The sequence below is a fragment of the Roseovarius pelagicus genome, from assembly GCF_025639885.1.
GTDB classification, from domain to species: domain Bacteria; phylum Pseudomonadota; class Alphaproteobacteria; order Rhodobacterales; family Rhodobacteraceae; genus Roseovarius; species Roseovarius pelagicus.
Map to the genome: position 1 here is coordinate 748,709 of NZ_CP106738.1, position 113,652 is coordinate 862,360.

Below are 113,652 nucleotides of genomic sequence, written 5' to 3' on the forward strand. Positions count from 1 at the left end.
CCTTGATCCCCTGACGTAGGCCTTCGTCGGCCAGCACGTTCACGTCGGTGAAATCCACACCCATGAAATTGAGAACCCCTGCCACGCGGGACGAAAATCCGCATTGCGGCATGGATTTGGTGCCCTTCATGTAGAGCACCACATCGTTGGCTTTGACAGTCTCTGCGATCTGGGTCTTTGCATCGGTCATTGTGTCTGCTTTCCTGAATGTCTGGTTGGGCGCTCCGGTGCCGTCAGTCGGGGGCCCGCGTTGTCAGCGCCAGCGCATGAAGTTCGCCGGCAGAGCCATCCATCTTGCCTTTGAGGGCGGCATAGACGGCTCGCTGCTGCTGCACGCGGTTCTTTCCGCGAAAGCTCTCGTCGACGACTTCGGCGGCAAAATGCGCACCATCATCCCCCTGCACATTGATTTTCGCGTTGGGGAACGCGTCGCGGATCATATCTTCGATTTCGCTGGCGAGAATGGACATATATGCCCTCCTTTGCGTCTGACTTCCGATGTAGAACGCACAGGCGCGCTCTGCAAGGTGGCGCAGGCGTTGTTTGCCGCGCCACCCTGCAGAAATCTGGGAAACACCCCGGTGCAAACGCCGCTTGCACCGTCCCGAATGCGCCGCCATTGTCGCGCCATGTTCCACAACACATTACATACCGGGGCGCACCCGTGAGCTCGCTGCCCAAATGGGGCGTCGTATCGACGATCAAGGCAGATACGACCGCCATACTGAACTTCGCAGCGCATCACCTCGATCTGGGTGCGCACAGGATACACATCTATCTGGATGCCGATTGTCCGCAGGCACGCGAGGCATTGCAGGGCCATCCACGATGCAATGTCATCCTGACCGATGACGGGTACTGGGCCGAACGCCGACGCCGTCCCGACGCGCATCAGGTGCGCCAGACGATGAATGCCACGCGCGCCTATCGCCGTCGGCCCGGCGTGGACTGGCTGGCACATATCGACGTGGATGAATTCCTCTGGCCCGCGCGTCCCATTGCCGAACAATTGTCAGACCTGCCCGACGATGCCCCGACAGCGCGGGTGCGCCCGATAGAGGCGCTGGCCCCCCTGCCCGGCGATGATACCAGCCGTACCTGGTTCAAAGGATGCGCGCCGCGTCAGAACATCCGTAACCGTCAGACCGAACAGATTTATCCGACCTACGGGGCACATCTGAATGGCGGCTTCCTCAGCCATGTGACCGGCAAGATTTTTGTGCGCACCGGCACCAAGGGGCTGAATTTTCGCATCCACAATGCCTTTCTGGATGCCGAACAGATCCCCAACGATTTTGAACTGTCCCAAACCCAGCTGTGCCATTTTCATGCCCCCAGTTGGGAGGACTGGCAGCGCGCCTATCGTTATCGGCTGGAGAGCGGTTCATATCGCCCCGCGCTAAAGGCCTCTGGCAGCAACGCAACGACGATGAATGATCTGTTCTCCCTGATCGAAGCCGACGGCGGCGATACGGCGTTGCGGACGTTCTACGACGAGGTTTGTACCGCTTCGCCGGATCTTCGTGCACGCTTGGAGGAACATGATCTACTGCACCGGATATCGCTTGATCTGGACGCGAAACGCGCGCGGCATTTTCCAAACTACGGGTAACGCGGCACCACGCAGAAGGCGATTGGTGCCAAATACGCAACAATTTTCGTGACTTCCGCCGGATTGGACACGTTACGGCATGTCGCATTGCCCTGATCCCGAAATTACGTTACATCGCCGGTCAAGGGTCTTCTTATGTGGAAAACCACGGGGCCGTTGGGGCCTTGGACCCAATCAGACGTACGGGCCAAGTCGTGTCCGTAAACCACGGATATACATGACAAAATTCTCTGATCTGAATCTGAACCCGAAGGTTCTGAAAGCCATAGACGAAGCAGGCTACGAAAGCCCCACCCCCATTCAGGAAGGCGCGATTCCCCCCGCGCTGGAAGGTAAGGACGTGCTGGGCATCGCCCAGACCGGAACCGGCAAGACCGCCAGTTTCACACTACCGATGCTTTCGCTTCTGGCGCGCGGCCGGGCACGGGCCCGCATGCCGCGCAGTCTGGTATTGTGCCCGACGCGCGAGCTCGCCGCGCAGGTGGCCGAAAACTTCGACACCTATTCCAAACACCTGAAACTGACCAAGGCGCTGCTGATCGGCGGTGTTTCGTTCAAGGAACAGGACAAGCTGATCGACAAGGGCGTTGACGTCCTGATCGCCACCCCGGGCCGCCTGCTGGATCATTTCGAGCGGGGCAAACTTCTGCTCACCGGGGTTCAGATCATGGTGGTGGACGAGGCCGACAGAATGCTCGACATGGGGTTCATTCCCGATATCGAACGCATCTTCTCGCTGACGCCATTCACCCGGCAGACGCTGTTCTTCTCAGCCACAATGGCGCCCGAAATCGAGCGGATCACCAATACGTTCCTCAGTGCCCCCGCACGAATCGAAGTCGCCCGTCAGGCCACCGCATCTGAGACGATTAAACAGGTCGTCGTGATGTTCAAAGGCTCGCGCCGTGACCGCGAAGCCAGTGAAAAACGCAAACTTCTGCGCGCCTTGATTGAAAATGAAGGCGACAAATGCACGAATGCGATCATCTTCTGCAACCGTAAGACGGATGTGGACATCGTCGCGAAATCACTGAAAAAATACGGCTATGACGCGGCACCGATCCACGGTGATCTGGATCAGAGCCAGCGCACGCGCACTCTGGACGGCTTCCGCGAAGGCACACTGCGCTTTCTGGTAGCCTCTGATGTGGCCGCGCGTGGCCTTGATGTGCCCGCGGTGAGCCATGTGTTCAACTTTGACGTACCGGGCCACCCCGAGGATTATGTACACCGGATCGGGCGCACAGGTCGCGCTGGTCGCGAAGGCAAGGCCATGATGGTCTGTATTCCACGCGACGAGAAAAACCTGTCAGCCATCGAGTCGTTGATCCAAAAAGAAATCCCGCGTCTGGATAATCCGCTGGCCTCAGGGGCGCCCGCCCCTCAGGATAGCGCTACGGATGTCACCGATGCCACGGATGCCGCAGACGAAAAACCCAGCAAACCGCGCCGCAGCCGCAGCCGACGCAAACCAGCGGATACACCTCAAGAGACCCAAGAGGTTGAAGCAAAGGCCCCGGTGAAGGCCGAAGAACAGCCGACAGTTACACCCGAAGCGCAGCCCAGCCCTGAACCGCGAGAAGAAAACAATTCCAGATCGCGCGGTGGACGTGGTGGCCGGGGTCGTGACAATTCCGGTGGCGGCAGCAAGGTCGTCGGCATGGGGGATCACATGCCCAGCTTCATCGCCCTCAGTTTTGAGGATCGCCGCGCAGGTTAAACCTGCGACAGGTACAGGATCCGGCGGCGCAGTTCAGTCTATATAGGCATCATTGCGCTGCCCGGCACGTTGATGGTGGATCGGCAACGTCCGCCCGTATAGCTGCATCGTGCGTTCCGGTGCGCCGACCATGCCGGGTTCCTGCACATAGGAAAAGATCGCCACATAGCGTCGTCGCGCCCCGCGTAACGGGGCAACCCGGTGCAATGAGTACCGTCCGCGAAACAGCTGCAAATCACCCGGCTCGAGTTCCAGCACCTTAACCCTGTCAGAGGTCCCCGCAAGCACGCGCGCGACTTCGGCAAAGTTCTCATCACCTTCGCGAATGCCGGGCGCATATTCGAATGCTCCGCCGCTTTCTGCGTTCTGGATCGCCAGCGTCACGGTGAAATTGTTGGTGTCGAAATGCCAGGGAAATCCGTTCCCTTCCTCCGCCATGTTCACGATCACATCCGCCAAAGGATCAGCGTAGCGGTAAAATGCCTCTTCTTGCAGACACTCGCGAATGAACTCATCGAATCCGGGGAAATCATAAACCGATCGGAGCGGCGCATCCGCAACGAAATTATCTGCCGGAATGAACGCATTAGATCGGTCGTAGAACTGTCGACGCGGATCGTCCTGCGGCAGGCTGGGGTCATCCTGCGTGAAATACGCATTGGTACGGTTAAAGGATCGATGCCCCTGCTCTGCCACGCTGTCAGCCTCTGCGGTCAACGCGGCAATCCCCGCAGGTGTCAGGAACTTCTTGATCACCGCGCAGCCATCCTGAGCAAGTGCACCACGCACCCGCGCCAGAACCGCATCGCGCGCGGGACCCGGTATATGAATGGGATAGTCTGCGAGGTTGATCAATTTTTCGGCGGCGTAGGTCATGCTGAACTCCATCGACTTCCCCCCATCAAACCTGACCCGCACCGGGCACGTCCCCTCGCTTTGCGACCGAACGAGTGTCGGATTTTGACCACAACAGAATTTCTTCGACTGGGTTTTGTTGCTCATTCCAGTTCAGCCGCCTAAACTATAGCGGCAGGGACACCTGCGCTTTCCATAAATAAGGGGAAAACCCATGACATCAGATCGTTTCGACGACGCGCTGAGCTATGCATCACGGCTGCACCGCAGCCAGCGACGCAAAGGCGCGAACATACCCTATATCTCTCACCTGCTGTCGGTCTGCGCCCTCGTGATCGAATATGGCGGCGACGAGGATCAGGCCATTGCAGGGCTGTTGCACGACGCTGTCGAGGATCAGGGGGGCATGGATGCCGCGCGCGATATCGAGGCCCGCTACGGGCCGCGCGTTGCCCGGATCGTGCTGGAATGCTCGGACAATGACGGGCACACCAAACCGAAATGGCGCGATCGCAAGGAAGCCTACCTCAGCGGCATCACCGATAAATCAGACGACGCCGTGCTGGTGACAGCCTGCGACAAACTGCACAACGCAACGACCATCCTGCACGATCTGCAATCCATCGGCCCGGACGTGTTCAACCGGTTCACGGGCCGACGCGATGGCACGCTGTGGTACTACCGCGCCCTCGCTGATACGTTGGCCGCGCGACAGCCCGGGCCGCTTGCAGCCCGCCTGTCAGCGATGGTCACACAGATCGAACGCGCTGCCTGCTAGGGTGTTCAACTCATCCGGCTGATAATCACGGTCACTTCGGGCTTCTTGCCAATCTCTGCATTGGCAGACTGACGCGTGACACGGCGCAGTTCTTCTTCCAGCTTGTCGTCGTTCGCGCGCACCTTGTTACCCGCCCGGCCAAGGTATTGGCTTAGATCCTCTTCCAGCACGTCCACCAAGGGCGCATTGCTGATGCCGATCTCTGCCAGTCCTTTAACCTCGCACCACGGCTCTCCCAGTGGCTCGTCGTCCTCGTCCAAAATCACATTCACGCTGACATGTCCGTTCAGCGCCATGCGGATACGGTCGCGCACGATCCCGTCCATTGCGCCGACCTGCACCGATCCGTCCAGATAGGTGCGCCCGGTTTCTACGTATTCCAGCACAGTGGGCGTGTTTGCACTGAGGTCGATCATCGTACCGTTGACCGCCAGAACAGCCTTCATCGGCTTAGGCTTGCAGATTTTTACATGCTCGCGCAGGTGACGGTGCTCGCCATGCATTGGCACCACGATCTGCGGGCGAATGATCTCATGCATCGCCTCCAGATCAGGGCGATTGGCATGGCCAGACACATGGTAAAGCCCGCTGTCGTCATCCACCACATCGACACCCATTTCAGAGAACTGGTTGATGATACGGATAACGCCGCGCTCATTGCCCGGGATCGTCTTGCTGGAAAAGAGGAACGTATCGCCCTCTTTCAGCGTGATTCCCTGATATTTACCATTGGCCAACTGGGCGCTGGCCGCACGGCGTTCGCCCTGACTGCCGGTCACGATCAGCATCAGATTTTCACGCGGTACATTCTTGGCGTCTTCAGGGCTGACTGTCTGGGGGAAGCCTTTGAGAACGCCGGTTTCCTCTGCCGCGTCAACCATGCGCCGCATCGCCCGCCCCATCAGGCAGACAGAGCGCCCGGCCCGCACCCCCGCCTCGGCCAGCGTTTTGACCCGTGCCACGTTACTGGCGAACGTCGTCGCCGCCACCATCCCCTTGGCGCTGGCGACCAGTTTTTCGATCTCTGGTCCGACCGTGGATTCCGACCGCCCTTCGTGACGGCTGAACACGTTGGTCGAATCGCACATCAGCGCCAACACGCCATCCTTTGCGATCTCTTCCCACATGGCGTGATCAAATGGCTCGCCCACGCCCGGCGCGGTGTCGATCTTGAAATCGCCCGTGTGCACCAATCGTCCCTTTGGCGTGTCGATCACCAGACCCGAGCTTTCGGGGATGGAGTGTGAAATCGGTGCAAACCCTACGGTGAACGGTCCCGCAGTCACAGTTTCCGGCCAAGGTGACACTGTGCGCACCGCCTTTTCAGGATGGCCATGTTCGGCCATCTTGCGGCGCGCGATGTTGGCAGTAAAGGCACGCGCATAAACCGGCGCGCCCAGCCGATCATAGTGATGCGCCACCGCACCGACATGATCCTCATGCGCATGGGTTACGAATATCGCCTCCAGATCGCCCTTCCGCTTTTCCAGCCAGCTAATGTCAGGCAGGATCAGATCCACACCGGGGCTGCCATCCATGTCTGGAAATGTTACTCCCAGATCCACTAGGATCAGCTTCTCCTTGCCCGGCTTCCCGTAGCCATAGACATAGGCATTCATGCCAATCTCGCCCGCCCCGCCCAGGGGCAGGTAAATCACTCGCTCATTGCTCATCCGGCCTCAGCCCTTCTTATTATATGCGTGGATCACGGTCAGCCCGTGCATCGTCAAATCTTCTTCGAGCACATCAAACAGCTCTTCTGTCTCATTGAACAGCGACGCAAGACCGCCGGTTCCAATCACCTTCATCGGGCGCGCGCGCTCTGCTCTGATCCGCGCGCAGCATTCCTTGACCAGTCCGACATACCCCCAGAACACACCCGACTGCATACAGGCCACTGTGTTGGTGCCGATCACCTGCTGCGGCTTGGAAATATCCACATGCGGCAGGGCAGCGGCTGCCATGTGCAGCGCCTCCAGACTCAGGTTCACACCCGGCGCAATCAGACCACCGATATATGCTCCGTCCGCGGCGACCACATCAAAGGTGGTCGCAGTGCCGAAATCCACCACAATCAGATCACCGCCGTGCCGGTCATGCGCGCCCGCCGTATTCACCAGCCGGTCCGGTCCGACGATTGTGCCACCGTCAACACGCGGCTCGATTGGCAGCGCACAATCCGGTTTCCCCACCACCATCGGGCGGCAGCCAAAGAACCTGTCGGCAAAGACCCGCAGGTTGAAAACCACACGCGGCACTGTGGACGAGATAATGACTTCGTCGATCTCTACATCCAGCCCGTAATGTTTCACCAGCGTCGAATACCACGTAAAATAGGCATCCGCCGTCCGCGCGTGATGCGTCGATGTGCGCAGGGTACACAGGAATTCGCTTCCGTCCCAAATCGCAAAGACGGTGTTGGTGTTCCCGCAGTCAATCGCCAGCAGCATGACCTGCCTCCACCTCGTCAAAGAAAACATCCGCAGCGGCAATCGCCTGCCGCCCGGTGCCGGTAGATAGAACAAGATTACCGTCTTCGTCCACCGTCTCGAACCGGCCCGTGATTTCTGCTTTGCCCGTGCGGGCCGTGATCACCTCTCCCAAACGCGCCGCCCGCGCCAACCATGCCGTGCGGATCGGGGCAAAGCCATGTCGTGCGAACTGATCCTCGCGCATGGCATAGGCGGCGGCCAGATAGGTCAGGAAATCCTCTGGCGCGATCTGCGTCCCGGTCTCACCGCGCAGCGACACGGGCGGGACGGCACCCTTGGCCACGACCTGTGGAACCTCAGACAGGTTCACGCCAAACCCGATCGCCAGATGGCTTAGTTTGCCGCCGATTCCCGCGCTTTCCAGCAGAATGCCCGCCAATTTGCCTCCGTGCAGCAAAACATCGTTCGGCCATTTCAACGCAAAACTCTCTGCGCGTCCTGTAACCATCACCAGCGCATCGTCCAGCGCCAGTGCCGCCACGAACGACCGCAGCGCCGCCTGCCCCGGAACCTCTGCCGGACGCAACACCAACGTCGCCGCCAGATTGCCGGTGGGATCGACCCATGGCCGCCCCCGCCGGCCGCGCCCTGCGGTCTGGCGATGTGCCATGATCCACGTCGGCCCGGTCAGCGTGGCCGCCACGCGCACAGCTTCGGCGTTGGTGCTGTCCACCTCTGGCAGAATGCACTTCGCGTATCCGTCTGGCCACCCTACGTTTTTCATCATTCCCCAAATACCTCCGCCGGAGGCACCCGCCCCAACGGGGCGGCAAAAACAAAAGCGACGCGCCGTGGCGCGTCACCTTTTTCAAACGATCTGTTCTGATGCATACGGATCAGTTGACCAGCGTCGCCGCCGCCGCCTGCGCCATCCCTTCGATGCCAAAGAGGTTCACAACCCCCAGCACCATGATCGCCGCCGAGGCCATCAGGAATCCCCACAGCACAGGTGAACGCGGGGCGTCCAGTGCCTCGCCTTCCTCGCCGAAATACATGTAATAGACGATACGCAGGTAATAAAACGCACCGATCACCGAGGCGACCACACCCGCAACAGCCAGCCACGCCAGCCCGCCGTCATAGGCTGCGCGCAGCACGTAAAACTTGCCAAAGAAGCCGACCAGCGGTGGCACGCCCGCTAGGCTAAACATCAGGATCAGCACTGCCAGCGCCCGACCCGGATGGCGCTTCGAATACATGTTCAGGCTGGCAATATCCGTGACCGGCTGCCCGTCCTTGGCCATCGACAGGATGAACGCGAATGTGCCGATATTCATGGTGACGTAGATCGCCATATAGATCAGCATCGCCTGCACACCAAACGCCGTCCCCGCCGCAAGCCCCATCAGGGCAAAGCCCATATGCGCGATCGAGGAATAGGCCATCAGCCGCTTGATATCGCGTTGCCCGATGGCCGCAACGGCCCCGAGGAACATCGACAACACGCTCAGCAATGCAACGATCTGCTGCCAGTCAGCGACCACACCGCCGAATGCGTCATGTACGACGCGGGCAAACAATCCCATCGCCGCCACTTTGGGCGCGGTGGCAAAAAAAGCGGTGATCGGCGTTGGCGCGCCTTCATACACATCCGGCGTCCACATGTGGAATGGTACAGCCGACACCTTGAATGCCATGCCGGAAATTACGAACACCAACCCCAACAGCAGCCCCAGGGGCGCGTGCCCATCCGCCGCTGCGATGATGCCTGAGAACAGCGTCGTGCCCGCATAACCGTAAACCAGCGAGGCACCATAAAGCAGCAGACCAGAGCTGAGCGAGCCCAGTACGAAATATTTCAGGCCCGCTTCGGTCGATTTGATACTATCACGACGCAGCGACGCCACGACATACAGCGACAGAGATTGCAGTTCCAATCCCATGTACAACGCCATCAGATCGCCGGCGCTGACCATCATCATCATGCCCACGGCGCACAGCGCCACAAGGATCGGATACTCGAACCGCAGCATGTCACGACGCGCCATATAGTCTTGGCCCATGACCATGACCGCCGCCGCACTCAACAGGACCACCACTTTGGCAAACCGGGCGAACCCGTCATCGACGAACATGCCGCCAAAGGCCGTGCGCGTGCCACTCCCGGTGCTTCCGATCCAGAAGGCCATCGCAACAAAGAGCGCGGCAGTGAGCCAGATCAGCATACCCGCCATCTTGTCCTTGCCGCTGTAGACTGCGCCGATAAGGGCCAGCATCGCGAAAACCGCGATCACCAGTTCCGGCAGGATTACGTTCAGATCAGCCTGAATCATCTCTCGGCCCCTTAATGCGATGTATCGGCGGTTTGGCTGGCGGCACCTGTATGTGCCTCCGCAACCGCAGTGTCATAGTTGGAAATCAGCGCCTCGACCGAGGGGCTGATGATATCAGTCACCAGACTGGGATAAACACCCAGCAGCAGCGTCATTGCCACCAGTGGCGCAAAGATCGCCCGCTCGCGCCCGCCCATGTCGGTGATAGTGCGCAGGCTCTCTTTGATCAGGTCACCCATCACCACCCGGCGGTATAGCCATAGCGCGTATGCCGCCGACAGGATCACACCCGATGTAGCGACCGCAGCGACCCATGTATTGACCTTAAAGATGCCCACCAGCGTCAGAAACTCGCCGATAAAACCGGACGTGCCCGGCAGTCCGACATTGGCCATGGTAAAGAACATGAAGATCAGCGCATAGGCCGGCATCCGGTTGACCAGACCGCCATAGGCGTCAATCTCTCGGGTGTGCATCCGGTCATAAATGACCCCGACGCAGAGGAAGAGCGCCCCCGAGATAAACCCGTGGCTGAGCATCTGGAAAATAGCGCCATCAATGCCCTGCTGGTTCGCTGCAAAAATGCCCATCGTCACATAGCCCATATGCGCCACGGATGAATAAGCAATCAGCTTTTTCATGTCTTCTTGGGCCAGCGCCACCAGCGACGTGTAGACGATGGCGATCGCCGACATCCACAACACCAGCGGTGTCAGAACATCCGCACCCACCGGGAACATCGGCAGGCTGAACCGCAAGAAGCCATAGCCACCCATCTTTAGCAGGATCGCTGCCAGAACAACCGACCCCGCAGTAGGTGCTTGTACGTGCGCATCCGGTAGCCATGTGTGGACAGGCCACATCGGCATCTTGACCGCAAAACTGGCAAAGAACGCGAGGAACATCAGCGTCTGCATGCCGCCGACGACATAGATACCCAATACGCTAAAGCTCTCGGACGCGAACTCGTGATTCATCAGCGCCGGAATGTCAGTGGTGCCCGCATCCGCGAACATCGCGACCATCGCGACCAGCATCAGAACCGACCCAAGGAAGGTGTAGAGGAAGAACTTGAACGAGGCATAGATCCGTTCCTTGCCGCCCCAGATACCGATGATCAGGAACATCGGGATCAGCCCCGCCTCGAAGAAGAGGTAGAACAGCACCAGATCGAGCGCCATGAACACGCCCAGCATCAGCGTTTCCAGCAACAGGAACGCGATCATGTATTCCTTGACCCGCACCTTGACATTCCACGACGCGGCGATTGTCAGCGGCATCATGAACGTGGTCAGCATCACGAACAGGACGCTGATCCCGTCAACGCCCATCTTGTATTTCAGACCCAAGAGCCATTGATGCTCTTCGACGAATTGGAATCCGGTGTTGCTGCTATCGAAATCGAACAGGATGAACAGCGACACAAGGAATGTGACCACGGTCGCGACCAGTGCAACCCATTTGGCGTTGCGCTGCGCCGCTTCATCCTCGCCCCGCAGGAATACCGCAAGAATAGCCGCCGCAATCAGCGGCAGAAACGTTGTGATCGACAGGACGTTATCCATCAGTGTGCCCCCCCGCTCATCGTGACCCATGTAACGAGGACCGCAATCCCGATCACCATGGCGAACGCATAGGTAAAGATATAGCCAGACTGCGCCCGGCCCGCGAGCCGGGTAAAGAACGGCACGATCCCGAGGGCCACACCATTGAGCGCCCCATCAATCACACTGCCATCCCCGCGTTTCCACAAGAAGTGACCGAGCCGTTTGGCCGGGCGGACAAAGATCGCGTCGTAGATTTCATCAAAGTACCATTTGTTCAGCAAAAACAGATATAGCGGCCGTTGGCTCTCGGCCGCTTTGCGCGGCATGCTGGGATCCCAGATATAGAACCACAGTGCCGTGATCAGACCGATCAGCATCGCGATGAACGGGCTGACCTTGACCCATTTGGGCGCGTGGTGCGCGTCGTCCATCACATGATTATCCGGTGCCATGTAGATGGCCCCCTTGGGCGCTTCGCCGGAATGGGTCGCGGTGGCATGTTCGTCACCCGCAGCGACGGCGTCGTCGCCGTGACCCGCATCAACCATGTCCGCGGTGGCCAGCTCCTCGCCGTGAGCGGCCTCTTCACCATGCCCAGCCTCTTCGCCGTGGCCTTCGCTGGCCTCGGCATGATGTTCGGGAATGCCAAAGAACTTGTTCACCTGCGCATGATCGCCAAAGAAGCTGCCATACCAGACCATCCCCGCAAAGACCGATCCCAGCGCCAGCACACCCAGAGGCACCAGCATGACCATCGGGCTTTCATGCGCGTGCTCATGTGTATGCTTGTCGCCACGCGGCTCGCCCCAGAACGTCAGGAACATCAACCGCCAGCTGTAGAAGCTGGTAAAGAGCGCGGCGATGACCAGCATCCAGAAGGCATAGCCGCCATTGGTGCCTGCCCATGCGCTCTCGATCACTGCGTCCTTGCTCAGGAAGCCGGCGAACCCGATATGTGTCAGCGGGATACCGACGCCGGTAATGGCCAGTGTACCGATCAGCATCGCCCAGAATGTATAGGGCAGCTTTTTGCGCAACCCGCCATAGTTCCGCATATCCTGCTCGTGATGCATCCCGTGGATGACCGACCCGGCACCGAGAAACAGCATCGCCTTGAAAAATGCGTGGGTAAAGAGGTGGAACATCGCCACCGAATACATGCCGACACCCGCCGCCACGAACATATAGCCCAGCTGGCTCATGGTCGAATAGGCGATGACACGTTTGATGTCGTTCTGCACCAAACCAATGGTGGCCGCGACAAACGCGGTGGTGGCCCCCAGGAACGTGACGAACATCATCGCCTCGGGCGCGTATTCCATCAGCGGTGACATTCGGCAGACCAGGAACACACCCGCCGTCACCATGGTCGCCGCGTGGATCAGCGCCGATACCGGTGTCGGGCCTTCCATCGCGTCCGGCAGCCAAGTGTGCAGGAACAGTTGCGCCGATTTGCCCATCGCGCCGACAAACAGCAGGAAAGCGATCAGGTTGGCCGCATTCCATTCAGACCACAAGAAGGTAATGTTAGTCTGCGCCAGCTCTGGTGCGGCGGCAAACACGTCGTCAAACTTGATGCTGTCCGTCAGATAGAACAGCGCAAAGATACCCAGCGCAAACCCAAAATCACCGATCCGGTTGACCACGAACGCCTTGATCGCGGCGGCATTTGCACTCGGTTTGCGGAAATAGAACCCGATCAACAGGTAAGAGGCAAGGCCCACGCCCTCCCAGCCAAAGAACATCTGCGCGAGGTTGTCGGCTGTGACCAGCATCAGCATCGCAAAGGTAAAGAGGCTCAGATAAGCAAAGAAACGCGGACGATAGCTCTCGTTTTCGCTAAACTGGCTGTCATGCGCCATGTACCCCATCGAATAGAGGTGAACCAGCGCAGAAACGGTCGTCACCACGATCAGCATGATCGCTGTCAGACGGTCCAGCCGGATACCCCACGCCGTGTCCAGCAAACCCGATTGCACCCAGTCAAGGATATGAATGTGCTGTGTCGTCCCGTCATGCCCGAGGAACACGATCCAGCTAAGTGCGCAGGCCAGAAACAGCAGGCCGGTCGTGATCCATTGTGCGGCCACATCGCCAATCACGCGCCAGCCGAACCCTGCAATGATGGCCCCGATCAGGGGGGCGAAAAGGATGATCTTTTCCATGATATCAGCCCTTCATCACGTTGACATCTTCGACCGCGATTGTGCCACGGTTGCGGAAGAAACACACAAGGATCGCGAGGCCGATGGCGGCCTCGGCGGCGGCGACAGTCAGGATAAAGAGGGTAAAGACTTGCCCGACCAGATCGCCCGCGTAGCTGGAGAACGCAACCATATTGATGTTGATTGCCAAGAGCATCAACTCGATCGACATCAGCAGAATGATCACATTCTTGCGGTTCAGGAAAAGCCCGAAAATGCCGGTGACAAAGAGTGCCGCCGCCACCGCCAGGTAATGTTCAATTCCGATCATGTCTGTCCCTCAGTCTTCTTTTTGCATCGCGCAATGCGCGTGTTGTCCGGTGCGTGTAGCCCCTAGAACATCGAATAGCCGCCAAGGACGATAACCAGCACGACCACCAATACAACGATTGTGTTTCTCGACATTGTCTTCGCCCCTTCATATCCCCAAAGGCGCGCTATTCGCGCCACTTGCCTGTCTTGTCGTCGCCCCGGATCACGTCCGACGCTCATCGTTCACCCGCTCAGAGCCCCTGCCCCGGCTTTACATCGCGCAGTTCCATCGCCTTGGCCGGATCACGCCACATCTGGTGCAGCACGTTCTGACGCTTGATGTCTGTCCGGTGCCGCAACGTCAGCACGATTGCCCCGATCATCGCGACCAGCAGGATCAGCCCCGCCAGTTGGAACAGCAGAAAATACTTATCATAAAGCAGCAGACCCAGCGCCGCGGTGTTGTGCGTCTCTGCCGGTGTCACGGCCTGACGTGCGGCCTCGGCGCCCTCGGCCACTTCCCACGCTCCCAGCGCGATACCGAATTGCATCAGCAGGATCACCCCGATCAGCAGTGCCAATGGCAGGTATTTTGCCATTTCCGCCTTCAACTCGGCAAAATCCACATCCAGCATCATCACCACGAACAGGAACAGAACCGCCACCGCGCCCACATAAACAATCACCAGCAGCATCGCGACAAATTCCGCGCCCAGCAGGACAAAGAGCCCCGCCGCACTGATGAATGACAGGATCAGCCAGAGCACCGAATGCACCGGGTTGCGGCTGATGACGGTAAAAAGTCCGCCAATCACGACCGAGATCGCAAAGAGATAAAAGGCCAGTGCCATGACGGTCATGTGTCTTTTCCTTCTTCATCCTGTGCGTCGAGCACTTGCTCGGCCAGTTCCATCGCCCGTGTCATCGCGGGCAATCCGGCGAACATCGACATTTGTCCCAGCGTTTCGACGATATGTTGCTTCGTCGCGCCCGCCTCCAGCGCATGCCGCACCGATTGGCGAAAGGCAACGTCGTTCTGCGCGCCCTGCATGGTCAATCCGGCCAGCGTCAACAGCATCCGCGTCCGTGCGTCCAGCCCGCCCTCGTTCAACGTGTTGCCAAACATCATTTCCATCATGTCGCGTGGCATGGTGCCCATCATCTTCTCGAATCCCTTGGGTGTGAACGCCTCCATCGCCGGAAACGACTTTGCCATTTCCTGCGCTTGGGCCATCATCGCGGCAAAGGGATTGTTGGGATCGGTCATCGGTACGGTGCGTCCAGTTCCAGATTGCGGGCAATCTCTGCTTCCCAGCGGTCGCCGTTGGCCAGCAGCTTGTCCTTGTCATAAAACAGTTCTTCTCGGGTCTCGGTGGCGAACTCGAAATTCGGCCCTTCGACAATCGCATCCACCGGGCAGGCCTCTTGGCAGAAACCGCAATAGATGCATTTGGTCATGTCGATGTCATAGCGCGTTGTGCGGCGGCTGCCGTCATCGCGCGGTTCGGCGTCGATGGTGATCGCCTGCGCCGGGCAGATCGCCTCGCACAGCTTGCAGGCGATGCAGCGTTCTTCACCGTTGGGATAGCGCCGCAACGCGTGTTCACCGCGAAAACGGGGCGAAAGCGGCCCTTTTTCATGCGGATAGTTCAGCGTCGCCTTGGGCGCAAAGAAGTATTTCAGCCCCAGCTTGAACCCTTTGAAAAAATCGCTGAGCAGGAAATACCCGGCCGCGCGTCCGTAATCTATGTTGGCCATGCGTCTTAGCTCCTTGCGTCCGTCTCAAGGTGGGTCTTACCGGCATTTGCATGCCCGTTCCAGCGGGTCTCGTAATCGCTTTGCAGCGCGAAATCCGGCAGATGCGACTCCTTGGTTTTTTCAATTTCGTAATACAGATACGTGCGCCCCGGCCCGATCTTGTTCTTCAGCTTCAGTCGCACGCCGGTCAGCGCCGGATCCTGAAATTCGACCTGCCCGAATCCGTCCTCGGGCGCTTCAGGTACGGCACGGCAATCAATCACGTTGCAGTTGCACGCCCGCTTCCAAAAGGTCCAGACCAATTCCGGGTTGAACTGGTACATGCCGTGCCCATACCAGCCATTCAGCCCATTGGCGCTGATCAGACGGCCGCCCGGCTTGAGCATCCGAAACAACCCCTCCAGCGCCATCGGCACGTTGAACACATGCTCGACCGTGCCACCGTCAAAAATCAGATCGAACTTCTTTTCCAGCTTCTTGGCAGGCTTCTTGTTCAGGTCATGCAGAACATCGGCCCCCTCGTAATCCGAGAAATCCATGGTCTCCATCCGGCCAAAGCCGAGCTTCTCCATCAGCGTCTCGGAAAACCCGTCCTCTTGCAGGAAGTCGAACCGCTTGCCCTCGATGCCGTGGCGCTTCAGCGTTTCCTCATAGAGGTGCCGACGTTTGGTCTGGATGCCAAAACTCTGTCGGCCAAGCATCAACGTCCGGCCTTTCGGCTGGAAACGTGTGCTCAGCTCAACGAGCCGGTCAAACAGAACATAGTCGACCCCCAAAGGATCAGCCCCCCATTGTATAGCGCGCCCAGAACGCGCCCATCACTTCGAATTTCGCCAGAAACGCGATGATCACCACCCAAGCCAGCGACAGCGGCAGGAACACTTTCCAGCCGATGCGCATCAGTTGGTCGTAGCGATAGCGCGGCGTGATCGCCTTCACCATTGCGAAAATGAAGAAGAAGAATGCCATCTTGCCAATCATCCACAGCGCCCCGTCGGGCAGGCCGGGAATGGGCGACAGCCAGCCACCAAAGAACAGCAGAGACGTCAGCGCGCACATCAGGAAGATCGCGATGTACTCCCCCGCCATGAATAGCAGGAAGGGCGTCGCGGAATATTCGACCTGATAGCCCGCAACCAGTTCTGATTCCGCCTCGGGCAGGTCAAAGGGCGGGCGGTTGGTCTCGGCCAGTGCCGAGATAAAGAATAGGAACAACATCGGCAGATGCGGCAACCAGTACCATCCGAAGAAGCCATAGGCCGTGTCCTGCGCCGCAACAATCGCGCCGAAATTCAGCGACCCGGTCGAGATGATGATACCCACGATAATCAGACCGATGCTGACCTCATAGGAAATCATCTGCGCGGCAGAACGCAAGCTGCCCAAAAACGGGTATTTCGAGTTTGACGCCCAGCCGCCCATGATCACGCCGTAAACTTCCAGACTGGAGACGGCGAAGACATAGAGGATCGCAACGTTCAGATCACTGATCACCCAGCCATCAGCAAACGGAATCACCGCCCACGCGATCACCGCCAGCACGAAACTCGTGAGCGGGGCCAGCATGAAGACAGCCTTGTCGGCCCCTGCGGGCACCACCACCTCTTTGACCACGTATTTCAGCGCGTCAGCCACGGATTGCAGCAGGCCAAAGGTGCCAACCACATTCGGCCCGCGCCGCATCTGGACTGCAGGCCCAGATCTTGCGGTCGCCATAGACCAGAAACAGCAGCGAGATCATAACGAACCCCAGAACCGCCAGACATTGCGCCGCGATGATCACCAGCGTTCCAAGGGGTGTTGCAAAGAATTCAGCCATCAGGTCCTCATACCATCGGTATTCCGTTTTCCGCGCAGTCGGCGGCGACGACTTCGGCGTCGAGTGTCTTTAGCCCACGCGGCAGCGCCGGTGAGATCGTATAAACCGCATCACCGCGCCAGATGCCACCCTCTTCGACGATATTCGTGCGCAGATGTCGCGCAAAACCATATCCACGAATGAGCGTATACTGCGCTGCAGCACAGGCCGCATAGCGATCCACATCATCGGTGTTGCGCGCGCCGGTCATGGAGACGTGGAAATTCACCAGATCGCCGTCCAGCAACTGCGTCTCGATACCCTGATAATCGGGCGCAAAACGGCTCACCTCCGGATCGGACGCCTGGCAGGCAGCCAGTCCGGACAACAGGGTGAGGGCTATGACGCTCATATCAGTTCTCATATACCTTCGCATTTTGCTGTTGGTGCGTTCAGGCCGGTCACGACCCAGCCTTCGCCCTGCCTTTGTCCGATCAGCGTGTAAAGACACGTGGCGGGATAGCGCGCCTGCGCTTCGGTGGTATTCGGACGCATCCACGCGGCGACCTCTTCGGCATTGGCCGTGCCATTGTTGGCCGTGGTCGCCTTGGGCAGCCATTGAAAGGCGCGCGTGCCGTTCTCAGCCTCGACGACCTGAACCGGGCGACCATGATCAATCATCGCCTCGGTGACGCTGCGGCCGACATACCCGCGCATTCCAGCGTTGCCGGACGCGGCACCGTTGCCGCCAACGCCCGGCGTCACACACCCGGCGAGTGCAATCAGCGCCGCCAGTGCCAGACCCGATTTCGGGATATGCTGTACCCCGGGCATGGTCACTCTGCCGCCACCGGCTGCTCTTGGCGCGCTTTGGCACCGGCGCTTAGTTCAGCCATCAGCGTGCTGGCGCGGGCAATCGGATTGGTCAGATAGAAATCCGTGATCGCCAGACGGAAATCGGCACTGCCCGGTTTGCTGACCTTTAACGGCTGCCATTCATTCTCCGGCACCGCGTCGATTTCCGCCAGATGCGGAGCAACCGCGACCAACGCATGACGCAGTTGCGGCAGGCTGTCGAATGGCAGTGTCGCACCCAGCTCACCGCTGAGTGCGCGCAGGATCGCCCAATTTTCCTTGGCTTCACCGGGGGCAAAGCTGGCGCGCAACGCCAATTGCGGGCGGCCTTCGGTGTTCACGAACAGGCCTTGCTCCTCGGTATAGGCTGCGCCCGGCAGGATCACGTCGGCGCGGTGCGCCCCCCGGTCTCCGTGGCTGCCCTGATAGATCACGAACGCGCCATCCTTGATGTCGACCTCATCGGCGCCAAGGTTGTAAATCACCTCAGCCCCGTCCAGCGCGGCATCCATGCCACCTGTCGTGGTGCAGCCAGCGTCCATTGCGCCAACGCGACCCGCCGCTGTGTGCAACACCAGCAGCTTGGCGCCAGCCCCTTGGGTATAGGCCATGACCTGGCTCAGAACGGCGGCACCATCGGCCTCCTGCAACGCGCCCTGCCCCACGATCACGATCGTGTCCGGCTTTTCCTCGACCTTGCCGACCAGTTTGGTCAATGCGTCGCGGTCGGTGCCGAAATGATGATAGTCAAAGGTCAGATCGATCTTCGGACCGATTACACCTACACGCGCGCCAGCCAGCCATGCCTTGCGAATGCGCGCGTTCAGCACTGGTGCCTCGACCCGAGGATCCGCGCCGACGATCAGGATCGTCTTGGCTGTGTCGATCTCTTCGATGGTTGCCGTTCCGACATAGCCGGACCGATTGCCCTCGGGCAGCTTCGCACCGTCAGTACGGCACTCAACATTGCCGCCCATGCCCTCGATCAGGGTTTTCAGCGCGAACGCCGCCTCGACCGGGGCAAGATCGCCAACCAGGCCAGCAACCTTTTTACCCTTCATCGCTGTCGCCGCAGCATTCAGCGCCTCGGGCCAGCTGGCAGGTCGCAGCTTGCCATTTTCGCGCACATAGGGGCGGTCCAGCCGCTGACGACGCAACCCGTCCCAGACGAAACGCGTCTTGTCCGAAATCCATTCCTCGTTCACGCCGTCATTGTTGCGCGGCAGGAACCGCATGACTTCGCGGCCCTTGGTGTCAACGCGGATGTTGCTGCCCAACGCATCCATTACGTCAATGCTCTCGGTCTTGGTCAGCTCCCATGGCCGCGCAGTAAATGCATAAGGCTTTGATACCAATGCCCCAACCGGGCACAGGTCGATGATGTTGCCCTGCATGTTGCTGTCCAGAGTGCCGCCCAGATAGGTGGTGATCTCGGCATCCTCGCCGCGCCCTGTCTGACCCATCATCTGGATACCTGCCACTTCGGTGGTAAACCGCACGCAGCGGGTACACGAAATGCAACGCGTCATATGTGTCTCGACCAACGGTCCCAGATCAAGGTCCGTACTGGCGCGTTTTGCCTCGCGAAAGCGGCTGAAATCAACGCCGTAGGCCATCGCCTGATCCTGTAGATCGCATTCGCCACCCTGATCGCAGATCGGGCAATCCAGCGGGTGGTTGATCAGCAGGAACTCCATCACACCCTCGCGGGCCTTCTTGACCATCGGGCTGTTGGTTTTCACGACCGGCGGCTGGCCTTCCGGTCCGGGGCGCAGATCGCGCACCTGCATCGCACAGGACGCCGCAGGCTTTGGCGGGCCGCCGACGACCTCCACAAGACACATCCGACAGTTGCCCGCGATCGAGAGTCGCTCGTGATAGCAAAAGCGCGGAATTTCCACGCCCGCCTCTTCACAGGCCTGAATCAGGGTCATGGCCCCATCCACCTCTACCTCGGTCTCGTCGATGATGATCTTGCGAAGGTCAGTCATGTTGCGTTCACTTTACTTTCAGAAACTTGCCCGCTTGGGTCTGGGCCGCGACTTCCTCGCGCGCCAGACGGCACAGGCTTGGGTGATCCAGATTGCTGGCCCCCTTGGATTTGTAATAGGCGTTGCGCATCTTGCGCATCTCGGCCTTGTTTTCGGACGAATTTACATGGGCGTCGATCTCGGCCTCGGAATAGCCGCGCTCGCGCGCGATCGCCTTCAACCCGTTCAGGTAGGATCGTGCAACCCATAGCCGCCCTGACACATCATCACAGGACCGGCGGATCTTGTCCGCCACGGCAATGGCCAGCAAACCAGCGGTAATATCACGCTCGTCGCGCAGCCCTGCATGGCCGCTCGTCGCAACGAACCCGGCCAGCGTAACGCTCAGAATAGCAGTCGTCATCATACGCATGAGAATACTCCTTGTTGTACATGCCTCAGCACCCGCCGAACGGCGGGCACCTTATGGCTGCACATGGAGTTTGCCTCGCGTGTTATGCAATAACACGGGCCAAAATCGGCGGATATCGGCGAATAGCCTACCATTCCACACAGCTCCCCCGCATTGTCAGCGCATCGCCTTCAGTGACAACCGTCGCGGCCTCGGGGTCTGATCCCGGCTTCCACTCGATCGCTGAATCCCCGTACGTCTCGACACAATAGCGAATGCCCTCGTGGCGGCCGGCCTTGCGCGCGCCCTCGATCCCCTGCCCGACACGACGGACAGTCACGACGAAATCCTCGCGCCGGTCGCCGTCTTTCTTGGCTTTGGCCGGGTAATACTTACCGTCGAACATTTCACGCTCGCCCGGTTTGGCGCAGGCGCCCAGTACCAGCATCGCGGCCAAAACGCTCGTGATGATCCGTGTATGCGTCATGCCGGGCCTCCAAATACTGCCAAAATCGCCAAAATCGCCAGCAGGATGCACATCAGCCAGCCCAGAACATAGGCAAAGGAACGCGCGCCCATATCCGCCTTGCCGCCACGCAGGTGAATGACCAGCATCACGATACGCGCGACGAAAAAGGTCGACGCGAAAAGGTTCACCCAAAACGGTGCCGCCCCGGCCAGAATCGCCGCCAGCGTGACCAGCGCAAATGTGCCCACTGATTCAGCAGCGTTGCCATAGGCCCGGTGCCAGCGATAGGTGGCACTGGCATAATCCTCGGGCGGAGTTGCACCGGGCACCAGCCCGGCTGCCGTCTTGCGCATCGCCGATAGCGGGCTCAGCACGAGAGTCGTCAAACCCATCAATGCCATCGCAATGATTGCGTACCCGTATTGTGCGAAATCATGCATCCGACGTCGCTCCCTTATCCGCCGGTCCGGCAGAGAATATCATAGCTTATGCGGCCCTCAGCCGCCCCCAGCGCGATGCTGACCACCGGCACAGCCCCGCCACAGGCCACTTTCTCGGCAAAACCAAAGGCCGCATCGGTTGCAGCCTGACCATCGATCCGCCCGACACTAACCAGCACCTGCTGCGCTGCGATCGCGCCATTGCCGTCTTGGGCGCGCAGCGATACCGCGCGCCGCTCTATCGTCGCCTCATAGGTCTGCGACTGCACGGTCTCGGCCTGCGCCGCACTACCGACAGCCAGCAGCGTCAGGAATGTCGCCAGATGTTTCATTCTGCTGCCACCGCACTGACGCGCCCGGTGCGCTTGTGTTTGATCCGATCTTCGATTTCGTCGCGGAAATTGCGGATCAGACCCTGAATTGGCCATGCTGCCGCGTCGCCGAGCGCACAGATCGTGTGGCCCTCAACCTGCTTGGTCACATCCAGCAGCATATCGATCTCTTCGACCTCTGCATCGCCGGTGACCAGCCGTTCCATGACGCGCATCATCCAACCCGTGCCCTCGCGGCAGGGTGTACACTGACCACAACTCTCGTGTTTATAGAACTTGGCCAGCCGCCAGATCGCCTTGATGATATCGGTATCGTTGTCCATCACGATCACCGCAGCCGTGCCCAGCCCCGACCGCTGCTCGCGCAGATAGTCGAAATCCATGATCGCCTCTTTCATGTGCTCGCCACGAATGCAGGGCACTGACGACCCGCCGGGAATGACCGCCTTGAGGTTTTTCCAGCCGCCACGAATGCCGCCGCAATGCTTTTCGATCAACTCTTCAAAACTGATGCTCATCGCCTCTTCGACGACACAGGGGTTGTTCACATGGCCCGAAATCGCAAACAGCTTGGTCCCGGTGTTGTTAGGGCGACCAAAGCCCGCGAACCATTCCGGCCCGCGCCGCAGGATCGTCGGCACAACAGCGATCGATTCCACGTTGTTCACCGTGGTCGGGCAGCCATAGAGGCCCGCCCCTGCCGGGAACGGCGGCTTCATGCGCGGCATGCCCTTTTTGCCCTCAAGGCTCTCCAGCAGCGCGGTCTCCTCGCCACAGATATAGGCCCCGGCCCCATGCGCCAGATAGAGGTCAAAATCAAAACCCGCACCGCAGGCGTTCTTGCCGATCAGACCGGCGTCATAGGCCTCGTCGATGGCTATCTGCAACGCCTCGCGCTCGCGGATATATTCACCGCGAATATAGATATAGCACGCATGCGCCTGCATCGCGTAGCTGGCAATCAGGCACCCTTCGATCAGCGTATGCGGATCGTGACGCATGATCTCGCGGTCCTTGCAGGTGCCCGGCTCGGATTCGTCGGCATTGACCACCAGATAGGCAGGGCGACCGTCGCTTTCCTTTGGCATGAACGACCATTTGAGGCCGGTGGGGAACCCCGCACCGCCGCGTCCGCGCAGACCACTGGCCTTCATCTGGTCGATGATCCAGCCACGCCCGTTTTGCAATATCTTCGCGGTGCCATCCCAATGGCCGCGCGCCTGCGCACCCTTCAGGGTGCGGTCATGCATGCCGTAAAGGTTGGTAAAGATACGGTCCTGGTCTTTCAGCATTCCGCCACTACCTCTGATTGTCCTGGCGCGCACGCCAGATATTAAAAACCATCCAAAGCGCCCAAACGAACCCGGCTCCAGCGAACATGGTCAGCAGCGCGCGAATGCGCAGGCTCCACCCCAACTTTGCACCGGCAAACTCGGCCACAATCCAGAAGGCCGCGCTCAGTGCAATCACCAGTGCGGCACGGCGTCCATGTGCTTGCTCGGTATCTCTGGTGGGTTGGTTCACGTCGTCGCGTCCTACTTCTTGCCCTTGGAGCGTTTGGAAAATTCGGTCTCGCCGCCCTCGGCCAGCGTTTTGGCCTGTTCGACCCAGTTATCGCGGCTCACGCGCCCTTTGAATCCTTCGAGGTTCTGATCGACCCATGCCACTTCTTTGGCGGTCCATCCGGCGATCTGGTCAAAGTGGTAAAAGCCCATCTTGTTCAGCAATGCTTCCAGCTTCGGCCCTACGCCTTTTATCAGTTTGAGATTGTCCGCATTCCCGCCACGCGCCGCACTCAGCGTTTCGGGCTGAGCTTGCGCTTCGGGTGCCAATGGTGCCGGAGCCGCTGCCGCAGGTGGCGCGGCCGCAGGCGCCGCTACGACCGGCTCGGCATCGGGCGGGATAGCGTCGGCAGGTGCGGCATCGGCCGGCGGCACGGCATCCCCCATCGGCATCGTCGGGGCGTCAGGCACGGGCGATGCTGCTGGCGTGGCCGCGGGTTTGACCTCTGGCGCGCGGGATGCGGGGGCCGTCGGGGTCGCCTGCGCGCCCCCCGAGGCGGCGTTCCCGCAAAAGAGCTTGGGGAAAAAGACGCCGCAGATCACAAAAACCAGCACACCCAGAAGAAGACTGGAGAACCAGCCAAGACCGATAACCGCCATCAACAGGATCGCTAAGACAACACCCGCCGCAGCGGCCATCATCCAGCATGTCTTGCTGCAATTCGTTCCATCATCCGTCATCATTATCTCTTCCTCTCCCTATCGCGGGCGCGCGGCGTATTTGTTATTTTCTAGTAGACGTCGCCCTTCTTTACCCGGTTGGCGAATTCCGTTTCACCACCTTCAGACAAAATACGGGCCTGTTCGACCCAGTTATCGCGGCTCACGCGCCCCTTGAACCCTTCGAGGTTCTGATCAACCCATGCCACTTCTGCTGCGGTCCAGTTCGAAATCTGATCGAAATGGTAGAACCCAAGCCGATTGAGCAATGCTTCCAGCTTCGGCCCGACGCCCTTGATCATCTTCAGGTCGTCCGCCCCCCCTTTCGCGCGGCCTTCAGCGCGGCGGGCTTGGTGCCCGTGTCGGGCGTACCAGCCACTTCTTTTTTCATCTTGGGCGCTTTTGCCGACGCGGTTGGCGCCGGGGCCGGTTTCTTGGCCTTGACTGTTTTCGGCGCGGTGGCGGGCCCTGCGGTGTTGTCCTGCTTGGGTTTGCCCTTGGACTTGGCCGCTTTGCCCTTGGCCGCATCTTCCGGCTCCAGACGCGCGCTTTCGGCTACGATGTCCACCGGTGTTTCGCGCAACTTGACCGTAGGCGCCGCAGGCTGGTGCCGCGCGCCCTTGTCATGCCACGGTGTCAGGATCGGCACTTCGGTACCGTCGATCCGCTTGACCGTATCGCCAATATCATTTGCCAGTTGCACGCTGGCGTTATGCTTGGTGTGACCGCTGTCGAATTCTTTGAGACTGGTCAATCCGCTCAGCGGTTCAGCGGCATACCGACCATTTTGCGGTCCCGGCGTCGGAACGGCCCCGGTTGCCAGTTCGTCAATGAGTTCGCCCATGCGCTTGGCAGTCAAATCCTCGTAGTAATCCTTGCCGATTTGCGCCATCGGCGCATTGGCACAGGACCCGAGGCATTCCACCTCTTCCCAGCTGAATTTGCCATCGGCACTCAATTGATGCGGCTTGGGTGCGATCTTTTCCCGGCACACACCAATCAGATCCTCCGCACCACAGATCATGCAGGACGTGGTGCCGCAAACCTGAATATGCGCGACCGATCCGACCGGCTGTAGCTGGAACATGAAATAGAACGACGCCACTTCGAGCGCGCGAATATAGGCCATTCCCAGCATCTCGGCGACGCCTTCGATTGCGGGGCGGGTCAACCAGCCTTCTTGTTCCTGCGCGCGCCAGAGCAGCGGAATAATCGCGCTGGCCTGACGGCCCTCGGGGTATTTTGTGATCTGCCCCTCAGCCCATTTCAGGTTTGCGGGCGAGAAGGCAAAGCTCTCGGGTTGGTCGTGATACAGACGGCGAAGCATCTAGCGCAGTCTCCTGTTTAGGCCGGGCACTTTACGCGAGGCGTTCACCCGTAGAATGTCATTTCCGTGTCCCCCGGCACACCGGGGAATGTTCGTTGTGCCGTTACCGGCAATGCTCGTTAAAAACGATCAGGCTCTCATCGGGACCGTAATAGATCGCAGCCCCCTCGCTCACCAGCTTTTCGATCACGATATCCGTCGCCACCGGGTCAAGGCCCGCATTGGCGATTTCCAAATTTTGATCACGCTTTCCCATGCGGCAATCGTGGCTGGCCATAAAGGCCAGAAACGCCTGTTCAGGATCCGGTGTGATGCTACGGGCCAAATCCTGTGCCGCCGCGCATTGCGCCGCTTCGATTTGCAGGCTCTCGCCGTCTGCGGACAGGGTCGCCTCGCCATTGCCTTCCAGCTCTTCGCGCAGCAGTCCGACCTGCGCCGGGGTCAGGCCGTAGCCTTCCATTTTGTAGTTCAGCCCATCCACGGGCTGCGCACAATTGTCGCCCCGGCCCATGACCGCCATGAAACGCTCAAGCTCGGTCGGCCCACTTCCCTGCATGCAGGCATCGCCACGCACCAGCAAGGATGGTCCGACGCGGCTGGCTTTCTGTTCATCTTCTAGCTTGCCAATAATGGCACTCGCTTCGACCTCATCGGTGAACCCTTCGGCCTTCAGAGTCGCCTCCAGATCAGCGATAACACAGCCCTGCGCCCGCGCCACATCCAGCAGGGCATCCATCCGCGCCGCATCCACGGCGTGCGCAGGGGCGGCCAGCGATGCGACCAGCGCTGTCATCACCACAACCCGCATCATCTGTCGATCTCCCCGAACACGACATCCATCGTGCCGATGATCGCGGCCACGTCGGCCAACTGGTGCCCGCCTGCGATGTAATCCATCGCCTGCAAATGCAGGAACCCGGGCGCGCGGATCTTGGCGCGGTAGGGTTTGTTACTGCCATCACTGACCAGATAAACGCCGAACTCGCCCTTGGGCGCCTCGACGGCGGCATAGACTTCGCCCTCAGGCACGTGGAACCCTTCGGTGTACAGCTTGAAGTGATGGATCAAAGCCTCCATCGACGTCTTCATGTCGGTGCGGCTGGGCGGAGTAATCTTGCCGCGCGCCAGAATGTCACCTTGGCCGTCGGGCGCGCGTAGCTTGGCAATCGCCTGATGCATGATGTGCAGCGACTGGCGCATCTCCTCCATCCGCACCAGATAGCGGTCATAGCAATCGCCGTTCTTGCCGACGGGGATCTGGAATTCGAACTCGTCATAACATTCATAGGGCTGCGACCGGCGCAGATCCCATGCCATGCCGGAACCGCGCACCATGACGCCGCTGAAACCCCAGTCGAGCGCGTCTTGCTCGCTGACCACGCCAATATCGGCATTCCGCTGCTTGAAAATGCGGTTTTCGGTCAGCAACCCATCAATATCCGCCAGCACGGTGGGGAACTCATTGGCCCATGTCTCGATGTCGTCGATCAGATCGTCGGGCAGATCCTGATGCACTCCGCCGGGGCGGAAATAGGCCGCGTGCAAACGTGCGCCGCAGGCCCGCTCATAGAAACACATCAGCTTTTCGCGCTCTTCAAAGCCCCAAAGTGGCGGCGTCAGCGCGCCCACATCCATCGCCTGCGTGGTCACGTTCAGCAGGTGGTTCAGGATGCGACCGATCTCGGAATAGAGCACCCGGATCAGCGACGCGCGGCGCGGCACTTCGACACCGGTCAGCTTTTCGATGGCCAGACACCAGGCATGTTCCTGATTCATTGGGGCCACGTAATCCAGCCGGTCGAAATACGGCAGGTTTTGCAAGTAGGTCCGGCTTTCCATCAGCTTCTCGGTGCCGCGGTGCAGCAGGCCGATATGCGGGTCACACCGCTCGACGATCTCGCCGTCCAGTTCCAGCACCAACCGCAACACGCCGTGCGCCGCCGGGTGCTGTGGGCCAAAGTTGATGTTGAAATTGCGGATCTTCTGTTCGCCGGTCAGGGCGTCTTCGAAACCTTTGGAGCCGTCCATCATTTGCGATCCTTTCGCAGCGTCTCAGCCCGCGCAACGCGCATCCGCGCCTCGCACAACCCAAACCCGATCAGCGCCGTACCTGCCAACGCAAAAAAACCAAAAACAACCATCACCCACGCTCCTTCAGCTTCATCGCCAGAACCCACAGCAGCACCAGCGCGCCCAGCGGGATGATGGCGGCAAAGGCCCAGTTCTTATTCACACCGAAATGCGGCAGCAGCGTCAGGAACGGGATAACCGACAGCGCCGCGATGATCAGCCACGCGATAAATTCCATCAGCCCTTCGCCTCCTCTTTCTCATCACCCGGCAGGATGTATTCAGCACCCTCCCACGGCGACATGAAATCGAATTGGCGATATTCCTGCACCAGACTGACCGGCTCATAGACCACGCGCTTTTGCGCCTCGTCATAGCGCACTTCGGTATAGCCCGTCGTCGGGAAATCCTTGCGCAGCGGATACCCACGGAACCCATAGTCGGTCAGGATGCGGCGCAGATCCGGGTGGCCGGAAAACAGGATGCCATACATGTCGAACACTTCGCGCTCGAACCAGTTGGCCGATGGATGCACATCCACCAATGACGCCACCATGTCTTCTTCGCGTATCGCGACGCGCAGACGGATGCGGTGGTTCTGGTACATGCTGAGCAAATGGTAGACCACATCGAACCGCTTGGCCCGCTCGGGGTGATCGACGGCGGTGATATCCACCAGTGTCGAAAACCGGCAGGTCGGATCGGTCTTCAGAAACTCGACCAGCCCGGCAATATTGGCCAACGCCACATCAAGGGTCAGCTCGCCATGCGTCACGGCCCAACCCAGCACGCAATCGCTGCGTTTCAGCTCGATATGCGTGCCCAGTTCGTTTAGCGCGTCACTCATTCTCTGATCCCCCTCGCCTGCTCCAGCGCATTGCCCGCCTCAGCGGACAATCGTGCCAGTGCGGCGGATTTTCCGTTGCAACTGCAGAATTCCGTAAACCAGCGCCTCGGCGGTCGGCGGGCAGCCGGGCACGTAGATGTCGACCGGCACGATCCGGTCACAGCCGCGCACAACCGAATAGCTGTAATGATAATAACCGCCACCATTGGCGCAGGACCCCATCGAGATCACATAGCGCGGCTCTGGCATCTGGTCGTAAACCTTGCGCAGCGCCGGGGCCATCTTGTTCGTCAGTGTCCCTGCGACGATCATCACGTCCGACTGGCGCGGGCTGGCACGTGGCGCAAAGCCGAACCGTTCAACATCATAGCGCGGCATCGCAGTGTGCATCATCTCGACCGCACAGCAGGCCAGACCGAATGTCATCCAGTGCAGCGACCCGGTGCGCGCCCAGTTGATGATGTCCTCGGTCGAGGTCAGCAGGAACCCCTTGTCCTGCAAATCACGGTTCAGCTCTTGCGTGGCATACTCGCGATCGCCGCCCGCGTGGTTCGCGCCCACTGCTACTCCCATTCCAGAGCTCCCTTTTTCCACTCATAGGCGAACCCGATGGTCAACACCCCGAGGAATACGATCATCGACCAGAACCCGACCATGCTGACGTCCTGAAAGGCCACCGCCCACGGGAACAGCATCGCAATTTCCAGATCAAAGATGATGAACAGGATCGACACCAGATAGAAACGCACGTCGAATTTCATCCGCGCATCATCGAACGCATTGAACCCGCATTCATAGGCACTGACTTTCTCCGAGTCCGGATTGCGTACAGCGATGATCACAGCAGCGAGGATCAGAACAACGCCAAGCCCGATGGCAATGGCCAAAAATACGAGAATCGGGAGGTATTCCCTCAACATCTCTTCCAAGAGCGGCTCCTTTTCTGCGCGCCAGTCTATACACGCGCGGTCAAGTGGCAAAGTTGACTGCATCCGTGTCTACCCCTGCCCCAAGTTGGGGTCAACGGGTGGAGCGTATATCCTCGTGCTTTTCCAGTGCAAACCATACCTTGATCGGATGATGGCGCTTTGGTACGGTCAACCCCGTGCAAATGCCAATTTTTCGCAATGCTGTATCAAGGTTTCAATGGGCTAGATCAAACTAGGTCTTTTGAATCTTTGTGTGCTGGTCTTCCTGTTGGGCCTGCTACTGTTGCTCCCTCCTGTTCTTTACACGTCGGCTGGCGCAATCGCCGTGCTCAAACGCACTGCGACCGGGGCGCAGCCAGAGGCGCTGCCCGATCTGGCAAGCCTGCCAAACTACGCAAACCTACCTTGGGCCAAGACACTCTTCGAGGGATCCGCGCGCCCACAGTAGACCTGATACGACTATATTGTCTGGCGCCGGGACGATTTTGCGGGCCAAACCGTGACCGTTGAAAGCGGCCTGCGTCGAACGATACAAGCCGACGCGCGCGTTGAAGGCCCCGGGGTCTGGTTTTTTGGTGGATCGACAATGTGGGGCACGGGAACAGACGACACAAACACCATACCTTCGGTTTTTGCTCAATCTACCGGCCTGCGATCCGTTAATTTCGGCGAGGCCGCCTACATCTCACGACAGTCTCTGGCCATGCTCACCAACGCCTATATCCAGCGCCCTGATACTGGGTCACAAAGGTTGGTCGCCTTCTACGATGGCGTCAACAATATCGCCTATTGGTGTCGCCATGACAGCGATTTGATAAGCACCCAACGTCAGAGTCAGATTCGTGCCGCACTGGTCCAGATGCGCGCGCAGGCAGAGGCGAAATGGACGTTCAGCCGTACGTTCAGTCAGCTTTCCGACCTGTTAACGAAACTCATGACCCGCAGCCCTCAGCCGACCTCAGCCGACCTCAGAGACATCTATTGATGCCCAGTATCTCTGTGACAACTCTGCTGAAACGGCCGGGCATGTGGCTCGCCGTATCGTCGAGACATGGAAAACGGCAGATGCGTTGGCAGATGGCAAGGGCGATCGATTCGTAGCCATCCTGCAGCCCATCGCATCAGTGGGGGCACCCCACCTCGATCACCTGACCTTTCCGCCGTTGAAGCAGGAAATACTGGCGCAACATCCAGCCGTTTACCCGCTCATCCGCGCATATGCGACCGAGGCCGGGATCTCATTCATTGATCTCAGTCATGCATATGACGGCGATGACCCGCTCTACATCGACTTCTGCCACGTTAGCCTGCAGGCGCATCATCAGCTTGTCCCGCGCCTTAACGCCACCCTGCGCGAACAGGGGATGATCCCGCCAACGACGGGCATTACCTCTCAGCAATAGCTCGGCTTGCGCAACGGATTTTGCAACATGCGTTTGCCGTCTGTTTCACTCTGCCCAGCGCGGCTTGCGCTTGTCGAAAAACGCGCCGATCCCTTCGGGAGCCTCACTGCCTTCCCAGCACTTGGCCAACTCGCCGACCGTATGCGCAATCACATCTTCGTCGATGCGCGGGCCCAACGCGCGCAATAGCGCCTTGGATCGCGCCACGGCTTCTGGTGCGCAGCTCAGATAGGGCGTCACTTCTGCCTCGATGGCCGTATCCAGATCACCCTCTGGAACGGCCCGCGCCAACAGGTTCAATTGCACTGCCTCGACAGCGTCGAACCGACGCCCCGACATGAACACGCGCCGCGCTTTGGCTTCGCCCATACGTGCCGCCACATAGGGCCCAATGGTCGCCGGGATCAGGCCCAGCCGTGTTTCTGTCAGCGCCATCGTGATGCTATCGGCTCCGATCGCCACATCGCAGACACTCGCCATGCCCACGCCACCGCCGAATGCATTACCGTGCAGCCGCCCGATCAAGGGCTTTGGCAGCGTGTTCAACGCCTGCAACATATGCGCCAGCTTGGCCGCCTCAACCGAACGCACCGCGGGCTCGGCGGTGAATTGATCGCGCATCCAGCCCAGATCACCCCCCGCACAGAATGTCCGACCCTTTGCCGCCAACACCACGGCGCGCACGGCATCGTCACCGCCCAGCGCACCTGCGGCCTGCGTCAATTCCGCGATCATCTGCGCTGACAGCGCATTGTGCTTCTCCGCACGGTCCAGCCACAGGATCGCCACACCGCGCCCGTCGATCTCAACGCTCAGCGTTTCATAGCTCATAATCTCTCATCTCCGGTCAAAAACGGCGCAATTGCCATCAGCCTAACATCCCGAACCGAACGGCCCCCCAAGAACGCCATCACCCAGCGCGCATGGCCCGCGCCATATCCGCCGCGTCGCGCAAAACATCCCGGTCCAGCCCGGTAGCGTAACCCAGCGCCATCAGTCGGTCGTGCACTTTCTCGGTTGCCACGTTGCCCGCGGCACCGGGCGCATAGGGACAGCCCCCCAGCCCCCCTACCGCAGCATCAAAGACACGCAGCCCGTGCGCCAACGACACTTCGATATTCTCCAGCGCCAGCCCAGCCGTATCGTGAAAATGTCCCGCCAGCTGCACCGCCGGAACCACCTCCAGCACAGCCGCCAACATCGCCGCGACCCGCTCGGGCGTGCCCTGTCCGATGGTATCACCCAGACTGATCTCGTAACATCCCATCGCGTGCAATGCGCCCACGACCCGCGCCACATTCTCTGGCGGGGTCGGCCCGTCATAGGGACAATCGGTTACGCAGGACACATACCCGCGCACCGGCACCCCGACCGCACGCGCCGCCTCTGCCACAGGGGCGAACCGTTCCAGACTCTCGGCAATGGTCGCGTTGATGTTCGCCCGCGAAAACCCCTCGCTGGCCGAACCAAAGATCGCCACTTCGTCAGCCTTGGCGGCCAGCGCGTCCTGTAACCCGCGCATATTGGGCGTCAGCGCGGCATAGCGCACCCCCGGCGCGCGGGTGATCCCCGCCAGAACCTCGGCGGAGCTGGCCATTTGCGGCACCCATTTCGGGCTGACAAAACTCGCCACCTCGATCCGCGAAAATCCCGCGCCACTCAGCAGATCAACCAGCGCGATCTTTTGCGCCGCCGGAATGTCACGCGCCTCGTTCTGCAACCCGTCGCGCGGCCCCACTTCAAAGATCTCAACCCGCTCGGTCATACCTCCGGCCCTTTCAATGCTCCTAAAATACTCACTCTTCCCACGCCGGGTAAAAATCCCGCTCGTAGATGCGGCTGCTATCCGGTCCCGGCAGCGCCTCCTGATAGCTCTGCCGCTCGGTCAGCCGTGCGAACCACTTGGCCGTTTCGGGAAAACCATCCAGCGTTGCGAAATGCTGCCCCATGTAAACCGCCTGACCGACGCAAATATCTGCCGCCGAGTACCCCGCCGTCAGTAAATAGTCGCGATTCTCCACCGGCGTGCTCAATCGCGCCTCAATCGCGGCATAACACTTGCGCAACCTTGCCGCCTCCAGCTTCATCACCACCGGGCTGCGCATCGCATCATCATAAAGCGCGATATGCTGTTGCGTCAGCGCGGCAGCGTGCTGGCTGACCGTTTCAGCGAAATGCACCCAGACCAGCCACGCCATCCGGTCCATGTCGCGCGGTGTGCGACCCAGCCCGCGATCAGGGAACCGCTCGCACAGGTATTCGACCATCGCGCCGCTCTCGAACATCCGTTCGCCGTCAATCTCCAGCGCCGGAACACGCCCTGCGGGCGATAGCGTCAGGAACTCGGGACTGCGCAAACTGCGATCAAACGCATGCTCTACCAGCTGAAACTCCTCGCCCAACTCGTTCAGCAGCCAAAGAACCCGCATCGAGCGGCTTTGCGGTACATGGTGCAGCGTGATCATCACGTCTCTCCTGTCATTTCTGCCCCGAGGTCGGGCATGGTATTGCTAATCGTAGGGCGCGCATGCATCGCTGCAAGCCAAGTGCCCAATGCAGGACACCGCTTCAGCGCCAATGCCCCCTCGGGCGCTTTCGCGAAATAGGTCAGCATCGGCACCAGATGGCAATCTGCCAGTGTGACGCGGACAGCATCCAAAACCAGCCCCTCTGCCGCAATCGCCTCCAGCGCCGTCAGCACAGGGGCCGCGCGTTCCATCCCGGCGGCAATTTCCGCCTCATCCACGGGCGCGCCGTCCAATTCCCGAAACACCCGGTTTGCAAAGACCTGCCGCACCATGGGCCAATAGCCATAGGCGTCAACGATTCCGATCACCTGTCGCATCCGCGCCCTTGCCTGCGGCGCGACCGGCGTCATTCGCCCCCCGGCGATCTCTGCGTCGATGTAATCCAGGATCGCCGCCGTTTCCCATATCGTGAAATCGCCATGCGCCAGCACGGGCACCCGGCCAAACGGATGCAGCGGGGGCAGTTCCGCGCGCCCGTCCTCGGCAAAGGGATCGACCTCGACATAGGTGTAATCCGCGCCCAGCTCAGCCAGCGCCAGCCGCACGACCCAAGTGTAGACACTCGGACCGTACCCGGTCAGTCGCAGGGCGTCCGGCATCAGGCCGCGTCCTCCTGCTCCTCTTCCAGACGCACCAATGCGGCCCCCGCCGTCACCTGCGAACCCGCGGTCACCAGAACTTCGGCCACCACACCATCCCGCGCAGCCAGCAGGGAATGCTCCATCTTCATCGCCTCCAGCACCGCGAGCCGGTCGCCAGCCTTTACCGCCTGCCCGGCTTCGGCATAGATCGCCTTGACCAGCCCCGGCATCGGTGCCTCGATCAGCGCGCTGTCGCCGCCACGTGCACTGCCCCGGTCCAGCGGATCGACACTCTCAAAGGTCAAACCATATTGCGCGAACACCGTGACCAGATCACCTGTCACAGCCACCTCCGGCGCGATCTGCCCGTCGAGCTGCCATCGCCCACCGATCCGGCGTGCCTCGACAGTCTGATCGCCAACCGTCACGTCACAGGCATCGCCCGACAGAACCCGCACCCGCAAGGCAACTTCGTCCTCACCGCGGAGCAACACCTGCCCCCGCTCCAAGGACGTCCAAAGCACAAAACCGGTTTCGGCCGCGTCTGCGTCCAACAGACCCAACGCCGCCAACTCCGCCAATGCAATGTCTTGCGCGCTCGGCTCCGGCGCGACCACCAACGCGTCCAGATCGCGCGCGATCAGCCCGGTATCGACCTCGCCGCGCCCAAAGCCATCATGCCGCGCCAACGCCCCAAGGAATGCAAGGTTCGTAACAGTGCCCGCCACTTCACATCGCTCCAGCGCCGCCGACAAACGACGCAGCGCCACCTCGCGCGTGGGGCCATGCGTTATCACCTTGGCAATCATCGGGTCATACCACGGGCTTATCTCGTCGCCTGCCCGCACTCCGGTATCGGCCCGTGCCCCTTCGGGAAAGCGCAGATGCGCCAGCGTCCCGGTGGCAGGCAGAAATCCCTTTGGGACATCCTCGGCGTATAACCGTGCCTCAAAGGCATGGCCGGTGATGCTCAGATCATGCTGTCGCGCTGGCAGCCCCTCACCACTGGCCACACGCAACTGCCATTCGACCAGATCGACGCCGGTAATCGCCTCAGTCACCGGATGCTCGACCTGCAACCGCGTGTTCATCTCCATGAACCAGAACCCGTCCACGCGCAGGCCACCAGCCCCGTCCACGATAAACTCCACCGTGCCTGCACCGCTGTAGCCGATGGCTTCGGCTGCGCGCACCGCCGCCGCGCCCATCGCTTCGCGCACCTCTTGCGTCATTCCCGGTGCCGGGGCCTCTTCGATCACCTTCTGGTGTCGCCGCTGCAACGAACAATCCCGCTCGAACAGATGCACCGCCCGCGTCCCGTCACCAAAGACCTGGACCTCGATATGGCGTGGTTGCTGGATATATTTTTCAACCAGAACGGCATCATTGCCAAACGCCTTGGCCGCTTCACTGCGCGCACTTTCCAACGCATCGGAAAAATCGCTGGCAGTCTCGACCAGCCGCATCCCCTTGCCGCCGCCACCAGCCACGGCCTTGATCAACACCGGATAGCCGATCTCAGCCGCCTGTTCGGCCAGAAATCCATCATCCTGATTTTTGCCATGATAGCCGGGCACCACCGGCACTCCGGCCTCTACCATCAGCGCCTTGGCGGCATCCTTCAGGCCCATCGCGCGGATCGCGTCCGCCGACGGCCCGATAAAGACCAATCCCGCCGCCTCGACTGCCTCGACGAAATCCGGGTTCTCACTGAGAAAGCCGTAGCCGGGATGGATCGCTTTCGCGCCGCTCGCCTTGGCGGCCGCAATGATTACATCGCCGCGCAGGTAACTCTCTGCCGGGGCCGCGCCACCGATATGCACCGCCGCATCCGCCAGCGCCACATGACGCGCCGCCCGGTCCGCGTCTGAATAGACCGCAACGGTGCATACGCCCATGGCACGCGCGCTCTCGATCACGCGGCAGGCGATCTCGCCCCGGTTGGCAATCAATATCGTGTCAAACATCGCTGTCTCTCCATCTTCGGGGCTCCGCGTTGCCCGCATTCATCGTTCCCGAAATACTCAGATTCCACATATCTGCGAAATGTCGCCCCGGGTCATTCAAATTGCCCCCAACCGCGCACACCAGTCAGGTCGTGTGCCGCCCGTATAAGGCAATGCCAGCCGTTCGCGGATCAGCGTCCGCGCCACATCCTGCCCCTCTACCAACAGCCGGATCAGAACCCGGCCATATCGGTCGTACCCATCGCGGCGCACCTTGACGTCGCTCCCCGCGACCAACGTGCGCAAACGCTCGGTTGCCAGCGTTCCCAGCGCCAGTTCATCGGCACATCCCGGATCCTTGGTCTCGGGCGTGTCCAATCCGACCAGTCGCGCGGTTTCTTCGTGCCGTCCATCACACTCCAACGCCACCGTATCCCCGTCATAGACATAGCTCACCACACACCCCTCCGCCGCTTTCAGGGCCTGTTGCCCGTGCCACGTTACCAGCATGTGCCAGACCGCCACCGTTATCACCGTGATCAGCACTGCGCGGGCGAGCGTTTCCATGACCTTTCTCCATGGTCAGTGTCACCGATGCGATACCGACACTTTACCGACGCGTTACCGACGTCCCATTTTACATCCTGAAGACACCAAAGCGCGTCTCTTCTATCGGAGCGCAGAGCGCCGCTTGCAGACTTAGACTCAACACATCGCGGCTCTTGCGCGGATCAATTACCCCATCATCCCACAGTCGCGCCGACGCATAGAGCGGATGGCTTTGGCGTTCGAACATATCCATTGTCGGTTGCTTGAATGCCGCTTCTTCCTCTGCGCTCCAGCTGCCGCCCTTGCGTTCGATCGCATCCCGCTTGACCGTCGCCAGAACGCCCGCAGCCTGCGGCCCGCCCATGACTGAAATCCGGCTATTCGGCCATGACCACATGAACCGGGGCTGGTAAGCCCTGCCAGACATGCCATAATTTCCTGCACCAAATGATCCGCCGACAACCATTGTCACCTTGGGAACGGCCGTGGTTGCCACTGCCGTCACCATCTTGGCGCCGTGGCGTGCAATGCCTTCGCTCTCGTATTTGCGCCCGACCATGAAGCCGGTGATGTTCTGCAAAAACACCAGCGGAATGCGCCGCTGGCTGCACAGTTCGATGAAATGCGCGCCTTTCTGCGCCGCCTCGGAAAACAACACGCCGTTATTGGCGACAATCCCGACCGGGCAGCCCTTAAGATGCGCAAAGCCGCAAACCAATGTTTCGCCAAACCGTTGTTTGAATTCATCAAATCGCGACCCGTCCACAACCCGCGCGATCACCTCGCGGATGTCATAGGGCGTGCGCAGATCGGTCGGCACGACGCCCAGCAACTCTTCTGGATCATAGAGCGGTTCTTCGGACGCCTGCATCTGTAGGCCGGGCTTCAGCCCGGCATCCCCCCCCAGATTTGACACCGCCCGTCGCGCCAGCGCCAGCGCATGCGCGTCATCCTCTGCCAGATAATCGGCCACGCCACTCAGCCGCGTATGTACGTCTCCGCCGCCCAAGTCCTCGGCGCTCACTTCTTCACCTGTCGCCGCCTTGACCAATGGCGGTCCCGCAAGGAAGATAGTCCCTTGTTCTTTCACAATAATCGTCACATCCGACATGGCGGGCACATAGGCCCCACCGGCCGTGCAGGACCCCATGACCACGGCGATCTGGGGGATGCCCTTGGCGCTCATTTGGGCCTGATTGTAAAAAATCCGGCCAAAATGATCGCGGTCGGGAAACACCTCGTCTTGGTTGGGCAGGTTGGCGCCGCCACTGTCCACCAGATAGATACATGGCAGACGGCATTCCTCGGCTATTTCCTGCGCGCGCAAGTGTTTCTTAACGGTCATGGGGTAGTATGTGCCACCCTTCACCGTGGCGTCGTTGCAGACGACCATGCACTGCCGCCCCTCAACGCGCCCAACACCGGCGATCAGCCCCGCCCCCGGCGCGGCCCCGTCATATAGTCCGTGGGCCGCCGTGGCGCCCACTTCCAGAAACGGACTGCCCGGATCGAGCAAGCCCGCGACGCGGTCACGCGGCAACATCTTGCCACGCGCGACATGACGTTCGCGCGGTCCTTCCCCGCCACCCGCTGCGGCCAGTTCCGCTGCGGCACCCACGATCTCCAACGCCTCCAGATGTCCGGCGCGGTTGGCCAGAAACGCTTCGGACGAGGGCAGAACGGCGCTCTTCAGCTTCATGACGATATCTCCTTAACTGCGTTTGGGTGTTTGCCCGTGAACTCTGTCCGGGGCGCACCATTGGCTGTTTTCTCTGGTCCTTGGGCGCTCATTCGGGGTCGCATTCTGCTATTGCACGCGCTTTAAGGTCCTTGCGGATCACTTTGCCCGTGACTGTCATTGGCAGCGCATCAAGAAAGCATATTTCCCTTGGGTATGAATATCTTGCAAGACGTTCCTTGACGAAATTCTGCAACAGTTCCGCCATTGCGGCATCGCGTGTGTATCCCTGTTTCAGCACCACATACGCCTTGACGATCTCGGTGCGCACAGGATCAGGCTTGCCCACCACACCGACGGTGCTGACGGCCTCGTGACGCAACAGGCAATCCTCGATTTCAGCCGGGCCGATCCGATAACCACCGCTGGTGATCACATCATCTTCGCGTCCGACAAAGCGCAGGTAACCGTTCCGCCACACGCCCCTGTCCCCGGTCAGCATCCAGTCGCCACGATACTTCTGCGCAGTTTCCTCTGGCCGATTCCAGTAGCCCAGCATCATGCTGGCCGAACCACGGCGAATGGCAACGTCGCCCTCGCGATCTGTCGGTGCGCCGTCGCAGTCCAGCACAGCAATATCATGCCCCGGCACCGGTTTGCCAATACATCCCGGCAATGCGTCAAACAACGCGCTGCACGAGGATGCAACCATGTTGCATTCTGTCTGGCCATAGAATTCGTTGATCGTCAGGCCAAAGGCTTTTCGGCCCCAGTCCAGCATCTCGGCTCCCAATGACTCGCCGCCGCTCGCGATGCTGCGCAGCCCCTCAATGCTGGCGTTCTCGGCCTTGAGCATACGCAACGCTGTCGGTGGGAAAAATATATTACGAACAGAGCCTTGAGAAATAATGCTCGCACATTCCGCGACACTGAATTTGGTCATTCGCGCCGCGACCACCGGTACGCCCAGCGCCAAACCGGGCATCAGCACGTCAAAGAGTCCGCCAATCCAGGCCCAATCCGCCGGGGTCCACAGGCAATCGCCTTCCTGACCCAGAAAATCATGGCTGATCTCGACGCCCGGCAGGTGTCCGGTCAGCACCCGATGGCCGTGCAACGCCCCCTTGGGGCTGCCTGTGGTGCCACTGGTGTAAATCAATACTGCGGGATCATCGGCAACTGTGTTAACCGGCTCTACCGGATCGGAGCCCAGCGTCATCTTTTCGGGTACCAGTGGCGTGACATCGTGCAGCGGGGCCAGCATATCAACGCCCTCATCGTCGGTAATGACGAACCGTGCACCCGCGTCTATCACGCGTGACGTCAATGCATCCTGCATGAACAATTTAAACAAGGGAATTGAAATCGCGCCAATTTTCCAGATCGCTATATGCGCCGCCGCACACCATTTATCCTGCGACCGCAGCACGCCGATCCGGTCACCGCGACCCACGCCACGCGTCAGCAGCGCGTTCGCGATTCCGTCGGACAGCCGCGCCAGATCGCCATAGCTCACGTCCTCGCGTCCGCGTGTGAGGTCAATGATCGCGGCCCGGTCAACCGGATGGTCAAGTACCTGCCGCGCCATGTTCAATCGCACAGGCAGGTCCCATGTGAAACCCGACCGCAATGCGTCATATGTCTCGCCTGCGCGCAGCACGTCCTACTTGGCCTCCTCGGGATACTCGAAGCCGAACCGCTCACCCTGACCCAAGGCGTTTCGATCATTGCCTTCGTTCGGATAGCCACCCGCCTCTTTCAGCATCCGGGCGCAATGCATCAGGTTCCATGTCATGATCGTGGTGTTGTTTCGGGTGAAATCATTGTCGAACCCCGCGCGTTTGCCATCCACGTCATCCCCAAAGCTCGGCCCCGGCCCAGCCTCGCCGATCCAGCCGCAATCGGCCTGCGGCGGTATGGTGAACCCGAGGTGGTTGAGCGCAAAACTTATGGTCATGGCCGTATGTTTGATGCCATCCTCGTTCCCGGTAATGATGCAGCCACCCACCTTGTTGTAGAAGAAAGACTGGCCACGATCGTTCAGCTTCCCCGACATCGCATAGAGCCGTTCGATCAGCACACGGCAGACCGAACTTTCCTCGCCCAGCCAGAGCGGTGTGCCGACGACGAGAATGTCCGCCGCCTTTACCTGTTCCCAGAGTTTCGGCCAGTCGTCGCGCTCCCAGCCTTCTTCGGTCATGTCAGGTTGGACGCCGGGCGGCACATCGTGATCCAGCAGGTAGAGATGGTCCGCCTCCACTCCGTTCTTGCGCATGATCTTTGCCGACGCGTCGAGCAGCAGTTGCGTATGGCTGCCCGATGCCGCGCGCTTGAGCGAGGTATTGATGAAAAGCGCGCGAAGGCCGGAAAAATCGGTCATGATGTCGTCTCCTCATTTCGGTTTCTCCCGGCATCAACGCACCGGGCCCGCCAACACGTTCTCCGTCTCAAATCATCGTCCCGTTTCGGACGTCTCGAGGTGGATGGTCTGCATCGCGGTTTCGGTCATCAGGCAATGAGCCCGGGCAAGGGCTCCGGCGTTGTTGCGCCCCCAGAGGACGTCCGCAAATTCGCATTTCGCATCCCGAAATGTGATCCAAGACCGCTGCATCTGCAACAAAGCCGGAGATTTGGGCGATTTCCCCGGAAACGGGTTATTTTCATCCTCCAATTTCAACCCCGACATGAAGCGCTGGTAGCTGTCATTCAAGCGTTGATCCCAATAGGACATTTCCAGTTCGAAACAGGACTGCATGACTGCTGTGGATATGCCCTCGGGCGTTTCAAGCGAGCAGTGCGTAGCCGATTTCCCGATACAACCTTGCATGGCGAAGCTGTCAGACGAGGCCACCATGCAGTTTTCGGTCAAGGACGGGTCAAACGTCAGATTTTGCGCACAGACAGGAACCGCCACCAATGCCAACAAAACAGATATTCGAATCATCTCATTGATCCCATCAGTTCACGCCCGATCAGCATACGTCGAATCTCTGAGGTGCCCGCGCCAATTTCCATCAACTTGGCATCGCGGAACAGGCGCGCGACCGGTGCATCATTCAGAAAGCCCGCACCGCCCATCGCCTGAACCGCCTGATGCGCCTGCACCATCGCCTGTTCCGATGCGTAAAGACAGCAGGCCGCCGCATCTTGGCGTGTGACGTCGCCCCGATCAGACGCTTTGGCCACCTCATAGACATAGGCACGGGCAGAATTCATTGCCGTGTACATGTCCGCGATTTTACCCTGCATCAGTTGGAAATTTCCGATCGGCTGGCCGAATTGCTTGCGCTCCGACAGATACGGCATAACTTCGTCCAGACAGGCCGCCATGATGCCGGTGCCGATACCCGCCAACACGACGCGCTCGTAATCAAGGCCCGACATCAGCACGCGCACGCCTTTGCCCTCTTCCCCCAGCACGTTCTCGAACGGCACTTCGACATTGTCGAAAATCAGTTCGGCGGTGTTTGACCCACGCATGCCCAGCTTGTCGAAATGCGGGCTGGTGCTGAAACCGGTCATTGATCGCTCGATCAGAAAGGCCGTGATACCCTTGCTGCCCGCCTCTGGGTCAGTTTTCGCATAGACCACCAGCGTTTCGGCGTCCGGGCCGTTTGTGATCCAGTATTTGTTGCCGTTCAGGCGATAGTGATCGTTCCGCTTTTCCGCGCGCAGCTTCATGCTAACCACGTCACTGCCTGCCCCGGCCTCTGACATGGCCAAAGCACCAACATGCGCGCCACTGACCAATCCCGGCAGATATTTCTGTTTCTGCTCAGGCGTACCGTTCAGCTTGATCTGATTCACACAGAGGTTGGAATGCGCCCCGTAGCTGAGTGAGACTGACGCACTGGCGCGTGCGATTTCTTCGACAGCGATCACATGAGCGAGATATGACATCTCTGCACCACCGAATTCTTCGGGAACGGTGATGCCCAGCAGGCCCAGATCGCCCATCTCAGTCCAAAGCTCATTGGGAAAGACGTTATCCCTGTCAATGTCGCCGGCCAGTGGCTTGATCCGCTCCTGCGCCCAGCGATGCACCATGTCGCGCAGCGCGTTCACGTCTTCTCCCAGATCGAATTGCATTGCGGCGTTGAACATCAGCCATCTCCCCAGAGCGGATTTATTGAACAGTTGTTCATTTATATATCGGGTGCCGTCCTTTCGGTCAATCCCGTCGTTGGAGCGGGTCTCGGCAAAGGCTCGGGAACAACCCGCAGTATCAACACGTTTAGCCCTCAAACCAATCAAAGTGGAGAAAATCGCCATGACTGACGCGACGACAACAGAATTCTGGGAACGTGCAGAGAAGATTTCGGCGGGTATGCTGTCAGCGACCGGCGCACCACCACGTCCCATGGCCCATCAGGTTCGTCAGGACGATAACGCCCTATGGTTCATCACAGCCAAGGCCACCGACATCGCTGATGCAGCGCAGAACGGTGCGAAGGCGCAGCACATTCTCGCATGTTCGCATGGCCAACTATACGCAGTGATTGATGGCACATTGCACGTCGAAACTGACCCGCAGAAACTGGACGACATCTGGTCTCCTTTGGCATCTGTCTGGTTCGAGGACGGGCGCGAGGATGACGATATCTGCCTCGTCCGCTTCACCCCGCAACAAGCCGAGGTATGGACAACTGACGGTGCGGCCAAGGCGCTGTATGAATTCACCAAGGCGGCCATCAAGGACGAAATGCCCGATACGGGTGACCATGCGCGGCTGCACTTCGGATGAGTCGTTTCCACCTATGGATCGGGGCGGTGGCGATTGCCGCCATCCCCCGAACTGCCCTGTCGGAGCAAGTCGGCGAAATCGGCGTGGATTGGGCCGGAAATGACATCGTAATCGAAGCGGTGAATGATCCCAAGGTCAGTGGCGTTACCTGTCACCTCGCCTATTTTGAACGTGGATTGATCGACAGGTTGGCCAATGGAAATTGGTTCGAAGATCCGTCAAACAGCGCAATTGAGTGTCAGCAGACGGGGCCGATCGTGATCGGTGATATTGACCGTTCAGAGGATGGCGAAGATGTGTTCCGCACCAGTCGGTCCATCATCCTGAAATCGTTGAGGATCAAGCGTATCTTCGACGAGACCAACCAAACGCTGATCTACGTTGCACACACCCGCGAACTGACCCAAGGCTCGGCCAAGGTGTCGATCTCGACGGTGCCAGTCTCGAAGGATAACGGTGTGATAAAGTGAGCGGCGCTAATGCGCCGCTTTCTGCTGCCACACGGTATTCACCTCCGCGCGGATGATCCGGGCGATCTGTGCGCAATCATCCAGACTAAAGGTCAGTGGCAGGCGCATGTCGATGATCCCCTTGAGAATTCGATCGGTTGCGGGCATCCGCTCGGACGGGGCGTAACGCCAGCTATCGTAGCGGCTGGTAAAGCCTGTGGGCGTCGCACCGCCGAACCACTTCAATTCAACTCCGCGCTTCAGGCAGCGATCTAGGACTTCGTCGGTCGCCGCGTCGCTCCAATCCAGCAAAAGGAACTGGATTGACGACCCGACAAATCGTTCCTCTGGTGTCCGCTCGACGATTTGCAGACCCGGCGTTCCGCGCAATCCGTCCTCTACCACGCGATAGCGTTCATTCCATGCCGCGCATTGCGCGTCCAGCCGCGCCAGTTGTGGGCGTAAGATTGCAGCGCGCAGGTTATCCATCCGGCCAGACACATTGGGCGTCTCATACTTTACCCGCTCAAAAACCTCATCCGGCGGCGGCGTCCCGTTGCGCCCATAGAGCATGTATGACCCCGAGAGCATGATCGCTCGTGCCATTACCTCATCATCATCGGTAACAAGCAGCCCACCCTCGCCGGAATTTATGTGTTTGTAGGTCTGCATCGAATAGCACCCGATCAGACCATCCCGACCGGATGCACGCCCCTTCCACGCGGCCCCCATTGTGTGGGCGCAATCCTCGATCACAGTGATGTCGGCAGCTTTGCAAATCTGCAAGAGCCGGTCCATGTCCGCCAGATGCCCGCGCATGTGGCTCAGCATCAAGACACTGGACTGGTCGGCCTTCGCCTCCAGATCGTCTAGATCGATGGTCAGATCCTCTGTCACCCCCACGAACACCGGCACAGCGTTCACGCTGGCGATGGCACCCGGCACAGGTGCGAGTGTAAAGGCGTTGGTCAGCACCTTGTCACCCGGCCTGACACCGATGGCGCGCAATGCTGTCGCCATGGCATACCCGCCCGACGCGACAGCCAACGCATATCTGGCACCCGTGTAGGCCGCGAATTCGCGCTCCAACAAAGCCACCTCGCCCAATTCGCCCGGTGCGAGGTTATAGCGGTGCAACCGCCCCGAGCGCATCACGTCCAGCGCGGCAGCGATCCCGTCCTCCGGAATCGGCTCCTGCTGGGTGAAACTGCCTTTGAAAACTTCTGTCATTTGACCAACATCTACGCGGCAACCGCCTTGGGTCAATGCCCGGTAGTGAAATGCCGCACCTATCCGATCAAATTGCGCACGACACCGGGCAATTCATCGAAATGATCTATGATTGCCTCAGGGGCCAGATCATCCAGCGCATCATCACCTGGACCGAACCGCACCAGCACCGAAGGCAACCCCGCTGCACGTGATGTTTCGCGGTCCGTCACTGTGTCGCCCACCAGCAAAGTGCGCGCCGGATCACCGCCGGCACGGCGCGCCGCCTCGCGCAGCGGCTCGGGGTCGGGTTTGCGCACCGGCAAAGTGTCGGCACCGATCAAAGAGCCGAAACTATCCAATGCACCCAGCCGATCCATCAGCAGTCGTGCCAAATATTCGGGCTTGTTGGTGCAAATTGCCACCTTGTAGCCGTCATGCTTTAGCGCCTCGACCGTTTCCATGGCGCGTGGATAGAACACCGTATGCTCGTCAATCGCCTGCTCATAGGCATCCAGCAGGATCGGGTAATACTGGTCCAGCAACGCCGGTTCGACCGCATGCCCGAGCCGCGTCAGCCCGAGCGACAGCATTGCCCGCCCGCCCCGCAGCGCGGTGGCCGCGTCATTGATCGGGTTCAGGACGTTGCCCTCACCCATTTGCCGAAAGCAGGCATTCGCCGCCGCAATGAGATCACCGCTGGTATCTGCCAGCGTACCGTCCAGATCGAACACAACCGTCCGCATGCTATTGATTTCCTATCTCAAAAGCCCGAATGGGCGTGTTTCCGCGCAACCCTGACACATTCGGCAATGTCATTTGATACGCCGCCGCCTTGCACAAGTTGCTTCAGCAGATAAAAGAGGCACGACCCGAAGGCAAAGAGAATCCCAATGAATATTGCTTTGATCATTCTGGCCGCTGGCAAAGGCACGCGGATGAAATCCGACTTGCCAAAGGTGCTGCATCCCATCGCGGGCGCACCAATGCTGGTACATGCGATGCGTGCTGGCGCAACTCTGACACCAGATCGGACCGTTATTGTGGCAGGCCACGGGGCCGAGGCCGTCAGTGCCGCTGCGACTGACTATGACCCGGACGCAACGATTGCCTTGCAGACAGAACAGTTGGGTACCGCCCACGCAGTCGCGCAGGCCGCGCCAGCGCTAGCCGGTCATGAAGGCGATTCCATCGTGCTGTATGGGGACACGCCCTTTATCCGTCCCGAGACACTGGAACGAATGGTCGACGCTCGTCAGAACCACGACATCGTCGTTCTGGGTTTCTCTGCCGCCGATCCGGGCCGATATGGCCGGTTGGTGATGCAAGGCGATGCGCTGGAACGAATTGTCGAGTATAAGGACGCGGATGAGGCAACCCGCGCGATTGATTTTTGTAACAGTGGTGTCATCGCAGCCAAGAGCAGCGTTCTGTTCGATCTGATCGAGGCGGTCGGCAACAATAATGCGTCGGGCGAGTACTATCTGACCGATATCATCGGCATCGCCCGCGCCCGCGGCCTTAGTGCCACGGCTGTCGCCTGCGACGAGGCCGAAACGCTCGGCGTTAATTCTCGCGCCGAGCTGGCACAAGCCGAGACACTTTTCCAAGCGCGCGCGAGAAAAGAAGCGTTCGAGAATGGCGTCACTTTCTACGCGCCCGACAGTGTCTATTTCGCTTTTGACACCATGATTGGCCCCGGCACCCTAATCGAACAGAATGTTGTCTTTTCCGTCGGCGTCACTGTCGAGAACGACGCGCAGATTCGTGCGTTTTCACACCTAGAGGGTTGTCACGTCTCCCGCGGCGCAGTCGTCGGCCCCTATGCCCGTTTGCGTCCGGGAACAGAGTTGGCCGAAAACGTGAAAATCGGCAACTTTGTCGAAATAAAGAATGCGGTTTTGGACGAAGGTGCAAAGATCAATCATCTCAGTTACATCGGCGACGCGCATGTTGGCACCGAAACCAATGTCGGCGCAGGGACCGTTACCTGCAATTTTGATGGCGTGATGAAGCACCATACCGAAATCGGCGCACGCGTATTCATCGGCTCCGATACGATGCTGGTGGCACCGGTCACGATCGGTGACGATGCCATGACCGCATCTGGTTCGGTGATTACCGAAGACGTCCCAAAGGGGGCGTTGGCCTTGGGGCGGGCAAAGCAGGTCAACAAACCGGGCCTTGCCGTGAAATTGTTCGAAATTCTAAAATTTAAGAAGCAAAAACGCGACGAGGGAGTTGCATAATGTGCGGAATTATAGGGGTACTTGGGGATCATGAAGTTGCTCCCATTCTCGTCGAGGCACTAAAACGTCTCGAATATCGAGGCTATGACAGCGCCGGCATTGCGACCGTTCAGGATGGCGTACTCGACCGTCGCCGCGCGGTCGGCAAACTGGTGAACCTCAGCGATCTTTTGGTGCATGAACCTCTGGCGGGAAAAGCAGGAATTGGACACACCCGCTGGGCCACCCATGGTGCGCCGACGCTGACCAACACTCACCCGCACCGGGCAGGTCGCGTCGCAGTTGTGCATAACGGCATCATCGAGAATTACCGCGAACTGCGCGCCGAATTGGCGAAATGCGGCATTGCTCACCGGACCGAAACCGATACCGAAACCGTCGCTCTGATGGCGCAGCACATGATCGATCAAGGCGCCACACCCCAAGACGCCGCGCATCAGACCATCGCCAAACTGGAAGGGGCCTATGCGCTGTGTTTCCTGTTTGAGGGCGAGGCAGACATGTTGATTGCCGCCCGCAAGGGCAGTCCGCTGGCGATCGGGCATGGTGATGGCGAAATGTATGTAGGCTCTGATGCGATTGCCTTGGCACCGCTGACGGATCGGATCACCTATCTGGAAGAAGGCGACAGTGCCGTTATTACTCGTAAATCCCTGACGATCCGGGACGCGCACGGGGACCCTGTCGATCGCGACATGCGGACCATTCGCATCGCCAATGCCCGTGTCGATAAGGCTGGGCACAAACATTTCATGTCCAAAGAGATCGCGGAACAGCCGACCGTGATCAGCGAGGCAATCAATTTCTACCTGACAAACGATGGCAAGGACATCGCCCTGCCCGGCGAAGGCATCGATTTCAAATCGCTGAACCGTTTGACGATGGTGGCCTGCGGCACCGCGTATTACGCCTGCATGACAGCCAAGTACTGGTTCGAACAACTGGCGGGCATGCCAGTCGAGGTCGATATTGCCTCTGAATTCCGTTACCGACAGCCTCCTGTCACAGACGGCACCGCCGCGCTTTTTGTCAGCCAGTCAGGCGAGACGGCAGATACATTGGCGGCGCTGCGATATTGTGCAGGCAAGGCGGATCAGATTCTGTCTGTTGTTAATGTTCCCGAAAGTTCGATTGCCCGCGAGAGCAATCTTGCCCTCCCTATCCATGCCGGTGCCGAGATCGGCGTCGCGTCGACCAAGGCATTCACCTGTCAGTTGACCGTGCTTCTGCTGCTGGCGTTGAAAGCAGCGCATATGCGTGGCAAGCTGGATGACGATGCACTGACGGACCTGCTGTCCAAGCTGCGGGGCTTACCCGCGACCCTGAACAACGCGATGGCAATCGAAGAGTCAGTACAGGGCGTCTCGCAATCCCTGAGCAAGGTAAAGGATGTGCTCTTCCTCGGACGTGGCATGATGTATCCACTCGCACATGAAGGTGCTCTTAAGTTAAAAGAAATCAGCTATATACATGCCGAAGCTTACGCATCAGGCGAGCTGAAGCACGGCCCTATTGCACTGATTGACGAAAAAATGCCGGTCGTGGTTCTGGCACCGCGCGATGCGCTCTTTGACAAGACGATATCGAACATGCAGGAAGTCATGGCGCGCGGCGGTAAGATCATCCTGCTCACGGATCAAGCGGGCGCGGATGAAGTTTCTGAGGATGTCTGGCAGACCATCATCATGCCGGAAATCGATCCAGTCCTAAGTCCAATCCTCTATGCGCTTCCGGCACAGCTTCTCGCCTATCATACGGCCGTCGCCAAAGGCACGGATGTGGATCAACCGCGCAACCTCGCCAAATCTGTGACGGTCGAATAAGCCCCGCTAGGACCCGGCCTGAAAAACCCGCAGCTCCGGCAGGCTGGTCAACGGCACGTCAAGCAGACGCATGGCGGCCAGCGACAGACGGCTGCCGGCCGTCTCTGGTCCATCTATGGGGATGAGATCGACCTGCACCGATTGCCCTGTGGTTGCGAGTTGCACCCGCCCCTTGCCCGGCTTGCTGGCCAAGGGTGTCTTGAGCCAGAACCCCGGTTCTGCCGGGGCGCCGAGCGACGCAACGGTTACGCCTAATTCACGCCCACCGACGGCGTCCTTCGCTGCGGCCTTTTCCGCATCGGATGTGATATCGTAGGCTTCGGCGGTCTGCGCCCCGGTGCTCATCACCGGTCCGGTCGATATGGGGCGGGCCTCTGTTTGCACGGTATCGCCAGCGGACGCGTCGGCGGCGGGGTTTGCAGGCTTTGCAGCGTCACGCCCCCCTAACAACCCGTCCAGTCCAAGCTGACTGCACCCCGTGATCGACAAGGCCGCTATCGTGAGAAATACATATTTCATGCCCAGAGATTAGGGCCCTCCCGGACTGGCATCAATCCCAAGATCGCCCTTGCCCCTTGCAGGGTCGAAGATTAGGGTCCGGCGTATGTCTGCACCTCTCATTGATCCCTTCCAACGCGCCATCAATTATCTGCGCGTTTCAGTCACGGACCGCTGCGATTTTCGCTGTGTTTACTGCATGTCCGAGAACATGACCTTTCTGCCAAAGAAAGAACTGCTCAGCCTCGAAGAATTGGACCGGATGTGCAGCACTTTCATCGAGATGGGCGTCGAGAAGCTGCGGATAACCGGAGGCGAACCGCTGGTGCGTCGCGACATTATGACGTTTTTCCACGCGATGACGCGACATCTGGACAGCGGTGCGCTGAAAGAATTGACCCTGACAACAAATGGCAGCCAGCTGGAACGTTTTGCGGGCCAATTGTTCGATGCCGGGGTGCGCCGGGTGAACGTGTCACTCGATACGTTGGATGAGAAGAAATTTGCGGATATCACCCGCTGGGGCCGCTTGCCACAGGTTCTGCGTGGCGTCGAGGCCGCACAAGAGGCCGGGCTACGGGTCAAGATCAACGCCGTCGCTCTGAAAGGCTTCAACGAGGACGAGCTCTTTGGCATCACCGAATGGTGCGCCGAACGCGACATGGACCTGACATGGATCGAAGTCATGCCGATGGGCGATATCGGTAATGAGGACCGGTTGGATCAGTACTGGAAGCTGACCGACCTGCGTGCGCGCCTCGCGGAACGCTATACACTGACGGAATTGGCGGAACGCACAGGCGGGCCGGCGCGTTACGTGCGATTGGATGAGACCGGACAGAAAATCGGGTTCATCACACCGCTGACACATAATTTCTGCGAAAGCTGCAATCGCGTGCGCCTGACCTGCACCGGCGAACTCTACATGTGCCTCGGACAAGAGGACATGGCTGACCTGCGCGCACCGCTGCGGAATTTCCCGAACGATACCGCGCCGCTGCAAGAGGCCATCCGCGATGCCATCACGCGCAAACCCAAGGGGCATGATTTCGATTATTCGCGCCAAGGGGTCGATGGCCGCGTCACCCGCCATATGAGCCATACGGGCGGCTGATGCGCGTGCCCGCTCTGGTGCGTCTGTATGCGCGACTTGCAGGTGTGGTCGCGCCGCTGGCCTATCGCCGTATTACCCCTAGGTTGCGGCAACAGGGTATTGATCCAAAACGTTTTCCTGAACGCATGGGCCATGCGACCGCCCCCCGGCCTGACGGGCGCTTACTGTGGTTTCATGCCGCAAGCGTGGGCGAGAGCCTGTCCATATTGCGGCTGATCCAGCACATGGGCGACGAAGACCCGGCACTATCATTTCTCATCACTTCGGGCACGGCGACTTCTGCGCAATTGCTGGCGCGCAGACTACCACCGCGATGCCAACATCAATTCGCACCATTGGATAGCCGAAGCGCCATACGCCGGTTTCTGACGCACTGGCGTCCCGACGCCGCGGTTTTTGTCGAAAGCGAACTGTGGCCGAACATGTTGCGCGAAACACGCCGCACCGGCGCACCATTGGCATTGCTGAATGCGCGTATCTCTGATCGCTCCGCCCGCCAATGGAAGCGGTTCGGGCGCACGGCACGCTATCTTCTCAGTCTTTTCACCATGATCCATACACAAGACGCCCGCACGACGCAGCACTTGCATGATCTCGGTCTTGATCAGGCAGTGACCGGTCGAAACCTGAAATCTGCTTCCGGGCCGCTGCCTTATGATGCGGATATGTTGGGAACCCTCACTCAAACTTTGGCAAGCCGCCCCCACTGGGTGGCCAGTTCTACGCATCCCGGCGAAGAACAAATCATTCTGGACGCGCATGAGACGCTGCTCGCAAAGTATCCCGACCTGCTGTTGATCCTCGTGCCCCGCCACCCTGAACGCGGCGACGAAGTTCAGCGCCTGATTGACGCACGGAACCAGACGCAGGCCCGGCGCAGCACTGGTGGCAGTCTGGGCCCCGGCGTGCAGGTTTATCTGGCTGACACGCTGGGCGAGACAGGTCTATGGTACGCGCTAAGCTCTGTCGTTTGCTTGGGCGGGTCCTTCACTCCCGTCGGTGGGCATAACCCGTATGAGCCCGCCTATGCCGGGGCCGCCGTGCTACACGGCCCGCTTTACACCAACTTCTCTGGTGCTTACGCGGAGTTCAATGCGTTTGGCGGCGCGGTTGAGGTTGCCAACGGTCAGGCACTGGCGGACGAGGTTGATCGCCTGCTCTCGCATCCGGACCAACTGCGCGATCTTTGCACGCGATCCAGCCGTTTCGCCGAAGCGCAAGAGGATATGCTGGATACCCTGTCCGATACTCTTTCTCGGGCGTTAGGGCTGCGATAGAACGTTCGGAACCACAGCAAGGGCGGGGCGCGTGTGCCGGAACTGATCGTCACCAACTTCAATCGCAATTTTACCGGCGTCTCTGCGACTGCCGCCGGGGTGCTGCGTCAACAAGTCGGGCGGTACGATCTCGCCCTTGCGGGTCACGCATTACCCGGCTGCCCGCCAGCCATTTCACCTGCCGACGCGTTACGCATGTGCCACGATGTTCCTTCGGGACGTCCATTCATCATCTGGCATGTGCGCCGAAACCCCGAAATGCGCAAGGCAATCTGGGCGCGTGATGTGCTTCGCCTACCGGTGCGGATCGTATTCACCTCTGCGGCACAACGGCGTCATTCGATGGTGCCGCGATGGTTGATTTCGCGAATGGATGCGGTCATCGCCACGACAGATCGCGCCGCGGAATTCGTACCTCACGTGCGTGCGATCGTTCCGCATGGCGTTGATACCGAAAGATTTAATCCTGCCCATGACCGTGCATCAGCGTGGACGGCAACCGGCTTCCCCGGGGCGCGTGGCATTGCAACAATCGGGCGCATCCGGCCCGAAAAGGGCACTGATCGCTTTGTCGCGGCAATGATACGACTGTTGCCCGACATGCCGGATGTGACGGCGCTCATCATAGGCCGCGCCGGCAGGTCTGATAGTGCATTCCTGCAAAGCCTCAAAGACCAGATCGCTGCTGCCAACCTGACCGACAGGATTGTTTTTCCCGGTGAAATCGCTCCGGACGCGCTGCCCACCCTAATGCGCGGTCTGTCCGCCGTTGTACAACTGCCACGCTACGAAGGGTACGGCATGACCCCGTTGGAAGGCATGGCCAGCGGCGTTCCGTTTGTTGCGACCGATGCAGGGTACTACAACAGTTTTGCTGCACAGGGGCGCGCTGGCCTGATCACCGAAGAAGCGCCCCAAGACGTCGCCGCAGCATTACGGTCGATCCTGTCTGATCCTGTACGTCACGCCAGCATGAGCGCCACCGCACGCCAAGTGGCTGAGGCCCATTTCAGCGTCGTGCGCGAAGCGGACGGGATCGGCGAAGTTTACGACGCTCTGTGGGACGAAGGCTGAACGAGTCAGGCAGGCATTCGCTGTTCGATCAGTTCCGCCCACCAGCTGCATCCGGCTGGGATCGCATCGTCGGTGAAATTATATTCCGGGTTGTGCACCATTGCCGTGTCGCCGTTACCGACCAAAATGTAGGCCCCCGGCCGCTCTTCCAACATAAAGGCGAAGTCCTCTCCGCCCATGACCAGAGGGGCCTCGGCGCAGGTGCCACTGACGCTGCGTGCCACATCGGCCACAAACTCGGTCTGTGCGGCGTGATTCACCATCACCGGATAGTTGCGGTCATACGTTATCTCTGCCATGCCACCCATCGCCTGTGCGGTATGATCGCAGATCGTTGCGAACCGGGTTTCGGCCAGATCACGCATGTCAGCGCTAAGCGTACGTACGGTGCCCTTGAGCAGCACTGACTGCGGGATCACGTTAAATGCAGTGGAGGAGGATTCGATAGAAGTGACCGACACCACGATCTGTTCGGTTGGATCTGCGTTGCGGCTCGAAATGGTTTGCAATGCCATGATCATCTGGCTTGCCATCACAATCGGGTCAATCGTCTCGTGCGGTTTGGCGGCGTGCCCCCCGCGTCCGTGCAGCGTAAGCTCGAATAAATCCGTGGCCGCAAAAAAGGGGCCGGGACGGATCGCAAACTGCCCGACCGGGACGCCCGGCCAGTTATGCATTCCGTACACTTCCTGAATGCCGAACCGGTCCATCAACCCGTCGTCGCACATCACTTTGGCACCGCCTCCGCCCTCTTCAGCAGGTTGGAAAATGACCACGGCTGTGCCGTCGAAATTGCGGGTCTCGCAAAGGTATTTCGCTGCTCCCAGCAACATCGCCGTATGACCATCATGGCCACAGGCATGCATTTTCCCCGGTGTCTGACTGGCGTAATCCAGCCCGGTCGCCTCGTGGATCGGTAGCGCATCCATGTCGGCGCGCAGGCCAATCACGCGCCCCGAACCCTGCACAGCGCCCTGAATGACACCCACTACTCCGGTACGCCCGATACCAGTGACAACCTCATCACAGCCAAAGGCACGCAGTTTTTCGGCGACCAGCGCGCTGGTACGATGCGTGTCGAACATCAACTCGGGATGTGTGTGGATGTCACGACGCCATTCGGTGATTTCATCGTGCATTTCTGCAAAGCGATTCTTGACTGGCATGACGATTTCCTTTGTGTGGGTTTCATGCCCTGTTACCCGGTTTACGCGGACAGGACAAAGTGCTTTGGCCCGATACAGCGATACTGCACAGCCACCTCCGGATCCGGCATATCGCCGAGGCGGTCGGCCTTTCGCGGCAGATCAAACTGCCTGCGTCGTTCCGGGTCTGGATGAACAACGGCGTCCAGCAAAGCCCGCGTGTAACCGTGGGCCGGCTGCGCCAGTACCGCAGAGGTCGGGCCATGTTCGACGATCCGGCCGCGATGCATGACCGCAATGCGGTGTGCTATGCGAGAAACCGTGCCAATATCATGGCTGATAAACAGGATTGCCAGACCGAGTTCTGCCTGTACACGAGCAAAGAGATCAAGTATTTCAGCGCGTACCGGTGCATCGAGCGCAGTCACGGATTCGTCAGCAATCAGTACCGCCGGTTTAAGTGCCAACGCCCGTGCGATCGCAACCCGCTGGCATTGCCCCCCCGACACTTGATGCGGATAGCGTTGCATCAGGGCCGGATCAAGACGGACCAGACGAAACAATGCTTCAACCCGTGCGTTACGTGTATGACGCGCCCCTACTTTGAAGTTATGTAATGGGGCCGCGACCTGTGCGCCCAATGTCAGACGTGGATCAAGGCTATCTGACGGATCCTGAAAAACCATCTGAATCCGCGCCCGCTCTTGGCGCAATGCAGCGCCCCTCGATCGGGTCAAAGACATCCCCTCCAGCAAGACTTCGCCGGTGGCATATGGTTCCAACTGCATCAACGCACGCGCGACAGACGATTTTCCGCTACCCGATTCACCCACCAGCGCCAATGTCTCGCCCTGATCAATTCCAAAACTGACGTCGCGCACCGCCGCCGTCTGCCCGGTCACGCGCCTCAGCAGACCACTTCGTCGTGGATAGTTAAGTGATAGACTGCGAACCTCCAAGACAGCCGTTTGATCAGACGCCAGTTGGCGTGTGGTCGGCCCGCTCTGCGCAGCCTTGAGCAATCGTTGCGTTTCCGGATGGCGCGGCGCAGAAAATACCTCGCGAACGGTCCCCTCTTCCACGATAGTCCCCGCCTCGATCACCGCGATCCGGTCTGCAATCTGCGCGACCACGCCCATGTCGTGTGTGATCAGGAGTAGGGCAATCCCGCGCTCACGCCGCAAACGATCCAATAGCGTCAGGATTCCGGCCTGTACGCGTACATCCAGTGCGGTCGTAGGTTCATCTGCGATCAGGATACGCGGTGCGCCGGAAAGGGCGATGGCAATCATAACCCGTTGGCGCTGACCACCAGACAGTTCATGCGGATACTGACCGAGATGCAACTCAGGCTCTGGCATCTGCACCTCGTGCAACAGCGTCAATGCCTCGGCGCGCGCCGCTTGCGATGACAACCCGCGATGTAGTGACAGTATTTCGACAAGTTGTGCACCGACGGTCATCACCGGATTGAGGGCCGTGGACGGATCCTGAAAAATCAGGCCAATTTGCTTGCCACGCAAGGCACGCAACTGCGCGGTGTCCATCTTGGCGAGGTTCACTTGCCCGTCAGGGGTATCCAGTAATATCTGCCCCTTCGACAGCACCGCACCGTCGTGCCCTTCAAGCCGCAAGGCGACCAGACTCGCGATGGATTTCCCCGCTCCGGACGCACCAACGAGACAGAGCACCTCGCCCGCATTGATATGCAACGACAGATCGCGCAACACCGCGCCCGGCGTGTCAGCACCGTCAAACGACACGCAGACATTGCGCAGGCTCAATAGGGGCGATGAGGACAAGGGATGACTCGGTATGACATGGCGGCAAGGGTTGCACGCTAATGCCAGCGGCCTAAGTGTGTCAAACTTATGCCCTAGCTTTTCTGCTTTTAACCTGTTTGCCTGCGCAATAACAAACGCACCCACGCAAGCCCGGTTATGCGTGTTCTGGCGGGGTGTTTCCCTGTCAGATACGCGACTTGGATCATTATATGGAATATTGGACACCGACATGACATTCGCCAACACATTTATCGGAATTGCGCTTGGCGCGTTGGTTGCGTTGCCGCTCGCGGCGGCCGAGCGTGGATCGGATGGGGACCTGCGCATTTTGTACTGGCAGGCCCCGACGACAATGAACCCCTATCTGTCTGGGGGAATCAAAGACAACGAAGCCGCAAGCCTGACGCTGGAACCGCTGGCACGATACGATCCGGCAGGTGTGATGCTGCCTTGGTTGGTCGATGTCATACCGACGCTGGAGAATGGTGGCGTCGATGACGATCTCACCCGCATCACATGGCGGCTGAAGGATGGATTGCGCTGGTCCGATGGCAGCGCGGTCACGTCCGCCGATTTGCGCTTTACCTGGCGGTATTGCACCGCAAAGGATGGCGGTTGCGCACAACTGGAAAAATTCGCAGACGTGGTGGATGTAGAGACCCCGGACGAACGGACCGCCGTCGTGGTCTTCTCGAAACCAAAGCCGTTCCCGTATGGTCCCTTTGTCGGCCCGCAGGCCCCGATCCTGCAAGCGGCGCAATTCGCCGACTGCCTCGGCACTCGTGCGCCGACCTGCACAGACGCAAACTATGGCCCCATCGGGACTGGTCCCTTTCGGGTAACAGAATTTCGGCCGGGTGATGTCGTGGTATACGAGGTCAATCCCGAATATCGCGATCCGACCAAACCCGCCTTTGCAAAGGTAGTGATAAAAGGCGGGGGCACCGCAGTTGGTGCCGCGCGTGCCGTTCTGGAAACGGGCGAATTCGATTATGCATGGAACCTGCAACTCAGTCCCGATGTGCTGTCACGGATGCAGGCGCGCGGTAAAGGCGAGATTGTCAGCGCCTTCGGCTCTTTGGTGGAACGGATTGCGGTCAACTTCACCGATCCCTCTCCGGAACTCGGCTCGGCACGCGCCACGGTCGCCCATCCACATCCTGTGTTGAGCGATCCAGCGGTTCGGCGGGCCTTGTCGATGGCATTGGACCGCAAGATGCTGAGCGACATTGGCTACGGGCCGGCGGGCCGGCCGACCTGTAACCTGCTGCCCATCGCCAGCGAAAATGCAGACACCAACTGCTTGCGTCAGGATCTGGAGGGCGCACGTGCGTTGCTTGACCAAGCTGGCTGGATCGACAGCAATGGCGACGGCGTGCGCGACAAGAACGGTCGCGACCTGCATCTGATCTTTCAAACCTCGACCAACTCGGTTCGACAGGATTTTCAGGCGGTGACAAAGGAATGGTGGCGTCAGATCGGTGTCGAAACGGAGTTGCGCAACATCGACGCGTCAGTGTTTTTCGGAGGCGATCCGGGCAGCCCGGACACGGTGCAGAAATTTTATGCTGATGTTGAAATGTTCGCCGGTGCCTTCGACGGCACTGATCCAGAGGTCTATCTGACCACTTGGACCTGCGGCAACGCCCCCAGCCCTGAAAACCAATGGCAGGGCACCAATACCAGCCGTTGGTGCGATCCCGCCTATGACGCACTGGCCGCAAAACTGGCCATCACCGGTGGTATTGCTCCGCGTGCGACTCTGGCCATGGCGATGAATGACATGCTGGTGGAAAACGGCGTCGTTCTGCCGCTGGTGGATCGCGGCCGTGTGTCGGCGCACGCGCTCGACCTTGGCGGCACGGCGATAAACGCTTGGGACAGCGAGCTGTGGAATATCGCCGACTGGCACCGTATCAAGGAATGACAGGTCGGGCCTTGCATCAGGACCAGTCCCGACCATTCCGATAGGCGCCCTATATGCTGAACTACACCATCCGTCGCCTTATCTTGGCTTTGCCGACACTCGTGGCAATCAGTCTGGTGGTTTTTGCACTGATGGAATTGGCGCCGGGCGATCCGATGGCCCAGCTGCCACCGACCATCTCGCCCGAGGTCAAAGCACAGATGCGCACCGCGCTAGGGCTTGATGCACCCAGCCATGTGCGCTTTGGCAAGTGGTTGTGGCAACTCGGCATCCTTGAACCGTCGGTGTGGATTGATGGCATGTTTGGCACCGCCCTATCCGATGGTCAGGCCCGGATGATCAGCTGGCAGACCCGCGGCCCGGTGATGGATCTGATTGCTCAGCGGCTGCCCCAGACCCTGTGGGTCGTGGGGCTGGCCTATCTTATCGGCACAGCGTTGGCCCTGCCGATCGGTATCTGGTCAGCCTATCGGCAGTATTCGCCGTTTGATCAGATTGCCACCGGGGTCAGTACGCTTGGGTTTGCGGTGCCTCCATTCTTTTCCGGGGTGCTGTTGATCTTGTTCTTTAGTGTGCAGTTGGAGTGGCTGCCCTCGGTCTACGACACCACGCTGGACGTCACCAACTGGCAGAGTCTCGGTCAACAGTTGAAACAGATGGCCCTGCCGGTCGCTGTTCTCAGCCTGCAAACCACGGCACAGATCAGCCGCTACGTGCGCAGTGCCATGCTTGATCAACTGGGTCGGGACTATGTGCGTGCGACCCGCGCTCGCGGTGTCGGCGAACGGCATTTGTTGCTGCGCCATGTCCTACCCAATGCGCTGGCCCCCGTGGTCAGCATAATTGCCTTGGGCCTGCCGCAGATCTTCGCCGGAGCCATCGTGACCGAGCAGATTTTTCGCGTCAACGGCGTCGGGCACCTGCTGATCACCTCGATACAGGCCAACGATCTTCCCACAGTGCAGACGATTACCGTGTTGCTGGCGGGCCTGATCGTGATCAGTAACCTTCTGGCGGATCTGATCTACGGTGCCCTTGATCCGAGAATCCGCTATGATTAGGGCGCGCAGCACCCGCACCCTGTGGCTCGGAAGCATCCTCTTGGCGCTGATCGCGGTCTCTACGCTGATCGGACCAGTAGTCTGGGGCATTTCAGCCGATCAGATGGACCTCATGGCGCGCAATCAGGGGCCAAGCAGAACGCATCCGTTGGGAACCGATCAGCTGGGGCGCGATTTGCTGGCACGGGTTCTGGTGGGTGGGCGCATTTCGCTAAGTGTGGGCGCGTTGGCCATGTTGATGTCCGTCGCATCGGGAACTCTGATTGGCGTGACAGCAGGCATGGTGCGCGTCCTTGATGGGCCACTGATGCGGCTGACCGATCTCTTTTTGTCGCTCCCCCTGCTGCCACTTGTGTTGATTGCCATCACGCTCTTTCGCGCACCGCTCAGTGTCGCGTTCGGACCAGAGACAGGTATCTTCATATTGGTAGTGGTGGTCATCGGCGCGACCAGTTGGATGCCCACAGCCCGCGTCGTCCGTGGCGAGGTTCTGGGTGTGATGGGACGCAGCTACATCATGGCCGCGCGCAGCACCGGCACACGGGGCGTCACCATCGCCATGCGTCATGTTTTGCCCAATTCGCGCTCAGCGATCATCGTGTCCGCCACCCTCAGCGCCGCAACCGCGATCATCACGGAAAGCACGCTCAGCTTTCTCGGGTTGGGTTTTCCGCCTGACTTTGCCACTTGGGGGCGGCTGCTCTTTGATGGCACGACCTATCTTAGCGACTATCCCGGCCGCGCCCTGTGGCCGGGGGCCTTGATATCGGCATCGGTTCTGGCAATTGTCTACATCGGTGACGGGCTGCGGGACCGGGGCGATCCCCGGTCAAACAGCTAGGATCAATGCAGCGAATTTCGGATGCGCGCAATGACCCACCAGACTGTCCCGATCACCGGCAGCGTGATCGCGGCTGTCATCAATCCGCCGCTCATCCCCAGATGTGCCGCCATCGGATATAGCAGATACCCCGCAAGTGAGACGGCATAATAACTGATCGCAACCACGCTGAGTCCTTCAACCGTGCGCTGAAGACGCAGTTGCGCATCAGCGCGCCGGTCCATGCTCTCCAACAAGGCTTGGTTCTGCGCGCTGCGCTCTACGTCAACGCGGGTGCGCAACAGGTCCCCTGCCCGCATCGCCCGGTCCGCCATGGCACCCAACCGTCGCTCGGTAGCCTCGACAGTGCGCATAGCTGGCTCGTACCGGCGCATCATGAATTCGGCAAAGGTCTGGCGCCCTTCATAGCGTTCTTCGCCCAACACCTCGACACGTTGTTGAACGATCCGTTGGTATGCCGCAGTAGCGGAAAAGCGGAATGAGGATTCCGCCACCATTCCCTCCAACTCCGCCGATACGCTCAGCAGGCCTTTCAGCGTTTCTTCGGCAGGCCGCTCGCCGGTGCTCATTTCGGCAATGAGCCGGGTCAACTCGGTGTCAATCTCGGCCATGCGTGCGGACATGCCCCGCACCCGCGCAAAGCCCAACATCGAAACTGTCTTGTATGTCTCGATCTCGCACAGGCGCTGCACAATGCGGCCCAGCCGCCGGGGTCCAGTGCCGGATGGTGCGCTCACGGCAAACCGGGTGTGACCGGCCGGGTCGATCCGAAAATCCCCGGCGACAACAGCCGCGTCATCGAGAACCCGCGCCACGGCGAGGCTTTCGGAGACAAAACAATTGTCGATCTCAGATTGCAAAACAGAATCGTCGGAACGTCCGGTCAGACGGATGATAGCCGAAGTGATCCTTGCCCCTGGCGCACGTTCCAGCCAATCAGCAGGAAACAGATCGAAATCCGTCGGGTCAAAGGGACGGTCGGAAACACCCTGCTTGAAAATGGTATAGGTCACGAACTCGGTATGGCTTTCCCATTTTAGTTGGTGCCGCCCGATCTCGCCCGAATAATGGTTCGCATCCGCGCTTGGGTGCGTCGCACCGAACCTGTCGAGCAAATCAATCAAATGTGCCCGGTCCTCGCCACTGTCCCGCGCGGCGGCCCGGTCTGGTCGCTTGATCGCTAGATAAAGCGCCGTTGCAGGTGCAGCAAGCGATGGAAATGGCCGCGCATGCAGCTCGTTCGATAGCTGATAGCGCAATGGATAATCTGCGATGGGCGGCACTTGGTGGCTCCTGCGAATTTTCGCCCAATCTACGAATTTCACACCAAAGTGAAATGGATTATTTTGCCACATCAAGGGGTTAGCGGTAGACGATTGCATACCGCGGCCATCGCGCACCGCCCCGGATATGAAAAGGGGCGCCCAACGGACGCCCCCATAATCCCAGATGGACCGATCGCTTATTCGATCTTGGGCAACAGGCTGCTGACGCTATCCTTTGCGTCACCATAGAACATGCGCGTGTTCTCCTTGTAGAACAATGGGTTCTCGATGCCGGAATATCCGGTCCCCTGCCCGCGTTTGCTGACGAACACCTGTTTAGCCTTCCAGCATTCCAGAACGGGCATACCCGCAATGGGGCTGTTGGGGTCGTCCTGTGCCGCAGGGTTCACGATGTCGTTCGATCCGATAACGATCGCAACGTCCGTCTCGGGGAAGTCCTCGTTGATCTCGTCCATCTCCAAAACGATGTCGTAGGGCACCTTAGCCTCTGCGAGCAGCACGTTCATGTGCCCCGGCAGCCGCCCGGCAACCGGGTGGATGGCAAAACGCACGTTCTTGCCCTTCGAACGCAGCTTGGTCGTCAGCTCGCTCACCGCTTGCTGCGCCTGTGCGACCGCCATGCCGTATCCGGGGATGATGATGATGCTGTCTGCCTCGTTCAGCGCCGTTGCCACGCCGTCGGCGTCGATGGCAACCTGCTCGCCCTCGACAGCCGCCTGCGCGCCCGCCGGGCCACCGAAACCGCCCAAGATCACGCTGATGAACGACCGGTTCATCGCCTTGCACATGATATAACTCAGGATCGCACCAGAGCTACCCACCAGCGCGCCGACCACGATCAGCAGATCATTGCCAAGGCTGAACCCGATCGCTGCCGCCGCCCAGCCGGAATAGCTGTTAAGCATGCTGACAACCACGGGCATATCCGCCCCGCCGATCCCCATGATCAGATGATAGCCGATGAAAAGCGCGGCCAACGTCATCAGGAAAAGCGGAAAGAATCCGCCGGTGTTGAAATACCAGATCAGGCAGAGCACAGACAGGGCTGCCGCGCCCGCATTTAGCATGTGACCGCCCGGCAGCTTCTTGGCCGCTGTATCGACTTTGCCTGCCAGCTTGCCAAAGGCGATGATTGATCCGGTAAAGGTCACGGCACCGATAAAGACACCGAGGAACAACTCAACCCGGAGGATCGCGATCTCGACGCTGTCTTTCTTGGCCAAAAGCGCCGCGAACCCCTCGGTCGCCTTTCGCGCTGTATCGTCCATCGCCAGAACGCGGACCAACTCGATATGCGCGTTGAAACCGACAAAGACCGCCGCCAGCCCGACGAGGCTGTGCATCGCGGCGACCAGTTGCGGCATCTCGGTCATCTGTACCCGTTGAGCCACGACGACCCCGATCGTGCCGCCCGCAGCAATCAGCAGCAGCGACAGCAACCAAAGACCTGCCCCCGGTCCGATCAGCGTGGCAAGAACTGCCAGCCCCATGCCGACGATGCCGTACCAGACGGCGCGCTTGGCGCTTTCCTGACCGGACAAACCACCGAGGCTAAGGATGAAGAGGATTGCCGCGACCACATAGGCGGCTGTTGTAAAACCGAATTCCATTGGTTCAGCCTCCTTAGGATTTCTGGAACATGGCGAGCATGCGCCGGGTGACGAGGAAACCGCCGAATATGTTGATCCCGGCCATAAAGACCGAAAGCGACGCCAGCAGGATCACCAACCAAGAGCCCGATCCGATCTGCATCAGCGCACCAAGGATAATGATTGACGAGATTGCGTTCGTCACCGCCATCAGCGGCGTGTGCAGACTGTGTGCCACGCCCCAGATCACCTGAAACCCGACAAAGACCGCCAAAACAAAGACAATGAAATGCTGCATGAAACTGGCGGGGGCCACCAGCCCCACCGCCAGAAGCAGACCGCCGCCCACCGCCAACAGCGTGACTTGCTGCTTGGTCTGGGCCTTGAAGGCGGCGACTTCACGCGCCTTCTTCTCTGCAACGGTCAGTTCCTTCGGCGCTTCCTTCTTGGGTTGTGCGGCAATCGCGGCCACCTTGGGCGGTGGCGGCGGGAACGTCACCTCGCCCGCATGGGTGACGGTGGCGCCACGGATCACGTCATCCTCCATGTCATGCACGGGGGTGCCGTCCTTTTCGGGCGTCAGATCGGTCATCATGTGGCGGATGTTGGTGGCATAGAGCGTCGACGCCTGTGTCGCCATCCGGCTGGGGAAATCGGTGTAGCCAATAATGGTCACGCCGTTGTCGGTCACGATTTTCTCATCCATGACCGTCAGCTTGCAGTTGCCGCCTTTCTCTGCGGCCAGATCGACGATCACGCTGCCCGGCTTCATCGCTGCGACCATGTCCTCGGTCCACAATTCCGGCGCTTCACGGTTCGGGATCAGCGCGGTGGTGATCACGATGTCCACTTCTGGCGCCAGCTCGCGGAACTTGGCCAGTTGCGCCTCACGGAATTCTGGCGAAGAAACCGCAGCGTAACCGCCCGTGGCGGCGCCATCGGTCTGCTCTTCCTTAAAGTCGAGATAGACGAACTCGGCTCCCATCGACTCGACCTGCTCGGCCACTTCGGGCCGAACGTCAAAGGCGTAGGTGATTGCGCCCAGAGATGTGGATGTGCCGATGGCCGCCAATCCGGCAACGCCCGCGCCTACAACCAGAACCTTTGCCGGGGGCACCTTGCCCGCCGCAGTGATCTGACCGGTAAAGAAACGGCCGAAATTGTTACCTGCCTCAATGACCGCGCGGTAGCCTGCGATATTGGCCATCGAGCTGAGTGCATCCATCTTCTGCGCCCGGCTGATGCGGGGCACCATCTCCATCGCTACGACGGTGGCACCCTTCTCGGCCGCCTGTTTCAGCTGTTTGTCGTTCGCGCCGGGATTGAAAAAGGTGATCAGCGTCTGACCGTCGCGCAACCGCTTCAGCTCAGTATCGGTGGGCACGCGGACCTTGGCGACGATATCGCATGTTTTCCAGAGGGCCGCTGCGGTTTTGATCACTTCGACGCCTGCCGCTGTATATGCCGCGTCGGAAAAGCCGGCCTTCGCCCCGGCCCCGGTTTCGATCGCGCAGTCATATCCCAGTTTCTGCAACTGCAACGCAGAGTCGGGCGTCATCGCCACACGCGCTTCGCCGTCCAATACTTCCCTAGGTGTTCCGATTTTCACCTGTGCATCCCCTTGTTCTATCCCATGTTCAATGTTCTTGCGGTTCGCGTCACGCCGTTGCGGCAATGACCCAATAACTGATTTGCGGTTATTTCACATTACAAAGCGACATGCGGCATACAGAATGTCAAAGCCAACGCCGCGTCTTTTGGCAATACCGCGCAAAATCCGCCCTGAATTTGCGGCGCAGCATGTTTTCTTCGCCGATAACAAACCTGTTCTCGATGATCCAAACGAATATCGGCAGCAGCACCAGTGCCAGAACGGCATCCCACCGCAAGATCAGTCCAGCCAGGATCAGAGCATCGGCTAAGTAGATCGGATTGCGGCTGCGTTTAAAAATGCCGGAGGTAATCATTCGCGCCGCCTCTTGGTGCGGGATGATTGTTGTGCGCGCGCGCCGAAACTCCAGCGCGGCGAGGCCGATCAGCAACACACCACCCCCCACTAACAGGCCGCCGACGAAATCCGCCCATGCGCCGCCAAAGGTCAGGTTAAATCCGAAATGATGCGCCTGAATCCAGCTCAGCGCCAGAAACCCGATCAACCAGACCGGCGGTGTGTCGAGCCATTTCATCCGTGACGCCCCCCTTCGCGTCGGGCAGCCACGCGCTACCGTTTGTCTGCATAATCTGCGTTACTTGCCTCCGAAGGGCAATCCGCTACGCTGCGGCAAATCTGCAGGGTAGAAGCAGGAGCCAGAACACCAATTGCCATCAGAGGTTTTGACATGACGCGCGACGAATTCAACACCTTCTGCGCCCGGCTGCCGGAAACCAATCATGTTGTGCAATGGGGCAATGCCGATGTCTGGAAGGTGGATACCAAGGTGTTTGCCATCTGCGGATGGCATGAAAATGACGCGGCCTTTACGTTCAAGGTTTCCGATATTGCTTGGGAAGTCCTACAGGATCAGCCCGGCATTCGCCCTGCCCCTTACCTTGCTTCGCGCGGGATGAAGTGGTTGCAACACTACGCGGCACCGGGCTTATCGGATACTGCTCTGAGCGAACATCTGATGTTGTCCTACCTCCTCGTTTCCGAAAACCTGACCCGCAAGAGGCGCAATGCGCTCGGTTTGCCGGACACGCTTGAGGCGCTACGGCAGGCAATGACGCAAGACTGAGCGACAGACAGCGCGCTTGCCGCGAGATCGCCTCAATTCATCCCGTTTTCGACAGAAATCCAACGTCTTCCCGCCCCAGCGGATTTGTATTCATTTGCGAAACAAAGCGTCGGAACGGCACGAATCGTCCGGCACCCTAGTAGGCAATATCAGTGGTTGGGCAGAACCGATGGCAACAATGAATTCAGGGCTGGGTGGCCCCGCAGGCTACGGCGAGAACGTATTTTCAAGCAGCCCAAAGGCCGCAGGCAACGCCGACGACGGATCGGTAGAGATCAATGTCACATCAGTCTTTGGCGCCGGTGGGATCGAATTCTTTGGTAGCAACTATACCTCGATCTACCTCAACTCGAACGGTACGATTTCCTTCGGGACCCCCTTTACCGACTATCAGACCACGGATCTGGGCGCGGAAACCACGCCCATGTTGGCACCGTTTTTTGCCGATGTGAACGTCAATAGCGGCGGTGAAATCTACTGGGATGTCGATCCGGGTTCCAACACGATCACCATGACATGGCTCGATGTGGCCCCCTATAGCGGCTCTGGCGGTAACTCTTTTCAGGTCGTGCTGACCAGCAATGGCGGTGGCGATTTCACTGTCGAGTATATCTACGAAGATATCCAGTGGACCGGCAGCGGCGGCAGCGACGTGGCCGATGTAGGCTATACCGATGGCGGCGCAAACGACGTGCTTCTGGACGGGTCGGGCAATGCGAGCGAGTTGCAGAATTACGACAGCAACGACTTTGACGGTGGTGCCGGGCCCGGCACATATCGGATGGAATTTGAAAACGGCGAACCCGTCAGCATGGATGGCATCGTCGACGGCACCGACGGGGCCGATACGATCGATGGGAGCTACGCGGGCGATCCGGACGGCGATGTTGTCGACGGCAATGACGCCATCGGCACCGGTGGCGACGAAGATCTCATCTATGCGCTCGGCGGTGATGACAGCGTAGCCGCTGGCGATGCCAATGACACCGTTTATGGTGGTGGTGGTGACGATACGATCGACGGCGGCGCTGGCAGCGACACGATCTATGGCGACAACAACGCGAATGCGAGCGGTCAGGCCGAGATCCCTGAACTGGGACGCACAAGGTGCCGATAACACCAATCTGGAAGGCGGCTTTACCCAGAACACCGGCGATATGGATGTTACCGTCAGCTTTGATGACGGTGGCGATAGCGAACCGCTGTTGCGTGTTGAAAGCACCGACACGATTTACACAGATACCGGAGAGCCTTTCGACAGCAACTCGAGCGGATATCTCTATGGCGATAACGATGCGACATCAACCACGCGCATCTCGTTTTCCGGGGCAGAGCGCAGCGGCTTTGGCAATGAGGTCAGCAAGGTTCAGTTTCGCATTAGCGACATTGACTGGGGCAGCAGCAACCATACCGATATCGTCACAGTCAATGCTTTTGACGCCAACGGGGATCCGGTCACGGTTGTTATTTCCCCCGATGGCGCAGACACTGTTTCGGGCAACACCATCACCGCGAGCACCTCTGGCGAGAGCCAGGCCGATGCTGCTGGTTCGGCACTCATTACCATCGAAGGACCGGTTTCGAGCATCGAAATCGAGTATTCGAACGCCCAGTCGGGGACACAGGCCGTCTGGATCAGCGATGTTCATTTCGTCACCATTCCGCCCGTCGACGGCAACGACAGCATCAACGGCGGTGCTGGCCGCGATTTCATCGACGGCGAAGGCGGTGAGGATACCATCGACGGTGGCAATAGCGCCGACACCATCTTGGGCGGCGCGGGCGACGATGTCATCGTTGACAGCGGCGGCAGTGGCTCGGCTGACAGCATCGACGGCGGCACCGGCAATGACAGCATTGATGCAGGGCACGGCAACGACACCATAATCGGCGGCGACGGCGACGACACCATGACCGGCAACCGCGGCGTGGACATCTATGACGGCGGCGCTGGCGACGACGTGATGTACCTGTCCGAGGGCGACACGGCTGTAGGCGGCGATGGCGACGATCTGTTTGTCCTGACCGATCTGGGCGAGACAGGCAGCAGTACCATCTCGATTACTGGCGGCGAAGGCGACGAAACCGACGGAGATACGCTGCAACTGTCCCCGGATGTCAGCTATTCGGACATCACATTCACCAACACAGATGACAACGCAGGTGGCCTGTCGGGCAACTTTGCCATGTCTGACGGCACGATCGTCACCTTTACCGAGATCGAGAACATCATCTGCTTTACGCCCGGCGCGCAGATCCTGACCGAACACGGCCTCCGTGCGATTGAAACGCTACGGGTGGGTGATCGCGTGGTCACACGCGACAACGGGCTGCAACCGATCCGTTGGCTGGGCATGCGCACCGTAGCGGGACAAGGTCGCTTTGCCCCCGTTCAGATCGCGCGACACGTCATCACGAACGCCACCCGCCCGCTGCTGGTCTCACCGCAGCATCGCATCCTGTTTTCGGGATATCAGGCCGAATTGCTGTTTGGGACATCCGAAGTGCTGGTTGCGGCCAAGCATCTGATTGACGGTTGCGATGTACGTCAGATCGAGCAGACGCATGTCACCTATGTGCACCTGATGCTGGATGCGCATGAAGTCATTTATGCGGACGGGACTGCAACAGAGAGCTTCCACGCGGGTGATGTCGGCCTTTCCGCGCTCAGCGATGCAAGCCGTGACGAAATGTTCGCAATCTTTCCGGAGTTGCGCAGCAACCCGAACGCCCACGGCCGCACGGCCCGTCGCTGTCTCAAGCGGCGCGAGGCGCAATTGCTGAACGCATATGATCATTCCGCGAGGGCGGTTGCATAGGGGGCAGCATGTTTCGCCGCAAAAATGCGAAGGTGCCGCCGCATCGTTACCCGCGTGATGCCATAGGCACATGCCAGATCGCGCCCGAGGAGCCGCTCAACGCGATCCGCCCGATGCCCGCTTTTCTCGGGGCAACCGAACGTATCCGCCGCTCGGGAACCGTCGGTGCAAACCGGGCAGACACAGAGCAAAGACGCGTGATTATGAGTATGACCCCATCAAAGCGTTCCGAATACAGCAATGTATCCACCGCAAAAAGCCAGCCCGTCAGCCCAGTACGTCAGTACACTCCGGCTGAGCCCTCTCCGGGATCGGCGCGCTCGTTCTTTTGCGGACCTCTCTACGGAACACCCGTCAATCTCTAGCTTCGGGAAGGATAGAGGATGGCAACGCTTGACCATGATATCTGGCTGACTGCCGGCAACGGCACTGCAGAAGATGGTGACATCACCCTGTCCGAAGGTGGCAACAGCACTATTGTCACGGCTGATTTCACCGAAAACGCATGGGACGCCAGCCAGTCGGGCTACAATATCTCGCAGTTTGGTGCGTTTGGCGTCACATCGCCGATCCGGGCGAGTTTCGATTTCTCCAATCCGGTTGAAAACCTCACTTTTGATCTGGAGCATGTGAATTCATCGGGGACGACCTATGACGACATGTTCACGATCTACGCCTATGATCACGCCGGTAATCTGCTGGATGCTGCCGATGTGATCGCGGGCCTCAGCGGACTGGTAGATGACACCGTTATCGTCAACGCTGATGGATCGGTATCCATCGAAGGCGATGGCGGCACGGCGAACAATATCGGGGTGTCGCTGCCGGGTCGGGTATCGCAGCTTGATCTGGTGTTCGAGGACGGCCCCGATGGCAGCCAGTCCGGCGGCGCGGGTATTGGCGATTTCAGTTTCACCATTCCGACCCCGCTGGACTACATCGTTGAGGGTGGCGGCGGCGACGACACAATTGACGCCGGTTACACCGGTGATCCCGAAGGGGATCGCATCGACAATTCGGATCATTCGGACGGATCGAACGACGATTCGGTTCTGGCCGGTGCGGGCAACGACTCGGTAAAATCCGGCGCGGGCGACGATACGGTGTTCGGCGACGACGGGGACGACACCCTGATCGGTGGTGAAGGCAATGACCGTCTGGACGGCGACAGCGGCAGCGACAGCATCTCCGGTGGCGATGGTGACGACACGATCATCGGGGACGATGGCGACGATACGCTGCTCGGCGACGATGGTGATGACGAAATTTACGTCTCAAGCGGCAAGAATACTCTGGATGGCGGCGCGGGTCGTGACCAACTCTATGGTGGGTCGGGAAATGACAGCTTGTCAGGCGGAACAGGCGCTGATGCGCTGTCCGGCGGTGGCGGCGATGATACGCTCAACGTTGCAAAAGGCGACAAAGCATCCGGCGGCGACGGCGACGATGTTTTTGTTCTCACCGATCTCGGCGAGGGAGCGGGCGACAGCATCTCCATCACTGGCGGTGAAGGCGACGAGACAGATGGTGACACCCTGCTGCTGACGCCGGATGTGCGTCACGACGACATCACGTTCACCAATCCCGACGACGACGCTGGCGGCCTGAGTGGCAGTTTCAACTGGAACGGAACCAAGGTCAGCTTTTCCGAGATCGAGAAGATCATCTGCTTTACCGCTGGAACGCAGATTATGACCGTCCATGGCGACCGCCCGATTGAAACACTGCGCATTGGCGATCGGGTGGTCACGCGCGACAGCGGTCTGCGCGCGATCCGCTGGATCGGCAAGCGTACCGTCGTCGGCCGGGGCGCATTGGCACCAATCTCGATCAGCCCTGCCGTCTTGGATGGCAGACGTGCGCCATTGCTGGTCTCACCCCAGCATCGGATGCTCTTTACCGGGTACCGCGCTGAGATGCTGTTTGGTCGATCCGAAGTGCTGGTCGCAGCCAAACATCTGGTGAATGGTGGCGACATCCACGAGGCGCCGTGCGACACGGTGACATATATCCACCTGATGCTGGACGCGCATGAAATCATCTATGCCGAAGGCACCGCGACCGAGAGTTTCTACGCTGGTAGCAGCGGCTTGGGCGCGATCACCGAAGAATCCCGCGAAGAGATGTTCGCGCTCTTTCCCGAGTTGCGCTGGAATACCGGGGCGCATGGCCGTACTGCCCGCGTCTGCCTAAAGCCGCACGAGGCACGTCTTTTGCAATAACCTCTGCTTGGCAAGGTCAGGCAGATTTGCGCGGTGCGCGCAGCTTGGCCTCTGACCAGTCGCGCGCGGCATCCCCGAACGCAGCAAAGAGCGGGCGCGATGCGGGATCGTTCACCGCATTCCATTCCGGGTGCCATTGCACCGACAGTGTAAATCCGGGTGCGCCCTGCACATACGTAGCCTCGGGCGTACCATCTGGCGCGTGTCCGTCGATCACGATGCGTGACGCCGCGTCACGTATGCCCTGCCCGTGCAGCGTATTGGTCATGACCTCCTGCACCCCCATCAGCCGATGAAAAACACCGCCCTCGGCAAATGTCACCTTATGGCGCAATTCGAACTGTTCTTCCAACGTACCGTCAGGGGGCATCCGATGATTGTCGCGGCCCGGCAAATCGCGAATCTCAGGGTATAGCGTGCCGCCCATGGCAACGTTAACCTCCTGAAATCCCCTACAAATCCCTAGGAACGGCTGACCGCGATCAACACAGGCCCGGATCAGCGGCAGCGTGATCGCGTCGCGCGCCTCGTCGAACGCGCCATGCGCCTCGGTCGGCTCTTCGCCGTAGTGTTGCGGATGCACATTGGGCCGTCCGCCGGTCAATAGAAAGCCGTCGCAATGGTCCAGCAATTCGTCGACGGAAACCAGATCCGGGTCACTCGGTACAATCAGAGGCATGCAGCCAGCGGCCCTTGCGATCGCTTCGGAATTCATGCGCCCGCCCGCATGGACGGGAAAGCGGTCGTCGATGATGTAACAATTTCCGATGATACCAACGAGTGGGCGTGCCATGACGGTCCTGTGTTCTGTTGCCAGCCCTTGGTACAGCTTGCAGTACCTATTGAAAACGCTTTTTCACGAACATCCGCTTGTGCATACACGCAAGACGCAGACACATTGCGCGCCACCGGTCCGGTCCACCTCATCAAGGATGCTGACGGACCGGACGGGGTAACACCGCGCCGTTTTTGGGAACTCAATCAGTGGTGCCGACGGTCCCATTATCCTCCACTGCTGCGGGGGGCGTGGCCACAGGGGCCTCGGCTGGATCATCTGCATCGCCCGGATCATTCCCGAAATAGACGAGCCGTAGTGTAAGCGCCAAGAGCAGGATCGCGGCGAAGATGACAACCAGCGCCATCCCGCTCAGCGGTCCTTTGTGACGCTTTTTCTGTTTTTTGAAGTTGGTATCGGGCGCTGACATGGCAATTCTCCTTTGGTCTGGTCGGCACATACGCGGTCACGCATGCCGGATCGCCCATTGAAGGGCGGGTGTCAGTGACATAACGTCCGCCCCGCACGTTGGTTCCTTTTTCGCCGGAGTAAAAAACTATGAAAGATGCCGCCCCGCAGCCGATTTATCTGGCGGACTATACCCCGCCCGCCTATCTGATTTCGGATGTGCATCTGACTTTTCGGCTTTCGCCGAGCGCGACGCGCGTTCTCAGCCGGATCAGCTTTCGCCCCAACCCGGACGCAAAAAGCGGAGAGTTTGTGCTGCATGGCGAAAATCTGACTCTGATCTCTGCCGCAATCGACGGCGCCCCTGTATCGCCCCAGATGACCGACACCGGGCTGACCTGCGATGTGCCTGATGCACCTTTTGTCTGGGAGGCCGAAGTAGAGATTGATCCGGCGGCCAACACGGCGCTCGAAGGGCTCTATATGTCGAACGGCATGTATTGCACGCAATGCGAGGCCGAAGGATTTCGCAAGATCACCTATTACCCGGACCGGCCGGATGTGATGGCGGTCTTTACCGTGCGCATCGAGGGCGATGATCCGGTGATGCTGTCCAACGGCAATCTCGTGGCCAAGGGCGACGGCTTTGCAGAATGGCACGATCCATGGCCAAAACCAGCCTATCTCTTTGCGTTGGTGGCGGGTCAACTGGTCAACCACCCCGGCAGTTTTACCACCTGCTCTGGCCGCGAGGTAGAACTGAACATCTGGGTGCGCCCCGGTGACGAAGGTAAATGTGCATTCGGGATGCAGGCGCTGAAGGATTCAATGCGCTGGGACGAAGAGGTTTATGGACGCGAATACGATCTGGACCTCTTTAACATCGTTGCGGTCGATGACTTCAACATGGGGGCGATGGAAAACAAGGGGCTGAATATATTCAACTCTTCTTGCGTGCTCGCCTCACCCGAAACGTCCACCGACGCCAATTTCGAGCGGATCGAGGCGATCATCGCGCATGAGTATTTCCACAACTGGACTGGCAATCGGATCACCTGCCGCGATTGGTTCCAGCTTTGCCTCAAGGAGGGTCTGACGGTTTACCGCGATGCGCAGTTCACGGCAGATATGCGCAGCGCACCGGTCAAGCGGATTGAGGATGTGATCGCGCTACGTGCCCGCCAGTTCCGCGAGGATAACGGGCCGCTGGCACATGCTGTCCGGCCATCAAGCTTTGTCGAGATCAATAACTTCTATACTGCAACGATCTATGAAAAGGGTGCCGAAGTGATCGGCATGCTGAAAACGCTGGTCGGCGATGCGGCCTACTACAGCGCGCTCGACCTTTATTTCGAGCGTCACGATGGTGACGCCGCCACGATAGAGGATTGGTTGCAAGTATTCGAGGATGCCACGGGGCGCGACCTGACCCAATTCCGCCGTTGGTATGATGATGCGGGGACGCCGCGTGTTCGAGTCACGGACGATTTCGCGGATGGCACATATACCCTGCACCTCAGCCAGAACACGCCCCCGACCCCCGGTCAGGATAACAAGCCGCCGCGTGTGATCCCGGTTGCCGTCGGTCTTCTGGGATCAGATGGCGACGAGGTGCGTGCAACCGAAGTGCTGGAAATGACCGAGGCAAAGCAGAGCTTCAGGTTCGAAGGCCTGAATGCCCGGCCTGTACCGTCGATCCTGCGCGACTTTTCGGCGCCCGTGATCATCCAGCGCGACACCAGCCCAGAGGAACGGGCGTTCGTGCTGGCACATGACACCGACCCGTTCAACAAATGGGAAGCAGGCCGCACGCTGGCACGCGAGGGCCTGCTGGAGATGATCTGTCAGAACGAGGATCCCGATGAGCGGTACCTTGATGCAACCCTGACAATGGCACGCGACGACAGCCTCGACCCCGCGTTTCGCGCTTTGGCTCTTGGGCTGCCCAGTCAGGACGATCTGGCGCAGGCGCTGCATGATGGCGGCACCACACCTGATCCACAGGTGATCTGGGACGCGCTGGAGACGTTGAAACAGGCGCGCGCACAGGCGATGCAGGACACCGCGACCAGACTCTACGCGCAGTATCAGGTTACCGAACCCTACCGCCCGGATGCTGCGCAATCAGGCGCTCGGGCGCTGGCCAATGCCGCACTGGGCATGATCACCCGGCTTGATGGCGGAGCGCAGGCGCAACGCCAGTATGACAGCGCAGACAACATGACCCAGCAACTGGCGGCGTTGGGCTGCCTGTTGCAGGCTGGGAACGGCGATCCGGCAGTGGCTGCCTTTTACGATCAATGGCAGCATGATCGGCTGGTAATCGACAAATGGTTCAGTTTGCAAATCTTGCACGCGCGCCCCCAAGATACGGCGGCTGTCGCCGAAAGACTAACGCGGCATCCTGATTTCACACTGAAGAACCCGAACCGTTTCCGCGCGACATTGGGCGCGTTGACGATGTCGCCCGCAGGGTTTCACCACGTCAGCGGCGCCGGCTACGCCCTGCTCGCCGATTGGCTCATCCAGCTGGATCCGTTGAACCCGCAGACCACTGCACGGATGTCTACCGCGTTCGAGACATGGCGGCGGTATGACGACGCGCGACAGACGTTGATTTCCGCACAGCTCGACCGAATTCTGGCACAGCCCAAGCTCAGCCGCGATACCACGGAAATGGTGAGCCGCATCCGCGAGGCGTGATACTCAGTCACCCGTTGCTGCTTCGGCGATCGGCTTGGGGCGTGCCTTGGGTCGTGGTGACGTTGTCACGGCGCAAAAGCTTTGCTGGCGTAGCCAACTGGCCATGTCAGCCCGCTTGCGTGCCGAACGCATCGGCCCCCAGTCTGCTGCCACTCCGCGCCAGCGCCTGTCCTTGATCGCAATCGCCTGATCGCGTGGCACAGTGACGGCAAGTATGCGAATCGCACAACTCAAATTGGCGGTTCCGTCCTTCAGCGCGGCACCGGACCGCGCCCGACAGCCATAGCCACGCGCAGTGGCAGGCAGGATTTGCAACAGGCCGTACCATTTGCCCCCACCGCCCACTGCATCCGGCCGATATGTGCTCTCGAATTTGGCCAGCGCCGACAGGAAACCGACCCAAAAGGCCCGGCGCTGCGGCGGCTCAGCAGCAACATAACCCGGACACCATTCGGCAATATCGCGCGGCACGGTTTTGGTCAGAGGCTGACCGTGGGCCTGAAGCGCGGCGAGTGCACCGCGTGTCCAGCGCGTCGCCTCTGGACGATGCTGCCACCGCGTCGGCGGTATCTCGCCCGGTCGTGCCACCGGGTTTGTTTGACCCAAGGAGCCCTCTTCGGCCTTAGCCGACCCACTCGGGGTAAAAATTACTATGCAAATACAAAGAGCAAGCCGGATCATCCCGCATGATCGCCGGAATTGCAATCAAAGGCAATATTGCCGCGACAGCGCCGACTTACCTTGCCATCTTCAAACCGGTGTCATGTTTTGGCCCGATTGCCCCGGCAAAGTCGCCGACAACTGAAACTGACGTTCCTGACTCGAGGCGATTCCAACGTGCCACTGCCCTCCCCCATCATGACTGCCGCGCAATCCTTCTTTCGCCATACCAGCCTGCCGCGATTGAGCGTCTTATCTGGCAAAGTTTCGTACATGCTGCGCTCTCGGCGTCCGGGGCGGACCCGCGCCGACCGGCCAGATCTGGATGCCCTCAGCCGCCGTATCATCCTGCCGTCGATGCCGATCACAGACGAAGAAATGGCACGCGCCGAATTCCAGGATCGCGGACTAAAGCTTGCTCGGCAGGAACTGTGGGATCAACTTGCCGAGGCAATTCACGACGCGGATGCGGCACGCACCGCAACTCCGGGCGGCGAATCGGCGGCACTATTGCTGAGCTTTGGTGCGCGCAGTGATGTGGTCGCGATGGCAGAGGATGCGCTGTTCGAGGGCACGGCCCCACCCAGCGCCGGTATCGACGCATTCGAAGCAATCCTGACAGACGCGCCAGACGATTACGCAAGGGCGATGATCGTTGCCGCAACCCATATCGATATTGGCTGGGCTTGGCGCCACGCGCCCGACAGCCCCCTTACCGAGACACCGGGCGCGCGCGCTGCCCAGTTCAAAGCGCATTTCGATCGCGCAGCTGACCTGCTGACGCGGTTCAGCGGGCTTGCCGAAAATGCGCCCTCGCTCGCGGCGACCGAATGCGCGCTGCTGGCCGCGCAGACCTGCACGGATCGCAATGTAGCGGATGATTTCGAGGACCTGATAGATTTGGATCCGACCAGCCCGCGCCACATGCGCGCGCTCGGACAGACCCTGCTGCCCAATCGTCTGGGAGATTACAAAAGGCTGGAACTGGAAGCACGGCGCACAGCCTCTCGGACCGGCGATGTTTGGGGCGCCGGAGCATATGCTTGGGTCTACCTCGATGCATTGGCGTTGGACGCGGGGGCTCTGGATCTGTTGGACACCGACTTTTTCGCAGATGGGTTGCGCGACATTCTTGCCCGCTGTCCCGATCAACACACTGCGAACCTGCTGGCGGCATTTTGTGCGGTGTCGATGCGCCCGCAGGACGACACACCACATGCCACCGCCGCAATTCGTGCATCGGTTCAGGAAAACCTGCGCTGGATTCTGTCGGACCACCTGCATGAGCTGCATCCGCTGATCTGGACGCAGGCCCTGCATAACCCCGGCCAACCGTCCCGTCTGCCATCTCGTCGGGCACTAATCAGCGAAGGCCGTCAGACGGCGCTGCGCGCGATTGCCTCAATCTTTGCCGATGACATCTCGGACGGCAGTAGCATCGCGTTTTCGCCTGCTGGCATGTATCACCTGCCCTCGATTTAATCGATCCCGCGTCAGGCGCGTAGTATCGCCCCACCCCATCAGGTTTTCCGGGGCACACCATGCTGCAGCGCCCAAAGCTTCATCGCGTCCAGCACCGGCAAAAGAGCGCTCCCGCTCGGCGTCAACTTGTACGCTGACCGGGGCGGATTTTCGGAGTAAGGATGGCGCGCGATCAGGCCGGCACCTTCCATGCGCTTGAGCCTTGCAGAAAGGGTGTTGGGCGAGACACCCAGACTATCCTGCAAATCCAAAAAACGGCTGGGGCCGTTTCTCATCAGTGTTGAGACTAACAACAATGTCCACTTGTCCCCAACGACCTCAATCGCATGCGCCTGTGCTCGTTGTTCGTTTTCACTCTTACCCATGGATCGAAAAAAACCATACAATGTTTGATGTTATGCCAAGAAACCAATCTTCCTGATGATTTGCAATCGCATTTCGACATGTCGCGAACGATTGTCGTCATTTTACCGAATTGCCGCCATCGTAATGCCTCGCGTTCCGGCTTGCGCGCAGGCTCTTGCCCCCTTCCGCACGCTGGCCTAGAACGCTGAGCACCTGACATATGGAGGGCACGCCATGCTCGATCTGACATACGAGACACCCAAACCACGCGTGATCGCGGGCGCCAAGCATGACTGGGAACTGGTCATCGGGATGGAAGTGCACGCGCAGGTGGCGTCACAGGCCAAGCTGTTTTCGGGTGCCTCTACCCGGTTCGGAGCCGAGCCCAATTCGAATGTTGCCTTTGTGGACGCCGCAATGCCGGGCATGTTGCCGGTGATCAACGAATTCTGCATTGAGCAGGCCGTGCGCACGGGGCTGGGCCTGAAGGCGCAAATCAACTTGAAATCGGCCTTTGACCGCAAGAATTACTTCTACCCGGACCTGCCCCAAGGGTATCAGATCAGCCAGCTCTACGAACCCATCGTCGGCGAAGGCGAGGTGCTGGTGGACATGGAGCCGGGCATCGCGCGACTGGTACGGATAGAGCGTATCCATATGGAGCAGGATGCAGGTAAATCCATTCACGACATGGACCCTAACATGTCCTTCGTCGACCTCAACCGAACCGGCGTCTGCCTGATGGAGATCGTCAGCCGCCCGGACATCCGTGGCCCCGAAGAGGCAGCCGCCTATGTGCTGAAAATGCGTCAGGTCCTGCGCTACCTCGGCACCTGCGATGGCAACATGCAGAACGGCAACCTGCGCGCCGACGTGAATGTCAGCGTCTGCCGTCCGGGTCAGTATGAGAAGTATCAGGAAACTCAGGATTTTTCCCATCTCGGCACGCGTTGCGAAATCAAGAACATGAACTCTACCCGGTTCATCCAGATGGCGATCGATTATGAGGCGCGCCGCCAAATCGGTATTCTCGAGGCCGGTGGATCGGTCGATCAGGAAACCCGCCTGTATGATCCCGACAAGAACGAAACGCGGTCGATGCGGTCCAAGGAAGAGGCGCATGATTACCGCTATTTCCCCGACCCCGACCTGCTGCCGCTGGAGATAGAGCAGGCATGGGTGGACGAGATCGCCGCCTCTCTGCCCGAACTGCCGGACGCGAAAAAGGCACGATTTGTCAATGACTTCGGGCTTAGCGAATACGACGCCTCAGTGCTGACGGCGGATCTGGAAAGTGCCGGATATTTCGAGGCCGCTGCGGCGGGACGCGATGGCAAACTGGTGGCAAACTGGGTGATCAACGAGCTGTTTGGTCGGCTCAAGAAAGAGGGCGCAGACATCACCTCCAGCCCGGTCAACCCGGATCAGCTGGGCGGTATCGTGGACCTGATCAGCTCGGACGCGATCAGTGGCAAGATTGCCAAGGACCTGTTCGAGATCGTCTACACCGACGGCGGAGATCCTGCTGAAATCGTTGAAAAACGCGGCATGAAACAGGTCACGGACACCGGCGCCATCGAGGCCGCCGTGGACCAGATCATCGCCGACAATCCAGCACAGGTGGAAAAGGCAAAGGCCAACCCCAAACTGGCTGGCTGGTTCGTGGGGCAAGTGATGAAAGCGACCGGCGGCAAGGCCAATCCCAAAGCCGTCAACCAGATCGTGAGCGCCAAGCTGGGGCTTTGAAATCCGGCATCGGTTTTACGTCGGTACTGCGTCGGTATCATGTCGGTGGGTGTGATCAGATGCGTGGTGCGCGCCGGTGCTGCCGTGCGGCCGGGTGAGTTAGTGTTGTGTTTGGGCTCACCCGAAGGCAACAAGCATTCGGAGTGTTTGGTTTTCGAGCCTTATGCCCGGCAACCCATCGATCGCCGGTGGCCCGAAACAGACGTTCGAAACCAACGCCAGCATTGGGCCTTATTGACCGATACTGCGTGATGCTTGAACGTCGGCTTTGACGTATCACACTAATAAAATTCCGAGGCTTCATGCCCAAAGCGCAAATTTCACCGCTCGCCCAACCGCTGACACTGCCATGCGGTGCTACACTGAAAAACCGGATCGCCAAGTCCGCAATGTCGGACTCTCTTGGCGACGGCGCTGGCAACCCAACCAACGATCAGATCAGACTTTACGAACAGTGGGCCCAAGGCGGTTTGGCGTTGTCAATCATCGGCGAGGTTCAAACTACTCCTCATTTTGCAGAGAAGCCCGGCAACCTTGTTTTGAATGGTCACTCAGATCTAGACTTGTTCAAACGCCTCGCAAAAGCAGGTGAAACCGACAACGCACACCTATGGCTCCAACTTGGCCACGCGGGCGCAATGGCGGATGCCCCGATAAGTACACCAAAAGGACCGAGCGCGCTGGACTTACCCGGCCTGACTTGCGGCGCGTTGTCGATGGACGAGATACACGCGCTACCCGCCGAATTTGCCCAAACCGCCAACCTTGCAAAGGAACTTGGTTTCGGAGGTGTGCAGGTACATGCGGCACATGGCTTCCTGCTTAGTCAATTTCTGTCACCTTTGTTCAACAAACGAGAGGATGCCTATGGCGGTTCTCTCCAAAACCGGATGCGGCTCCTGCTCGAAGTGGTCGACGCGGTGAGAAAAGTTGTCGGCCCTGAATATCCGGTCGGTATCAAGTTGAATGCGACGGACCAGCTTGAGGGCGGTTTTGCTGAGAACGAGTCCCTCGAGGTCATCGCCACAGTAGACCAAATGGCAATCGACCTTATCGACATCAGCGGCGGCACATACTTCCCCGGTGCTGCATCCTCGTCTGATCGGGCAGGCTCTGGCCCCTATTTCGTAGAATTCGCAGGTCGCGCGCGCCAAAAGACGAACATACCATTGATGCTCACAGGCGGATTCAAAACGCGTGCTCAAGCAGAAAGCGCAATTGTCGAGGACAAGGCCGGCCTTATCGGGTTGGCTCGCGCGTTGGTGGTCGATCCAAAACTGCCATCTTTTTGGCTGTCCGAACAGCGCAGCGAGCCGCAGTTTCCACGGTTCAAGAACCCGCCAGAAGGCGGTGTGACCGCATGGTACACGATGCAGATCACACAGCATGCAAAAGGGGATGCCGCGCTCGCGCCTGACGAATTGGAAAAAGCTATTGCAGAATATGAAGACAGAGACGAAGCGAGGCGGCGAATTTGGAATTCAAGGTTTAGCTGACCTTCGCGTAGGTGCAGCGAAGTGACGCTTCGTCCGAACCACACAGAGCGGCCCTGATGGCAGCGAACGTCCGAAAAGCCGTAACCCCTTCCCTCCTTGCGCCACACCAGCTACACCGCCATGCGACCCGACCCGAGGACGCGTAGCCGATGCCACAGACCGCCCCAAAGCCCGACAATGCGCCATTTCTGACCGATCTGATGGAGATCGAGCCGGAGTGGATCGACTATAACGGGCATCTGAATATGGCCTATTACACGGTGCTGTTTGATCGCGGGGCGGATCAGGTCTATCCGTTGATTGGGTTCGGGGTGGATTATGCCGAGGCGCGCAAGCTGACCACATACACCGCCGAATTTCATATCCGCTACATGCGCGAGCTGCATCTGGGGGACCGGGTTCGGGTGGCGTTTCAGTTGATCGACCATGACGAGAAACGTTTTCACAGTTTTCAGCATCTCTATCATGAGGATGGCTGGCTGGCCGCGACGGCAGAGGGGCTGACGCTGCATGTGGACATGACCGGGCCAAAGGTGACGCCGATGCCACAGGATATTCTGGACGGTCTGGGCCGGATGCAGACCGCACATGACGCGCTGCCACACCCCGAGGGGATTGGGCGCAGGATCGGCATTGGCAACTCTATCCGGCGTTGAGGGGGCGATTATCGCCCTCGACGGGCCTGCGCGGTTCGGCCTATGGTGGTGGCGTCGGCAGGTCTGCCGGCCCTGATCTGCCCGTGCTGACCAAGGGAGCGCCGCGCCTGCTTATGCGATTGTCATGCTGACGCTTTTGCTGCGCCGCCTCGTTCTGGGCGCAATCACTGTGGTGATCGTGTCGGTGCTGATCTTTGCAGGTGTCGAGGCCCTGCCCGGAGACGCCTGCACCGCGTTTCTGGAGCGCGAGGCGCAGGGCGCGCTGCTGGAGAAATGCCGCGCCGATCTGGGATTGGATCAATCTGCGGTCACGCGGTATCTTGACTGGGCTGGCGGCGCTGTGCGCGGCGATTTCGGGATATCGGCGGGCGGGGTAGAGAGCATCGCCTCACTGGTGACGGACCGGTTGAAGAATTCCGCATTGCTGGCGGCCTGCGCATTGGCGGTGGGTGTTCCGCTGGCCATCGTGCTGGGTGTCATCACCGGGCTATGGCGCGACCGGCCGGTTGATCTGCTGCTGTCGACCACGGCGATCTTGGCAATGACCATCCCCGAATTCGTATCGGCCACGGTGCTGATCCTCATTTTCTCGGTCTGGTTGCGCTGGATACCGGGGATCGTGGTGGCCCCCGCCGATTATCCGGTCTCGGCATTTTTTCCGGAGATTATCCTGCCGGTCATCGTGCTGAGCATGGTGATGACGGCGCATATCCTGCGCATGGTCCGGTCCTCGGTGATCGAGGTGATGGCGGGCGATTACGTGCAGATGGCCACGCTCAAGGGCGTACCCTACTGGCAAGTGGTGTTCCGCCATGCGCTGCCCAATGCGCTGCTACCTGCGATCAACGTCGTGGCGTTGACGGTGGCGTGGCTCTTGGGTGGGGTGGTGGTGATCGAAGTGGTGTTCAACTATCCCGGCATGGGGCGGATGATGATCGACGCCATATCCGACCGTGACCTGCCAGTGGTGCAAGCCATCGCGCTGATCGTGGCAGTGACCTATGTGGGCGTGAACCTGACGGCGGATATCCTGACGATGGTGCTGAACCCGCGCTTGCGCACGTATCACATGAGGCGCCGATGAGTGATGCAGCGCAGCCCCGGACCGCGTTTCGTGCGCGGCGTATCTGGCGTGTGTTGCGCGATGTAGCCGCGCGGCCCTCGGGGGCCGTTGGCGTGACCTTGATCGGCTTCCACGTCTTGCTGGCGGCATTTGGCCCGTGGATCGTGCCGTTTGACACCAACGCGATGAGTTCCGCAGAAATGCTGGAGACGCCCAGCGCCCGGCACTGGATGGGCACCGATCATCTGGGGCGTGACATCCTGAGCCGCGTGATGATGGGCGGACGCGAGGCGCTGTTCGTGACCGGGCTGGCCACACCGCTGGCGATGCTGTGGGGCGGGTTCACCGGCATGGCGCTGGGGCTGGCGGGTGGCCGGATCGACGAGGCGATGATGCGGCTTGTGGATGCCTTCCTGTCGTTACCCGGCATCCTGATCCTGTTGGTTTTGGTGATGACCTTTGGCACGGGCAACCATGTGCTGATCCCGACGCTTGGTTTTCTCTTTGGCATTCCTGTCATTCGTGTCGCTAGGGCGGCCACGCATGAGGTGATCGCGCGTGATTTCATTGCTGCCGCCCATGCGCGCGGGCACAGCGCCATGACCATCATCGGCACCGAATTGCTGCCCAATGTACGCGATGTGATGATGGTCGAGGGGGCAATGCGCTGGTCGTGGATGTTGCTGGCGTTCTCGTCGCTGTCATTTCTGGGGTTTGGCGTTTCCCCGCCAACCCCGGACTGGGGGCTGATGATCGCGGATGGACGGATATACATGTCGCTCGCGCTCTGGGGCGTATTGGGGCCGGTCATTGCGCTGAGTTCGCTGATCATTGGGATCAATCTGGCGGCAGATGCGTTGGCCAAATCGCTGGGCATCGACCGCGCCCGCAAGGCGGCGATCTGAGATGAGCGGCGCAGCCCCCATCATCGAAGTCAACAGCCTCAGCGTGGGCTTTACCGGCCTCTCGGGCCGGACCCTGCCGGTCCTGCACAGCGTCGACCTGAGCGTTGCGCGCGGGCAGAGCGTCGGGCTGGTGGGCGAATCCGGGTCCGGCAAGAGCACATTGGCACTGGCGGCAATGGGATACCTCAAATCCGGGCTGCGCGTGCTGGCCGGCACCGTGCAATTTGACGGGCACGACATGTTTGCCCAGCGGCGGCGCGGGTTGGAGTCGATCCGGGGCGGGCAGTTGGGGCTGGTGCCGCAGAATGCAGGGCAGTCGTTGACGCCGACCATGCGCATCGGACGGCAGATGGCCGAGGCGCTGCGTCTGCACAGCCCCCTGCCCCGATCGGACCATACCGCCCGCGCGCTGGAGTTGCTGACGCAGGTGCGACTGCCCGACCCGGAAACGATCTATACCCGGTTCCCGCATGAACTGTCCGGTGGGCAGCAACAACGGGTGGCGATCGCGATGGCGCTGGCCGGTGATCCCGATGCGTTGTTGTTGGATGAGCCGACGACTGGTCTGGATGTGACGACGCAGGCGCATCTTCTGGACCTGCTGCGCGATCTGGCGCAGGCGCGAAACATGGCGATGCTGTATGTCAGTCACGATCTGGGGGTGATCGCGCGGACCTGTGACCGGGTGATGGTGATGTATGCGGGCGAAGTCGTGCTGGAGGGTGACGCGCGCGACGTACTGCGCGCGCCGTTGCACCCCTATGCGCGCGGTTTGCTGGCCTCGATCCCACGGCTGGGCGACACGCATCTGCCGGTGGCGCTGGAGGGTCGCCCACCCGCACCGGGCGAGGCCCGCACCGGCTGCGCCTTTGCACCGCGTTGCGCATTGGCGCGTGGTGACTGCCGCGCCGCGCCGGTGACGATGCACGATGCAGGCGGCGGAATGCACACGCGATGCCTGCATCACAATGAAGTGGCCGCCCTGCCCAAGGACGGGGCTGGCGCCACGGCGGTGCATGTCGCGCAAGAGGGTCCTGTGGCCTTATCGCTGGAGGGCATGGCAATCTGCTATGCCCAGCCGACGCTATGGGATCGGTTGATCGGGGCCGAGCCGCCAACATCAACGGTGCAGGGAATCACCACGCAAATCGCGCGCGGCGAGACATTGGGCCTGGTGGGCGAAAGCGGCAGCGGCAAATCGACCATTCTGAAGGCCATCGCCGGATTGCTGGCACCGTTGAGCGGTACCATCGCGCTGGACGGTGACACAGCATTGCCGCCGCTGGTTGCGAACCGTCGCCCGGACCATCTGCGCCGCGTGCAACTGATTTTCCAGAATCCTGATGACAGCCTCAACCCGCGCCATACCGTGGCGCAATTGCTGGCGCAGCCGTTAACGCTGTATCACGGGCTGGCGGGTACTGAACTGCGCGCCCGTCAGGAGGCGTTATTGGAACAGGTCCGGCTGGGCGCGCATTACCTGAGCCGCCTGCCGGGCCAGCTATCGGGTGGCGAGAAGCAACGCGTGGCCATCGCCCGTGCCTTTGCCGCCGATCCCGATATCGTGCTTTGCGACGAGGTGACATCGGCGCTGGACGTGTCGGTGCAGGCAGCGGTTCTGGAACTGCTCAATGATCTGAAGGCAGCGCGCGCGGCGACCTATGTGTTCGTCAGCCACGATCTGGCTGTTGTCCGCGCGTTGGCAGACCGCGTTGCAGTGCTGTATCAGGGGCGTCTGTGCGAGATCGGCCCGGCTGCTGCGGTTTATGGCCGTCCATCTCATCCCTATACCGAGGTGCTGTTGGGCGCTGTGCTGGAGCCGGATCCGGATGCCGCGCCGCGGCTGTTGGCCAATGATGCCGCGGATCTTGCACCGCCCGCGACGGGATGCCCGTTTCAGCGGCGGTGCCCGCGTCATATGGGCGACATCTGTAACACGGTGTCCCCTCCGGCGCGCGCATCGGCAGATGGGCACCTCATCTATTGTCATTTGGACAAGGACACGCTGGATACCGCCCGTTAGGCGCGATGTACTTCCGGCTTTCCCATTGGCGTGCAGGTCGTTAGATTGCGCAAGTTATTGTGATAGACGACTGGACCCGATGCTATGATCCGCTACGAATACAAGGTGCTGACCCCGCCCGCCAAGGGCGTCAAGGCACCGGGGCGAAAATCCGCAGAGGCGCGCTATGCCCATGCGGTCGAACTGTTCTTGAACGCGCAAGCCGCCGAAGGGTGGGAATACCTGCGCTCTGATCTGTTGCCCGGCAGCGAACGGCAAGGACTGACATCCAGCCAGACGGTATATCGCACGGTTCTGGTGTTTCGCCGTCCCATGGGCGACGCAGCCGAGACGGTGATCTCCGAAGCGCAGGCCGTGGCCGAAGCGGTGGCCGATGCCGAAGAGGTTGACGCCAAGGTAGCGTCGCCGGTCGATCGTGAGCCTGAGCCGCCGGTCGAGCCGGAAACGCCAGAGCCAGACAGCCCCGAATCCGACCCGGAGCCAGAGCCGGACCCAAAAAAACCGGGCAAGCCTGACTGAGCACGCGCGCAATGCTGTCTCGACGCCGCGCTTAGCCGTCAACCTCCAGCGCCAATGCGTGTATTTGCCCGATCAAATCCGGGCCGATGGCGGCATGCACGGCGCGATGTTTGGCGAGACGGCTCTGGCCATGCAGCGCAGGCGCGCGCATACGCACGCGAAAATGCGACTGCCCGCCCTCTGGATAACCCGCGTGACCGCGATGCGCCTCGCTTTCGTCGATGACCTCGAGATGCTCGGTCTCGAACGCGGCTTCCAATGCCGTACGAATTTCTGCCGATCTGTTCATTTTTTCCGTTTCACCCCTTCTATTCACTGCGGTTTAGAATAAGATGTTCCGCTCTTAATCCGCCACTCGGATCTCGAGGAAACACCCGGCAAGGACCCGCCCGCAAGCGGATTTTTGGTTTTCTTTATTTCAGAATGGCCGAAAACCGCATTAGACTTTCCGCTCCGACTCGAAAAGAGGTGTCCGATGACCAAGTCAGATCCATTTGGTTTCGATATGTCCGTATCATCCGCCAAGAAGAAAAACCCGCGCGGCCGGCGTGGCATGTCAGGCGCGTCCGAGACATCGACCCGCCTGTGCGAGCACGAAGGCTGTGAGGAGCCGGGCAAGTACCGCGCGCCCAGAGCGCCGGATGTGCTGGACGAATTCCTGTGGTTCTGCCAGCAGCACGCGCGCGAATATAACCTCAAGTGGAACTTCTTTGACGGCACCACCGAGGCCGAGCTGAACGCGCAGATGTCCAAGGACAAGGTTTGGGAGCGCGAGACAAAGCCGATGGGCGACCCCGAAGCGCGCGCATGGGCGCGGCTGGGCATCGAGGATCCGCATCAGGTGCTGGGCGTCAACGCCACCCGCAACCCCGGCAAGTCGCGGTCCGGCCAGCGCAAGCTGCCACCGACCGAACGTCAGGCTATTGATATTCTCGAAGCGGATGACAACTGGACCAAGGCCGAAATTCGCAAGGCCTATAAATCGCTGATCAAGGTGTTGCACCCTGATATCAACGGTGGCGACCGCAGTCAGGAAGAGCAGCTGCAACAGGTCGTCTGGGCATGGGACCAGATCAAACAGAGCCGGAACTTCAAGTAAGAAAACTTGGACAGGATCGGGCGGCTTGCCAGCCGCCCGACTGGCGCGGCCGCGCCGTTAGCCGGACCTGCGTCCCAGCCACCTGTCTTGCGGAACGGCCAGCAGCCGGTCACGCAGCCATTGCCCCGCCTGCCCGAGAGCGCGCTGTTCGGTCCAGACGACATCAATGCCAACGAGTTGATCGCTTTGCTGAAATTCGCTGGTCAATTGCCTCAGTGTTCCGTCAGCGATGTGGCTGGCAACAGAGGGCATTGGCAGTTCCGTCCAGCCAAGGCCACGCAGGACCAGTTCCACGATCAAACCGGGGCTTTCCGCCTGCCAGACCAGCGCGCTCTTGGCTTCGTCGCCGACAGGATGAGGATGATGGTAGCGGCTGCGCAGGATAATCTGGCGATACTGGCGCAGATCGGCATAGGTCGGGCGGACGCAAGCGGCGAGCGGATGGTCGCGCCCGCACACCCGGACAATGGTGGAGTGCCCGACACCCCGAAACTGAAACCCGGCAGGATAATCTTCCTGCTCCACCATCAGCCCCAGATCAGCGCGCCCTTCCTTTAGCAGCGCGCCGGTATCATTGGGTCCGGTGGACAGCAGTTCCAGCGACAATGTTGGAAACGTTTCGGAGAAGGTTTCGAGAATGGCAAAGACCGGCAACAGATCAATCCCGGTTTCGACAACAAGGCCAAGCCGGTCCTCTGTCCCCTCGGCCATCGACCCGGCCTTGGCCATGAACTCTCGTGTTCCCAGCAATATTCCGTTCGCATGGGGCAACATCGCCCGACCTTCGGGCGTGAGGGTCGGCGAGCGCGTGCTGCGATCAAAAAGCGGAAAACCGATATCGATTTCGAGATTGGCAATGGCTGTCGAAACAGCCGATTGCGCCTTGTTCAATCGGCGCGCGGCGGCCGAAAATGAGCCGAGTTCAGCAGCGAGGACAAAGGCCCGCAGGCTATCCGGTGAAGGCATCGCTAACCTATCTGATTATTAGATGGTAACTGACTTTTTATCCCATTTTTTTTCGATAAAAGCAACGCGTGGAAAAACGGATGGATATTATGGAAAAGGCAATCCTCAGGTCCGGGCGGGACCGGCTGCGGTACACGGTCATTTTCGAGCTTTTGCTCATGGCGATGCTGATCCCCGCCGGGGCCGTGTTCTTTGACAAACCGATGATGGATATCGGCGTGCTGGGCGCGATGCTGTCGGTTAAAGCGATGTTGCTGAACCTTGTCTACAACTGGGCTTTTGACCAGTTGGATGCCCGCGCCGGGCGGGTATCCAGCGCCCGGTCACACTGGGGGCGGATTCTGCACGCGCTGGGATTCGAGGTATCGCTGACAATCACGTCGCTGCCGATTTACGTGCTGTGGTTACAAGTCAGCGTGGTTGATGCACTGATGGCAGATATTGTCATCACGTCCTTCGTGGTCGGTTATACGTATGTCTTTACGCTGATCTACGACAAAGCGTTTCCGCTTGTCGGCCCTCGGGCCATCAGAACCTGACCCAATTCCGGCCCACGCATGATCCTGCGCGGGCCGGATTCGTCGGGCCCTGCGCGATCAGCTTTCCAGCTTGGCATCGAGCGTGATTTCGGCATTCAGCAGTTTGGAAATCGGGCAATTCTTCTTGGTCGCTTCGGCAACCTCCTGGAAATCCGCTGCGCTGATGCCGGGGATGCGGGCGGTGACGTCCAGATGCACCTTGGTCACGGCAAAGCCACCATCGACCTCATCCAGTGTCACCTGTGCCTTGGCGTCGATCTGATCGGCTGTCACGCCCTTGTCCGCCAAGCCCAGCGTCATGGCCATCGCATAGCAGCCCGCGTGGGCCGCGCCGACCAGTTCCTCGGGGTTGGTACCGGGGGCGTCCTCAAAACGGGTGTTAAATCCGTAAGGGTTGTCTTTCATCGCCCCGCTCTGGGTACTGATGGTGCCTTTGCCGGTTTTCAGGTCGCCTTGCCATGTGGCGGATGCTCTGCGTTTCATGTGCGCGCTCCTTTGCGATTATCAGGTCATGGGAAAAGACCCGCAGCGGCGGGCCTTCTACAACCCAACGCGGGGCAGTCGCAAAACGTTGCATGCCACAACGTCGATTTTTTTTCGGACGTGCGGGCCTAGGCCGGTTTGAACACCAGACTGACGCCATTCAGGCAGTGGCGTTTGCCCGTCGGAGCCGGACCATCGTCAAAGATGTGGCCCAGATGGCTGCCGCAGCGGCGGCAGTGGCATTCGGTCCGCACCGAGAAAAAACTGCGGTCTTCCTTGGTGCCGATGGCGTTTGGCAGAGCTTTGTAAAAGCTGGGCCAGCCAGTGCCGCTGTCGTATTTGGTATCTGACGGATAAAGCGCCAGATCACAGCCCCGGCAATGATAAGTGCCGTCAGCATATTGTTTGTCCAGTGGCGAGCTGCCAGCGCGTTCAGTCGATTCCTCGCGCATCACGGCGTATTGCGCATCGCTAAGTCGCGCGCGCCATTCGGCCTCGGTACGTGTGACCTCGAATTCCGCGGCCCCCAGTGATGGGCGTGCCAGCGCGGTCACTGCGCCCGCCGCTATTGTGGTGGTGATGAAATGACGTCGGTGCATGTCTCGGTCTCCTCTTCGGGCGGCTGATCGCGTGTGATCAATCTGGTGGTCGCGGGCCCGCATCGCAATGCACGGACCCGCACGATCAGGTGAGAATTGTTACCTGATATATGTCGCACCAGCGTTTACATCGCGGGCAGGATGACACCATCGACAACATGGATGACGCCATTAGACTGTTTCACATCTGCGATGGTCACGTGGATCATCTGGCCCTGCTCATCCTTGAGCGTGATCTGGCCGTTGTCATAGGTGGCATCAAGCTTGCATCCGCCCAGCGTGGGCACGACATGGCTGCCACCATCATCGTCAATCATCCCCATGATCGCGTCCGACATCGCGTCGGCGCCAACCACGTGGCAGGTCAGGATCTTGGTCAGCTGATCCTTGTTCTCGGGCTTCAGCAGGGTTTCGACGGTGCCCTCGGGCAGCGCCGCGAACGCGTCGTTTGTCGGGGCGAATACCGTAAACGGACCCTCACCCGACAGCGTGTCGACCAGTCCGGCGGCCTGAACGGCAGCGACAAGCGTGGTGTGATCGGCGGAGTTTACCGCGTTCTCGATGATATTCTTGTCTGCGAACATCGACGCGCCGCCGACCATCGGATTGGCGGTCGCGATCTGCTCGGTCCCGGTTTCGGTGTTGGTGTTACCGGCCATGACGGGTGCAGCGCCGATACAGATGGCGGCTGTGGTGCTCAGAATACGTGCGAAAGTCATATGTTGTTTCTCCTCTTCATTCCGGGCGGTGTTGCCCGGTTTGCGACAGGAGACACGCGTGGCACGCGGCAAGAGTTTCAGATCAGGCGAAAAGTTTTTCGAGATTGCCGCAACCGCGGCGAGATCAAGCCGGACTGACAGCACCAACCGCCAAAACGGCCCCGGTGGGCGCGCCGGTGGGTGAGCCGCCCGGAGGCTCGTCCGAAATCGCCAGCACGCCGCCGTCCAGACCAGCGCGCAGGGCTTCGGGGATGGTGAGGCTGGCAATCTGGTCCTCAGGCAGCACGCCCAGCGACACAGGTGCGTTGTCACCCGCGATCAGCCACAGTTCTAGCGCGCGGCCGTCGGCGGCCCCGCCCGCGTCACGCTGCACAAAGAGCGCGCCGTTTTCTGCGTCATAGGCGGCCTGCACGATCAGGCTGCCATCCTCGGCGGCGATCTGCGCTACATAGGCCGGATCGTTGGGCGCACGCGGAACAGGATCAAAGAGCCCGGCATTGAGCCCGATCACCACAGCTACGGCAGCGGCGGCCAGACTGCCGCTGACCCAGCCAAGACCCAGACGCTGCATGAGGGTTGGTTTTTCCGTCACGCCGAAAATCTGGGTTTCGATCTGGTTTTGCAGATGTCGGGGTGGTCGCACTTCGGTGATGCCGTCGGTCATGCCGGCCAAATCCTCGGCCCAAGCGGCATAGAGTGCGCGCAACTCGGGTTCGCGCACCAGACGGGCCTCAAACGTGCTGACCTCCTCGGGCGTCAGCAGCCCGAGGGTATATTCCCCCGCAAGAACGCGATCGTCCCTGTCATATGGCTGCTGGTCGTCGCTCATCGCGTCAGACACTCCTTCAGTTTCATCAGACTGCGGCGCAGCCATGTTCGCATCGTGTTCAGTGGCACGTCAAAGGACGTTGCCAGTTCGGCGTATGTTTCGCCTTCCAGATAGGCACGGCGCACGGCGTCGGCGCGGCCCTCTTCCAGTTCGCCAAAGCACCCGGCAAGCTTCTCGCGTTCCGAGCTTTGCACGGCCAGTGCCTCTGGTCCTGGCGTGGGGTCTGCCATCGCCTCGGCTGCATCCAGTCCCGCTTGGCTCTCGCGGCGCTTGCGGGCGCGGTCAATCGCCGTGTTGCGCGCGATGGTGATCAGCCACGTCATCGGGCTGAGACCATTGGCACGGTAGCGGTTGGCGTTATGCCAGACCTTTACATAAACCTCCTGTAACACCTCTTCTGCTTCTGCCCTGTCCTTCAACACACGCAGCGCAATGCCAAATAGTTTCGCGGATGTCTGAGAATAAAGCGCGCCAAAGGCCAGCCGGTCACCGGTGGCGACGCGCGCGATCTGTTGTTCTATGGCTTCGAGTGACACGTTGGCGGCTCTTTTGGACTGTTGACACCAGACATTAGGGCAGTGCGCGGCGAAGGCCAGCAAATCTTTGGCTTTCCCTTGCCCTTGGTCGCGATATGTTGCACGAGGAAGCTAGATGAGAAACGACCGATGAAGGACCCCGCACATGGCTGACGGTAGCATTGACATGAACGCAAAGCCCACCGAAGAGATTTCGGTGCGCGAGGTTTTCGGCATCGACACCGATATGCTGGTAAAGGGATTCGCCGAGCGGTCAGACCGGGTGCCCGATCTGGACAGCACCTATAAATTCGATCCCGACACGACGCTGGCGATCCTCGCCGGATTTTCCCATAACCGCCGCGTGATGATCCAAGGCTATCACGGTACGGGCAAGTCGACCCATATCGAGCAAGTGGCAAGCCGTCTGAACTGGCCTTGTGTGCGCGTTAACCTCGACAGCCACATCAGCCGGATCGACCTGATCGGCAAGGACGCGATCAAGCTGCGCGACGGCGTACAGGTCACCGAGTTCCACGAGGGCATCCTGCCTTGGGCGCTGCGCAACCCGACCGCGATCGTGTTCGATGAATATGACGCGGGCCGTGCCGATGTGATGTTCGTGATCCAGCGCGTGCTCGAGGCCGATGGCAAGCTGACGCTGTTGGATCAGAACGAGGTGATCACACCGAACCCGTTCTTCCGCCTGTTTGCGACGGCCAACACGGTTGGTCTGGGCGACACGACGGGCCTCTATCACGGCACCCAGCAGATCAACCAGGGCCAGATGGACCGCTGGTCGCTGGTGGCGACGCTGAACTATCTCAGCCATGACGCCGAAACCAATATCGTGATTTCAAAGAACCCAGTGTTCAACACCGAAAAGGGCCGCAAGACGATCAGCCAGATGGTCACCGTCGCAGACCTGTCGCGCACCGCGTTCATGAATGGTGAGTTGTCGACGGTGATGAGCCCCCGCACGGTGATCGCATGGGCGCAGAACACCACGATCTTCCGCGATGTGGGCTATGCGTTCCGCCTGACCTTCCTCAACAAATGCGACGAGTTGGAGCGCCAGACCGTGGCAGAGTTCTATCAGCGGTGCTTTGACGAGGAACTGCCCGAGAGCGCGGCGAGCGTGAGCATGCGGTGATCAGCCTCCGGCAACGAGGTTCGCATCGCGCGATGATGCGAACAGTGCAGGAATAATACCCGGCGCGGGCTCAAGGCCGCAGGCCGATGACCGCGTGAAATAACGCGGATATCTCGTTATCGAAAACCCGATTAACCACTTGCCTCCACCGCCTCCCTGCCCCATTTTCAAACCCATGAACAAACCCACCGATAACCCCGCCGATCCGTTCAAGAAGGCCCTCGCCGAGGCGACCAAGGTCATGGCGAATGACACCGACCTGTCGGTGACCTATTCGATGGACCCCTCGGGCGTCAGCGGTGACGCGATGCGTCTGCCGCAGGTCAGCCGCCGGATGACCCGCGACGAAGTAATGCACGCGCGCGGGACGGCGGATGCGCTGGCGCTGAAACACAAGTATCACGACACCGGGACCCATGCGCGGTATTGCCCGCCGGGCGATATGGCCCGCGATCTGTATGAGGCGATGGAAACCGCACGCTGCGAGGCAGTGGGCGCGCGCACGATGCCGGGCACGGCCAGCAACATCGACCACAAGATCGCCGCAGAAGCACAGCGGCTGGGATTCGAGCAGATCACCGATGCCGCCGATGCGCCGCTGGCCACCGCTGCGGGCTATCTGATCCGTCACCTTGCCACCGGGCGCGACATGCCCGCAGGTGCGCAGAACATCATGGAACTGCGGCGCGGCTTTATCGAGGCGCAAGCGGGTGGCACGCTGGAGACCCTTCAGGATACGCTGGCCGATCAGACGCAGTTTGCCAAATTCGCCCGTCAGATCATCGACGATCTGGGCTATGGCGATCAGCTGGGCGATGACCCCGACGCGCTGGACGATGATCAGGACGACGAGGCCGAGGACAACGGCGAAGAACAGGAAGAGCCTGACAGCACCGGACAGGATGATAGCGAAAACGAGGAGTCTGACGCCGATCCGGAGCAGTCTCAGGACGAGCAGCAGGATGCGTCTCAGGCGCAGGTCAGCATGGACGACATGGCCGACGAGGACATGGGCGAGGAAACTGAGCTGCCCGATGGCGAGGCCCCGCTGGAGCCGCCCGCCCCGCAGCCGATTTCCGATGCGGACCCCGATTATCTGGTCTACTCGACCGAACATGACGAAGAAATACATGCCGAGGATCTGGCCGAGCCGGTCGAGCTGGAACGCCTGCGCGCCTATCTTGATCAGCAGTTGGAGCCGCTCAAGGGCGCGGTGAGCCGTCTGGCGAACAAGCTGCAACGCCGCCTGCAAGCGCAGCAAAACCGGTCATGGGAATTCGATCTGGAAGAAGGCATTCTGGACGCCGGGCGTCTGGCACGGGTTGTGGCCAGCCCGACGACACCGCTCAGCTTCAAGGTGGAGAAGGATACCGAGTTTCGCGATACGGTCGTGACGCTGCTGCTGGACAATTCCGGCTCGATGCGGGGACGGCCGATCAGCATCGCGGCGATCTGTGCCGATGTTCTGGCGCGCACGCTGGAACGGTGCAGCGTCAAGGTGGAAATCCTCGGGTTCACCACCCGCGCATGGAAAGGTGGGCAGAGCCGCGAGGCGTGGCTGGCCGAAGGGCGACCCCAACTGCCCGGTCGGCTGAACGATCTGCGCCATATCATCTATAAATCCGCCGACAGCCCGATGCGCCGGACACGTCAGAACCTTGGCCTGATGATGAAAGAGGGGCTGCTGAAGGAGAACATCGACGGCGAGGCGCTGGAATGGGCGCACCGGCGGATGATGGCCCGACGCGAAGCACGCAAAATCCTGATGGTGATCAGCGACGGCGCGCCGGTGGATGACAGCACGCTGAGCGTCAATCCGGCCAACTATCTGGAAAAACATCTGCGCGACGTGATCGCCATGGTGGAAAAGCGCCGGGCGGTCGAATTGCTGGCCATCGGCATTGGCCATGACGTCACGCGCTACTACGACCGCGCCGTGACGATCACGGATGTGGATCAGCTGGCCGGCGCGATGACTGAGCAACTGGCGGCGCTGTTTGACAGCGATCCCCGCGCCCGCGCGCGCGTGATGGGCATGCGCCGGGTCGGTTGATCGTCACTACGCCGTGGCCGCGATCAGCACGGCGGGCACTGGCACAGTCCAAGGGCCTGCATCGCCGCACAGCGCCTTGATCCGATCGACGATCGCCGTACGGATCGCTGCCTTGGCCGCGTCCGGTTGTGGCCTGAGCAACGCCCCGCCACGCACGGTGCCCTGAAGAAAGTAATCGAACACATCGCCGGGATCGTCCATTTGCCAGACGGCAGGAATGATGGTGCGCGTTACCGCCGAAAATCCGGCGTTATTGAGCGCAGTTTCCGCCACATCCGCATCTGCGAATTCATGGGTTGCCGGGCCCGACGGCAGGGCAACGGATGGATCGCCATGGGCCGCAATCGCACCAAAGACGATGGGAAATGCCGATACCGGATCATCGCCCCGCCAAACGGTATAGGCAAACCGCCCGCCGGAACGCAGAACGCGGTGCGCCTCGGCAAAGGCGCGGTCAGGATAGGGGATATGCGGCACGCCAAAGCCGATGGTCACGGCATCGAATGAGTCTGCCTCGAACGGCAGCGCCATCGCATCACCCTGAACGAACCGCGCCTCTGGCACTGCCGCGCGCGCCATGTCCAGCATGGCGTCAGAGAAATCGAGCCCCGTCACGTCCGCGCCTGCCCGCATCAGGCCGCGCGCCACGTTGCCGTGTCCGCAACACAGATCCAGTGCGCGTATGCCCGGCCGGGCGCGCACCGCGTCCACCATGCCCGGCACGCATTGCGTCGCCGCGGTGGCGAAATGCGCGGCATAATCTGCGGCGGTGGCCGGATCGGACCAACCGGCCTCTTCCAGCCGATGGAAGGCGTCAAAATCGGACATGGTACAGCTCCGTGGTTGCGGTCGCATCCTCAGCATAACATATCTGTACAGACACAGCTGCATCCCGTGGCAAGGGCTGGTCATTTCCGCCCGTCTACGCGAAAACGGCCAAACGCGCATTTCGAGAAAGGTCCGCCCGATGTTTCAGTCGTTCCAAGACAAGGCCAACCCAGAGCAAGGCCCTGCCCGCCTTGCCATGTTGCGCGACGCGATGGCGCGTGCCGGGCTTGACGGGTTTCTGGTGCCGCGCGCGGATGCACATCAGGGTGAATATGTGGCACCCGGCGACGAACGGCTGGCATGGTTGACCGGATTCACCGGATCGGCGGGCTTTGCCGCGATCACGGCAGAGCGGGCGGGCGTTTTTGTCGATGGGCGTTACCGCACTCAGGTCCGGGTGCAAACCGATCCGACAGCGTTTCAGCCGGTGGACTGGCCCGAGACGAAGCTGGCCGAATGGCTGACCGAGACGCTGACCGGCGGCGGGCGCGTGGGTTATGACACATGGCTGCACACACCAACCGAGATTGGCGCGCTGACCGAGGCGCTGGCCGCGACCGGGATCACGCTGGTTCCATCGGCCAATCTGGTCGATGCGATCTGGACGGATCGCCCCGGCCCGCCGATGGGGCAGATCACCGCCTATCCCGACGATCTGGCAGGTGAGACGACCGCGGACAAGCGCACGCGTCTGGCCGCCAGCCTGCGTGCGGATGGGGCGCGTGCAGCGGTCCTAAGCCTGCCCGACAGCATCGCATGGCTGCTGAACATCCGGGGCGCGGATATTCCACGCAACCCGGTCGCACATGGCTTTGCCATTTTGCATGATGACGGGCGCACGCAGCTATTTGTAAATCCGGCCAAGCTGGAAAGCTTGCCTGCCAGTTGCAACGCCGATGGCGTCAGCGCCCATTCCGATACGGAATTGGTCACTTCGCTGGCGCAGCTTACCGGGCCGGTGCGGCTGGATAAATCCAGCATACCTGTGGCAATTGCCGATATTCTGGCCGATGCCGGGATCCCCCATCAGTACGGGCCGGAGCCGTGCACATTACCCAAGGCGCGCAAAAATGCCGCGCAACTGGATGCAACCCGCGCGGCCCATCTGCGCGACGGCGCGGCGGTCTGCGAGGCATTGGCATGGCTCGATGCACAGGCCCCCGGCAGCGTGACCGAAATCGACGTGGTCACACATCTGGAGGAATGCCGTCGCACGGTTGGCGCGCGTCTGGACGGCGACACCGGCGCGCTGCTGGACATCAGCTTTGACACCATCGCGGGCAGTGGGCCGAATGGCGCGCTGGCACATTACCGGGTGTCTGAGGTATCGAACCGGGTGTTGCAGGACGGGGATCTGTTGGTTCTGGACAGCGGCGGGCAATATATTGACGGCACGACCGACATTACCCGCACAGTGCCGATCGGCGATCCCGGCCCAGACGAACGCGCGGCCTTTACCCGAGTGCTACAAGGCATGATCGCGATCAGCCGGTTGCGCTGGCCCGCGGGCTTGTCGGGCCGGGATCTGGACCCGATCGCACGTTATCCGTTGTGGCTGGCGGATCAGGACTACAACCACGGCACCGGGCATGGCATCGGCGTTTTTCTATGTGTCCATGAGGGCCCCCAGCGCATCAGCCGGATCAGCGAAGTGCCGCTGGAGCCGGGGATGATCGTATCAAACGAACCGGGTTATTACCGCGAGGGTGCCTTTGGCATCCGGATCGAGAATATCGTCGTCGTGCAGGACGCCGAGCCGCTGGAAGGTGCCGATTTTACCGGCAAGCTGAGTTTCGAGACGCTGAACTATGTGCCCATCGACCGGCGGCTGATCGACGTGGATCGGCTGAGCGGTGATGAACGGGACTGGCTGGATGATTACCACATGATTTGCGCCGAGCGCATCGGTCCGCATCTGGAAGGTGATGCACAGGCATGGCTGGAAGAGGCAACGCGTCCGTTGTGACATAAACGTGGTGAACGCGCGGTATTGTGGTTAGGGTTATCGACGACAAAGAAGGAACAACCACATGCCGCATATCAAGATCCGCAAGGCGCAAGGGACTTGGGTCGTCCGCGCTGGCGGGGCCGTTCTGGCCGAAACCGCCAACGCGCTGGAGTTGAACGAGGGCGACCACCCTGCCGTCATCTACTTTCCGCGCAGCGATGTTGCGATGGCGTTTCTCGATATCAGTGACCAGACCACCCGTAGCCCGCACAAGGGGCAGGCCAATTATTACAACATCGTCACCAAAAGCCATACATTGGAAAATGCTGGCTGGAGCTATGAAGACCCGAAACCGGATGTCGCAGCCATCAAGGGTTATCTGGCATTTCATTCCAGCGACACGGTGACAGTCGAGGGTATCTGACATCAAATCAAAAGGTGACATTGTAAATGGTGATTTTCAAACAAGCACATTCATCCACGACCACGGCACCTGACTTGGCGGAGGTGCGTCGATCCGCGCCCGTCATGTGTATTGTCGCAGGAGTCTCGGCACTGCTGGCTGGCGGGTTCGCGAGCATTGAGGCGGCCCATGCCGGCGGCATTGAGAACGTCGGCAGCGTCGCGGACGCACCGTGGCAGGTAGGAATATGGCACAAGGGGATGGGCAACCATCTTTGTGGCGGTGCATTGATCGCGCCAGATTGGGTTCTGACTGCCGCCAACTGCACAGCCGACGACGTCGCCCCGATGGACCAAATCGAAATCGTTGCCGGGACGACCGACCTGCGCAACGGCGGCGAGCGTCTGGGTATCGCAGAAATTATTCCGCACCCGAATCATGACGCCGACAACCAGCGCAACAACATCGCACTGGTGCGGCTTGCCACGCCCAGCACATTGGGTACGCCGGTGTCGCTGCCCGAGATCGGCAGCATCACAGACGCGGGCACCGTGCTGAGCGTGACCGGTTGGGGTTCCGCCAAAACGACGACCGAGGGCGACGTCACCCGCGCGATGAAGCGCATTGATCTGCCTGCGGTGTCGACAGCGCGCTGCAATGAACCACAAAGTTATGATGGGCTGGTTTCCGACGACATGCTGTGTGCTGGCTTTGAGCAGGGCGGCATTGACGCCTGTGCTGGCTTTGGCGGCAGCCCCGCCGTTCACAAGCAGGATGGTCAGGTCGAGGTGGTCGGTATCGTCAGCTGGGGTCTGGGCTGTGGTCAGCCCGACAAGTTCGGCGTCTACACCAGAGTGTCTGCCTTCACGGATTGGATCACATCAACGCTTCATTGATGCGCCAGCGACATTCCACCTGAAAATATGCGCCATGCAACATTTTGTTCAGAACTTACTGAACCAAATGTGCTGTTCGGCGTTGGTGGGATGTAACTTGGAAGGAGATGAAGAAATGTTCGACCTCAAACAGCAAGACAACCTGCTGATCGTCACCCTCTCGGGCAAGGTCACAGCCGATGAAGTGACGGCGTTCTATGATCATTTCAATACTGTCATCGCTGATATCGACCGTATCGGTATGGTGATTGATGTGACCGGTTTCGACGATATGACCGGTGATGCCATCGCGCGGGATATTCCGCTCGAGCTTGGCCTGATGGACCAGATGGGCAAATTTCCAAAGGCGGCTGTCGTGTCAGACAAGGAATTCATCGCGGCGGCGGCTCATGCGTTGAACCCGCTGGTTCCGGTAATCGACATCCGCGTGTTCCGTGCAAACGACATGCAGGCAGCCAAGGAGTTTGCCACGGACCTGCCGCCGAAAAAGCCCAAGGGCAAGGGCATCTATATGATGGACAAGTCCACGCCCGAAGTCATGGCCTTTGAGATTGACGGATATATGGACGATGACGAGATGGAAACCGTCAGCAAGGACGTGCTCGCCCGTCTGGAGAGTGGCAAGGAATTTAGCGCCTTGGTCAAGATCAAGTCCTTTGGCGGGTTCGATCCGGGCATCCTGACCCAAGGTTCGTTCTATCAGATGAAGTTCGGCTCGATCAAAAACCTGAAGAAATATGCCATTGTGACAGATGAAACGTGGATGAAACCGCTGCTCGGCTTTGCCGGATCGGTCTCGGGCGTAGAGATGAAGCGTTTCTCGCTGGCGGAAGAACAGGCCGCCTGGGACTGGGTGCGCAGCTAGGGTCAGGTCGAGGCGGTAGCGCCCCGCTGCCTGCGCCGGGACGTCCTATGTCAAACCGACAGTCTCGGCGCGGCACCTGAACCGCTCAGCTGTGTTCTTCCTGACTGACGGCGGCCAGCGCGTTATTGAATGCCTTGAGCGCATCGACATGAAACAGCGCGCCCAACAGTTCTGGCGGCGCACCTTCGCCCGCGAGCGAAACGACCGGAATATACAGAACGCCCGTACGATCAAAGATCGGCATTGCCGCCTCTAGCGTGGCGTTGCGGTCGATATAGATACCGTCCTCGATCATTTCCCAACAGGCCTCGGCGGGCGCAGCACGTTCATGTTCGATGTCGCGCATCAGCGTGGCAACGCGGGTCATCGACAGCAGATATGCCTGCGGCCCCGCCGCCAGATGGGTGCCGCGCCGTTCCAGCAGCGTCAGGAAAAACGAGCGATCCACCAACCGACTGGCCAGCGCAGTGGACATTGATACCGCAACCATCACCGCGAGGCCGGTCTGCCAGTCGCCGGTCATCTCGAACACGATGAGCGTCGTCGAGATCGGTGCACCCAGCACCGCCGCCGCCACCGCGCCCATCCCCGCCAGCGCATAGAGCGTGTGCGCCCCGGATACTTCGGGAAAGATCGCCGTGGCGATGAGGCCGAATGCCAGCCCGGTCAGCGCGCCGACCATCAGCGACGGCGAGAACATACCGCCGCCCATACGCCCGCCAAAGGTGATCGCGACCGCCGTGACCTTGAGAACCGCAAAAACGATGGCCTCGTGCAGGATCAACTGGCCGGTCAGCGCGGCACTTGTCGTCTCGTAGCCGACGCCGATGATATGCGGGAACCAGATCGCCAGCGCCCCCAGTGCCGCGCCCGAGAACGCAGGCCGCAACCAACGGGGCAAACCCACGGCGCGCTGCATTTCGTCGCCGATATCCTCGGCAAAGAACACGGCGTACATCAGCACCGTTGCGACAACACCACAAATCAGCCCCAGCAGCAGGAAGGCCGGCAATTCCTGATAGAATTCCAGCGCGGTGGACACGGGCAGCGTAAATTCGGTGATGTCACCGAATTCCAGCCGGTTGATCACTGTGCCCGCGACCGAGGCAATCACGATGGGCGCAAAGGCGTGGACCGCGAAATGCCGCAACACCACTTCGAGTGCAAAGAGCGCACCGGCAATCGGCGCGTTGAAGCTGGCGGACACGGCGGCCGCCACAGCGCAACCCAGCAGGTCGCGGCCGGTGATGCCGTTGGCATTGATGCGATTGCTGACCCAGCTGGACACCACCCCCGCCAGATGCACCACCGGGCCTTCGCGCCCCGAAGAGCCCCCGGTGCCCAGCGTGACCATGGAAGCCGCCGCCGAGGCCAGCCCGGCGCGTATTTCGACCCGGCCGTTGTTCATGGCCGCGCCTTCGATCACATCCGCAACCGAACGCACCCGCGCATCGGGGGTGAAATTATGCAGGATGAGGCCAACCACCAGCCCGCCGCAGATCGGCACGATCAGCAGCCAGTACCACGACAATCCCGATGCATAGCTGTGCAGCAACGTCGGATCGTCATTGCCGTAAACGATCATCTGTAACCAGCTGATCCCCTTGCGGAAAAAAAGCGCGGCAAAGCCTGCCCCGATCCCGATGATCAGCGCGATCACCCAGAACTGGAACTGGCTGGGACCGCGCGTCAGCATCACGCGCCATGCTTGTCGCAGCGCCCCCATCAGGGCGGTGACGTATTCGGATAGCTGAGATTTCTCTGGCTCGGTCATGCCGCTTTCACGTTCGTGTCTGCCGCGGCCTTTCGCGTCGTCGCGTCATGCTTTAGTCTGCCGCTCGCGCGGGGAGGATGATGCATGGCCGTGAACGAGGCAATTACCGCACTAGAGACCTTACTAGGCGAACGCTGTGTCCGGTCCAAGTCCGATCTGGACTTGCATGGCCGTTCTGAATCGCATTTTCCGCTCGCCCCACCGGATGCTGTTGCCTACCCGGAAACCACGCAGGAGGTGGCGCAGATCGTGCAAATCTGCGCACAACACCGCGTGCCGGTGATTGGTTGGGGCACTGGCACCTCGCTGGAGGGACAGGCACAGGCGTTTCTAGGTGGGGTTTGCGTGGATTTCAGCCGCATGAACGCCGTCGTCGCCATAAACACCGAGGACATGGATGTGCAGGTACAGCCCGGCCTGACGCGCGAGGCACTGAACAACGAACTGCGCGCCACTGGCCTGTTCTTTCCGGTCGATCCAGGGGCCAATGCCTCGCTTGGGGGGATGGCCTCTACCCGTGCGAGTGGCACGACGGCGGTGCGCTATGGTACGATGCGCGACAATGTGATGGGGTTGGAGGTGGTCACGTCGGACGGACGTATCATCCGCACTGGCACACGAGCGCGCAAATCGTCCTCGGGTTATGATCTGACCGGGCTTTTTGTCGGGGCCGAGGGGACTTTGGGCCTGATTACCGAGCTGACGTTGCGGCTGCATGGCCAACCTGAGGCGATCTCGGCCGCGGTCTGTGCCTTTGACGACGTGGGCGGCGCGGTGAGCGCGGTAATGGATACGATCCAGATGGGCCTGCCGATGGCGCGGATCGAGCTGATGGATGTGGCATCCGTGCGCGCGGTCAACAGCTATTCAAACATGGCGTTGCCCGAGAAGCCGCATCTGCTGCTGGAGTTTCACGGATCAGACAGCGGTGTTGCCGAATGTTCAGAGGTCTTTGGCGAGATCGCGCAGGGGCATGGCGGATCGGGATTTGACTGGGCGACCCGTGCCGAGGACCGCAACGCGCTGTGGACGATGCGGCACAATGCCTACTACGCCATCCTTGCCGCGCGCCCCGGTGCGCGGGCGGTGGTCACGGATATCTGCGTGCCGATATCAAAGTTGGCGCAGGCGGTAGAAGAAACCGCTGATGATTTGGCCGCGAACGGCGTGCAGGGGCCGATCCTGGGCCATGTGGGCGATGGTAATTTCCATGCGATCTTGCTGATTGACGCCGACAATGCGACCGAAGTTAAAGCCGCCGAAGCCGCATCCGCGCGGATGGTTGAACGTGCGCTCGCTCTGGGCGGTACGGCCACCGGCGAGCACGGGATCGGGATCGGCAAACTAGGCTACATGATCGCCGAACACGGGCAGGCATGGAATATGATGGGCGCAATCAAGTCCGCGCTGGATCCGCAGAACATTATGAACCCCGGCAAGCTGGTGCCGCCGCGCAACTGATCCGCTACTTTGGCAGGTGTGGTTCCAGTGACCTGCCCGCGTGTATCTGCGCGGCAAACCAGCGGTGAACCCTGCCCTTTTGCACGCGTGCAGTGCAACGCGCACTACGACGACCCGCCATATCGGGCATATCCGCCAGAAGCGTGGAGACAATCATTTCATCCAGCACCCAGCGCCCACTGACACCGCGTTTGCGGTCGTTCTGCTGGCGGGTGACCCATTGGCGCAGCCGTGGCGCGTCAACCTTGGCCGCATGTGGCGACACCGAGTAAAACCCGCAATTCACCCGTAGGCAAATATTGTCCAACAGCCGCGCTGCCGGATGAAAAACCTCTGGCACATCGCGTTTTTGCAGGTGGTTGAAGCGTTCAGGCGTGCCGTTGAAAAACCCGGTAAGCGCACAGGCCAGATCAATACCCTTTTGCGCCATGGCCCAGCCCAGTACCGGCTCTGGGAAGAGATCCCAGTCGTAATTGCGCACCAGATCGTCCAACGCGATGGGCGACGCCGCCCGAACCACTTTCAGATGCGCGGCCTCGTCCAGCCGTGTCCAGTCGTGCCGATTCCATGCATACATTACACACATCTCCAGTCCCGGTGAGGCAGGTCGGATGTGCCACACAGATCAAAATCACTACGACGGCAATCTGGACCAGCACCATGCGCATTTTTTGGAGCAAATGTGGCACCTTCGCGGCGTTTCACAAAACACGCTGAAATCGCTTGGCCCGCCGCCCAGACACAGATAGTCTGCGGCAATGCTCACCCGTATTTTGAATCTCTTCAAAGGCCACGAGCCTGACCCGCTGCCCGAACCTGATGCCCGACTGGCGCTAGGTGCGCTGATGGTGCGCGTGGCCAAATCCGACAGTGATTACCGGTTCGAGGAAATCAGCCTGATCGACCGGTTGCTGGCCCAGATGAACGGGCTGAACCCGGTAGAGGCCGCCAAAATGCGCGCGACCTGCGAAAAGATCGAAGCCGCAGCACCGGGCACCAAGAAATTCGCCCTGTTGATCCGCGAAACCGTCAGTTTCGAGGCCCGGTTAGAGGCGCATGAGGCGTTGTGGCAGGTGATGCTGGCTGATGGCGACAGTAACGATGCCGAACTGGCCGTGGTCACACAGGTACGCGAGGCACTGGGGCTGACCGAGGCCGATTGCGACGAGGCACGCGCACGGGTCGCCGCGAAATAAGCGTTTGGCGCGGGCCCGCGCCCGGCCTATATCTGCGGTATGATTGCTGATTTTCTCAAGCGCCTTGCCGCCCCGCAAACCGAACCCATTGACCAAACCGATGCACGGCTCGCACTGTCCGCCCTGCTGGTGCGCGTGGCGCGCACCGATGGCGACTATGCCACCAACGAGATCGCGCGCATCGACCGGATATTGGCCGCACGCTATAATCTGGACACCAGTGCCGCGCAGGCATTGCGCGCCGAGGCCGAGGCGGTCGAGGCCAGCGCGCCTGACACCGTCCGTTTTACCCGCGCGATCAAGGATGCCGTGGCCTACGAGGACCGCTTGGCTGTGATCGAGGCACTGTGGCAGGTCGCACTGGCCGATGGAGAGCGCGACGCCGAGGAGGACGCCATCGTGCGGATGGTCTCGAGCTTCCTTGGTGTCAACGACCGCGACAGCGCATTGGCCCGGCAGCGGGTTGCGCAGGCGTGATCGCCAGCCTGCCGATGTATGACCGCCCTGAAACGCGCGCAGCTAATGACGCGCTCTGGGCCGGGATTCGCGCGCAGCTATCTGAAGCGGCACCGCCAACACTGACCCGTGGCGGCGATCTGTGGAAACAATGGCAAAATCCCGATCTGATCCTGTCGCAAACCTGCGGTTATCCCTACCGCTCGCGCCTGCACGGGCAGGTACAGTTGGTTGGATCGCCGGTACATGACCTGCCGGGTTGCCCGCCGGGGCACTACAATTCGGTGATCATCGCGCGCGTGGATGATCCGCGCGCTGATCCCACTGATTTCGCCGATGCCCCTTTTGCTTATAACGAGGCGCTGTCGCAATCGGGCTGGGCCGCACCGCAGAACTACGCCGCCGCGCACGGCTTTCGGTTCTGCAATCCGGTGCAGAGCGGCGGACATATCGCCTCGGCCCGTGCCGTGGCCGAAGGCCGCGCCGACATCGCGGCGATTGACGCGCTGACATGGCTGCTGATCACGCGGCATGACGCATTCGCCGCCGGGCTGAGGGAAATCACCCGCACGCCGCCGACGCCCATCCTGCCCTATATCACAGCACACGGGCGCGACGCGGACGCGCTGGCCGGGGTGGTGTCATCCGCCATCGCCGCCCTGCCCGCGTTGCACCGCGAGACGCTGGCGCTGACCGGCCTTGCGCGCATTCCCGCCGCGCACTACCTGAGCGTGCCCAATCCGCCGCCGCCCGCGCCGGATACGCCCGTTTTGGACTGACCTTGCGTCAATTCGGACGAATTGCGCCGACCTGTGGCGTATTGCAAGTTGCATTGCGCCATTTTTTCCGCCCTATTGTCATCCTGACGCCGCGCCAAGACGGCTGGGAGAAACCTTGACCGACGCCACACCCGTTATCGAAATCACGAATCTGCACAAGGCCTATGGCGCTCTGGAAGTGATCAAGGGCGTGGATCTTACCGCCCATCGTGGCGATGTGGTGTCATTGATCGGATCGTCCGGGTCGGGCAAATCCACCATTCTGCGCTGCGCCAATCTGCTGGAGGACAGTCAGCAAGGTGATATCGTTTTCAAGGGCGAGCCGGTCAAATGGCGCGGCACCGGCCTGAACCGCCACCCCGCCGACGCCAAGCAGGTTTTGCGCATCCGCACCAATCTCAGTATGGTGTTCCAGCAGTTCAACCTTTGGGCGCACCTCACCATCCTGCAAAACGTGATGGAGGCACCGGTGACGGTGCTGGGGCGCGACCGCGCTGAGGTCGAGGCAGCGGCGCGCAAATATCTGGACAAGGTCGGCATTGGCGACAAATGTGACGTCTACCCTGCCCAACTGTCGGGCGGACAGCAGCAACGCGCGGCGATTGCACGGGCATTGGCAATGGAGCCTGAAGCCCTGCTCTTTGACGAGCCGACGTCGGCACTGGATCCGGAATTGGAACAGGAAGTGGTCCGGGTTATCAAGGATCTGGCCGCCGAAGGCCGGACCATGATGATCGTGACCCATGACATGAAGATGGCTGCAGATGTATCGGATCACACCGTATTTTTGCATCAAGGCTTGATCGAAGAACAAGGCGCCCCAAAGGACCTCTTTGGCGCTCCGAAATCAGACCGGCTGCGACAGTTTCTAAGCTCGACGATGGCCGACTGACCTGCAACCATACAACAATCACCACCAAGGGAGAAAAAAATGAAAAAGCTTATCCTTTCTACCGCTGCGCTGGCGCTGTCAGCGGGCATGGCCCTGTCGGCGGATACTGTCCGTCTGGGCACCGAAGGCGCCTATGCGCCATGGAACTTCATCAATGATGCCGGCGATGTCGACGGGTTCGAGCGCGAGCTGGGCGATGAACTGTGCAAACGCGCAGAGCTGGCCTGCGAGTGGGTTACAAACGAATGGGACAGCATCATCCCCAACCTCGTTTCGGGCAACTACGACGCGATCATCGCGGGCATGTCGATCACCGACGAGCGCGATGAAGTCATTGACTTTACCCAGAACTACACACCGCCAGACCCGTCGGCCTATCTGGGCATGAGTGAAGGCATTGATCTGTCCACCGGCGTCATCGCGGCGCAAACCGGCACAATCCAGGCCGGTTATGTCGCCGAGAGCGGCGCAACGCTGGTCGAATTCGCCACGCCCGAGGAAACCGTCGCTGCCGTGAAAAACGGCGAAGCGGATGCGGTTCTTGCCGATAAATCCTACCTCGCGCCCATCGCCGCAGAAGATGCGGACCTGATGTTCGTGGGCGAAGATGTGCCGCTGGGTGGTGGTGTCGGCATGGGCCTGCGCGAATCCGATGGCGAGCTGCGCGAGAAATTCGACGCGGCGATCCAGTCGATGAAGGATGATGGCACGCTCAACACCATGATCACGAAGTGGGAAGTGTCCTCGACCTTTGAATAAAACACGCAAGAGGGGGGCATCACGCTCCCCTCTTTTTCTTTTTCAACGACATTCGATTTTCTTTTCACCAAACGTTGCGGGCGCGGCTGATGTTTGATCCGATTCAATGCAGATTGTGGTCCGAGCCAACGATTTTGGCCGACAAGGGTCATGGCGAAGTGTTCGAGACGATAGAGACATTTCGCGACAGCAGCCACCACATGCGCGCACTGGTGCGGTGCCGTGAATGTGGCCAGAGGTATATCTTTGATTACCATGAAGAAATCGACTGGGAAACCGGGAACGATCCGACCTATCTGACCTACGTTCCGGTGCGAAATGACGCCGATATTGCGCAAATGCGGAACGTCCCGGATCAGATCGGTATCCTGCAATTTCATCCCCGGTTGCAGTATGATCGGCCAAATGGCCAACCCCGCTGGCTGAAGGACGACCAGCCTGCGCCGTCGAGGAAGCATTAAGTGTTCTCATTCTGCACAGACCCTGAAACACTCGGCTCGCTTCAGTGGTTGGCGTGTTACCTGACCACGGGCAAGCATATGCTGCTCTACATGAGCTTTGGCACGGTGCTGCTGCTGTTGGGGATCACGGCCCCCACGGCACTGGCGTTCGGGTTTGGGGGCGCGATGGCGGCCCGGTCGCGGATTTTGCCGATCAGTTGGCTGGGCAAGGCCTATATCGCGCTGGTGCGCGGCGTGCCCGACATCGCGTTTTTCCTGTTCTTCGTGATCGCGCTGGACCAGATGTTCGAATGGACGCGGCATCAGATCCTGTGCCCGGACTGGACCGAGCCAGTCCGGCAGGGCAATGATTTCGTCGTTTGCGCGGCGGCCAAGCTGCCGCTGTCCACCGCCCCGCAATGGATGCACGAAGTCTACGGTTTCTTTGTCGCCGTGCTGACCTTTGCCATCGTTTTTGGTGCGTTTGCCGCCAATGTCCTCTTTGGCGCGATGCGGGCTGTGCCCCGTGGCCAATTGGAGACGGCAGAAGCCTACGGCATGACACGGCGTCAGACGTTTCGGCGCATTCTGGTACCGCAGATGTGGGTCTATGCCCTGCCCGGCCTCAGCAACCTGTGGATGGTGCTGATCAAGGCAACGCCGCTGCTGTTCCTGCTGGGGGTCGAGGATATCGTTTATTGGGCGCGAGAATTGGGCGGCACGGCCAATCCGCGCTTTACCGACTATCCGCATGGCGACTGGCGGATGTGGTACTTCTTTGCGCTGCTGATTTTCTATCTGGGCTTTACCAAAGTGTCCGAAGTATTTCTGGGCAGGGTGATGACCCGCCTGACCCACGGGCAGGCCACGACGGGCGGCGAAGCCCAGAGAAAGGCGGCGACGTAAATGCTGTGCTGGGATGTCATACAGGATTATGGGCTGCGCAGTCTCGGGATTGGTGAGCGGTTGTTGCCGCGTGATAGCTTCACGCTTTGCGACCAGCTGGTTCTGATCGGGTCCGGCATGTTGTGGAACGTCTATTTCGGTGTTGTGGCGCTGCTCAGCGGTTTCTTCCTTGCCACGGCTGTTGCGGTCGGCAAGGGGTCGCGGAACCTGCTGGCGCGCAAATCGTCGGAATGGTTCATCTTTGTGTTTCGCGGCTCGCCGCTCTTTATCCAGTTCTTCTTTGCCTATTTCCTGTTTCTCAGCCTCAAGAAGGTCAGCCCGATCTTTGACGCGTTCACCGCCGCGTGGCTGGGGGCGCTGATCGTTCTGTTTTTGAATACCGCCGCCTATTCAGGCGAAATTTTCTATGGTGCGCTACGGTCGATCCCCAAGGGCGATGTCGAGGCAGCCGATGCTTACGGGTTCTCTGGCTGGCCACGGTTCAAACGGATCGTGTGGCCCACGATGCTGCGCCTTGCATGGCCTGCCTACACGAACGAGGCGATTTTCCTGTTCCATGCCACAACGCTGGTGTTTTTCAGCGGATTCCCCGCGTGGCAGCAGCGCGGTGATGCGCTGTATTATGCCAATTATTTCGCGGACAAGACGTTTAACCCGTTTGTGCCCTACCCCATCTTGGCTGGCTATTTCATCCTGCTGACCTTGTGTGTGATCAGCGTCTTTGGCCTAATCAACCGGCATCTGAACCGGCACCTGCCACAAGAAGCACGGCGAAAATTGCGGTTGCGCCCGAACCTTATTCGGTAAATCTATCTGCCAACCCGCAGAGGATACCATTATGCAACTGGAAAATTTCGCCACGTTTCGCGTCGCGGCCTGTGATCTGAATGGTCAGATGCGCGGCAAGCGTGTACCGGCATCGTATTTTGAGAAACTCGAAAGCGGGACCGTGCGCATGCCGCTATCGGCGCTCAACGTCGATATCAAGGGGGCCGATATCGACGGCAGTCCGCTGATATTCGAGACTGGCGATGCCGATGGTATCCTGCTGCCCACGTCGCGCGGGGCCGTGCCCCTGCCTTGGCTGGACGGCTCTCAGCCGCTGGTGCCGATGCAGATGTATTTCGAGGACGGCACGCCGTTCTACGGCGACGCGCGGCACGCGTTGCGCAGCGTGCTGGACCGCTATCAGGAGCGTGGCTGGCAGGTGATCGCCTCGACCGAGCTGGAATTCACACTGGTTGACGACAGTGGCAAGGTGCTGAAGTCGGTCCGCGATCCGCGCAGCGGGCGGCGCATTGACGGCTCGGAAATCCTGTCGCTGAGCGAGATGGACGCGTTCGACCCATTCCTGTCGGCGCTCTACGAATCCTGTGCGGCGATGGACATCGACGCCCAGACAGCCACCAGCGAGGCGGGCGTCGGCCAGTTCGAGATTACGCTGAACCACCAGCAGGCGCTACATGCCGCCGACGACACATGGCTGTTCAAGGCGCTGATCCGTGGCCTTGCGCGCAAGTTCGGCTGTGCTGCGACCTTTATGGCCAAGCCGTTTGTGCAGGATTCCGGCAATGGCATGCACATGCATTTTTCCGTACTCGACGCCGACGGCAACAACATCTTTGACGATGGTGGCCCCAAGGGCACCGATATGCTGCGCGCCGCGATCGGCGGCTGCGTGGCGGCGATGCGCGGATCCACCCTCGTCTTTGCGCCGCATGCCAACAGCTATGCCCGGCTGGTGCCCGATGCCCATGCCCCTACTGCGATCTGCTGGGCCTATGAGAACCGCACCGCTGCCGTGCGCGTCCCCGGTGGGTCGCCCGCCGCGCGCCGGATCGAACACCGGGTCGCGGGTGGCGATATCAATCCCTATCTCAGCTTTGCCGCGATCCTCGGTGCGGCCCTGATCGGGATCGAGGACGACATGGATCCCGGCACGCCCATATCCGGCAATGCCTACGGTCAGGACCTGCCGCAACTGGCAGAGGATTGGCGGACGGCGGTGGATCTGTTTGAAAGCGATCCGCTGATCGCACGTATTTTCGAGCCCAAGATGGTGCGCAATCTGGTGCTGACCAAACGGCAGGAGATCGAGATCATGTTCGAACTGCCCGAAGATCAGCATTGGAAGACCTACCTCGAAAAGGTCTGACACGACGCGCCTGATCCATGCTAAAATTCAGCTTGCTGGCTTCACTTGGCTCGGCTAGCTTGAAATTTGATCAAATTACCATGCCGGAATGGAACCGCGCGATGAAGATTGGCATTCTGCTGACCGGGCACGCCCCCGAAGATATCAAAGCCGTCATGGGCGACTATGACACCATGTTCGAAGATTTGCTGGATGGGCATGGGTTTACCTATGACAGCTATGCGGTGGTCGACGGGGTGTTCCCCGACGGACCCGAGGCCGCCGATGGCTGGCTGATTACGGGATCCAAGCATGGCGCCTACGAGGACCATCCGTGGATCGCCCCGCTGGAGCAGTTCATTCGCGACGTCTATGCCGATGGCCGCCCGATGGTGGGCGTCTGTTTTGGTCATCAGATCATTGCGCAAGCCATGGGTGGCAAGGTCGAGAAATTCGACAAAGGCTGGTCGGTCGGGCGCACCTATTACGAAATCGAAGGCCGTCAGATGCAGCTGAATGCGTGGCATCAGGATCAGGTGACAGAGCTGCCTGACGGGGCAGAGGTGATCGGGCAAAATGATTTCTGCCGCAACGCCGCGCTGCTATATGGTGACCGCATCTATACCGTGCAGCCGCATCCCGAGCATACCGCCGATTTCGTCGGCCGTCTGATCCACTCACGCGGGCGCGGGCTGGTGCCTGATCCGCTGCTGGATAACGCGCTGGCACATCTGGACAGCCCCACGGATAATCAGATCATGGCCGACCGCATGGCGGCCTTTCTCAAACGAGGTGCATAATGGCCGACTGGACCCAGAAATTCCCCGAAGCGGCGCGCGCCTATCTTGAGGGGCGCAGGCTGGACGAAGTCGAATGCATCATCTCTGACTTACCCGGTATTGCGCGCGGCAAGGCCGTGCCAGCCAGCAAGTTTGCCAAGCAGAAGCATTTCCATCTGCCCGACTCGATCTTTTTCCAGACCATCACCGGCGATTGGGGTGAGGCCGCAGGCGATGATGGGTTCATCGAACAGGACATGATCCTGAAACCGGACATGGACACAGCGACCGCCGCACCGTGGACAGGCGACTGGACCATTCAGGTCATTCACGACGCCTATGACGGCGATGGTGATCCGGTGGGCTGTTCGCCGCGCAACGTGCTGAAGCGTGTTGTCGCACTATATGCCGAGCGCGGGCTGACGCCGGTGGTTGCGCCCGAGATGGAGTTCTATCTGGTCGCGCGCAACATCGACCCGGCCAAGGAAATCGAGCCGATGATTGGCCGATCCGGCCGCCCCGCCGCCGCGCGGCAGGCCTATTCGATGACCGCCGTGGACGAGTTCGGCCCGGTGATCGACGATATTTATGATTTCGCCGAAGCGCAGGGATTCGAGATCGACGGAATCACGCAAGAGGGTGGCGCAGGCCAGCTAGAGATCAACCTGAACCACGGCGATCCAGTGATGCTGGCCGATGAGGTGTTCTATTTCAAACGGCTGATCCGCGAGGCGGCATTGCGGCATGACTGCTTTGCCACTTTCATGGCCAAGCCGATTGCGGACGAGCCGGGATCAGCGATGCACATTCACCATTCGGTACTGGATGCAAAAACCGGCAAGAACATATTCGTCGATGCCAAGGGCAAAGACACCGACGCCTTTTATCATTTCATCGCAGGATTGCAGAACCACATGCCTGCTGCGACCGCCGTGATGGCACCCTACGTCAATTCCTATCGCCGGTATGTCAAGGATCACGCAGCGCCGATCAATCTGGAATGGGCGCGCGACAACCGCACCACTGGCATTCGCATCCCGATTTCCTCGACCGCCGCACGGCGGGTTGAAAACCGGCTGGCGGGTATGGATTGCAACCCCTATCTGGCGATTGCCGCCAGCCTCGCCTGCGGCCTGTTGGGGCTGGAGGACGCGGTCAAACCTGCAGATGAATTCCGTGGGGACGCCTACGAGGGTGAGGGCGACATCCCGCGCGTTCTGGGCGATGCGCTGGATATGTTCGAGGAGGCAACCCGCCTGCACGAGGTCCTCGGCCCGGATTTCGCGCGCGTCTATGGCATCGTCAAACGCGCGGAGTATGATGAATTCCTTCAGGTGATCTCGCCTTGGGAGCGTGAACATCTGCTGCTGAACGTCTGATCTGCGCATGGATCTGCTCTATGCCAATGACCGGGCTGGCACCTATCCTGACAGCTGGTATGCCGCAACATCCGATCGGATCGATGCGCGCAACCCGTTAAAGGGCGAGGTGCGCGCCGATGTCTGCGTGATCGGTGCGGGCTATACGGGGTTATCCGCGGCGCTGCATCTGGCCGAGGCCGGGATGGACGTGGTGCTGCTGGAGGCGCACCGCGCGGGCTTTGGCGCGTCCGGGCGTAATGGCGGACAGTTGGGCAGCGGGCAGCGTATGGGCCAGCACGGGCTGGAAAAGCTGGTGGGACAGGATGACGCCACCAAGCTGTGGGAGATGGCCGAAGACACCAAAGCACTGGTGAAATCGCTGATCGAGCGGCACAAGATCGACTGTCATCTGAAGCCCGGTGTCGCGCATGCGTGTTTCTCTGCCACTGAGATGCGCGACGAACACGCCGAGGCAGATCATCTGGCGGACCGTTATGGCTACACTCAGATTGAAAAACTGACCCGCGAGCAGATGCACACCCTTTGCCCCTCGCCCGCCTATCACGGCGGCGCGCTGGATATGGGTGCCGCGCATCTGCACCCGTTGCAATATGCGCTGGGTCTGGCACGCGCGGCAGAGTCGGCAGGCGTGCGCATCTTTGAGAATTCAAAAGTACACGACATCGACACGAAACACGGCACGCTGGTACGTACAGATCACGGGCAGGTGGCGGCGGATCATGTGGTCCTTGCCTGCAACGGCTATCTTGGTGGGTTGAACCGCAAGGTCGCCGCGCGAGTCATGCCCATCAACAACTTTATCGTCGCGACCCAACCGCTGGGTGAGGATGCCGCGCGCGTACTGACCCGTGATGTGGCTGTTGCGGACAGCAAATTCGTGGTAAACTATTTCCGTCTCAGCCATGACAACCGGCTTCTGTTCGGCGGCGGCGAGAGCTATGGCTATCGTTTTCCCAGTGACATCCGCGCCACGGTCAGTAAGCCGATGCTGGAGATTTTTCCGCATCTGAAAGATGTGCCGCTGGAATATGCATGGGGCGGAACACTGGGCATCACGATGAAACGTATGCCCTATTTCGCACGGCTGGCACCCGGCGTCCTGAGCGCCTCAGGCTATTCCGGACACGGCGTCGGCAATGCCACCCATGCGGGGTATCTGCTGGCACAGGCCATTCAGGGCGACGCGACGGGGTTCGACCTGATGGCGCGCGTCCCTGCCCCGGCCTTTCCCGGCGGATCAAGCCTGCGCAGCCCTCTCTTGGTGATGGCGATGACGTGGTACGCTATGCGCGACCGTTTGGGGTTCTGAGCAGACGCGGGACCTCATTCAGGGCTGCGGTCGGGCTACCGCACCACATGCACACAGCATTTTGCATGACGCACGACCTTGGCCGCGGTGGACCCCAGCAACAAATCCTGCATGCCGGGCCGGTGGCTGGCGATGACGATACAATCACTGCCCGCCTCATCCGCGAAATCAAGGATCGCCCGACCGGCGTGACCGCTGGTCACGACGCCAGCGAAGTCTGGCAGCCCCTTGGTCAGGCTGGCCAGTTTCGCTTCTACCTCGGCGTGACGTTTGGCCATGTGATCGGCAGGCAAATAGGACAGCGTGTGCACCGGGATCTGTTCGATCACATGCAGCAGGGTGATCATCGCGCCTTCGTCGGCCAGCACTTTTGCTACGTCGACAGCGGATTTCGAATCGCGATCCTCGCCGAACGATATGGGGACCAGAATATTCTTGTACATTTGGGGTCTCCTCTTGGTGTGGAATACCCCTATTTTACCGCGTCGCGGGCAACCCCGCCTTGACCCATATCAGCCAAAGGTGGCGGCAACGTCGTACATGACCGGCTCGAAACTCTTGCACAGTTCATTGATCCGCCGGTTGCGCACACGCATTTCCTGTGTGCGCAGCATCGCCTGAAAATCCTCGCGCCGCTTCCATTGGGAATAGTTGGCGATACGGGTTTGCGCGTCGTTCACATGCAAACCAGCGGCGATAAAGCCCGGCTGATGCGAGATGAACTTCTCGTAAGCCTCGGTCAGCTCGTCGAGCAGATCCTGACAGGTTCCGGGGGTCATTTCGAACGTGGTTATGACGGTCTGGTGGCTGGTGTCGGCATTGATCTGCGGCATGGCATCCTCCGGGTTTTGGAACAAGCCTAGCAGCTTCGCCACACTCCGCAATCTTTCGCCACGCGCAGCGCCGGTAAATCTTAACCTCTGATTTACCAAGTTTAACGACAGTTATGGTCGGAGGTGGCATATTGCGATGCTTGCTGATCTTGTTATTGCTGTTGTCCGCGCAGGCCAAAGCCGG

At 60.1% G+C, this 113,652-nt stretch carries 120 protein-coding genes and 1 pseudogene (2 of these 121 only partly in view); 52 read left to right on the forward strand and 69 right to left on the reverse strand.

Features of this window, described 5'->3' with window-relative positions:
* Positions 1-190 carry the 5' portion of a Grx4 family monothiol glutaredoxin gene (gene grxD, locus N7U68_RS04625; RefSeq protein WP_165191936.1) on the reverse strand. 173 nt of this gene lie to the left of the window's left edge, so only the first 190 of its 363 coding nucleotides appear in the window; its start codon is at positions 188-190; its stop codon lies off the left edge, out of view.
* 43 nt (positions 191-233) lie between these two features.
* Positions 234-470: a BolA/IbaG family iron-sulfur metabolism protein gene (locus tag N7U68_RS04630; RefSeq protein ID WP_165191935.1), complete on the reverse strand. Its 237-nt coding sequence runs from the start codon at positions 468-470 to the stop codon at positions 234-236.
* 194 nt (positions 471-664) lie between these two features.
* On the opposite strand from N7U68_RS04630, the gene N7U68_RS04635 reads away from it, so the two are divergent.
* Entirely contained in the window at positions 665-1,612 is a 948-nt protein-coding gene (locus N7U68_RS04635; RefSeq protein WP_263048387.1) for a glycosyltransferase family 2 protein, read from the forward strand.
* A 217-nt stretch (positions 1,613-1,829) separates the two neighbouring features.
* Complete coding sequence (locus N7U68_RS04640) at positions 1,830-3,332, forward strand: DEAD/DEAH box helicase (protein ID WP_263048388.1); 1,503 nt, start codon at positions 1,830-1,832, stop codon at positions 3,330-3,332.
* Positions 3,333-3,365: 33 nt separating this feature from the next.
* Here the strand turns inward: N7U68_RS04640 and N7U68_RS04645 are convergent, their stop codons facing one another.
* Positions 3,366-4,208: a HalD/BesD family halogenase gene (locus tag N7U68_RS04645; RefSeq protein ID WP_165197543.1), complete on the reverse strand. Its 843-nt coding sequence runs from the start codon at positions 4,206-4,208 to the stop codon at positions 3,366-3,368.
* A 193-nt stretch (positions 4,209-4,401) separates the two neighbouring features.
* Here N7U68_RS04645 and N7U68_RS04650 point away from each other — a divergent pair, with 193 nt between their 5' ends.
* The gene (locus N7U68_RS04650) at positions 4,402-4,965 is read left to right on the forward strand and encodes an HD domain-containing protein (RefSeq protein WP_263048389.1); all 564 of its coding nucleotides are present in this window, start codon (positions 4,402-4,404) and stop codon (positions 4,963-4,965) included.
* Between the two features lie 5 nt (positions 4,966-4,970).
* On the opposite strand, the gene N7U68_RS04655 is transcribed toward N7U68_RS04650, so the two are convergent.
* The 30 genes and pseudogenes from N7U68_RS04655 to N7U68_RS04800 form a co-directional block, all read right to left on the reverse strand.
* Positions 4,971-6,638: a ribonuclease J gene (locus N7U68_RS04655; RefSeq protein ID WP_263048390.1), complete on the reverse strand. Its 1,668-nt coding sequence runs from the start codon at positions 6,636-6,638 to the stop codon at positions 4,971-4,973.
* A gap of 6 nt (positions 6,639-6,644) precedes the next feature.
* Entirely contained in the window at positions 6,645-7,415 is a 771-nt protein-coding gene (locus N7U68_RS04660; RefSeq protein WP_165191929.1) for a type III pantothenate kinase, read from the reverse strand.
* Entirely contained in the window at positions 7,399-8,184 is a 786-nt protein-coding gene (locus tag N7U68_RS04665; RefSeq protein ID WP_263048391.1) for a biotin--[acetyl-CoA-carboxylase] ligase, read from the reverse strand. Before N7U68_RS04665 ends, N7U68_RS04660 begins: the two co-directional genes overlap by 17 nt.
* 109 nt (positions 8,185-8,293) lie before the next feature.
* Positions 8,294-9,730 (reverse strand): NADH-quinone oxidoreductase subunit NuoN, encoded by a 1,437-nt coding sequence (nuoN, locus tag N7U68_RS04670; protein ID WP_263048392.1) that lies wholly within the window; start codon positions 9,728-9,730, stop codon positions 8,294-8,296.
* Between the two features lie 11 nt (positions 9,731-9,741).
* On the reverse strand, positions 9,742-11,295 hold the full coding sequence (locus N7U68_RS04675; protein ID WP_165191927.1) for an NADH-quinone oxidoreductase subunit M: 1,554 nt from the start codon (positions 11,293-11,295) through the stop codon (positions 9,742-9,744).
* Entirely contained in the window at positions 11,295-13,442 is a 2,148-nt protein-coding gene (gene nuoL, locus N7U68_RS04680) for an NADH-quinone oxidoreductase subunit L (protein ID WP_263048393.1), read from the reverse strand. The genes N7U68_RS04675 and nuoL overlap by 1 nt, the downstream gene beginning before the upstream one ends.
* Before the next feature lie 4 nt (positions 13,443-13,446).
* Positions 13,447-13,752: an NADH-quinone oxidoreductase subunit NuoK gene (nuoK, locus tag N7U68_RS04685; RefSeq protein ID WP_165191925.1), complete on the reverse strand. Its 306-nt coding sequence runs from the start codon at positions 13,750-13,752 to the stop codon at positions 13,447-13,449.
* 232 nt (positions 13,753-13,984) lie between these two features.
* The gene (locus tag N7U68_RS04690) at positions 13,985-14,593 is read right to left on the reverse strand and encodes an NADH-quinone oxidoreductase subunit J (protein WP_263048394.1); all 609 of its coding nucleotides are present in this window, start codon (positions 14,591-14,593) and stop codon (positions 13,985-13,987) included.
* A complete protein-coding gene (locus N7U68_RS04695; protein ID WP_165191923.1) occupies positions 14,590-15,000 on the reverse strand; it encodes a carboxymuconolactone decarboxylase family protein in 411 nt (136 codons plus the stop codon). The genes N7U68_RS04690 and N7U68_RS04695 overlap by 4 nt, the downstream gene beginning before the upstream one ends.
* Positions 14,997-15,491: an NADH-quinone oxidoreductase subunit NuoI gene (nuoI, locus tag N7U68_RS04700; RefSeq protein ID WP_165191922.1), complete on the reverse strand. Its 495-nt coding sequence runs from the start codon at positions 15,489-15,491 to the stop codon at positions 14,997-14,999. The genes N7U68_RS04695 and nuoI overlap by 4 nt, the downstream gene beginning before the upstream one ends.
* 5 nt (positions 15,492-15,496) lie before the next feature.
* Positions 15,497-16,267, reverse strand: coding sequence for a methyltransferase domain-containing protein (locus tag N7U68_RS04705; protein WP_165191921.1), 771 nt, complete (start codon positions 16,265-16,267; stop codon positions 15,497-15,499).
* 4 nt (positions 16,268-16,271) lie between these two features.
* Positions 16,272-17,310, reverse strand: a pseudogene (gene nuoH, locus N7U68_RS04710) (NADH-quinone oxidoreductase subunit NuoH).
* Positions 17,311-17,317: 7 nt separating this feature from the next.
* Positions 17,318-17,701, reverse strand: a complete 384-nt coding sequence (locus tag N7U68_RS04715) for a YNQ4 family lipoprotein (protein WP_241188151.1) — start codon at positions 17,699-17,701, stop codon at positions 17,318-17,320.
* Between the two features lie 8 nt (positions 17,702-17,709).
* Positions 17,710-18,123 carry a hypothetical protein gene (locus tag N7U68_RS04720; protein ID WP_263048395.1) on the reverse strand — a complete coding sequence of 138 codons (414 nt, stop codon included), beginning with the start codon at positions 18,121-18,123 and terminating at the stop codon, positions 17,710-17,712.
* Between the two features lie 2 nt (positions 18,124-18,125).
* Complete coding sequence (gene nuoG / locus N7U68_RS04725; RefSeq protein ID WP_263048396.1) at positions 18,126-20,135, reverse strand: NADH-quinone oxidoreductase subunit NuoG; 2,010 nt, start codon at positions 20,133-20,135, stop codon at positions 18,126-18,128.
* Positions 20,136-20,142: 7 nt separating this feature from the next.
* Positions 20,143-20,547: a DUF5333 domain-containing protein gene (locus N7U68_RS04730; RefSeq protein ID WP_165191916.1), complete on the reverse strand. Its 405-nt coding sequence runs from the start codon at positions 20,545-20,547 to the stop codon at positions 20,143-20,145.
* A gap of 127 nt (positions 20,548-20,674) precedes the next feature.
* Complete coding sequence (locus N7U68_RS04735; protein WP_165191915.1) at positions 20,675-21,013, reverse strand: hypothetical protein; 339 nt, start codon at positions 21,011-21,013, stop codon at positions 20,675-20,677.
* A complete protein-coding gene (locus tag N7U68_RS04740) occupies positions 21,010-21,435 on the reverse strand; it encodes an MAPEG family protein (protein WP_263048397.1) in 426 nt (141 codons plus the stop codon). The genes N7U68_RS04735 and N7U68_RS04740 overlap by 4 nt, the downstream gene beginning before the upstream one ends.
* A 14-nt stretch (positions 21,436-21,449) precedes the next feature.
* Complete coding sequence (locus N7U68_RS04745) at positions 21,450-21,767, reverse strand: hypothetical protein (protein ID WP_263048398.1); 318 nt, start codon at positions 21,765-21,767, stop codon at positions 21,450-21,452.
* A complete protein-coding gene (gene nuoF / locus N7U68_RS04750) occupies positions 21,764-23,059 on the reverse strand; it encodes an NADH-quinone oxidoreductase subunit NuoF (RefSeq protein WP_165191912.1) in 1,296 nt (431 codons plus the stop codon). The genes N7U68_RS04745 and nuoF overlap by 4 nt, the downstream gene beginning before the upstream one ends.
* Positions 23,060-23,066: 7 nt before the next feature.
* The gene (locus N7U68_RS04755; protein ID WP_165191911.1) at positions 23,067-23,291 is read right to left on the reverse strand and encodes a DUF5337 family protein; all 225 of its coding nucleotides are present in this window, start codon (positions 23,289-23,291) and stop codon (positions 23,067-23,069) included.
* 11 nt (positions 23,292-23,302) lie between these two features.
* Positions 23,303-24,013, reverse strand: coding sequence for a helix-hairpin-helix domain-containing protein (locus N7U68_RS04760; RefSeq protein WP_263048399.1), 711 nt, complete (start codon positions 24,011-24,013; stop codon positions 23,303-23,305).
* 47 nt (positions 24,014-24,060) lie between these two features.
* On the reverse strand, positions 24,061-24,291 hold the full coding sequence (locus N7U68_RS04765) for a helix-hairpin-helix domain-containing protein (RefSeq protein ID WP_263048400.1): 231 nt from the start codon (positions 24,289-24,291) through the stop codon (positions 24,061-24,063).
* Between the two features lie 2 nt (positions 24,292-24,293).
* Positions 24,294-25,316 (reverse strand): NADH-quinone oxidoreductase subunit NuoE, encoded by a 1,023-nt coding sequence (gene nuoE / locus N7U68_RS04770; RefSeq protein WP_263048401.1) that lies wholly within the window; start codon positions 25,314-25,316, stop codon positions 24,294-24,296.
* Between the two features lie 103 nt (positions 25,317-25,419).
* On the reverse strand, positions 25,420-26,127 hold the full coding sequence (locus tag N7U68_RS04775; RefSeq protein WP_263048402.1) for a hypothetical protein: 708 nt from the start codon (positions 26,125-26,127) through the stop codon (positions 25,420-25,422).
* Entirely contained in the window at positions 26,124-27,344 is a 1,221-nt protein-coding gene (locus N7U68_RS04780; RefSeq protein ID WP_165197537.1) for an NADH-quinone oxidoreductase subunit D, read from the reverse strand. Before N7U68_RS04780 ends, N7U68_RS04775 begins: the two co-directional genes overlap by 4 nt.
* 112 nt (positions 27,345-27,456) lie before the next feature.
* The gene (locus N7U68_RS04785) at positions 27,457-27,624 is read right to left on the reverse strand and encodes a hypothetical protein (RefSeq protein WP_165191908.1); all 168 of its coding nucleotides are present in this window, start codon (positions 27,622-27,624) and stop codon (positions 27,457-27,459) included.
* Complete coding sequence (locus tag N7U68_RS04790) at positions 27,624-28,232, reverse strand: NADH-quinone oxidoreductase subunit C (protein WP_165191907.1); 609 nt, start codon at positions 28,230-28,232, stop codon at positions 27,624-27,626. Before N7U68_RS04790 ends, N7U68_RS04785 begins: the two co-directional genes overlap by 1 nt.
* A gap of 39 nt (positions 28,233-28,271) precedes the next feature.
* Positions 28,272-28,805: a NuoB/complex I 20 kDa subunit family protein gene (locus N7U68_RS04795; protein WP_165191906.1), complete on the reverse strand. Its 534-nt coding sequence runs from the start codon at positions 28,803-28,805 to the stop codon at positions 28,272-28,274.
* A complete protein-coding gene (locus tag N7U68_RS04800) occupies positions 28,796-29,161 on the reverse strand; it encodes an NADH-quinone oxidoreductase subunit A (protein ID WP_165191905.1) in 366 nt (121 codons plus the stop codon). Before N7U68_RS04800 ends, N7U68_RS04795 begins: the two co-directional genes overlap by 10 nt.
* A 253-nt stretch (positions 29,162-29,414) precedes the next feature.
* Between N7U68_RS04800 and N7U68_RS04805 the strand changes: the two genes are divergently transcribed.
* From N7U68_RS04805 to N7U68_RS04815, 3 genes are all read left to right on the forward strand, one after another.
* Positions 29,415-29,609, forward strand: coding sequence for a hypothetical protein (locus tag N7U68_RS04805; RefSeq protein WP_263048403.1), 195 nt, complete (start codon positions 29,415-29,417; stop codon positions 29,607-29,609).
* A gap of 138 nt (positions 29,610-29,747) precedes the next feature.
* Positions 29,748-30,146, forward strand: a complete 399-nt coding sequence (locus N7U68_RS04810) for a hypothetical protein (RefSeq protein WP_263048404.1) — start codon at positions 29,748-29,750, stop codon at positions 30,144-30,146.
* 43 nt (positions 30,147-30,189) lie between these two features.
* A complete protein-coding gene (locus N7U68_RS04815) occupies positions 30,190-30,564 on the forward strand; it encodes a hypothetical protein (RefSeq protein WP_263048405.1) in 375 nt (124 codons plus the stop codon).
* A gap of 45 nt (positions 30,565-30,609) precedes the next feature.
* Here the strand turns inward: N7U68_RS04815 and N7U68_RS04820 are convergent, their stop codons facing one another.
* The 11 genes from N7U68_RS04820 to N7U68_RS04870 all read right to left on the reverse strand — a co-directional run bounded on the left by N7U68_RS04820 (position 30,610) and on the right by N7U68_RS04870 (position 41,950).
* Complete coding sequence (locus N7U68_RS04820) at positions 30,610-31,395, reverse strand: crotonase/enoyl-CoA hydratase family protein (protein WP_263048406.1); 786 nt, start codon at positions 31,393-31,395, stop codon at positions 30,610-30,612.
* Between the two features lie 79 nt (positions 31,396-31,474).
* Positions 31,475-32,329, reverse strand: a complete 855-nt coding sequence (locus tag N7U68_RS04825) for a hydroxymethylglutaryl-CoA lyase (RefSeq protein WP_263048407.1) — start codon at positions 32,327-32,329, stop codon at positions 31,475-31,477.
* Positions 32,330-32,360: 31 nt separating this feature from the next.
* Entirely contained in the window at positions 32,361-33,029 is a 669-nt protein-coding gene (locus tag N7U68_RS04830) for a glutathione S-transferase family protein (protein ID WP_263048408.1), read from the reverse strand.
* Positions 33,029-33,691, reverse strand: coding sequence for a glutathione S-transferase family protein (locus N7U68_RS04835; protein WP_263048409.1), 663 nt, complete (start codon positions 33,689-33,691; stop codon positions 33,029-33,031). Before N7U68_RS04835 ends, N7U68_RS04830 begins: the two co-directional genes overlap by 1 nt.
* Positions 33,691-35,640, reverse strand: coding sequence for an acetyl/propionyl/methylcrotonyl-CoA carboxylase subunit alpha (locus N7U68_RS04840; RefSeq protein WP_263048410.1), 1,950 nt, complete (start codon positions 35,638-35,640; stop codon positions 33,691-33,693). Before N7U68_RS04840 ends, N7U68_RS04835 begins: the two co-directional genes overlap by 1 nt.
* Before the next feature lie 96 nt (positions 35,641-35,736).
* A complete protein-coding gene (locus N7U68_RS04845) occupies positions 35,737-36,186 on the reverse strand; it encodes a thermonuclease family protein (RefSeq protein WP_263048411.1) in 450 nt (149 codons plus the stop codon).
* 70 nt (positions 36,187-36,256) lie between these two features.
* Positions 36,257-37,867, reverse strand: a complete 1,611-nt coding sequence (locus tag N7U68_RS04850; RefSeq protein ID WP_263048412.1) for a carboxyl transferase domain-containing protein — start codon at positions 37,865-37,867, stop codon at positions 36,257-36,259.
* Between the two features lie 88 nt (positions 37,868-37,955).
* A complete protein-coding gene (locus tag N7U68_RS04855) occupies positions 37,956-39,434 on the reverse strand; it encodes an AMP-binding protein (RefSeq protein WP_373322991.1) in 1,479 nt (492 codons plus the stop codon).
* 75 nt (positions 39,435-39,509) lie between these two features.
* Positions 39,510-40,226: a flavodoxin family protein gene (locus N7U68_RS04860; RefSeq protein WP_263048413.1), complete on the reverse strand. Its 717-nt coding sequence runs from the start codon at positions 40,224-40,226 to the stop codon at positions 39,510-39,512.
* Between the two features lie 72 nt (positions 40,227-40,298).
* Positions 40,299-40,790, reverse strand: a complete 492-nt coding sequence (locus N7U68_RS04865) for a lysozyme inhibitor LprI family protein (protein ID WP_165191894.1) — start codon at positions 40,788-40,790, stop codon at positions 40,299-40,301.
* Positions 40,787-41,950 (reverse strand): isovaleryl-CoA dehydrogenase, encoded by a 1,164-nt coding sequence (locus tag N7U68_RS04870; protein ID WP_263048414.1) that lies wholly within the window; start codon positions 41,948-41,950, stop codon positions 40,787-40,789. The genes N7U68_RS04865 and N7U68_RS04870 overlap by 4 nt, the downstream gene beginning before the upstream one ends.
* A 166-nt stretch (positions 41,951-42,116) precedes the next feature.
* Here N7U68_RS04870 and N7U68_RS04875 point away from each other — a divergent pair, with 166 nt between their 5' ends.
* Complete coding sequence (locus tag N7U68_RS04875; RefSeq protein WP_263048415.1) at positions 42,117-42,590, forward strand: pyridoxamine 5'-phosphate oxidase family protein; 474 nt, start codon at positions 42,117-42,119, stop codon at positions 42,588-42,590.
* Complete coding sequence (locus tag N7U68_RS04880) at positions 42,587-43,060, forward strand: CreA family protein (RefSeq protein WP_165191891.1); 474 nt, start codon at positions 42,587-42,589, stop codon at positions 43,058-43,060. The genes N7U68_RS04875 and N7U68_RS04880 overlap by 4 nt, the downstream gene beginning before the upstream one ends.
* Positions 43,061-43,066: 6 nt before the next feature.
* Here N7U68_RS04880 and N7U68_RS04885 read toward each other — a convergent pair whose 3' ends face one another.
* Together N7U68_RS04885 and N7U68_RS04890 are read right to left on the reverse strand one after the other, a co-directional pair.
* Entirely contained in the window at positions 43,067-44,269 is a 1,203-nt protein-coding gene (locus N7U68_RS04885) for a DegT/DnrJ/EryC1/StrS family aminotransferase (protein ID WP_263048416.1), read from the reverse strand.
* Positions 44,270-44,328: 59 nt separating this feature from the next.
* Positions 44,329-44,994 (reverse strand): HAD-IA family hydrolase, encoded by a 666-nt coding sequence (locus N7U68_RS04890; protein ID WP_263048417.1) that lies wholly within the window; start codon positions 44,992-44,994, stop codon positions 44,329-44,331.
* 147 nt (positions 44,995-45,141) lie between these two features.
* Here N7U68_RS04890 and glmU point away from each other — a divergent pair, with 147 nt between their 5' ends.
* Both glmU and glmS read left to right on the forward strand, forming a co-directional pair.
* A complete protein-coding gene (glmU, locus tag N7U68_RS04895; protein WP_263048418.1) occupies positions 45,142-46,497 on the forward strand; it encodes a bifunctional UDP-N-acetylglucosamine diphosphorylase/glucosamine-1-phosphate N-acetyltransferase GlmU in 1,356 nt (451 codons plus the stop codon).
* On the forward strand, positions 46,497-48,320 hold the full coding sequence (glmS, locus tag N7U68_RS04900; protein WP_263048419.1) for a glutamine--fructose-6-phosphate transaminase (isomerizing): 1,824 nt from the start codon (positions 46,497-46,499) through the stop codon (positions 48,318-48,320). Before glmU ends, glmS begins: the two co-directional genes overlap by 1 nt.
* 6 nt (positions 48,321-48,326) lie before the next feature.
* Here the strand turns inward: glmS and N7U68_RS04905 are convergent, their stop codons facing one another.
* Complete coding sequence (locus N7U68_RS04905; RefSeq protein ID WP_165191887.1) at positions 48,327-48,839, reverse strand: hypothetical protein; 513 nt, start codon at positions 48,837-48,839, stop codon at positions 48,327-48,329.
* An 85-nt stretch (positions 48,840-48,924) separates the two neighbouring features.
* Between N7U68_RS04905 and moaA the strand changes: the two genes are divergently transcribed.
* From moaA to N7U68_RS04920, 3 genes are read left to right on the forward strand one after another with little or no spacing between them, the layout of a single operon-like run.
* A complete protein-coding gene (gene moaA / locus N7U68_RS04910) occupies positions 48,925-49,932 on the forward strand; it encodes a GTP 3',8-cyclase MoaA (protein WP_263048420.1) in 1,008 nt (335 codons plus the stop codon).
* Positions 49,932-51,209, forward strand: a complete 1,278-nt coding sequence (locus N7U68_RS04915) for a 3-deoxy-D-manno-octulosonic acid transferase (RefSeq protein ID WP_263048421.1) — start codon at positions 49,932-49,934, stop codon at positions 51,207-51,209. The genes moaA and N7U68_RS04915 overlap by 1 nt, the downstream gene beginning before the upstream one ends.
* A gap of 33 nt (positions 51,210-51,242) precedes the next feature.
* The gene (locus tag N7U68_RS04920) at positions 51,243-52,283 is read left to right on the forward strand and encodes a glycosyltransferase family 4 protein (protein ID WP_263048422.1); all 1,041 of its coding nucleotides are present in this window, start codon (positions 51,243-51,245) and stop codon (positions 52,281-52,283) included.
* A 5-nt stretch (positions 52,284-52,288) separates the two neighbouring features.
* Here the strand turns inward: N7U68_RS04920 and N7U68_RS04925 are convergent, their stop codons facing one another.
* Both N7U68_RS04925 and N7U68_RS04930 read right to left on the reverse strand, forming a co-directional pair.
* Entirely contained in the window at positions 52,289-53,449 is a 1,161-nt protein-coding gene (locus N7U68_RS04925) for a M20 aminoacylase family protein (RefSeq protein WP_263048423.1), read from the reverse strand.
* Positions 53,450-53,490: 41 nt separating this feature from the next.
* On the reverse strand, positions 53,491-55,230 hold the full coding sequence (locus N7U68_RS04930; protein ID WP_263048424.1) for a dipeptide ABC transporter ATP-binding protein: 1,740 nt from the start codon (positions 55,228-55,230) through the stop codon (positions 53,491-53,493).
* Between the two features lie 211 nt (positions 55,231-55,441).
* Between N7U68_RS04930 and N7U68_RS04935 the strand changes: the two genes are divergently transcribed.
* From N7U68_RS04935 to N7U68_RS04945, 3 genes are read left to right on the forward strand one after another with little or no spacing between them, the layout of a single operon-like run.
* Positions 55,442-57,139 (forward strand): peptide ABC transporter substrate-binding protein, encoded by a 1,698-nt coding sequence (locus N7U68_RS04935; RefSeq protein WP_263048425.1) that lies wholly within the window; start codon positions 55,442-55,444, stop codon positions 57,137-57,139.
* 53 nt (positions 57,140-57,192) lie between these two features.
* A complete protein-coding gene (locus N7U68_RS04940) occupies positions 57,193-58,200 on the forward strand; it encodes an ABC transporter permease (protein ID WP_263048426.1) in 1,008 nt (335 codons plus the stop codon).
* Positions 58,193-59,041, forward strand: a complete 849-nt coding sequence (locus N7U68_RS04945) for an ABC transporter permease (RefSeq protein WP_263048427.1) — start codon at positions 58,193-58,195, stop codon at positions 59,039-59,041. Before N7U68_RS04940 ends, N7U68_RS04945 begins: the two co-directional genes overlap by 8 nt.
* A gap of 2 nt (positions 59,042-59,043) precedes the next feature.
* Here the strand turns inward: N7U68_RS04945 and N7U68_RS04950 are convergent, their stop codons facing one another.
* The 4 genes from N7U68_RS04950 to N7U68_RS04965 all read right to left on the reverse strand — a co-directional run bounded on the left by N7U68_RS04950 (position 59,044) and on the right by N7U68_RS04965 (position 64,102).
* Positions 59,044-60,324 carry a DUF3422 family protein gene (locus N7U68_RS04950; protein ID WP_263048428.1) on the reverse strand — a complete coding sequence of 427 codons (1,281 nt, stop codon included), beginning with the start codon at positions 60,322-60,324 and terminating at the stop codon, positions 59,044-59,046.
* Positions 60,325-60,503: 179 nt separating this feature from the next.
* Complete coding sequence (locus tag N7U68_RS04955) at positions 60,504-61,937, reverse strand: NAD(P)(+) transhydrogenase (Re/Si-specific) subunit beta (RefSeq protein WP_263048429.1); 1,434 nt, start codon at positions 61,935-61,937, stop codon at positions 60,504-60,506.
* Positions 61,938-61,950: 13 nt separating this feature from the next.
* Positions 61,951-63,525 carry a Re/Si-specific NAD(P)(+) transhydrogenase subunit alpha gene (locus N7U68_RS04960; RefSeq protein WP_263048430.1) on the reverse strand — a complete coding sequence of 525 codons (1,575 nt, stop codon included), beginning with the start codon at positions 63,523-63,525 and terminating at the stop codon, positions 61,951-61,953.
* A gap of 127 nt (positions 63,526-63,652) precedes the next feature.
* Entirely contained in the window at positions 63,653-64,102 is a 450-nt protein-coding gene (locus N7U68_RS04965; protein ID WP_165191875.1) for a methyltransferase family protein, read from the reverse strand.
* A 153-nt stretch (positions 64,103-64,255) separates the two neighbouring features.
* On the opposite strand from N7U68_RS04965, the gene N7U68_RS04970 reads away from it, so the two are divergent.
* The 5 genes from N7U68_RS04970 (at position 64,256) to N7U68_RS04990 (ending at position 69,692) form a co-directional block, all read left to right on the forward strand.
* Complete coding sequence (locus tag N7U68_RS04970) at positions 64,256-64,651, forward strand: MmcQ/YjbR family DNA-binding protein (protein ID WP_263048431.1); 396 nt, start codon at positions 64,256-64,258, stop codon at positions 64,649-64,651.
* A gap of 169 nt (positions 64,652-64,820) precedes the next feature.
* Positions 64,821-65,768, forward strand: coding sequence for a nidogen-like domain-containing protein (locus N7U68_RS04975; protein WP_263048432.1), 948 nt, complete (start codon positions 64,821-64,823; stop codon positions 65,766-65,768).
* Positions 65,656-67,470: a Hint domain-containing protein gene (locus N7U68_RS04980; protein ID WP_263049112.1), complete on the forward strand. Its 1,815-nt coding sequence runs from the start codon at positions 65,656-65,658 to the stop codon at positions 67,468-67,470. The genes N7U68_RS04975 and N7U68_RS04980 overlap by 113 nt, the downstream gene beginning before the upstream one ends.
* An 8-nt stretch (positions 67,471-67,478) precedes the next feature.
* Positions 67,479-67,835, forward strand: coding sequence for a hypothetical protein (locus N7U68_RS04985; RefSeq protein WP_263048433.1), 357 nt, complete (start codon positions 67,479-67,481; stop codon positions 67,833-67,835).
* A gap of 18 nt (positions 67,836-67,853) precedes the next feature.
* Positions 67,854-69,692 (forward strand): Hint domain-containing protein, encoded by a 1,839-nt coding sequence (locus tag N7U68_RS04990; RefSeq protein ID WP_263048434.1) that lies wholly within the window; start codon positions 67,854-67,856, stop codon positions 69,690-69,692.
* A 16-nt stretch (positions 69,693-69,708) separates the two neighbouring features.
* On the opposite strand, the gene N7U68_RS04995 is transcribed toward N7U68_RS04990, so the two are convergent.
* The gene (locus N7U68_RS04995) at positions 69,709-70,485 is read right to left on the reverse strand and encodes a gamma-glutamyl-gamma-aminobutyrate hydrolase family protein (RefSeq protein ID WP_263048435.1); all 777 of its coding nucleotides are present in this window, start codon (positions 70,483-70,485) and stop codon (positions 69,709-69,711) included.
* Positions 70,486-70,669: 184 nt separating this feature from the next.
* Complete coding sequence (locus N7U68_RS05000; protein WP_263048436.1) at positions 70,670-70,897, reverse strand: hypothetical protein; 228 nt, start codon at positions 70,895-70,897, stop codon at positions 70,670-70,672.
* Between the two features lie 128 nt (positions 70,898-71,025).
* Here N7U68_RS05000 and pepN point away from each other — a divergent pair, with 128 nt between their 5' ends.
* Positions 71,026-73,578 carry an aminopeptidase N gene (gene pepN, locus N7U68_RS05005; RefSeq protein ID WP_263048437.1) on the forward strand — a complete coding sequence of 851 codons (2,553 nt, stop codon included), beginning with the start codon at positions 71,026-71,028 and terminating at the stop codon, positions 73,576-73,578.
* Positions 73,579-73,581: 3 nt separating this feature from the next.
* Here pepN and N7U68_RS05010 read toward each other — a convergent pair whose 3' ends face one another.
* Positions 73,582-74,184: a lytic transglycosylase domain-containing protein gene (locus tag N7U68_RS05010; protein WP_308446167.1), complete on the reverse strand. Its 603-nt coding sequence runs from the start codon at positions 74,182-74,184 to the stop codon at positions 73,582-73,584.
* A 231-nt stretch (positions 74,185-74,415) separates the two neighbouring features.
* Here N7U68_RS05010 and N7U68_RS05015 point away from each other — a divergent pair, with 231 nt between their 5' ends.
* Positions 74,416-75,720, forward strand: coding sequence for a hypothetical protein (locus N7U68_RS05015; RefSeq protein WP_165191868.1), 1,305 nt, complete (start codon positions 74,416-74,418; stop codon positions 75,718-75,720).
* 38 nt (positions 75,721-75,758) lie between these two features.
* Here the strand turns inward: N7U68_RS05015 and N7U68_RS05020 are convergent, their stop codons facing one another.
* On the reverse strand, positions 75,759-76,085 hold the full coding sequence (locus N7U68_RS05020) for a winged helix-turn-helix transcriptional regulator (RefSeq protein WP_165191867.1): 327 nt from the start codon (positions 76,083-76,085) through the stop codon (positions 75,759-75,761).
* A gap of 214 nt (positions 76,086-76,299) precedes the next feature.
* On the opposite strand from N7U68_RS05020, the gene gatB reads away from it, so the two are divergent.
* The 7 genes from gatB to N7U68_RS05055 all read left to right on the forward strand — a co-directional run bounded on the left by gatB (position 76,300) and on the right by N7U68_RS05055 (position 84,473).
* Positions 76,300-77,811: an Asp-tRNA(Asn)/Glu-tRNA(Gln) amidotransferase subunit GatB gene (gatB, locus tag N7U68_RS05025; RefSeq protein WP_165191866.1), complete on the forward strand. Its 1,512-nt coding sequence runs from the start codon at positions 76,300-76,302 to the stop codon at positions 77,809-77,811.
* A 302-nt stretch (positions 77,812-78,113) separates the two neighbouring features.
* Positions 78,114-79,307 carry an NADH:flavin oxidoreductase/NADH oxidase family protein gene (locus N7U68_RS05030; RefSeq protein ID WP_263048438.1) on the forward strand — a complete coding sequence of 398 codons (1,194 nt, stop codon included), beginning with the start codon at positions 78,114-78,116 and terminating at the stop codon, positions 79,305-79,307.
* A gap of 149 nt (positions 79,308-79,456) precedes the next feature.
* Positions 79,457-79,963: a thioesterase family protein gene (locus N7U68_RS05035; protein WP_263048439.1), complete on the forward strand. Its 507-nt coding sequence runs from the start codon at positions 79,457-79,459 to the stop codon at positions 79,961-79,963.
* A gap of 124 nt (positions 79,964-80,087) precedes the next feature.
* Positions 80,088-81,047: an ABC transporter permease gene (locus tag N7U68_RS05040; protein ID WP_263048440.1), complete on the forward strand. Its 960-nt coding sequence runs from the start codon at positions 80,088-80,090 to the stop codon at positions 81,045-81,047.
* Positions 81,044-81,931, forward strand: coding sequence for an ABC transporter permease (locus N7U68_RS05045; protein ID WP_165191862.1), 888 nt, complete (start codon positions 81,044-81,046; stop codon positions 81,929-81,931). Before N7U68_RS05040 ends, N7U68_RS05045 begins: the two co-directional genes overlap by 4 nt.
* Before the next feature lies 1 nt (position 81,932).
* Positions 81,933-83,954, forward strand: a complete 2,022-nt coding sequence (locus N7U68_RS05050) for a dipeptide ABC transporter ATP-binding protein (protein WP_263048441.1) — start codon at positions 81,933-81,935, stop codon at positions 83,952-83,954.
* An 84-nt stretch (positions 83,955-84,038) separates the two neighbouring features.
* Positions 84,039-84,473 (forward strand): DUF4177 domain-containing protein, encoded by a 435-nt coding sequence (locus N7U68_RS05055; protein ID WP_263048442.1) that lies wholly within the window; start codon positions 84,039-84,041, stop codon positions 84,471-84,473.
* 31 nt (positions 84,474-84,504) lie between these two features.
* Here the strand turns inward: N7U68_RS05055 and N7U68_RS05060 are convergent, their stop codons facing one another.
* Positions 84,505-84,762 carry a BolA family protein gene (locus N7U68_RS05060; protein WP_263048443.1) on the reverse strand — a complete coding sequence of 86 codons (258 nt, stop codon included), beginning with the start codon at positions 84,760-84,762 and terminating at the stop codon, positions 84,505-84,507.
* Positions 84,763-84,948: 186 nt separating this feature from the next.
* On the opposite strand from N7U68_RS05060, the gene N7U68_RS05065 reads away from it, so the two are divergent.
* Positions 84,949-85,572: a J domain-containing protein gene (locus N7U68_RS05065; protein ID WP_165191858.1), complete on the forward strand. Its 624-nt coding sequence runs from the start codon at positions 84,949-84,951 to the stop codon at positions 85,570-85,572.
* A 57-nt stretch (positions 85,573-85,629) separates the two neighbouring features.
* On the opposite strand, the gene N7U68_RS05070 is transcribed toward N7U68_RS05065, so the two are convergent.
* Positions 85,630-86,538 (reverse strand): LysR family transcriptional regulator, encoded by a 909-nt coding sequence (locus tag N7U68_RS05070; protein WP_263048444.1) that lies wholly within the window; start codon positions 86,536-86,538, stop codon positions 85,630-85,632.
* An 80-nt stretch (positions 86,539-86,618) separates the two neighbouring features.
* On the opposite strand from N7U68_RS05070, the gene N7U68_RS05075 reads away from it, so the two are divergent.
* A complete protein-coding gene (locus tag N7U68_RS05075) occupies positions 86,619-87,077 on the forward strand; it encodes a PACE efflux transporter (RefSeq protein WP_263048445.1) in 459 nt (152 codons plus the stop codon).
* A gap of 57 nt (positions 87,078-87,134) precedes the next feature.
* Here the strand turns inward: N7U68_RS05075 and N7U68_RS05080 are convergent, their stop codons facing one another.
* From N7U68_RS05080 to N7U68_RS05100, 5 genes are all read right to left on the reverse strand, one after another.
* Entirely contained in the window at positions 87,135-87,560 is a 426-nt protein-coding gene (locus tag N7U68_RS05080) for an OsmC family protein (RefSeq protein WP_165191855.1), read from the reverse strand.
* A gap of 128 nt (positions 87,561-87,688) precedes the next feature.
* A complete protein-coding gene (gene msrB / locus N7U68_RS05085; protein WP_263048446.1) occupies positions 87,689-88,159 on the reverse strand; it encodes a peptide-methionine (R)-S-oxide reductase MsrB in 471 nt (156 codons plus the stop codon).
* Between the two features lie 125 nt (positions 88,160-88,284).
* On the reverse strand, positions 88,285-88,818 hold the full coding sequence (locus N7U68_RS05090) for a fasciclin domain-containing protein (RefSeq protein ID WP_165197533.1): 534 nt from the start codon (positions 88,816-88,818) through the stop codon (positions 88,285-88,287).
* Positions 88,819-89,002: 184 nt separating this feature from the next.
* The gene (locus N7U68_RS05095) at positions 89,003-89,707 is read right to left on the reverse strand and encodes an anti-sigma factor (RefSeq protein ID WP_165191853.1); all 705 of its coding nucleotides are present in this window, start codon (positions 89,705-89,707) and stop codon (positions 89,003-89,005) included.
* Positions 89,704-90,243 carry a sigma-70 family RNA polymerase sigma factor gene (locus tag N7U68_RS05100; RefSeq protein WP_263048447.1) on the reverse strand — a complete coding sequence of 180 codons (540 nt, stop codon included), beginning with the start codon at positions 90,241-90,243 and terminating at the stop codon, positions 89,704-89,706. Before N7U68_RS05100 ends, N7U68_RS05095 begins: the two co-directional genes overlap by 4 nt.
* A 145-nt stretch (positions 90,244-90,388) precedes the next feature.
* On the opposite strand from N7U68_RS05100, the gene cobS reads away from it, so the two are divergent.
* Positions 90,389-91,375: a cobaltochelatase subunit CobS gene (cobS, locus tag N7U68_RS05105; protein ID WP_165191851.1), complete on the forward strand. Its 987-nt coding sequence runs from the start codon at positions 90,389-90,391 to the stop codon at positions 91,373-91,375.
* Positions 91,376-91,550: 175 nt separating this feature from the next.
* Positions 91,551-93,428, forward strand: a complete 1,878-nt coding sequence (cobT, locus tag N7U68_RS05110; RefSeq protein WP_263048448.1) for a cobaltochelatase subunit CobT — start codon at positions 91,551-91,553, stop codon at positions 93,426-93,428.
* A gap of 6 nt (positions 93,429-93,434) precedes the next feature.
* Here the strand turns inward: cobT and N7U68_RS05115 are convergent, their stop codons facing one another.
* The gene (locus N7U68_RS05115; RefSeq protein ID WP_263048449.1) at positions 93,435-94,256 is read right to left on the reverse strand and encodes a methyltransferase domain-containing protein; all 822 of its coding nucleotides are present in this window, start codon (positions 94,254-94,256) and stop codon (positions 93,435-93,437) included.
* 139 nt (positions 94,257-94,395) lie between these two features.
* Between N7U68_RS05115 and N7U68_RS05120 the strand changes: the two genes are divergently transcribed.
* The 4 genes from N7U68_RS05120 (at position 94,396) to N7U68_RS05135 (ending at position 98,368) form a co-directional block, all read left to right on the forward strand.
* Positions 94,396-96,222 (forward strand): aminopeptidase P family protein, encoded by a 1,827-nt coding sequence (locus N7U68_RS05120; RefSeq protein WP_263048450.1) that lies wholly within the window; start codon positions 94,396-94,398, stop codon positions 96,220-96,222.
* A gap of 64 nt (positions 96,223-96,286) precedes the next feature.
* A complete protein-coding gene (locus N7U68_RS05125; protein WP_165191847.1) occupies positions 96,287-96,628 on the forward strand; it encodes a DUF427 domain-containing protein in 342 nt (113 codons plus the stop codon).
* Between the two features lie 26 nt (positions 96,629-96,654).
* Entirely contained in the window at positions 96,655-97,503 is an 849-nt protein-coding gene (locus N7U68_RS05130) for a serine protease (RefSeq protein ID WP_263048451.1), read from the forward strand.
* A 115-nt stretch (positions 97,504-97,618) separates the two neighbouring features.
* On the forward strand, positions 97,619-98,368 hold the full coding sequence (locus N7U68_RS05135) for a SpoIIAA family protein (RefSeq protein WP_263048452.1): 750 nt from the start codon (positions 97,619-97,621) through the stop codon (positions 98,366-98,368).
* An 85-nt stretch (positions 98,369-98,453) separates the two neighbouring features.
* On the opposite strand, the gene N7U68_RS05140 is transcribed toward N7U68_RS05135, so the two are convergent.
* Positions 98,454-100,142: a chloride channel protein gene (locus N7U68_RS05140; RefSeq protein WP_263048453.1), complete on the reverse strand. Its 1,689-nt coding sequence runs from the start codon at positions 100,140-100,142 to the stop codon at positions 98,454-98,456.
* Positions 100,143-100,226: 84 nt separating this feature from the next.
* Between N7U68_RS05140 and N7U68_RS05145 the strand changes: the two genes are divergently transcribed.
* On the forward strand, positions 100,227-101,603 hold the full coding sequence (locus N7U68_RS05145; RefSeq protein ID WP_263048454.1) for an FAD-binding oxidoreductase: 1,377 nt from the start codon (positions 100,227-100,229) through the stop codon (positions 101,601-101,603).
* 4 nt (positions 101,604-101,607) lie between these two features.
* Here N7U68_RS05145 and N7U68_RS05150 read toward each other — a convergent pair whose 3' ends face one another.
* Positions 101,608-102,180, reverse strand: coding sequence for a hypothetical protein (locus N7U68_RS05150; protein WP_263048455.1), 573 nt, complete (start codon positions 102,178-102,180; stop codon positions 101,608-101,610).
* A 181-nt stretch (positions 102,181-102,361) separates the two neighbouring features.
* Between N7U68_RS05150 and N7U68_RS05155 the strand changes: the two genes are divergently transcribed.
* The 12 genes from N7U68_RS05155 to N7U68_RS05210 all read left to right on the forward strand — a co-directional run bounded on the left by N7U68_RS05155 (position 102,362) and on the right by N7U68_RS05210 (position 112,635).
* On the forward strand, positions 102,362-102,799 hold the full coding sequence (locus N7U68_RS05155) for a tellurite resistance TerB family protein (protein ID WP_165191841.1): 438 nt from the start codon (positions 102,362-102,364) through the stop codon (positions 102,797-102,799).
* Between the two features lie 39 nt (positions 102,800-102,838).
* On the forward strand, positions 102,839-103,276 hold the full coding sequence (locus N7U68_RS05160; protein WP_165191840.1) for a tellurite resistance TerB family protein: 438 nt from the start codon (positions 102,839-102,841) through the stop codon (positions 103,274-103,276).
* Positions 103,273-104,034 (forward strand): phosphate/phosphite/phosphonate ABC transporter substrate-binding protein, encoded by a 762-nt coding sequence (locus N7U68_RS05165; RefSeq protein WP_263048456.1) that lies wholly within the window; start codon positions 103,273-103,275, stop codon positions 104,032-104,034. Before N7U68_RS05160 ends, N7U68_RS05165 begins: the two co-directional genes overlap by 4 nt.
* Before the next feature lie 115 nt (positions 104,035-104,149).
* Positions 104,150-104,926, forward strand: coding sequence for an ABC transporter ATP-binding protein (locus N7U68_RS05170; protein WP_263048457.1), 777 nt, complete (start codon positions 104,150-104,152; stop codon positions 104,924-104,926).
* A 39-nt stretch (positions 104,927-104,965) separates the two neighbouring features.
* Positions 104,966-105,685 (forward strand): transporter substrate-binding domain-containing protein, encoded by a 720-nt coding sequence (locus tag N7U68_RS05175; protein WP_263048458.1) that lies wholly within the window; start codon positions 104,966-104,968, stop codon positions 105,683-105,685.
* An 89-nt stretch (positions 105,686-105,774) separates the two neighbouring features.
* Positions 105,775-106,146 (forward strand): hypothetical protein, encoded by a 372-nt coding sequence (locus N7U68_RS05180; RefSeq protein ID WP_263048459.1) that lies wholly within the window; start codon positions 105,775-105,777, stop codon positions 106,144-106,146.
* Entirely contained in the window at positions 106,147-107,031 is an 885-nt protein-coding gene (locus N7U68_RS05185; protein WP_263048460.1) for an ABC transporter permease, read from the forward strand.
* Positions 107,032-107,838, forward strand: a complete 807-nt coding sequence (locus N7U68_RS05190) for an ABC transporter permease (RefSeq protein ID WP_263048461.1) — start codon at positions 107,032-107,034, stop codon at positions 107,836-107,838.
* Between the two features lie 31 nt (positions 107,839-107,869).
* On the forward strand, positions 107,870-109,186 hold the full coding sequence (locus N7U68_RS05195; RefSeq protein WP_263048462.1) for a glutamine synthetase family protein: 1,317 nt from the start codon (positions 107,870-107,872) through the stop codon (positions 109,184-109,186).
* A 101-nt stretch (positions 109,187-109,287) separates the two neighbouring features.
* Positions 109,288-109,965 (forward strand): type 1 glutamine amidotransferase, encoded by a 678-nt coding sequence (locus tag N7U68_RS05200; RefSeq protein WP_263048463.1) that lies wholly within the window; start codon positions 109,288-109,290, stop codon positions 109,963-109,965.
* Positions 109,965-111,323 carry a glutamine synthetase family protein gene (locus tag N7U68_RS05205; RefSeq protein ID WP_165191832.1) on the forward strand — a complete coding sequence of 453 codons (1,359 nt, stop codon included), beginning with the start codon at positions 109,965-109,967 and terminating at the stop codon, positions 111,321-111,323. Before N7U68_RS05200 ends, N7U68_RS05205 begins: the two co-directional genes overlap by 1 nt.
* 7 nt (positions 111,324-111,330) lie before the next feature.
* Positions 111,331-112,635, forward strand: coding sequence for an NAD(P)/FAD-dependent oxidoreductase (locus tag N7U68_RS05210; RefSeq protein ID WP_263048464.1), 1,305 nt, complete (start codon positions 111,331-111,333; stop codon positions 112,633-112,635).
* A 35-nt stretch (positions 112,636-112,670) separates the two neighbouring features.
* On the opposite strand, the gene N7U68_RS05215 is transcribed toward N7U68_RS05210, so the two are convergent.
* Entirely contained in the window at positions 112,671-113,078 is a 408-nt protein-coding gene (locus tag N7U68_RS05215; protein ID WP_165191830.1) for a universal stress protein, read from the reverse strand.
* 69 nt (positions 113,079-113,147) lie between these two features.
* Entirely contained in the window at positions 113,148-113,468 is a 321-nt protein-coding gene (locus tag N7U68_RS05220) for an antibiotic biosynthesis monooxygenase family protein (RefSeq protein ID WP_165191829.1), read from the reverse strand.
* 131 nt (positions 113,469-113,599) lie between these two features.
* Between N7U68_RS05220 and N7U68_RS05225 the strand changes: the two genes are divergently transcribed.
* Positions 113,600-113,652: the beginning of a hypothetical protein gene (locus tag N7U68_RS05225; RefSeq protein ID WP_263048465.1), read on the forward strand. 598 nt of this gene lie beyond the right edge of the window; 53 of the gene's 651 nt are visible here — the first part of the coding sequence; its start codon is at positions 113,600-113,602; its stop codon lies off the right edge, out of view.

Bases quoted from the DNA above. Each gene is read 5' to 3' on its own strand.
- N7U68_RS05155 (WP_165191841.1), top strand. From the start codon at position 102,362: ATGCTCACCCGTATTTTGAATCTCTTCAAAGGCCACGAGCCTGACCCG.
- N7U68_RS05180 (WP_263048459.1), top strand. From the start codon at position 105,775: ATGTTTGATCCGATTCAATGCAGATTGTGGTCCGAGCCAACGATTTTG.
- N7U68_RS05090 (WP_165197533.1), bottom strand. From the start codon at position 88,818: ATGGCCGGTAACACCAACACCGAAACCGGGACCGAGCAGATCGCGACC.
- N7U68_RS04790 (WP_165191907.1), bottom strand. From the start codon at position 28,232: ATGAGTGACGCGCTAAACGAACTGGGCACGCATATCGAGCTGAAACGC.
- N7U68_RS04660 (WP_165191929.1), bottom strand. From the start codon at position 7,415: ATGCTGCTGGCGATTGACTGCGGGAACACCAACACCGTCTTTGCGATT.
- N7U68_RS05200 (WP_263048463.1), top strand. From the start codon at position 109,288: ATGAAGATTGGCATTCTGCTGACCGGGCACGCCCCCGAAGATATCAAA.
- N7U68_RS04865 (WP_165191894.1), bottom strand. From the start codon at position 40,790: ATGATTCGAATATCTGTTTTGTTGGCATTGGTGGCGGTTCCTGTCTGT.
- N7U68_RS04915 (WP_263048421.1), top strand. From the start codon at position 49,932: ATGCGCGTGCCCGCTCTGGTGCGTCTGTATGCGCGACTTGCAGGTGTG.
- N7U68_RS04825 (WP_263048407.1), bottom strand. From the start codon at position 32,329: ATGACCGAGCGGGTTGAGATCTTTGAAGTGGGGCCGCGCGACGGGTTG.
- glmU (WP_263048418.1), top strand. From the start codon at position 45,142: ATGAATATTGCTTTGATCATTCTGGCCGCTGGCAAAGGCACGCGGATG.
- nuoN (WP_263048392.1), bottom strand. From the start codon at position 9,730: ATGATTCAGGCTGATCTGAACGTAATCCTGCCGGAACTGGTGATCGCG.
- gatB (WP_165191866.1), top strand. From the start codon at position 76,300: ATGCTCGATCTGACATACGAGACACCCAAACCACGCGTGATCGCGGGC.
- N7U68_RS04760 (WP_263048399.1), bottom strand. From the start codon at position 24,013: ATGATGACGGATGATGGAACGAATTGCAGCAAGACATGCTGGATGATG.
- msrB (WP_263048446.1), bottom strand. From the start codon at position 88,159: ATGCACCGACGTCATTTCATCACCACCACAATAGCGGCGGGCGCAGTG.
- cobS (WP_165191851.1), top strand. From the start codon at position 90,389: ATGGCTGACGGTAGCATTGACATGAACGCAAAGCCCACCGAAGAGATT.
- N7U68_RS04655 (WP_263048390.1), bottom strand. From the start codon at position 6,638: ATGAGCAATGAGCGAGTGATTTACCTGCCCCTGGGCGGGGCGGGCGAG.
- N7U68_RS04795 (WP_165191906.1), bottom strand. From the start codon at position 28,805: ATGGGAGTAGCAGTGGGCGCGAACCACGCGGGCGGCGATCGCGAGTAT.
- N7U68_RS05065 (WP_165191858.1), top strand. From the start codon at position 84,949: ATGACCAAGTCAGATCCATTTGGTTTCGATATGTCCGTATCATCCGCC.
- N7U68_RS05120 (WP_263048450.1), top strand. From the start codon at position 94,396: ATGTTTCAGTCGTTCCAAGACAAGGCCAACCCAGAGCAAGGCCCTGCC.
- N7U68_RS05060 (WP_263048443.1), bottom strand. From the start codon at position 84,762: ATGAACAGATCGGCAGAAATTCGTACGGCATTGGAAGCCGCGTTCGAG.
- N7U68_RS05195 (WP_263048462.1), top strand. From the start codon at position 107,870: ATGCAACTGGAAAATTTCGCCACGTTTCGCGTCGCGGCCTGTGATCTG.
- N7U68_RS04890 (WP_263048417.1), bottom strand. From the start codon at position 44,994: ATGCGGACGGTTGTGTTCGATCTGGACGGTACGCTGGCAGATACCAGC.
- N7U68_RS04765 (WP_263048400.1), bottom strand. From the start codon at position 24,291: ATGATCAAGGGCGTCGGGCCGAAGCTGGAAGCATTGCTCAATCGGCTT.
- nuoF (WP_165191912.1), bottom strand. From the start codon at position 23,059: ATGCTGAAAGACCAGGACCGTATCTTTACCAACCTTTACGGCATGCAT.
- N7U68_RS05125 (WP_165191847.1), top strand. From the start codon at position 96,287: ATGCCGCATATCAAGATCCGCAAGGCGCAAGGGACTTGGGTCGTCCGC.
- N7U68_RS04925 (WP_263048423.1), bottom strand. From the start codon at position 53,449: ATGCCAGTCAAGAATCGCTTTGCAGAAATGCACGATGAAATCACCGAA.
- N7U68_RS05050 (WP_263048441.1), top strand. From the start codon at position 81,933: ATGAGCGGCGCAGCCCCCATCATCGAAGTCAACAGCCTCAGCGTGGGC.
- N7U68_RS04860 (WP_263048413.1), bottom strand. From the start codon at position 40,226: ATGACCGATTTTTCCGGCCTTCGCGCGCTTTTCATCAATACCTCGCTC.
- N7U68_RS05000 (WP_263048436.1), bottom strand. From the start codon at position 70,897: ATGTCAGCGCCCGATACCAACTTCAAAAAACAGAAAAAGCGTCACAAA.
- nuoL (WP_263048393.1), bottom strand. From the start codon at position 13,442: ATGGAAAAGATCATCCTTTTCGCCCCCCTGATCGGGGCCATCATTGCA.
- N7U68_RS05220 (WP_165191829.1), bottom strand. From the start codon at position 113,468: ATGCCGCAGATCAATGCCGACACCAGCCACCAGACCGTCATAACCACG.
- N7U68_RS04870 (WP_263048414.1), bottom strand. From the start codon at position 41,950: ATGTTCAACGCCGCAATGCAATTCGATCTGGGAGAAGACGTGAACGCG.
- cobT (WP_263048448.1), top strand. From the start codon at position 91,551: ATGAACAAACCCACCGATAACCCCGCCGATCCGTTCAAGAAGGCCCTC.
- N7U68_RS04780 (WP_165197537.1), bottom strand. From the start codon at position 27,344: ATGGACGGCTCCAAAGGTTTCGAAGACGCCCTGACCGGCGAACAGAAG.
- N7U68_RS05215 (WP_165191830.1), bottom strand. From the start codon at position 113,078: ATGTACAAGAATATTCTGGTCCCCATATCGTTCGGCGAGGATCGCGAT.
- N7U68_RS05175 (WP_263048458.1), top strand. From the start codon at position 104,966: ATGAAAAAGCTTATCCTTTCTACCGCTGCGCTGGCGCTGTCAGCGGGC.
- N7U68_RS05080 (WP_165191855.1), bottom strand. From the start codon at position 87,560: ATGAAACGCAGAGCATCCGCCACATGGCAAGGCGACCTGAAAACCGGC.
- N7U68_RS04975 (WP_263048432.1), top strand. From the start codon at position 64,821: ATGGCAACAATGAATTCAGGGCTGGGTGGCCCCGCAGGCTACGGCGAG.
- N7U68_RS04875 (WP_263048415.1), top strand. From the start codon at position 42,117: ATGACTGACGCGACGACAACAGAATTCTGGGAACGTGCAGAGAAGATT.
- nuoE (WP_263048401.1), bottom strand. From the start codon at position 25,316: ATGCTTCGCCGTCTGTATCACGACCAACCCGAGAGCTTTGCCTTCTCG.
- nuoK (WP_165191925.1), bottom strand. From the start codon at position 13,752: ATGATCGGAATTGAACATTACCTGGCGGTGGCGGCGGCACTCTTTGTC.
- N7U68_RS05145 (WP_263048454.1), top strand. From the start codon at position 100,227: ATGGCCGTGAACGAGGCAATTACCGCACTAGAGACCTTACTAGGCGAA.
- N7U68_RS04675 (WP_165191927.1), bottom strand. From the start codon at position 11,295: ATGGATAACGTCCTGTCGATCACAACGTTTCTGCCGCTGATTGCGGCG.
- nuoI (WP_165191922.1), bottom strand. From the start codon at position 15,491: ATGGCCAACATAGATTACGGACGCGCGGCCGGGTATTTCCTGCTCAGC.
- N7U68_RS04885 (WP_263048416.1), bottom strand. From the start codon at position 44,269: ATGACAGAAGTTTTCAAAGGCAGTTTCACCCAGCAGGAGCCGATTCCG.
- N7U68_RS04645 (WP_165197543.1), bottom strand. From the start codon at position 4,208: ATGACCTACGCCGCCGAAAAATTGATCAACCTCGCAGACTATCCCATT.
- N7U68_RS04810 (WP_263048404.1), top strand. From the start codon at position 29,748: ATGTGGGGCACGGGAACAGACGACACAAACACCATACCTTCGGTTTTT.
- N7U68_RS04630 (WP_165191935.1), bottom strand. From the start codon at position 470: ATGTCCATTCTCGCCAGCGAAATCGAAGATATGATCCGCGACGCGTTC.
- N7U68_RS04735 (WP_165191915.1), bottom strand. From the start codon at position 21,013: ATGACGCATACACGGATCATCACGAGCGTTTTGGCCGCGATGCTGGTA.
- N7U68_RS04850 (WP_263048412.1), bottom strand. From the start codon at position 37,867: ATGAAGCTGAAGAGCGCCGTTCTGCCCTCGTCCGAAGCGTTTCTGGCC.
- N7U68_RS05160 (WP_165191840.1), top strand. From the start codon at position 102,839: ATGATTGCTGATTTTCTCAAGCGCCTTGCCGCCCCGCAAACCGAACCC.
- N7U68_RS04945 (WP_263048427.1), top strand. From the start codon at position 58,193: ATGATTAGGGCGCGCAGCACCCGCACCCTGTGGCTCGGAAGCATCCTC.
- N7U68_RS04650 (WP_263048389.1), top strand. From the start codon at position 4,402: ATGACATCAGATCGTTTCGACGACGCGCTGAGCTATGCATCACGGCTG.
- N7U68_RS04745 (WP_263048398.1), bottom strand. From the start codon at position 21,767: ATGAAACATCTGGCGACATTCCTGACGCTGCTGGCTGTCGGTAGTGCG.
- N7U68_RS05210 (WP_263048464.1), top strand. From the start codon at position 111,331: ATGGATCTGCTCTATGCCAATGACCGGGCTGGCACCTATCCTGACAGC.
- N7U68_RS04665 (WP_263048391.1), bottom strand. From the start codon at position 8,184: ATGATGAAAAACGTAGGGTGGCCAGACGGATACGCGAAGTGCATTCTG.
- N7U68_RS04690 (WP_263048394.1), bottom strand. From the start codon at position 14,593: ATGACCGTCATGGCACTGGCCTTTTATCTCTTTGCGATCTCGGTCGTG.
- moaA (WP_263048420.1), top strand. From the start codon at position 48,925: ATGTCTGCACCTCTCATTGATCCCTTCCAACGCGCCATCAATTATCTG.
- N7U68_RS04730 (WP_165191916.1), bottom strand. From the start codon at position 20,547: ATGCGTATGATGACGACTGCTATTCTGAGCGTTACGCTGGCCGGGTTC.
- N7U68_RS04715 (WP_241188151.1), bottom strand. From the start codon at position 17,701: ATGAGCGTCATAGCCCTCACCCTGTTGTCCGGACTGGCTGCCTGCCAG.
- glmS (WP_263048419.1), top strand. From the start codon at position 46,497: ATGTGCGGAATTATAGGGGTACTTGGGGATCATGAAGTTGCTCCCATT.
- nuoG (WP_263048396.1), bottom strand. From the start codon at position 20,135: ATGACTGACCTTCGCAAGATCATCATCGACGAGACCGAGGTAGAGGTG.
- N7U68_RS04955 (WP_263048429.1), bottom strand. From the start codon at position 61,937: ATGGAATTCGGTTTTACAACAGCCGCCTATGTGGTCGCGGCAATCCTC.
- N7U68_RS04935 (WP_263048425.1), top strand. From the start codon at position 55,442: ATGACATTCGCCAACACATTTATCGGAATTGCGCTTGGCGCGTTGGTT.
- N7U68_RS05205 (WP_165191832.1), top strand. From the start codon at position 109,965: ATGGCCGACTGGACCCAGAAATTCCCCGAAGCGGCGCGCGCCTATCTT.
- N7U68_RS05045 (WP_165191862.1), top strand. From the start codon at position 81,044: ATGAGTGATGCAGCGCAGCCCCGGACCGCGTTTCGTGCGCGGCGTATC.
- N7U68_RS05055 (WP_263048442.1), top strand. From the start codon at position 84,039: ATGATCCGCTACGAATACAAGGTGCTGACCCCGCCCGCCAAGGGCGTC.
- N7U68_RS04840 (WP_263048410.1), bottom strand. From the start codon at position 35,640: ATGTTTGACACGATATTGATTGCCAACCGGGGCGAGATCGCCTGCCGC.
- N7U68_RS05030 (WP_263048438.1), top strand. From the start codon at position 78,114: ATGCCCAAAGCGCAAATTTCACCGCTCGCCCAACCGCTGACACTGCCA.
- N7U68_RS04775 (WP_263048402.1), bottom strand. From the start codon at position 26,127: ATGATGCGGGTTGTGGTGATGACAGCGCTGGTCGCATCGCTGGCCGCC.
- N7U68_RS05040 (WP_263048440.1), top strand. From the start codon at position 80,088: ATGCTGACGCTTTTGCTGCGCCGCCTCGTTCTGGGCGCAATCACTGTG.
- N7U68_RS05115 (WP_263048449.1), bottom strand. From the start codon at position 94,256: ATGTCCGATTTTGACGCCTTCCATCGGCTGGAAGAGGCCGGTTGGTCC.
- N7U68_RS05135 (WP_263048452.1), top strand. From the start codon at position 97,619: ATGTTCGACCTCAAACAGCAAGACAACCTGCTGATCGTCACCCTCTCG.
- N7U68_RS04880 (WP_165191891.1), top strand. From the start codon at position 42,587: ATGAGTCGTTTCCACCTATGGATCGGGGCGGTGGCGATTGCCGCCATC.
- N7U68_RS04940 (WP_263048426.1), top strand. From the start codon at position 57,193: ATGCTGAACTACACCATCCGTCGCCTTATCTTGGCTTTGCCGACACTC.
- N7U68_RS04965 (WP_165191875.1), bottom strand. From the start codon at position 64,102: ATGAAATGGCTCGACACACCGCCGGTCTGGTTGATCGGGTTTCTGGCG.
- N7U68_RS04820 (WP_263048406.1), bottom strand. From the start codon at position 31,395: ATGAGCTATGAAACGCTGAGCGTTGAGATCGACGGGCGCGGTGTGGCG.
- N7U68_RS04970 (WP_263048431.1), top strand. From the start codon at position 64,256: ATGACGCGCGACGAATTCAACACCTTCTGCGCCCGGCTGCCGGAAACC.
- N7U68_RS04785 (WP_165191908.1), bottom strand. From the start codon at position 27,624: ATGGAATTTATCGCGTGGCTGATCATCGCGGCGCTGTCGGTTATCCCG.
- N7U68_RS04720 (WP_263048395.1), bottom strand. From the start codon at position 18,123: ATGCCCGGGGTACAGCATATCCCGAAATCGGGTCTGGCACTGGCGGCG.
- N7U68_RS05075 (WP_263048445.1), top strand. From the start codon at position 86,619: ATGGATATTATGGAAAAGGCAATCCTCAGGTCCGGGCGGGACCGGCTG.
- N7U68_RS05130 (WP_263048451.1), top strand. From the start codon at position 96,655: ATGGTGATTTTCAAACAAGCACATTCATCCACGACCACGGCACCTGAC.
- N7U68_RS04835 (WP_263048409.1), bottom strand. From the start codon at position 33,691: ATGCCGGACGCCCTGCGACTGACCGGGTACGGTCCGAGTGTCTACACT.
- N7U68_RS05035 (WP_263048439.1), top strand. From the start codon at position 79,457: ATGCCACAGACCGCCCCAAAGCCCGACAATGCGCCATTTCTGACCGAT.
- N7U68_RS04845 (WP_263048411.1), bottom strand. From the start codon at position 36,186: ATGGAAACGCTCGCCCGCGCAGTGCTGATCACGGTGATAACGGTGGCG.
- N7U68_RS05190 (WP_263048461.1), top strand. From the start codon at position 107,032: ATGCTGTGCTGGGATGTCATACAGGATTATGGGCTGCGCAGTCTCGGG.
- N7U68_RS04990 (WP_263048434.1), top strand. From the start codon at position 67,854: ATGGCAACGCTTGACCATGATATCTGGCTGACTGCCGGCAACGGCACT.
- N7U68_RS04995 (WP_263048435.1), bottom strand. From the start codon at position 70,485: ATGGCACGCCCACTCGTTGGTATCATCGGAAATTGTTACATCATCGAC.
- N7U68_RS04740 (WP_263048397.1), bottom strand. From the start codon at position 21,435: ATGCATGATTTCGCACAATACGGGTACGCAATCATTGCGATGGCATTG.
- N7U68_RS05070 (WP_263048444.1), bottom strand. From the start codon at position 86,538: ATGCCTTCACCGGATAGCCTGCGGGCCTTTGTCCTCGCTGCTGAACTC.
- N7U68_RS04985 (WP_263048433.1), top strand. From the start codon at position 67,479: ATGTTTCGCCGCAAAAATGCGAAGGTGCCGCCGCATCGTTACCCGCGT.
- N7U68_RS04640 (WP_263048388.1), top strand. From the start codon at position 1,830: ATGACAAAATTCTCTGATCTGAATCTGAACCCGAAGGTTCTGAAAGCC.
- N7U68_RS04830 (WP_263048408.1), bottom strand. From the start codon at position 33,029: ATGATCACGCTGCACCATGTACCGCAAAGCCGCTCGATGCGGGTTCTT.
- N7U68_RS05020 (WP_165191867.1), bottom strand. From the start codon at position 76,085: ATGGGTAAGAGTGAAAACGAACAACGAGCACAGGCGCATGCGATTGAG.
- N7U68_RS05140 (WP_263048453.1), bottom strand. From the start codon at position 100,142: ATGACCGAGCCAGAGAAATCTCAGCTATCCGAATACGTCACCGCCCTG.
- pepN (WP_263048437.1), top strand. From the start codon at position 71,026: ATGAAAGATGCCGCCCCGCAGCCGATTTATCTGGCGGACTATACCCCG.
- N7U68_RS04855 (WP_373322991.1), bottom strand. From the start codon at position 39,434: ATGGCGCGGCAGGTACTTGACCATCCGGTTGACCGGGCCGCGATCATT.
- N7U68_RS04695 (WP_165191923.1), bottom strand. From the start codon at position 15,000: ATGACCGATCCCAACAATCCCTTTGCCGCGATGATGGCCCAAGCGCAG.
- N7U68_RS05150 (WP_263048455.1), bottom strand. From the start codon at position 102,180: ATGTATGCATGGAATCGGCACGACTGGACACGGCTGGACGAGGCCGCG.
- N7U68_RS05095 (WP_165191853.1), bottom strand. From the start codon at position 89,707: ATGAGCGACGACCAGCAGCCATATGACAGGGACGATCGCGTTCTTGCG.
- N7U68_RS04905 (WP_165191887.1), bottom strand. From the start codon at position 48,839: ATGAAATATGTATTTCTCACGATAGCGGCCTTGTCGATCACGGGGTGC.